The sequence below is a fragment of the Nocardioides sp. GXQ0305 genome, from assembly GCF_050880345.1.
Classification (GTDB): domain Bacteria; phylum Actinomycetota; class Actinomycetes; order Propionibacteriales; family Nocardioidaceae; genus Nocardioides.
The window spans coordinates 898941-1003128 of record NZ_JBNYXG010000001.1; the positions used below are offsets into that span (position 1 = coordinate 898941).

Here is a 104188-nt window from a genome sequence, read left to right on the forward strand (position 1 = left end):
CAGGTAGCGTCCCGCGAGGAACGCGCCACGGTCGATCACCATGTCGATCTCGTCGGCGCCCGCCTCGACGGCGTCGCGGGTGTCGGCGAGCTTGATGTCCATGGCGGCGCGGCCGCTGGGGAACGCCGTCGCGACCGCGGCGACGTTGACCTGGGCGCCGACCACGTCCTTGGCGGTGGCCACCATGTCCGGGTAGACGCAGACGGCCGCGGTGGAGGGGCAGGCCGGGTCGGCCGGGTCGGGACGGAGCGCCTTCGCGGAGAGGGCGCGGACCTTGCCGGGGGTGTCCTGGCCCTCCAGCGTGGTCAGGTCGACCATCCGGATGGCGAGGTCGAGGGCGTACTCCTTGGCCGTGGTCTTGATCGAGCGGGTGCCGAGGCCGGCGGCCCGGGCCTCCGCGCCGACCTGGTCGACGCCCGGGAGGCCGTGCAGGAAGCGCCGCAGCGAGGAGTCGGAGCGGGTGATCTCCGTGACGTCTCCGGGGGCCAGCCCGTCGACGCGGAGAGAGGTGGCTGTCACCTGCCCAGCATAGGTGCGCGCGGGGGCCGGGGGACAATCTGGGTTCGACCCTCTTTGCGTCTTGACTTATATTAGCAGTGACTTTTAGCATGCGGTCATGGACCTGACCTACGCACTCGACCAGATCGGCGCCGTCCGGCGCGAGCTGACCAGCATCTACCACCGCGGCAAGCCGGCCCGCGCGCTCACCGCCGAGCAGACCTACGCCGCGGACGCGGCGGACGTCTGGGACGCACTCACGAACCCGGAACGACTGCCGCGCTGGTTCACGCCGGTGGAGGGCGACCTCCGCGAGGGCGGGCGCTACCAGCTGACCGGCAACGCCGGCGGCACCATCGAGACGTGCCGGCCACCGCGCTCGCTGGCCGTCACGTGGGAGTACGGCGACGGCATGAGCTGGGTCGAGGTCGACCTGGCCGAGGCCGACGGGCGGACGACCGTCGTGCTGCGCCACATCATGGAGACCGACGCGCTCGACGAGCACAGCAAGCGCTACGGCCCGGGTGCAGTCGGGATCGGCTGGGACCTGTCCCTGCTCGGCCTGCAGCGCCACCTAGAGTCGGGGGAGACGGCCGACCCGGCTGCCGTCGAGGAGTGGTCGCAGTCGGAGGCCGGGCGCGCGTTCATGACCCGCAGCAGCGACGCGTGGTTCGACGCAGACGTGACCGACGGGGCCGACCCGGCCGACGCGCGGCTGCGGGCCGACCGGACGACGGCGTTCTACCTCGGCGAGCAGGAGCCTGCCTGACGTGCACGCGTTCGACGTCCTGGGCGACCCGGTCCGCCGGCGGATCCTCGAGGTGCTGGCGACCGGCGAGCGCTCGTCCGGCGCGGTCGTGGAGGTCGTCCGGGCGGAGTTCGGGATCAGCCAGCCGGCCGTGTCGCAGCACCTGCGGGTCCTCCGCGAGAGCGGCTTCGCGACCGTGCGGGCCGAGGGCACCCGCCGGCTCTACTCCGTCGACCCCACCGGCATGCGCGACGTCGACGCTTGGCTGGAGCAGTTCCGCGGCTTCTGGACGCAGCGGCTGGACGCGCTCGGCACCGAGCTCGCCCGCGGGCGCCGCTCCCGGACGTAGCTCCGTCAGATCCCCGCCGCGGCCTTGACGTCGGCGCGGAGCGCGTCGAGCCGGCCGGCCGCGGCGATCCGGGCGGCGTCGACGTCCTCGGCGTCGGAGGGGCCCACGGGCACCACGACCTCGAGGTAGGCCTTGAGCTTGGGCTCGGTGCCGCTGGGCCGGACCACCACGCGCGCGCCGTCGGCGAGCCGGTAGCGCAGTCCGTCGGTCGGCGGCAGGTCGGCGCTGCCCTCGGCGAGGTCGTCGACCCCCTCGACGGCGAGGCCGCCCAGCGAGGCGGGCGGCGTACGACGCAGGGTCTCCATCGCGCGAGCGATCTCGGCGAGGTCGGTGACCCGGACCGAGAGCTGGTCGGTGGCGTGCAGGCCGTGCTCGCGGGCGATGTCGTCGAGCAGGTCGACCAGACCGCGGCCCTCGGCCTTCGCGGTGGCGGCCAGCTCGCACAGCAGCAGCAGCGCCGACACGCCGTCCTTGTCCTTCACGTGCTCGGGGTCGACGCAGTAGCCGAGCGCCTCCTCGTAGCCGAACGCCAGTCCGTCGACCCGGCTGATCCACTTGAAGCCGGTCAGCGTCTCGGCGTACGGCTGGCCGTGGGCGGCCGCCATCTTGCCGAGCAGCGACGACGACACGATCGACGCGGCGTAGGTGCCGCGCTTCCCGCTCGTCAGCAGGTGGTGGGCCAGCAGCGCCCCGACCTCGTCGCCGCGCAGCATCCGCCAACCGTGGGGGCCGGGGACGGCGGCCGCGCACCGGTCGGCGTCGGGGTCGTTGGCCACCACCAGGTCGGCGGCGGTGCGCTCGGCCAGCTCCATCGCGAGGTCCATCGCCCCCGGTTCCTCGGGGTTGGGGAAGGCGACGGTCGGGAAGGCCGGATCGGGCTCCTCCTGCTGCTCGACGACCTGGGGAGCGTCGAAGCCGGCGGTCTCCAGCACCTGGAGCACCGAGGTTCCGCCCACGCCGTGCAGCGGCGTGTAGACCGTCCGCAGGTCTCGCGGTCCGTCCGCGGCCAGCTCGGCCACCGTGTCCAGGTAGCGGTCGACCAGCTCGTCGCCCAGCACCCGGCCGCTGGCACCCCGCGGCACGGCGCCGACGGGGCCGACGGCCGCGATCCGCTCGGCGATGCCGACGTCGGCGGGCGGCACGATCTGGCTCCCGTCCCCGAGGTAGACCTTGTAGCCGTTGTCCTGGGGCGGGTTGTGGCTCGCCGTCACCATCACCCCGGCCGCGCAGCCGAGCTCCCGGATCGCGAACGCCAGCACCGGGGTCGGCAGCGGCCGCGGCATGAGCAGCGGCTCGAACCCCGCGCCGCTCATCACCTCGGCGGTGTCGCGGGCGAAGACGTCGGAGTTGTAGCGGGCGTCGTAGCCGATCACCACCGGGCTGCCGGGTCGTGCCCCCTCGTCCCGGAGGTACGCCGCCAGCCCCGCCGCAGCGCGCACGACCACGGCCCGGTTCATCCGGTTCGGACCCGCGCCGAGCGCGCCCCGGAGGCCCGCGGTCCCGAACTCGAGCGTCCCGTCGAACCGGTCCGCCAGGTCGTCGCTGCTGCCGCCCGCCTCCACCTCGCGCACCACAGACTCGAGCTCGGCGCGCGTCTCGGCGTCCGGGTCGTCGGCGATCCAGGCGCGGGCACGGTCGAGCAGGTCGGCGATCTCGGCCGGCGCGGTGGTGGACATCCCCGCAAGATAACGGCCGAGCCGCCATCATGTCCCCATGGGGGGACGTCCCGTCGGGGAGCTCATCGAGGAGCTTGCGGAGCGGCTCGGGCGCGAGCGCTTCGCCGAGGTCTGCGTCGCGCTCCTGCTGGGGGCCTCGCGCGAGGACCACCTCGACCACCTGCCCTGGCTGACCGGCCACGACTGGTCACCGGGGGAGCCGGTCCGCGACCCCGCGGTGTGGAAGGACTACTGGGTCCGCACCTGGGGTGCCCGCGGGCTGCTCCACGTGTGGGACGACTCGGCGACCGCTGCGGTGGTGGCCGGGCTCGACGACGACGAGTGGCGCCCTGCCGAGATGTGTCTGAAGGTCGTCGCGCGGCACGAGGTCGTCGGCGCCGGCGACGGTGCCGCCGCGCTGCTGGACCACGACCTGCCGCGGGTCCGGGTCGCGGCGCTGCGTGCGCTCGCGGTGGTCGGCGACACCGAGCACGCGGACGCCGTCCGCGCGGCGCAGGACGACCCCGACGCCGACGTACGGCGTCACGCGGGCCGCGCGTGGGTAGCGATGCGCGAGCGTCTCGACCTCCGGGAGGAGGCGTGAGGGCGGCCTTCTCGTTCCGCACCCGGTGGGAGCTGGCCGCGGAGGCGGACGCCGTGCAGCGGGTGCTCGTCGACCTCGAGCGCTACCCGGAGTGGTGGCCCCAGGTCGTGGCGGTCGCGAAGATCGACGACGACCGGGCGCGGGTGCTGTGCAAGTCGCGGTTGCCCTACACGCTCGACCTGGTGCTGACGGCCGTGCACCGCGAGCCGAGGCGGCTCGAGAGCCGCATCGAGGGCGATCTGGTCGGCGTGGCGCTGTGGCAGCTGGACGACCTCGGCGGACGGACCCGGGTCGACTACACCCAGGACGTGGTGGTCACGCACCGGGTGCTGCGCCCGCTGGTGGGGGTGCTGCGTGCACCCATGGCGTGGAACCACGCGCGGATGATGGAGGGCTGCCGGGTCGGGCTGGAGCAGCGGCTCGGCGTGCGCTGACCGGGCCGGCTCACGACGTGTGCAGTGCGGCGAGCGCGGCGTCGTAGTCGGGCTGCTGGGCGAAGGGCAGGTCCTCCGACGCCGGGGAGCTCACCGCTGGTCCGGCAGGGGGTGCCCCCGAGGAGCGTCGTCGCCATGCGGCCTTTCTACCGGCGTTCACCGACCGTCGTCGAGCACGTCCCTCAGCCGGGCGGCGAAGGCCTCCGGCTCACCGGCCTGGCCGAACTCTCCACCGAGGAAGCCGCCGTGGTGGCTCGGGAACTCGGTGAGCGGGACGCCGAGCGCTGCGGCCGTCGCCTCGGACGTGCGCCACGTCATCCCGTTGCGCGACTCCACACCGCCGGCGACGACGACCCGGGTCGGGGCCGCGGTGACGGCGTCCGGGTCGAGCTCGAAGGCGGTCACGTCGTTGGCGACCCCCGACAGCAGCGGGTCCTCGCGGCTGCCGTCGTCGTCGGTCGGCATCCCGAAGGCGGCGGGGTCGGGCGGGGGAGCGGCCAGGTAGTCGTCGGTGAACTCGCCCTGCCACATCGTGAGGCCGATGAACGCCGCCATGCCTGCGCCCCAGCCCGCCTCGTGGTAGCGGTCCTGGACCGCCTTCTCGGCCGCGAACGCATGCGCGGCGTCGGGCAGCACCCCGATGATCGGGGGCTCGTGGGCGACCAGGGTGACGACGTCGTCGGGGTGGACCGCGACCCAGGCCAGACCGTTGACCGCGCCGCCGCTGCTGCCGAACACGTCGACCGGCCCGAGGCCGAGGGCGCCCACGACGGCGTGCAGGTCCTCGGCGCTCACGGCGGGGACCTGGCGCTGGTGGCCGTCGGTGCGGGTGCTGCGACCGAGGCCGCGCTGGTCGTAGGTCACCACCACGCGGTCGGTGAAGTGGGAGGCGAGGGTGGTGAAGCCCTCCGCGGTCATCGGCTGACCGATCATGACCAGCGGCCGGTGGTCCGACGGGGTCTCGGGCTCGCGGACGTCGTAGGCGATCGTCGCCCCGTCGGTCTCCAGGTGGTGGGTCTGGGTGTCGGTCATGTCGGGCTCTCCTCCGTGGTCGTCAGCCCGTGCAGACCGGAGGAGGGGAGCGGACTCATCGGCGCGACCTACAACGCCGGCCGGTAGAAGGACTCCCCGGGGAACGGGCCGCCGACGACGCTGTTCTCCACGTCGTCCTCGGGGCGGTCGGGCAGCCGGTCGGCCCAGGCCTCGGCGTCGTCCTGCGGGTCGTAGCCGATCGCCCGGCCCGGCTCGAGGTCCCACCAGGCGCGGGTGTTGCGGCTGATGCCGTAGAGCACGTGGAAGCCCGGCGCGGGGGCGGTCAGCGACGCCTCGACCATCCGGACGCAGTCGTCGTGGGAGAGCCAGGTCGCGAGGTTGCGGCGCACCTGGGGCTCCTCGAGGAACGAGCCGATCCGGCAGGCGACGGCGTCGACCGCGTAGCGGTCGGCGTACAGGGAGAGCAGGCCCTCGGCGGCGACCTTGGCGGTGCCGTAGAACGTGTCCGGCCGCGGTCGTACGTCGGTCGTGAGCAGCCCGTCGTCGAGCCCGGCGCGCGGGGTGCGGCCGACGGCGTGGTTGGACGAGGCGTAGACGATCCGCCCGACGCCGTGGGCGACCATCGCGTCGAGGAGCGCGGCCGTGGTGATGACGTGGGAGGTGATCTCGGTCGGGAGGTCCTCCTCGCCCGGAACGCCCGCGAGGTGCACCACCGCGTCGAGCTGCTCGGCCCCGAAGACCGCCGCGACCGCGTCGCGGTCGGCGCAGTCGGCGGTGTGCCAGGCCCCCTGGTAGCCCTCGGGGGGCGGCACCAGGTCGAGCGCGACGACCTCGTGGCCGCGGTCGGCCAGGCCGACGGTGACGACGCGGCCGATGCTGCCGGCGGCGCCGGTGACCAGGACCCGCATCAGATCCGCCCCACGATCTCGGACAGCAGCCCGCCCATCCGCACGGCGGCCGAGCGGCCCGCCTCGAGGACCTCCTCGTGGTGGAGGGGCGCGTCGGAGATGCCGGCGGCCAGGTTGGTGACCAGGCTGATGCCGAGCACCTCCATCCCCGCCTCACGGGCCGCGATCGCCTCGAGGGTGGTGCTCATGCCGACCAGCTCGCCGCCGATGGCCCGGACCATGCCGATCTCGGCGGGGGTCTCGTAGTGGGGGCCGGGGAACTGGACGTAGACCGCCTCGTCGAGGCTCGGGTCGACCTCACGGCACAGCCGCCGCAGGCGGGGGCTGTAGAGGTCGGTGAGGTCGACGAAGTGGGCTCCCTCGATGGGGGAGTGTGCGGTCAGGTTGATGTGGTCGGAGATCAGCACCGGTGTGCCGGGCGACCAGGTCTCCCGCAGGCCCCCACACCCGTTGGTGAGCACGATGGTTTCGCAGCCCGCCGCTGCGGCCGTCCGCACGGGGTGGACCACGGCGGCGACGCCCTTGCCCTCGTAGAAGTGGGTGCGGCTGAGGAAGACCAGCAGGTTCCTGTCGCCTGAGCCTATGCTGCGGATCCGGCCGCTGTGGCCCGCCACCGCGGCGGCGCCGAAGCCCGGGAGGTCGGTCGTCGCGATCTCCGCGTTCACCGTCCACCCGTCCCGGTCGGCGAGGGCGTCGACGGCCGGGAGCCAGCCCGAGCCGAGGACGAGGGCGATGTCGTGGTGGTCGACGCCGGTGAGCCCGGCGAGCACGTCGGCAGCCTCTCGGGCTCGCTGGTGGTGTTCGGTCACGGGGGCACCCTATGACCAGGGCGCCCCCGCCCGTCAGCCTCAGGCGCCGACCGACGACATGTCGGCGTACCGGTCGCCCCGCACTGCTCCGCGCGGGACCGCCGCGTCGAGCGCGGCCACGTCGTCCGCGGTGACGGCGACGTCGGCAGCGGCGACGTTCTCCTCGAGGTACTTCACCCGCTTGGTGCCCGGGATCGGGACCACGTCGTCGCCCTGGGCGAGCACCCAGGCGAGCGCCAGCTGACCGGGCGTGACCCCGCGGCGCCCGGCGATCTCGCGCACCCGGTCGACGAGCCCGAGGTTGGTGTCGAGGGCGTCCCCCTCGAACCGCGGGAACCGGCCTGCCCGCCGGGCGTCGTCGTCGCCGAGGCTGTCGCGGGTCACCGCACCGGTGAGCAGCCCGCGGCCGAGGGGGGAGTACGGCACCAGCCCGATGCCGAGCTCGCGGACCGTCGGCAGGATCTCGTCCTCGAGATCACGGGTGAACAGCGAGTACTCGCTCTGCAGCGCGGTGACCGGGTGGGTCGCGTGCGCCCGCCGGATGGTGTCGGCACCGGCCTCGGAGAGCCCGAGGTGGCGGACCTTGCCCGCCTCGACCAGCTCCGCCATCGCGCCGACGGTCTCCTCGATCGGCACCGAGCGGTCGACGCGGTGCTGGTAGTAGAGGTCGATGTGGTCGACGCCGAGTCGCTGCAGGGAGGCGTCGCAGGCGCTGCGGACGTAGTCGGGGCGACCGTTGATCCCGACCCAGGAGCCGTCGGGGCGCCGTTCGTTGCCGAACTTGGTCGCGAGCTGGACCTCGTCACGACGGTCGGCGATCGCCTTGCCGACCAGCTGCTCGTTGGTGAACGGGCCGTACATGTCGGCGGTGTCGAGGAAGGTGACGCCGAGGTCGAGGGCGCGGTGGATGGTGTCGAGGCCGTCCTGCTCGTCGCGAGTGCCGTAGAACTCCGAAATCCCCATGCAGCCGAGGCCGAGCGTGGAGACGGTCAGGGGGTGGGTGGACCCGAGCGTCCGGGTCCCGAGAGTCGGTGCTGTGGTCATTCCCCCAGCCAACTCCCCGGGACCAAACGTGCTACAGGCCGGTCGATCGGCAGGGCCGTCGGCGCAAGGCAGCGACGTAGTCGGCGGGCGCGTCGGCGGCCTCGGCGGCGTCGGCGAGGATCCCGAGGTACGACGCAGACGGCAGCCCGCCCTCGTAGGCGTCGAGGACGTAGATCCACACGACCAGCTCGCCGGTCATCGTCGACACCCGCACCTTGGTCTTCCGGTAGAGCCCGAGGTCGGCGCCCTCCCAGCCGTCGAGGGCGGCCTCGTCCTCGCGGGTGATGTCGTAGACGGCGACGAAGACCTGCTCGATCGGGTCCTCCACGATCGTCGACAACGCGCCGTCCCAGCCGTGCTCCTCGCCGCCGAACGTGAGTCGCCAGCCGGTCAGCCAGCCGGTCGTCCGCAGCGGTGAGTGCGGGCACCGTTCGCCCATGCGCGCGGGATCGAGATTGGTCCCGTAGGCGGCGTAGAGCGTCACGGGGAGCAGGCTATCGAGCGCGGAGCCGGCCCCGGGCCCCGCCACGGCGATGGTGTGCTGGGCCCGCGGCCGGTCCGCATTCGCCGCGCCGTGCGCCGGTCACTAGGCTGCCAGCGTGAGCGACACCCACTTCGATGTCCTGGTCCTCGGCGCCGGCCCCGGTGGCTACGTCGCCGCGATCCGCGCCGCGCAGCTCGGCAAGTCCGTCGCGGTCGTCGAGGAGAAGTACTGGGGCGGGGTGTGCCTCAACGTCGGCTGCATCCCCTCCAAGGCGCTGCTCAAGAACGCCGAGCTGGCCTACACGCTGGCGAACGAGCGGGAGAAGTTCGGCATCGAGGGCGAGGCGACGATGCGGTTCGGCGCGACCCACGCCCGCAGCCGCGAGGTCAGCGACCGCATCGTCAAGGGCGTCCACTTCCTGATGAAGAAGAACAAGATCACCGAGCTCGACGGCTGGGGCACCCTGAAGTCGGCCACGGAGATCGACGTCGACGGCACGGCGTACACCTTCGACCACCTGATCATCGCGACCGGAGCCACGGTCCGGATGCTCCCCGGCATGGAGGTCAGCCAGAACGTCGTGACCTACGAGGAGCAGATCCTCGACTCCGAGCTCCCGTCGAGCATCATCATCGGGGGGTCCGGCGCGATCGGCGTCGAGTTCGCCTACGTGATGAAGAACTTCGGCGTCGACGTCACGATCGTGGAGTTCCTGGACCGGATGGTGCCGACCGAGGACCGCGACGTCTCCAAGGAGCTGCTCAAGCACTACAAGAAGCTCGGCGTGAAGGTGATGCTCTCGACCAAGGTCGAGAACGTCGAGGACACCGGCTCCGGCGTCCGGGTCACCGTGTCACCGGCCGACGGCGGGGAGTCTCAGGTCATCGAGGCCGACAAGATGCTCGCGGCGTTCGGGTTCGCGCCCCGGCTCGAGGGCTACGGCCTCGACGCGACCGGCGTCGAGACCACCGAGCGCGGCGCCATCGCGATCGACGAGTACGGCCGCACGAACGTCGACAACGTCTTCGCGATCGGCGACGTCACCGGCAAGCTGATGCTGGCCCACACCGCCGAGGCGATGGGCGTCGTGGCGGCCGAGACCATCGCCGGCGCCGAGACGATGCCGGTCGAGTTCGACTTCATCCCGCGCGCGACCTACTGCCAGCCGCAGATCGCCTCCTTCGGCTACAGCGAGGAGCAGGCCAAGGAGAAGGGGTACGACGTCAAGACGGCGTCCTTCCCGTTCTCGGCCAACGGCAAGGCGATGGGGCTCGGCCACGCGGTCGGCTTCGTGAAGGTGGTCGCCGACGCCGAGCACAACGAGATCGTCGGCGCCCACCTGATCGGCCCCGACGTCACCGAGCTGCTGCCGGTGCTGACGCTCGCGCAGAAGTGGGACCTCACCGCCGACGAGGTGGCGCGCAACGTGTTCGCCCACCCGACGCTCACCGAGGCGGTCAAGGAAGCCGTCGAGGGCATCGCCGGCCACATGATCAACCTCTGATGGCCGATCGCGTCGTCATCGTCGGTGGCGGGCCGGGAGGCTACGAGGCCGCCCACGTCGCTGCCCAGCTCGGCGCCGACGTGACCGTCGTCGACACCGACGGGCTCGGCGGGTCCGCGGTGCTGACCGACTGCGTCCCGAGCAAGACGCTGATCGCCACGGCCGACCTGATGACCGAGATGGGTGGGGCGCACGAGCTCGGCGTCGCCTTCCACGACCACGAGGGCGACGCCGCGGTCGGCGTCCAGGTCGACCTGGCGCAGGTCAACGAGCGGGTGCTGGCCCTGGCCCACGACCAGTCCGACGACATCTCGCGCCGGCTGGAGCGCGACGGGGTGAAGGTCGTTCGAGGCCGCGGACGGCTCGCGGCGGCCGACCGCGTGTCGGTCTCGCTGGCCGACGGCGGCGAGGACACGCTGGCCGCCGACGCCGTGCTGCTCGCGACCGGTGCCCGGCCCCGGGTCCTCGACACCGCCGAGCCCGACGGCGAGCGGATCCTGACGTGGGAGCAGGTCTACGGACTCACCGAGCTCCCGGACCACCTGGTCGTCGTCGGCTCGGGGGTCACCGGGGTCGAGTTCGCCTCGGCGTACCTCTCGCTCGGGATCGAGGTCACCCTGGTGTCCTCGCGGGACCGGGTGCTGCCCGGCGAGGACGCCGACGCCGCGAGGGTGCTCGAGGAGGTCCTGACCCGGCGGGGGATGAACGTCCTGTCGAAGTCGCGGATGGCGTCGGTCGCCCGCGACGGCGACTCGGTGACGGTGACGCTCACCGACGGCCGGACGGTCGAGGGCTCCCACTGCGTCCTGGCGCTCGGCTCGGTGCCCAACACCGCCGACCTCGGCCTCGAGGAGGCCGGGGTCGCCACCGACGACGGCGGGTTCGTGGCGGTCGACCGGGTCTCGCGCACCTCCGTGCGGGGCGTGTACGCCGCCGGCGACTGCACCGGCGTGCTGATGCTCGCCTCGGTGGCGGCGATGCAGGGCCGGATCGCGATGTGGCACGCGCTCGGCGACGCGGTGACCCCCCTCGACCTGAGCCAGGTCTCCTCCAACGTGTTCACCTCCCCGGAGATCGCGACGGTCGGCTGCTCCCAGCAGGCGGTCGACTCCGGCGACATCGCCGCCGAGGCGGTGACGCTGCCGCTCAGCGGCAACGCCCGCGCCAAGATGCAGGGGGTGAAGGACGGCTTCGTGAAGCTGTTCTGCCGCCCCGGCACCGGCATCGTCGTCGGGGGCGTCGTGGTGGGTCCCCGCGCCAGCGAGCTGATCCACCCGGTGTCGATCGCCGTCGCCGGCACCCTCACCGCCGACCAGCTCGCGCACGCGTTCACCGTCTACCCGTCGATGAGCGGGTCGGTCGCCGAGGCGGCGCGGCGGCTCCACCACGTCTGAGCCGGGTACCGGCCTCGTCGCCTGCCCGGGCGTGTCAGGATGACCGCCATGTCTCGGGGGATCCGCCTGCTCGCGCCTGTCGTCATCGCCGCCGTCGTGCTGGCTCTCACCACGTCGCCTGCGGTGGCGGATCCCGGCCACGACGTGCCGGACGACGCCGACATCGTCATCATGGGCGACGGGTCGGGGCACGGCATCGGGATGTCGCAGTACGGCGCCTACGGCGCGGCCCGCGCGCCGTACTCGATGAGCTCTCGGCAGATCCTGCGCTTCTACTACCCGGGGACCGGGCTCGGCACGGCACGCGGGCAGGTGAAGGTGTGGATCAGCGCCGACCGTGACCGCGACCTGCGGGTCGACGACCGCCAGGGGCTGACGATCCGCAGGGTCGGTGGTCGTACGTGGCGGCCGCGCGTGCCCCGAGCCAGCAAGTGGCGGGTGACGCCCGCGAGGGGCGGCGTCCACGTGATCCGCTATCGGGCCCGGACCTGGAGGACCTGGAAGCGGGTCCGTGGCACCGTCGAGCTGTCCGCCGGCGGCCGGCCGCTGAGGCTCCGGACGCCGAGTGGTGCGGTCCGCTACCGCGGTGCGCTGCGCTCGACGCGGCTGCGGAGCGGGCAGCGGATCACCGTCAACGTGCTGCCGCTGGAGCAGTACCTCCGTGGGGTCGTCCCGTCCGAGATGCCGGCCGGCTGGCCGCAGCGGGCGCTCCGCGCGCAGGCGGTCGCCGCCCGGACCTACGCCGTCCACGAGCGAGGCGACGGCAACACCTACTACGACGTGTGCGACACCGCCGCCTGCCAGGCCTACGGCGGCGCGAGGAGCGAGGAGCCCGCCACGACCCGGGCCGTCACCGCGACCTCCGGCGACGTGCTGACCTTCGGCGGCCAGACGGCGCTCGCCATGTACTCCGCCAGCAACGGCGGGTACACCGTCGACGGTGGCGAGCCCTACCTGCCCGCGCAGGACGACCCGCACGAGGGTGACTCCGATGACTACTACGGCTGGCGTCGGACCTTCACCACCAGGCAGTTCGAGAAGGCCTTCGGCCTGGGCAACCTCACCTACCTCCGGGTGGAGACGAGGGACGGTCGCGGGCCTCGTGGCGGGCGGGTGACCGAGGTGCGGATGCGGACCGAGGGAGGCTTCGACGAGCCGGTCGACGGCGAGAAGGTGCGCCGGAACCTGGGGCTCCCGTCGTCGCTGTTCGAGGTCACCCGGGTGCGTTGAGAACTACCGTCCTGTAGTTCACGAGAACCGCTGGCGGGTCCTCCGGGACCGTGGTGCCATGTCCCACGAGTCCCATCCGTCACACCTCCCCCGGAGCCCCCCATGCGTCCGCTCGGCCCGGTCCTCGCCCCCGCGCTCGGCACTGCCGTCGGCACCGTCGTGGCCGTCGTGGCGACCTCCCTCGCCGCGTCCCCGGCGTCGGCCGCCGACAGCTGGGACGTCCCGCGGTCGGCGTCCCTCACCGTGAAGGGGCACGGCTACGGCCACGGCCGCGGCATGTCCCAGTACGGCGCCGAGGGCGCGGCCCGCGAGGGGCTCGGCTGGCGGCAGATCACCGACTTCTACTACCCGGGCACCAGCCGGGGACGGGTCGGCGGCCGGATCCGGGTGCACGTCAGCGCCGACACCACCGACGACCTCGTCGTCGTCCCCCGCAGCGGCCTCACGGTGACCGACCTCGGCACCGACACCACGCTGACCCTGCCCGACCGCGACACCCACCGCTGGCGGGTCGTGCGCTCCGGCTCCGGCCACCGGGTGCAGTGGCAGCGCGGCACCCGGTGGCGCACCTGGCGGACTCTGTCGGGCAACGGTGTGTTCGCGGCGTCCGGCGAGCCGGTCCGGCTGGTCACCCCCGGCGGCGCCCGGGCCTACCGCGGCACGCTGACCGCCGTCCCGCTCTCGGGCGGCCGGGTCACCGTCAACACGGTGAACCTGGAGTCGTACCTGCGCGGCGTCGTCCCGCTCGAGATGCCGGCCCTGTGGTCGCCCGCCGCGGTGCGCGCCCAGGCGGTCGCCGCCCGCACCTACGCGGCGTACGAGCGGGCGCACCCGCGCTCGTCGGCGTTCGACGTCTACGACACCACCGCCAGCCAGGTCTACGGCGGCGTCGGTGCCGAGCACTCCGCCTCCGACGCCGCGATCCGCGCCACCCGCCGCCGGATCCTGGAGCACGACGGTGCCGCCGCGTTCACCCAGTTCAGCTCCAGCAACGGGGGCTGGTCGGTCCGGGGCTCGGTGCCCTACCAACGGGCCCGACGCGACCCCTACGACGACTGGAGCGGCAACCCGGTCCACGCGTGGTCGGTCACCGTCTCGGACGCCACGTTCGAGCGCGCCTGGCCCGCGCTCGGGAACCTGCGCCGGATCCGGGTGGTCGGCCGCGACGGGAACGGCGAGTGGGGCGGGCGGGTCACCCGGATGCGCCTGGTCGGGTCGCGGAGCTCGGTCTCGGTCTCCGGCGACACCATGCGCTCCGCGCTCGGCCTGCGGTCGACCTGGGTCACGTTCCGGGTCCGCTGACCCGGCTCAGGGCTGGGCGTGAGCAGCGCCCGGGACCCATCCCCGGGCCGCCCCGTCAGCCCCGGATCAGGCAGAAGGGGTGGCCCGCCGGGTCGAGGAAGACCCGGAACCCGCCGGTGGTCGACGGCTGGTGGTCGTGCTTGCGGGCTCCAGCCGCCAGGACGGCCGCTTCGGAGGCGTCCATGTCGGGCGTGGCGAGGTCGAGGTGCATCTGCTGCGGGTGGGCGCCACCCGGCCAGGTGGGCTCGACCCAGTCGTCGATCCGCTGGAAGGCGAGGGCCGTCCGCCCGTCGGGGTTGTCGGGGGACAGCCCGCCACCGGGTGGTGCCAGGGTCGCCCAGTCACGGTCCGCACCGTCCTCGACCGCCCAGTCGAGGATCCCGGCGTAGAAGCGAGCGAGCTCCAGGGCGTCCGGGCAGTCGATGACGAGCAGGTCGAGCTTCGGCGTGGGGGTCATGCCCCGACCCTAGGCAGGATTCCGGACGAACCGCCTCCGGAACGGGTCAGCCGGCGGCCGCGTCCGTGATCAGCCGCAGCACCCGCGCAGGGTGGCTCATCATCGGGACGTGCGAGCTGCGGACCTCCACCGTGGTCGACCCGGCCCGCTCCGCCATGGCGCGCTCCGCCTCCGGCGGGATGATCCGGTCGTTGCTCGCCACCATGTACCAGCTCGGGATCTCCTCCCAGGCGGGCGGGCCGGACGGGGTGACGAGCGCGGCCAGGGCCCCGGGCCGCTGCGAGGCGGCCATGAAGGCCGTGGTCCGCCGCGGCAGGTCCTGCGCGAAGAGCCGGTGGAAGTGGGCGGGGTCGATGTAGGCGTCCGCGTTGCCGCCGCTCGCGCCCGGGAAGGGGCGCAGCACGAGGTGGTCGGTGACCTCCGTGTGGCCGCCGCCGAGGCTGTTCGCCGCCGCCACGCTCTCGCCCTCGGCGAGGGCGTACGCCGCGACGTAGACCAGCGCCGTCACGTCCGGGTCCCCGGTCGCCGCGTTCGTGATCACAGCGCCGCCGTAGGAGTGGCCGACCAGCACGACCGGCCCCTCGATCGTGTCGAGGAAGTCACGCAGGTAGGCCGCGTCGTCGAGCGGTCCGCGCAACGGGTTGGAGAACGCGAGCACCGGGTAGCCCTTGGCGAGCAGCCGGGACGCCACGGCCTCCCAGCCGCTGGAGTCGGCGAACGCGCCGTGGACCAGCACGATGGTGGGCTTGCTGCCGTGGTCGCCGTACGACGCGGGTGCCGCCGACGGCGCCGCGGCCGTCAGCGAGCTCGTGGCGAGCATGAGCACCGTGGCCAGTCCGGCAGCCAGGGTCGAGGCGCGGCGGACGCGTCCGGGGCGGGCGATGTTCATGGTGGTCTCCTCGGGTCGGTGGGACCGGACCAGCGTCGTCCGGACGGCTCGCGCACCGGACCACGTGGGGCACGTAGTCGTACGGCTCGTCACCGCGGCACGGGATGACTACAGTCGTCGGGCATGGGAGGGGAGGGCCCGCTCCTGGGGCGGGGCCCGGAGCTGGAGCAGGTGCGCCGTCTCGCTGCGCACGCCCGGAACGGTCGTGGGGGTGCGCTCCTGGTCCTGGGCGAGCCGGGCATCGGGAAGACCTCGCTGCTCCGCGCGGCCGCCGCCGCGGTTCCGGACTTCCGGGTGCTCCGGGCCGACGGCCACGAGGCCGAGTCGACGATCCCGTACGCCGCGCTCCAGCGCCTGATGATCCCCCTCCGGGAGCACGTCCCCGCGCTCCCCGGGCGCCACCAGCAGGCACTGCGGATCGCCACCGGGGTGTTCACGGGCCCGCCTCCGGACCGGTTCCTGGTGGGTCTCGGGACCCTCGGCCTCCTCGCCGCGGCCGGTGAGGTCGCCCCCGTCGCGTGCTTCGTCGACGACACCCACTTCCTGGACCCCGAGTCGCTCGACGCCCTGGCGTTCGTGGCGCGCCGCCTGGAGGCCGAGTCGGCCGTCCTGGTCTTCGCCAGCCGCGACGTCCCCGAGGTCGAGCAGCGGATGACCGGCGTACCGACGCTCCGCCTCGACGGGCTGCCGCAGGAGGCCGCGGTCCGGCTGCTCACGTCGCGGCTGCCCGAGCCGATCGACCCTGCGGTGGCCGCGCAGATCGCGGCCTCCACAGGGGGCAACCCGCTCGCCCTGACCGACCTCGCCGTGGAGCTCAGCGCGGCCCGGCTGGCCGAGGCGGGCTTCGCCGAGGAGCCGGTCCCCGTCGGACACCACCTCCAGGCCCACTACCTGGGCCGGGTGCGCCAGCTCACCGACCACCAGCAGCGGTGGCTGCTGGTGGCGGCCGCGGACTCCACGGGGAACCTGGACATGATCCGCGCGGCGGCCGAGACCCTCGGCCTCCCGCCGTCCGCGGGGGAGGAGGCCGAGGCGGCCGGGCTCGTCGAGCTCGACGTCTCCGTGCGGTTCCGGCACCCGCTGGTGAGGGCGGCGGTCTACGGCGCTGCTCGCGGCGCCGACCGGCGGCGGGTGCACGCCGCCCTGGCGGCCGCGGCCGCGGGACTCGACGCGTCCGCGCTCGAGGCCTGGCACGCCGCCAAGGCCACCCTGGGGACGGACGCCGACGTCGCCGACCGGCTCGAGAGCGTCGCCGACCTGGCCGGCCGGCGCGGCGGATCCATCTCGCGCGCCAGCGTCCTGGTGCAGGCCGCCGCGCTGACGCCGGACCGCGCGCGAGCCGGCCGCCGCCTGGTGGCCGCGGCGGAGGCCGCCCTCGCCGCGGGTGTCGCCCAGTTCGCCAAGGGGCTGCTCGACGAGGTCGACGAGGACGACCTCGACCCGCTGACCCGCGGCCGGATGGTGGCGGTCCGGGCCAGCGTGGCGATCTTCACCGCCGACCCCGCGCTGCGCAGTGCCACGTCCGACATGCTGGTCGCGGCCGAGGCGATGGCGTCGTACGACGTCGGCGCCGCCCAGGACACCCTGATCCAGGCCATGTACTTCCTGCTCCCCGCCGAGCGGCTGGCCACCGGCATCACCCTGCCCGAGCTCGGGCAGCGGCTGCAGGCGGGTGCCGAGCTGCAGGACGGCGTCCCGGCGACGATCCTCCGGGGACTCGCGGCCCACGTGATGCTGCCCTACCCGGAGGCGGTGCCCCTGATGCGGAAGGCGGTCGACGAGATCAGCGGCCTCGAGGCCGAGCAGCTGCTCATCTACGGCCCATCGGCCTCGTCCTCACCACGGCCCTGTGGGACGCGCCGGCGATGCACCTCTGCCTGCAACGGACCATCGACGGCGCCCGCGACCTGGGCTCGCTCCGGGTGCTCGACATGACCCTCTGGGCGCGGTCGCTCGCCGAGCTGCGCGCCGGCACCCCACGACGGGCCACCCAGTGCATCGAGCAGGTCCGGGACCTCCGTCGGGCCATCGGCTACGACGGGGAGCACGTCGTCAACCCGGCACTGATGGCGTGGTCGGGTGCTCCGCCGGACCAGGTCGAGGCGTTCTCCGAGCAGGCACGGGCCATCGGCATGGGCGGGGTGCACGCGTCGGGGATCACGGCGCTGGCCGTGCGTGAGCTGGCGGACGGGGCCTACGAGCAGGCGTTCCTGCGGTTGCAGCCGTTCGTCGACGACCCGTTCCTGCAGGTCACCCCGCTGGAGTACGCCGACTTCGTCGAGGCCGCGGTGCGCAGCGGCCGGCCCGACTCCGCGATGCCCTTCGTGGACCGACTGGAGCAGCGAGCCGCCGCCAACGGGTCCCCGTGGGCCGGAGGAGTCGCGGCCAGGGCGCGCGGGCTGGTGTCGGAGGAGGCCGAGGAGCACTTCGGCCGGGCCCTCACCCTGCTGAAGCCGACGGGCGTGGAGATCGAGCTGGCCCGTACCCACCTCCTCTACGGCGAGTGGCTGCGTCGGGCCCGGCGTCGCCGGCAGGCGCGGGAGCACCTCCGGACGGCCACGGACCTGTTCGAGCGGGGCGCGTCCCCTACGTTCGCGGCGCGGGCGCGACGCGAGCTGGAGGCGACCGGGGAGGTGCCTCGCGATCCCGGGTCCGCCGCGGGGCCGAACCTGACCACCCAGGAGCTCACGGTGGCGCGGCTCGCCGCCGCCGGCTCCACGAACGCCGAGATCGGCGCGACCATGTTCCTCAGCGTCAACACCGTGGACTACCACCTGCGCAAGGTGTTCCAGAAGCTCGGCATCTCCTCGCGGCGGCAGCTGTCCGACCGACTGCGACCGGAGGAGTCGGCCGGGCGGCGCTGACGGACTACGCACGCCACGTGGTCCGGGCCCGGAGGGGCGGCACGAGGCTGGGGGAGCCCAGCCGAGGAGGACGCCATGCCCTTTGTCACCGCCGACGACGGCGCGCAGATCTTCTACCGGGACTGGGGCGAGGGAGGCACACCGGTCGTCCTCAGCCACGGGTGGCCGCTCAACAGCGACGCGTGGGAGGCCGCCGCGCGGTTCCTCGCCGAGCACGGGCACCGCGCCGTCGCCCACGACCGGCGCGGCCACGGCCGGTCCAGCCAGACCTGGCACGGCAACGAGATGGACACCTACGCCGACGACCTGGCCACCCTGATGGACTCGCTCGACCTCGCGGAGGCGACCCTGGTCGGCCACTCCACCGGGGGTGGCGAGATCGTGAGGTACGTCGGCCGGCACGGCACGAGCCGGGTGGCGAGGCTGGTGCTGGTCTCCGCCGTCCCGCCCCTGATGCTGCGCACCGACGACAACCCGGAGGGCCTGCCGATGGAGGTCTTCGACGGGATCCGGGCGGGGGAGGCGGCCAACCGGTCCCAGCTCTACCGCGACTTCGCCGACGGCCCGTTCTTCGGTCACAACCGGAAGGGGGACGTCGCCCAGGGCTTCCGCGACGCCTTCTGGCTCCAGGGCATGGCGTGCGGCCACCGGGCGGCCTACGAGTGCATCGCCGCGTTCTCGGCCACCGACTTCCGGCCGGACCTGGCGAAGGTCGACGTGCCGACGCTGGTGATCCACGGCGACGACGACCAGATCGTGCCCTTCGAGGTGGGCGGCAAGCGCTCCGTGGACATGGTCGACGGGGCGGTGCTCACCGTCTACGAGGGCAGCGGCCACGCGCTGCCCGACACCGATCGCGACCGGCTGCACGCCGACCTGCTCGCCTTCATCGACTCCTGAGAGGAACCGACTCATGAACGACCGACCCGACACCGTCGTCCTGGTCCACGGACTCTGGATGACTCCCCGCAGCTGGGAGCACTGGGTGACGCACTACGAGGGCCGCGGCTTCCGGGTGCTCACCCCGGCGTACCCGGGATTCGAGGTCGAGGTGGAGGCGCTCCGCGCCGACCCCACGCCGATCGCCGTGGCCGACATCATCGAGACCATCGACCACCTGGCCTCGGTCGTGCGGTCCGTGGACACCCCGCCCATCATCATGGGCCACTCCTTCGGCGGCGCGCTGACCCAGATGCTGCTCGCCCGCGGCCTCGGCTCCGCCGGCGTGGCGATCGACTCCGCCCCGACCGAGGGGGTCCGGGTGAACCCCGTCTCCCAGGTCAAGAGCCTCTTCCCGGCGCTCAACAACCCGGCGAAGCGCCACCAGGCCGTGGGCTTCACGGCCGAGCAGTTCCACTACGCCTTCACCAACACCCTCGACGAGGAGGCCTCGCGGGCGGCCTACGACCGCTACGCGATCGCGGCGCCCGGCCGCTGGGTGTGGGACTACGGGCTGATCGCCAACTTCAAGCCCGGGCACCAGGAGACCTGGGTCGACTACTCCGCCGACCGGGCCCCGCTGCTGTTCATCGCGGGCGCGGAGGACCACATCATGCCGCCGTCGGTGAACAGGTCGAACTACAAGCACTACAAGAAGTCGCCGGCGGTGACGGAGTACGTCGAGCTCGAGGGGCGCGACCACTGGACCTGTGCCGCACCCGGCTGGGAGGCGGTCGCCGACCGCGCCCTGGACTGGGCGGTCGAGCACGCGCAGCCGATGGCGGCGCCGGCGGGCTCCTGACCGGTCAGCTCGTCGACACGGCTGGAATCGATTGACAATCGATAGATAACCCTCGATAGTCGTCACATGCTGACGACTCGACGGGTGGTGTACCTGCTCCGCGCGCTGCTGGTGCTGGCGTTCCTGGCGATCGTGCTGCTGCAGGTGATGAGCGTGCCCGGCACGCTGTCCTACAACGCCGACCAGAGCGAGGACCCGTTCTGGTACTGGCCGCTGCTGGTGGTGCTCGAGACCGAGCTGGTCTGCGCCCAGGTGGTCGTCGTCGCGACGTTCCAGCTGCTGGGCATGGTGCAGCAGGACCGGATCTTCAGCGACTCGGCGTTCCGCTGGGTCGACGTGATCCTCGCGGCGATGGCCCTCGGCTGGGTGGTGTGGGCCGCCCTCGGGGCGTTCGTGTTCGCCACCAGCGACGACCCCGGGCTGCCGCTCGTCGTCTCGATCCTGCTGCTCGCGGGCGCCGTCGTCGTCCTGCTGATGCTGGTCATGCGCACCCTGCTCCGCCAGGCCACGACGCTCCGCACCGACATGGACGCCGTGATCTGATGCCCATCGTGGTCCGGATCGACGTCGAGCTGGCGCGGCGCAAGATGAGCGTGGGCGACTTCGCCGACGCGGTCGGGCTCACGCCGGCCAACGTCGCCGTGCTCAAGAACGGCCGCGCCAAGGCGGTCCGGTTCAGCACGCTGGAGGCGATGTGCCGGGTCCTCGACTGCCAGCCGGGGGACCTCCTCGAGTGGGTGCCGGAATGACGCCGGCCCGCCTCGGGGGCGTCCCTGACTTCACCCCGGTCCCGCGCGTCGAGCGTGTCCAGGAGACCGCCGCGAGTCCTACGGTGATCCCGTGATCACGACCGGGGGACTGACCAAGCGGTACGGCCGGGTGACCGCGCTCGACGACCTCAGCGTCACCGTTGACGCCGGCATCACCGGGCTGGTGGGCGCGAACGGCGCCGGCAAGTCGACGCTTCTGAAGATCCTGCTCGGGCTGCTGCCCGCCACCGAGGGCACGGCCCGGGTCCTCGACCTCGACGTGCGCACCGACGGGCCCGCCATCCGCGAGCGGATCGGCTACATGCCCGAGCACGACTGCCTGCCGCCCGACGTGACGGCGACCGAGTTCTGCGTCCACATGGGGCGGATGTCCGGACTGCCGGCCACCGCGGCCCGCGAACGCACGGCCGACGTGCTCCGCCACGTCGGGCTCTACGAGGAGCGCTACCGACCGATGGGCGGCTACTCCACCGGCATGAAGCAGCGGGTCAAGCTCGCCCAGGCGCTGGTCCACGACCCGGGTCTGGTGCTGCTCGACGAGCCGACCAACGGGCTCGACCCCGCAGGCCGAGACGACATGCTCGAGCTGATCCGGCGGATCGGCCAGGAGTTCGGGATCTCGGTCCTCGTCACCTCCCACCTGCTCGGCGAGCTCGAACGCACCTGCGACGGCATCGTCGTCATCGACGGCGGCCGGCTGCTCCAGCACTCCACCACCGCCTCGGTCACCGCCGAGACGTCGGTGGTCGCGGTGGAGGTCGACGGCGACCCGACCGGGCTCGTCGCCCGGCTGGGCGAGCGGGGCGTCGGCGTGCAGCCGCACGGGGGACTGCTGCACGTCGACGTCACCGACCCTGCGTCGTACGACGTGGTGCGCGACGCGGTCGCCGGCCTCGGCCTCGGACTGGTCCGGATGGAGCGGCAGCGGCACCGGATGACCGAGATATTCACCGAAGGTGCCCCCCATGTCTGAACCGACGACGCCGACGACCCCCACGGGCCAGATCCACGACATCGGCTACCGCCACTACGACGGCCCGCGGCTGGGAGCCCGCTACATCGCCCGGTCGCTCTTCGTCGACACCCTGCGCGGCACCTTCGGCCTCGGCCGCTCCGCGCGGTCCAAGATCATGCCGTTCGTGCTGGCGGCGGTGCTGGTGCTGCCGACCATCGCGATCGGGATCGTGACCAGCTACTTCAAGCTCACCACCCTCCCGCTCGGCTACACCTCGTACGCCTTCTCCTTCCAGGTCGTGATCACCATCTTCCTGGGCGCGCAGGCCCCGGCCGCGATGTCCCGCGACCTGCGGTTCCGGGTGGCGCCGCTGTACTTCTCGCGCCCCCTGAGCCGTCAGCAGTACGTCCGCGCCAAGTACGCCGGCATGACGACCGCGTTGTTCATCCTGGTCGGGGTGCCGATCACGCTGCTCTTCGTCGGGGCGTGGCTCGCCGACCTCCCGTTCGACGAGCAGTGGCCCGACTACCTCCGGTCGATGGCCGGCGCTGCGGTGCTCGCGCTGGTCCTGGCGGGGATCGGGCTGGTCGTCGCGGCGATGACACCCCGCCGCGGGCTGGGCGTGGCCGCCGTGGTCGGCGTGCTGCTGGTCCTCAGCGGCATCCAGGCGACCGTGCGGGCGATGGCCGAGGAGTTCGGCAACGACACCTTCGCCGGTTACGCCGGCCTGATCTCGCCGTTCACCCTGGTCGACGGCATCATGTCCGGCCCGCTCGGTGCCGAGTCGGTCATGGCGACGCCACCGCAGGGGGTCCTGATGGCGACGGTCTACTGCCTCGTCGCCGTGCTGCTGGTCGTCGGGTCGTACGCCGCGCTGGTACGCCGCTACGGGAAGGCACTGTCGTGAGCACGCTGGATCTGGAGCAGGTCTCGCGCTGGTACGGCAACGTGGTCGCGGTCAACGACGTCACCATGCGGCTCGGCCCCGGCGTCACCGGGTTGCTGGGCCCCAACGGCGCGGGAAAGTCGACGCTGATCAACATGATGGCCGGCTTCCTGGCGCCGTCGGCCGGCAGCGTCACCCTCGACGGCCGGACGCTGCTCCGCGACCCTGAGATCTACCGCGACATCGGCCTGGTCCCCGAGCGCGAGGAGATGTACGACGCGGTCACCGGCTGGTCGTTCGTGCTGGCGAACGCGAAGCTGCACCAGCTCACCGACCCCGCGGCCGCGGCGCGACGGGCGATCGCCACCGTCGAGATGGAGGACGCCCAGGAGCGTGACATCCGCACCTACTCCAAGGGCATGAAGCAGCGGATCAAGATGGCGACCGCGATCGTCCACGACCCGACCGTGCTGCTGCTCGACGAGCCGTTCAACGGGATGGACCCGCGGCAGCGGCTGCACCTGATGGAGCTGCTCCACCGGCTCGGCGACGACGGACGGACGATCCTGTTCAGCTCGCACATCCTCGAGGAGGTCGAGCAGATCGCCGGCCGGATCGAGGTCATGGTCGCCGGGCGGCACGCGGCGTCCGGCGACTTCCGCGAGATCCGGCGGTTGATGACGCAGCGGCCCCACCAGTACACGATCCGTTCCGACGACGACCGGGCGCTCGCCTCCGCGGTGATGGCCGACCCCAGCACCGCGGGCGTCCAGCTGACCACCGACGGCACCGGCGCCACGACCGTGCACGTCCAGGCCTCGGACTTCGCGGCGTTCACCCACGCGCTCCCCGCGGTCGCCGCCCGCCACGGCATCCGGCTGCTGGAGGTCCACCCCGCCGACGAGTCCCTCGAGTCCGTCTTCTCCTACCTGGTGTCGCGATGATTCACCCCATTCGAAGGGAGAACTTCGTTCCGCTCCTGTCTGGTGGCGAACGGGGGCCCCGAAAATGACCGACCTCCTCATGAACCCGACCGTCGCCCGGCTGACCAGCCGCAGCCTGCTGGGCCGCAAGCGCACCCTGCTGCTCTCGCTGCTCCCGCTGGCGCTGCTGTCCCTCTGCACCCTCGCCCGGATCCTCGGCAGCCTCGACGACGACATCGCCGGCCAGCTGCAGGGCAGCCTCTCGGCCGACCTGCTGAGCACGTTCGGCTTCGCGATCATGATGCCGCTGCTGGGCCTGATCGCCGGGACCGGCTCGATCGGCCCCGAGATCGACGAGGGCTCGATCGTCTACCTGCTGGCCAAGCCGCTGAACCGCTACACGATCGTGGTGACCAAGCTGCTGGTCGCGATCGGTGTGGTCACGGCCTTCGGCGCCCTCCCCGTGCTCGCCGCCGGCGTCATCCTCACCGGTGAGCTGGGGGAGATCGCCGTCGCCTTCGCGATCGGCGCCTTCGCCGCAGGCGTCGGGTACGCCGCGGTCTTCCTGCTGCTGGCCGTGATCACCCGGAACGCGGTCGTCGTCGGGCTCATCTACGCCCTGATCTGGGAGTCGCTGGTCGGGGGACTGGTCCCCGGGGCGCAGACGCTCAGCATCCAGCAGTGGGCCACGGCGATCATCGAGAAGACCCTCGGCTACGAGGCGCAGCTGCTCTTCGTGGAGTCCGCCGTCGACTTCTCCACCGGCCTGCTCGCCCTGGTCGGGGTGACCCTCGTGGCCACGGCGTACGCCGGCCGCCGGCTGCAGACGATCCGGCTGCACGACGAGTCGTGAGGTGCCCGCCGCCCCGGGGCTAGGGTCGTGCCACCGGGCCGGGACCGGCCCGCCGGACGGAGGGTGAGTCGTGGGAGCGGACGGGTTCTGGGACCGGGTCGACCGCCACGTGATCCGCTACGGCGGCGCGTTCTCGCCGCGGATCATCGATCGCGCGTCGGGGTCCTACGTGTTCGACGAGTCGGGTGAGGCGATCCTCGACTTCACCTCGGGGCAGATGAGTGCGGTCCTGGGACACTCCCACCCGGACGTCGTCCGTGCGGTGTCCGACTCGGTGTCGAACCTGGACCACCTGTTCAGCGGGATGCTGAGCCGTCCCGTCGTCGACCTGGCGACCCGCCTGGCGGCCACGCTGCCCGACCCGCTCGCGATGACGATGCTGCTCACCACGGGCGCGGAGTCCAACGAGGCCGCGCTGAAGATCGCCAAGCTGGCCACCGGCCGCTACGAGATCGTCTCGTTCGACCGGTCGTGGCACGGCATGACCTCGGGTGCGCGAGCCGCGACGTACTCGGCGGGACGGCGCGGGTACGGACCGCCGCTGCCGGGCAACCTGAGCCTCCCGACCCCCAACGCCTACCGGTCGCCGTTCCGGCGCCCGGACGACTCGCACGACTGGGAGGCCGAGCTGGAGTTCGGCTTCGCGATGGTCGACCAGCAGTCGACCGGGAGCCTGGCCGCCTGCCTGGTCGAGCCGATCCTGTCCTCGGGCGGCATCATCGAGCTGCCGCCCGGCTACCTGGCGCGGCTCCGGGAGCTCTGCGACGAGCGGGGGATGCTGCTGATCCTCGACGAGGCGCAGACGGGGGTGGGGCGCACCGGCACCATGTACGCCTTCGAGCGCGACGGCGTCGTGCCTGACGTGCTGACCCTCTCGAAGACCCTGGGGGGCGGCCTGCCCGTGGCCGCGGTGATCACGACGGCGGAGATCGAGGCGGTCTGCCACGAGCGTGGCTTCCTGTTCTTCACCACCCACGTCTCCGACCCGCTGGCGGCCTCGGTGGCGCTCGCCGTGCTCGACGTGGTCGAGCGCGAGGGCCTGGTCTCCCGGGCCGCGCTGCTCGGGGAGCGGCTCCGGCAGCGGCTGCTCGACCTCCGCGACCGTTACGAGGTCGTGGGCGACGTCCGCGGTCGGGGGCTCCTGCAGGGCATCGAGCTCGTCCGCGACAAGGCGTCGAAGGAGCCGGCCGACCAGCTCGGCCGCGACGTCACCGCGACCTGCCTCGACCGCGGGCTGCACCTCAACATCGTCCAGCTCCCCGGCATGGGTGGCATCGTCCGGATCGCCCCGCCGCTGACCATCGGCGACGACGAGCTGGACGCGGGCCTGGACATCCTCGAGGAGTCGCTGAAGGCCGTCACGTCCGCCGGGTGATGACCCCCGGGCCGAGGGCCGGACACGCCGGCGCGGGCGAGGTCGGCCATGCTGGTCCCATGCGGTTCACCGAGCACGAGCTGACGGTGGCGCTCACGGGCGCGGCCAAGGTGGTCGTCGCGGCACGGCGCAAGGACGTACGCCGCGGTCGGGCCGACATCGACACGGTCTGGGACGAGATGGACCGCTACCAGCGGTTCCAGATCCTCGACCGGCTCGGCGCGCAGCTGCTGCCGGTGCTCGTGGCGCTGCCGGACGTGCCGGTCGAGCCCGGGACCGCGCCGTCGTTCACCGACGACCAGGTGCGCGAGACGGTCGAGTCGGTCGTCAGCGACGACACGGGTCGGTTGCGCCGGGCCGTCGAGGTCACGGCGCGGACCGCGCTCGTGCAGTCGGCCGTCGGCCACCTGCCGCCGCGACAGGACCCCGACGCGCTGACCGTCCCCGACCACCCGTAGCCGGCCGCAGGGCGGCGCGAGACAGGCCATGATGGCCTCCGTGGACGACCTCGTGCGCGCGTGGCTCCTGGAGGGCGACCCCGCCGTCCGGTGGCGGGTCACGGGCGAGCCGCGCGAGCGGGCCAGGATCGCGACCGAGGGCTGGGGTGCCCGGTTCCTCGCCGAGCAGGACGACGCCGGCACCTGGGCGCGTGGCGTCTACTCGCCGAAGTGGACGTCGACGACGTACACGCTGCTGCACCTGCTCTGGCTCGGGCTGGAGCCGCGCCATCCGGGTGCGCTCCGCGGCTGCGAGCGGCTGTGGGAGTGGCAGGCGCGGTGGCGGGTGCCGGTGACCTGCATCGAGAGCATGCTGGTCCGGCTGACCGCCTACTTCGGCCACGACGAGGGGCGGCTGGACGACCTGGTCGCGGACCTGCTTGGAGCAGCAGAACGCCGACGGCGGCTGGAACTGTGCCTCACGCAGCGACCGGGACAAGCACAGCTCGTTCCACACCAGCGTCCAGGCGCTCGAGGCGCTGCACCAGTACGCCGGGTCGGGCGGGCAGCTGGACACCGGATCGGCGCGGCAGCGCGGGCGCGAGTTCTTCCTGCGCCACCGGCTCTACCGCTCCCACCGGACGGGACGGGTGGCGGTCCGGGGGAGCACCCGGTTCCCGGCGTTCCCGGAGTGGCACTTCGACGTGCTCCGTGGCCTCGAGCACTTCGCCGCGGCCGACGCGCCGAGGGACGAGCGGCTCGCGGACGCGGTCGACCACTGCGGAGCGTGCAGCGGAAGGACGGTCGCTGGCCGACGTACGCCCCGTACCCGGGCCGGCGGTGGTTCGAGCTCGAGCCCTCCGGCCCGAGCCGCTGGAACACCTGCCGGGTGCTCGCGGTCCTGGACTGGTGGGGTGCGCCGGACCCCGGACGCCCCGCCCTCAGAGCCCCCGCTGGACCAGGTCGACCGCCGCGGCGAGGTCGTCGGTGAGCGGCCGGTCGCTCCGGTCCTCGCCGAGCAGGGCGGCTGCGGCGTCGAAGACCTCGCGGAGCGGTCCGCCGGCGGGCAGCCGGTCGGGATCCATGCGCAGCGCCCGCACGGCGGCGACCAGCTCGCAGCCGACGACGACGGGGGCGAGCTCGACGATCTGCTCGCAGCCCCACGCGGCCTGGGTGGAGAAGCTGGCGTGCTCCTCCAGGCCGAGCGAGATGGACACGCCGCCGGTCGAGACGGGGGTGGCGAGGATGCGCGCGCGGGCGAGGGCGTCCTGGGCGAGGTACTCCAGGATCATCACCCCGGAGCTGTCGGCCGGGCCGGAGGCGAGGAACGCGGGAAGGCCGGTGAGCGACGGGTCGACGAGCGCGGACAGCCGGGCCGAGGACAGCGAGATCACGGGGTAGAGCGCCTGCCGCAGCGCGTCGAGGGTGGCCGAGAGCCGGGCGGTCACGAAGCCGCCGTGGTGGAGCGGGGTGCCGTCGGCGGTCACCAGCGGGTTCTCCGAGGAGTCGTCGACCTCGACCATCACCGCCTCCGACGTGGTGACCAGTGCGTCGACGAACGGCGCGTGGACCTGCGGGACGGTCCGCAGCGCGAACGGGTCCTGGATCCGCGCCGGCCACCACTCGGCGGGGGACAGCAGCGCCATCAGCCGGGCCGCGACCCGCTGCTGGGAGGCGTCCGGGCGCCCCGCGTGCACCCGCGGGTCGTAGGCCTGGAGGGAGGCCTGGAGGGCGCACGCCGACAGTGCGGTGACCTTCTCCGCGGCGACCGAGAACGTGGTCAGCCGCCGGTGCACCAGCGCCGCGGTGGCGAGGGTGAGCGCGTTGCTCGACATGAACGGCAGGGCATCCCCCTCGTCGAGCTCGGCCACCGGCGCCGAGCCCGCCCGCCACGGTCGCTCGCCGACGAGGGTCAGTCCGAGCTCGGCCAGCGGCACGATGTCGCCGGTGCCGATCGAGCCCGAGCGGTGCAGCTCGGGGACGGCACCCGCGGCGATCGCGGCGCCGAGGGAGGCGGCCAGCCCCGCACTGACCCCCGAGCGCCCCGAGGTGATCTGGTGCAGCCGGATCGCCATCGCGGCGCGGGCCGTGGCGTCGTCGTACAGCTCCCCGAAGCCGGTCGCGTGGCTGCGCCACAGCCGGAGCGCGTGGGAGGTCCCGTCGCCGGGGGTGACGTCGGTGGGGACGTTGCGCAGCGCGCCGACGCCGGTGGTCAGCCCGTAGACGGCGCCCGACCGGGCGGCGGTCCGGAGGTGGGCCTGGGCGATGGTGATCCGCTCGACCGAGGCCTCGGTGAGCTGGACCGGGGCCGGTCCGCCCCGGAGCGCCCACTCGACCAGGTGGTCCAGGGAGAAGCTCGGCGTCGACACGGGTCCAGCATGGACCCGGGCACCGGCCCGGTCACGCCTCGGGTCGGTCCGCGAGCAGGGTGTCGACGTTCGGGAGGTCCTGGAAGCGGGTGACGGTGCCGGACTCGGCGAGCTCGGTGGCCGCCTCCAGGAAGCCGCGCCAGGCGGTGCGGGCGAGGGTTCCGCCGACGCTGATCCGGCGTACGCCGAGGTCGGCCGCCTCCGCGACGGTGATGAACGGCGCGTTGACCAGCAGGTTGACCGGCTTCGGCGCCACCGCGGCCACGACCGCCTCGACGTGCTCCACCCGGTCGAGCCGCGGCGCGTAGAGGCAGTCGGCCCCGGCCTCTGAGTAGGCGGCCAGCCGGCGGACCGTCTCGTCGATGTCGGGGAGCCCGACCACGAAGCCCTCCGACCGGCCGGTGAGCAGCACCCGGGTCCCGCTCTCGTCGATCGCCCGCCGGGCCGCCCGGATCCGCTCGACGGCGAGGTCGACGTCGTAGAGCGGCGCCGTCGGGTCGCCGGTGGAGTCCTCGACGGACAGGCCCGCGATCCCGGTGGCGGCGGCCAGGCTCACGTGCCCGGCGACCTGGTCGGGCTCGACCGCGTAGCCGTCCTGGAAGTCGGCGTTCACCGGCACCCGGACGGCGCTGGCCACCGCTCGCAGGTGGGTGAGCGTCTCGTCGAGCGTGGCCTGGGTGTCCGGCCGACCGAGCGTCCAGGCCAGCCCGGCGCTCGTCGTCGCCAGCGCCCGGAAGCCCATCCGCTCCAGCGCGCGGGCGCTGCCCACGTCCCAGGGGTTCGGCATCACGAAGCACCCCGAGGCGTGCAGCTCGTGGAACGCCGCGGTGCGGCCGTCGTACGCGCTCATGCGTGGCTTCCTCCCGTTGCTCCGCACTGTAGTCCCGTCCGATCGGCTCGGGCCGCGCCGACGGAGACGGCCGCCGCCCGAGGACCCTCAGGCGGTGACCGACTCCTCCTGGAGCGCGTCGGTCAGCAGCGACACCAGGGCCTCGACCTGGACGTCGGCCGAGCTGGTCTCCTCCTCGGCGGCGCCGTCGAGGGCGCGGGCCGCGAGTCCGGCCTTGGCGTCGATCAGCTCGGCGATCCGGGCGTCGATGGTCTGGGCGGCGATGATCCGCCAGGCGGTGACCGGCTCGGTCTGGCCGATCCGGTGCACCCGGTCGATGGCCTGGGTCTGCTCGGCGTTGGTCCACGACAGCTCGGCCAACACGACGTTGGAGGAGACCTGGAGGTTGATCCCGACCCCGGCCGCGGTCAGCGAGCAGACGATGACGTGGACGTCGGGGTCGCCGACGAAGGCGTCGATGGCCTCCTGGCGGACCTTGGTGGTCTGGTTGCCGCGGATCGAGGTGTGCCGGATCCCGCGGGCGGCGAAGAACGCCTCGGCGCCGTCCATGACGTCGTTGTGCTTGGCGAAGAACACGACCTTGCCGGCGCTGCGCGCGAGCTGGGCGGCGTAGTCGGCGGCCAGCTCGGTCTTGGCCTGGCCGATCCGACGCACCATCGAGAACACGTTGTCGCCGCTGGTGTCGTCCTCGGACGACTCCGCGACCTCGCGTTCGGCGACCCGGCGGACGAGCTCGGCGTCGATGCCGTCGACCTCGTCGCCACCGCCCCGCGAACGGCGGTGCTCGAGCGCGGCTCGGTAGCGGCCCACCAGCCGCTGCGCCAGCTGGCGCTCGGCCTCGGCGATGGACCGGCCGATCGCGCCCTCGAGCTCGACGGGGAGGTCGGCGATGCGCCGCGCGGGGATGTCGGAGGCGACGTCGACCTTCTTGCGCCGCACGATGCCGAGGTCGACCACGGCCTGCCGGGCGGCGGGGTAGAAGGCGTGGTCGGCGGGGGTCATCTCGGTGTCCTCGAGGGCCGCCATCAGGTCGTCACCGGGCTTGCGCTCCTCGATCCAGCCGAGGAACTCCCAGATCGCACGGAAGTCCTCGATGTCGTTGATCAGCGGCGTGCCCGTGAGCGCCATCAGCAGCGGCCGCGCCATCCGCCGGCGTACCCGGCGGGAGACCTCGAGCACCTGCTGGGAGCGCTGCGACTTCTTGTTCTTGATGTAGTGGGCCTCGTCGACGACCACCCCGCGGAAGCCGTGCTCGCCGATCCAGCCGACGTGCCGGTCGAGGACCTCGTAGTTCACGACCACGATGTCGGCGAACCCGTCGATCGTGTCGCCGTCGCCGTGGATGACCGACACGGTCCGGTTCGGCGTCCACTGCGCGGCCTCGCGGGCCCAGTTGGTCTTCACGACGTTGGGCACCACGCACAGGAGCGGGTAGGCGCCGGCGAGCTGCGCGGCCAGCAGCGCCTGTGCGGTCTTGCCGAGGCCGGGCTCGTCGGCCAGCAGGAAGGTCCGGTGGCCCTCGGCGACCGCCGACAGGACGCGCGCCTGGTGGGGCATCAGCTCCAGCCCCGGGGGCAGCAGCGTCGGTCGCGGGTCGGGCAGGTCCATGCAGGCCGGGGCGCCGGGGACGGGGTGCTCGAACGCGTTGAGCACCGGCCCGATCAGCTCCCAGCCGACCAGCCTGCCCTTGGGCTTGGGGCGGACGGCGCTGAAGTCGGGGACCAGGAACGGGTTGGCCAGCTGGGCCTGCCGCACGGACTGCGGAATGGTGGCCCGCCGTGCCGACGGGGTGTCGGCGTCGGGCCGCTCGGCCGGTTCCGCCTCCGGCTCGGGTTCCATCCCGGCGGCCTGCTGCATCTCGCGCTTGAGCTGGAGGGTCCCCTCGGAGACCTCGGCGTCCTCCTGCAGCAGTCCGAACAGGGATGGCTGCCGGGCCGCGAGCCGGGCCAGGTTGGTGGCGACTCCCTCGAGCCGCTTGCGCATGTTGTCGCGCTGGGCGTCGGTCAGGGAGTCGTCGGCCTGGATCCGGGCCCGCTCCTCGCGGGCCAGCAGCGCGACGGCCTGGTAGCGCGCGTGGTGGCGCGAGGTCATCTGCCCGCGGTCGATCGCGTGCCCGACCTCGCCGACGGCGCGGGCCAGGACGGGCATCAGGCCCTCCTCGTCCCGTCGCCGGGCGGGGGCGCGCCGGCTCCGCCGGTTGCTCCCGGAACGGTTGTCACGCTTGGTGGCCAACCAACGCTCGCTTCCTCGTGCGGTTGTCGCCGCCCGGACGACCCGAATCCGTCCCCACGGCCGCCCGCCTGACGGCCGTGGATCCACGGACGCCGGCTTCCCCTCCCTCGGAGACGGTGGTGCCCGAGAGCTCGTCGGGTCCCGCTGTCCTCGCACTCAGATGGCGAAGTCGCAGTCCCGGTGCTCGGCAGGCACACGCCGGGCTGCTGACCAGTGTACGAGGTAGGTGCCCCTCCTGCCCAATGGCTCAGCCGTCGCGCCCTCCGGCGAGTCGTCGCAGCACCGGGTCGACGGCCTCCCCGAGCTCGGCGTGGACCGTCACCAGGGCGTCGTACGTCGCGTGCGCCACGGGGTCGGGCCGGCACGGGTCGCCCGGGTGGACCATTGCCGCCACGGCGGCCTCGAAGGACGGGTGCACGCCCTGGCCGACCGCGGCACAGATCGCCGCCCCGACGGCGGCGGCGTCGACGACGGCGGGGCGTCCGGCCGGACGGCCGAAGACGTCGGCCACCACCTGGGTCATCAGGTCCGACCGCGCGCCGCCGCCGGAGACGACCAGCCGGGCCGGCGGCAGGGCCAGTGCCGCCTCCATCCCCTCGACGTGGCGGCGCATGGTGAGCGCGATGCCCTCCAGGATCGAGCGGTGGAGGTGGTGCGGCCCGTGCGAGCCGTCCAGGCCCACGACCATCCCGCGCCGGTGGGGGGCGTGGCCGGGCGCCAGCCAGTCGGGGACGGTCAGCAGGCCACCCGCCCCCGGTGGTACGTCGCGCGCCCCGTCCTCCAGCCACGACTCGACCGCGTCCGGGTCGACCGGGTCGGGTGCGGCAGCGCTCACCAGCCGGCGCAGCCACGACACCGTCCACATGCCGCGGCGGATGCCGTCGCTCTCGACCAGCCGCCGGCCGGGGACGGCCGCGTCGTTGAGCCAGTAGCGCCCGTCGGCGGGCTCCGGGGCGTGGTCGGCGACGGTCATCGCGGTCACGTAGGTGCCCAGCGAGAGCAGCACCGTGCCGGGCCCGACCAGTCCGCCGCCGAGAGCCTCGACGGCCTTGTCGTTGGCGGTGGCGTGGACCGGCAGCCCGGCCGGGACACCGGTCGCCTCCGCGGCCCCGGGAGTCACGCGGCCGAGCAGCCCCCCGGGTTCGACCAGCTCGGGCATCAGCCGCTCAGGCGGCAGCACGCCCTGGTGGCTCGCCCGGCTGTCGCGGCGTACGCCGGTGAGCCGGGTCGCCAGGTAGCCGCCGGCGCTGGTCACGGTCACCACCCGCGGGTCCTCGCCGACCGGCTGAGCCACCCGGGTGTCCATCCAGCTCAGCACCGGCTCGACCAGCCGGCCCTCGGCGTCGAGCAGGGCCCGGCAGAACCGGATGCCGCACAGCCCCACGGCCACGACCTCGCCCGCCGCGCCGTCGTACGACGCGAGGGCCTCGCGGGTCGCGACGGTGAGGGCATCCCACAGGTCGTCGTCGGGGTGCACGGCACGACCGCCCGGCCCGAGCTCGTAGGGACGCAACGGCACCCGGGCCGTGGCGTGCACCCGGCCGACCTCGTCGACGACCGAGACCTTCGTGCTCTGCGAGCCGGAGTCGATCGCCAGGACGGCGACCATCAGTCGAGCACCGCCTCGCCGTGCGCGTCGACGGGGAAGACCGAGCCCGGGTTCATCACGTTGTCCGGGTCGAACGCCCGCTTGAGGCCGGCGAGCAGGGCGTACCCGCTGCCGTGCTCGGCGTGGATCCACGGCGTGCGGTACTTGCCGACGCCGTGGTGGTGGACCATCGAGCCGCCGACCCGCAGCGCCTCCTCGACGATGATCGCGTTGAGCGGTCGGTGGTAGAGGTCGATCTCCTCGCGCGGCTCGCAGCGGATGTCGTAGTCGTAGACGAAGTAGAGGTTGGTGCCGGTCTGGTAGCTGTGCGAGGAGTGCGCGCCCAGCAGGGTCAGGTCGCCCGCGCGGTCGAACGTCGTCTGGATCCGGCTCATCGTCGCCTCGTAGAGCTCGGCGGTGCGCGACCAGTCGACGGAGACCTCGGTCGTGTACCCGAGGTGGGCGGTGCTGCGCATCGCCTGCTTCTCGGCCTCGATCTTGTCCGCACCCCAGTTGAGCCCCTCGAACCAGTCGCGGATCTCGGACTCCGGCACCGGCGTGTGCTCGACCCCGGCAGCCATCGCCACGATCGCGTCCGCGGTCGCCTCGACCAGGGGAGGCGGGCCCTCGGCCGAGAGCACGACGAGGTTCTGGCCCAGCGGGTGGTCGGGGAAGTGCTGGCGGGCGTCCTCCGGGGAGTAGAGCCGGGCGACCGAGGGCCGGTAGCCGGTGGTGACGACCTCGCGCAGGAGCCCGACACCGGCCGCGAAGTCGGGGACCCGGAACCCGAACCATCGGACGTCGGGGTGGTGGCGGAACACCTTCACGGTGACCTCGGTGACGTAGGCCAGCGCGCCCTCGTTGCCGATCAGCACGTGGCGTACGTCGGGGCCGGCCGCGCGACGCGGCACGTTCCGGACCCGGACCACCCGACCGCCGGGCAGCACCGCCTCGAGCCCGACGACCATGTCCTCGATGCCGCCGTACAGCGTGGAGAGCTGGCCGATCGAGCGGGTCGCGACCAGGCCGCCGTACTGGGCGAGCGGCTTGGACTGGGGTGAGTGGCCGGTGGTGAGGCCCCGCGCGCGGAGGACGTCCTCCAGCACCTCCAGCCGGACGCCGCACTGGACGGTCGCCTGCATGTCGGTGGTGTCGACGTCGACGATCGCGTCCATCCGGGAGCCGTCGACGACCAGGGAGTCCTCGACGACGGTCTCCAGGCCGCCCTCGGTGCTGGTGCCGCCGGTGCGCGGGACGACGGCGATCCGCTCCCGCTGGGCCATCTCCAGCAGCTGCGCGACCTGCTCGGTGGACCCCGGGTAGACGATCGCGGCGGGGACCGGTCCGTCGTAGATGCCGTGGACGGCGGTGTACTTCCGGAACCGGTCGACGCTGCCGGCCCGGAGGCGGGCCTCGTCGGTGTCGACGGCGTCGGGGCCGAGCAGGTCGGTGACCGTCTGGACGATCTCGGCGCGGGTCAGGGCGGAGCGGGAACGGACCATGGGTTCATCGCACCAGATAGCCGCCGTCGACGACGAGCAGGTGTCCGTTGACGTAGCCGGAGGCCCGCGAGGCGAGGAACACCGTCGCGCCCATCAGGTCGGCCGGGTCCCCCCAGCGGCCGGCGGGGATGTGCTCGACGATGCGGCGGTCGGCCGCGCGGTCGGCGCGGGTCGCCGCCGTGATCGCCGTGGCGAAGTAGCCGGGTGCGATCGCGTTGACCTGGATCCCGTGGCCCGCCAGCTCGTCGCAGTAGGCCCGGGTGAACCCGGCGATGCCGGCCTTGGTGGCGGCGTACGCCGGCGACTGCCGGCCGCCGAGGTAGCTGAACAGCGAGGCGATGTTGATGATCTTGCCGCTGCCCTGGCGCTTCATCACCTGGCCCGCGTGGTGCGCCATCTCGAAGGCCGCCGTCAGGTTCACCGCCACCATCGGGTCCCACTGCGACCGGTCGAAGTCGTCGACGTCGGCCAGCAGGCAGATCCCGGCGGAGTTGACCAGCACGTCGAGCCCGCCGAGCTCCTCGACACACTGCGCCACGGCCTCCTGCGGCACCCCGGGCCGGGTGATGTCGGCGCGGGCCTCGGCGTACCTCCCACCGGCCGCCTCCACGAGCCGTCCGGTCTCGCCGCCGTCGTCGAGCAGGCCGACCGTGAACACGTCGGCCCCGGCGCGGGCCAGCGCCACCGTGAACGCCCGCCCGAGGCCCGTGTTGCCGCCGGTGACCAGCGCGCGCCTCCCGGCCAGGGAGAAGGCGTCGAGCGAGAACTCGGAGATCTCCATCAGCGGGCTCCGGCGGCCGTCATGGGACACAGGCTAGTGGGAGCCGACCGGGCGCTAGCGTGGTCGTCGTGAGTGCGGACCACCGTCTCGGGAGGATGCTGGCGCCTCGTTCGGTCGCGCTCGTGGGCGCCTCCACCGTGCCCAACAGCCCGGGCAACGCCATGGTCCTGGAGCTGCAGTCGAGCCGGTTCCCGGGCGCGGTCCATCCCGTGAATCCGAGGTACGCCGAGATCGAGGGGCTGGTCTGCCACGACCGCCTGGGCGATCTGCCCGAGGTGCCCGACCTGGCCGTGCTCGGCGTCGGCAACGACCGGCTCGAGGAGCAGGTGGCGGCCGCGATCGAGCTGGGCGTCGGCGGGGTCGTCATCCCGGGGAGCGCGCTGCTGCCCGACGACGACGCGCGATCCACGTTGCGGGGGCGGATCCGGGACCGGGCTCGCGAGGCGGGGCTGCCGATCGTGGGCGCGAACTGCATGGGCTTCTACAACGTCGACGCCTGGTTCCGGGCCTTTCCGTTCCACCGGCCCCAGGAGCTGCAGCCGGGAGGCGTGACCCTCGTCGCGCAGTCCGGGTCGGTGCTGCAGGCCCTGCTGTGGAACAACCAGAAGCTCCACTTCAACCTGGCGATCTCGCCCGGCCAGGAGCTGGTGACCGGCGTCTCGGACTACATGGACTTCGCCCTCGAGCAGGACAGCACCCGGGTGATCGCGCTCTTCATCGAAGCGGTGCGTCGTCCAGAGGACTTCGTCGCTGCTCTCGAGAAGGCGGCCGCCCGCGGCGTCCCGGTCGTGGCCCTCAAGGCCGGCCGTTCCCCGCAGGCCGCGACCCTGGCGCTGAGCCACTCCGGTGCGATCGCGGGCGACGACGCGGCGTACCGGACCCTGTTCGAGCGGTACGGCGTGCTCCCGGTGTCCTCCCTCGACGAGCTGGCAGCGACGGCGTTGCTGCTCTCGGACGAGCGTCGTCCGCCCGCCGGCGGACTCGCCACCATCCACGACTCAGGGGGAGAGCGCGAGCTGCTGCTCGACCTCGCCGAGGACGTGGGCGTTCCGTTCGCGCGGATCGGCGAGCAGACCACCCGGGCGATCGCCGAGCGGCTCGACCACGGCCTCGAGGCGATCAACCCGCTCGACGCGTGGGGCACCGGCCGGGACCACCCGGTGGTCTTCGAGCACTGCCTGCAGGCGCTGGTGGACGACGACGACACGGCGATCGGCGTGTTCGTGGTCGACCTCACCTCGGGCTTCCACCTGCACGAGTCGTTCGCGCGGATCTGCCGGCGGGTGCACCAGCGCACGACCAAGCCGATGGCGATGCTGACCAACCACGTCGGCACGGAGAGCCAGGAGCTGGCGCGACGGGTCACCGATCTCGGCATCCCGGTGCTGGACGGCACGGTCCCGGGACTGGTGGCCATCCGGAACCTGCTCGCCTACCGCGACTTCCGGTGGAGCCCCCACATCGCCCCTGCCACCGCCCCCGACCCGGAGACCACGGCGCGCTGGTGGGCCAGGCTCACCCGACCCGAGATGCTCACCGAGTCCGAGGGCCTGGCCCTGCTCGCCGACTACGGGATCCCCACCGTCCCCCACGCCGTGGTGGGCGACCCGGACTCGGCCGTGGCCGCCGCCGCCCGCCTCGGGTATCCCGTGGTGCTCAAGACCGCGGCCGCCGGCATCCTGCACAAGTCGGACGTCGGTGGGGTGGGGCTCAATCTCGCCGACGAGGCCGCTGTCCGCGAGACCTTCGCGGACCTGGCCGGGCGGCTGGGTCCCGAGGTCCTGGTCGCACCGATGGCCGCGCCCGGCACCGAGCTCGCCCTCGGGGTCGTCCACGACCCGCAGTTCGGGGCGATGGTGATGGTGGCCGCCGGCGGCGTCCTGATCGAGGTGGTCGGTGACCGCCAGCTCGGGCTGGTGCCGATCGACGAGCGCATAGCGGACCGGATGATCTCCAAGCTCAAGGTGGCCGCGGTCCTCGACGGCGCCCGCGGGCGTGCTCCCGCCGACCGTGCGGCGATCGTGTCCGCCCTGGTGTGCCTCAGCAACCTGGTGGCCGACGTGGGCGACCTGGTCGCCGAGCTCGACATCAACCCGCTGGTGGTCGACGCCGCGGGATGTCGGGCGCTCGACGCCCTGGTGGTTCCCGTGGCTGCCGTCCAGGACGGGTCTCCCGTCGAGCGAGAGCACGTCGAGGTTGGATCCGGAGAGGTCCATCCGCAGGAAGGCCAGCCCTAGTCAGGCACCGGGTCGTCGTGACAGGTTCTCCCCATCAACTGAAGATCGAGACGTTCACCGATTGGAGACCCCTCTCATGCGTCGCACCATCTCGGGTGCCATCGCAGGTGTCGCCGCCGCAGCCCTGGGCAGCGCCTTCCTCCCGATGGCCAGTGCCACACCCCCCGACGAGCCGGGAAGCCGGGCGACTGACCTCGCCGGCGGCCTGCTCGGTACCGGGACCGATCACGGTGACATCGACCGCCGCCGCGGCGATCTCGCCCCCACCACCGCGCAGCGCGCGGCCGACCGGAGCGCGCGCGGCCGTGTCCGTTGGAACGACCTCGGGACGCCGGCGGCCGTGACCGCCGACCAGGGCACCGTCGCCTCCGGTCTGCCCGCGCGGCCGGAGTCCACCGCGCGGGCCTACCTCGGCGACAACGCCACGCTGTTCGGGCTGGACGGCTCCGCTGTGGCCGACCTGGAGACCCTCGCGGTCACCCAGGTCGGGACCGGGGCCATCGTCACGATGCGCCAGACCATCGACGGACTGCCCGCCGTCCAGGGCGGGCTGGTGACCGTGGCGGTCAGGGACGGGGCGGTGCTGCACGCCTCGTCGACGCTGTCCCGCGACACCGGATCGCTTCCCTCGGCGACGATCGGCGAGGAGGCGGCCGAGGGGCGGGCGATCTCCGCCGCCGACCTCACCGCCGGCGAGACGCGCGTGCTGCGTACCCGCGAGGTCGCCGTACCGACGCCCCGCGACGGCGCCCGCCGTGCCTACGAGGTCGTGCTGGCCGAGTCGAGCGGCCACGGCGCGGCGTACACCGTCCTGATCGACGCCGCGACCGGCGCGCTGCTCGTCCGCGAGAGCCTCGTCGACCACGCCGACGACAACCCGACCTGGGACCTGTTCCCGGCGACCCCTCCGGACTACACCACGACCGAGCGCGACACGTGGTGCTGGACGACCGCCTCCGGTTGCGACGACGCCGTCGACAACGGTGCCTCCCCGCAGCCGTGGGACGTCGACCCGGCGACGGGGGTGCCGACCGCCACCACCCGCGGCAACAACGCCATCTCCGGCAAGTCGTGGAGCCTGCCGACGAACGTCCCGGCCTTCGAGCGCACCGCCCTGCCGCGTGAGGACCGCGAGTACGACTACGCGTTCCAGAACATCTGGCAGGAGCAGAAGTGCGACCCGGCGGCGCTGACGACCGACGACGGCAACGACGTGGATGCGGCCACGGCGAGCCTGTTCGCCCATCACAACCGGCTGCACGACTTCTCCTACCAGCTGGGCTTCACCGAGCAGACCTGGAATGCCCAGCAGAACAACTTCGGGCGCGGCGAGGACGGCAACGACCCGGAGATCGGCAAGGCGCAGTCCGGGGCCACGCAGGGGATCCGGGACAACGCCAACCAGTACTCACCGCCGGACGGCATCGCGCCGTGGAGCAACATGTACCTCTGGCAGCCCATCGCCGGTGGGGCCTACGTGCCCTGTGTCGACGGCGACTTCGACGGCACCGTGATCGGGCACGAGTACACCCACATGATCTCCAACCGGATGGTCGCCGGACCGGACGCCGGGCTGTCGGGCTACCAGGCCGGCGGCATGGGCGAGTCGTGGTCGGACCTGGTGGCCATGGAGTACCTCTGGGAGCTCGGCGAGCGGCCCAAGGGCGACACGCCGTACGTCACGGGTGCCTACGTCACCGGTGACGACCGGGCCGGGATCCGCAACTACGACATGTCGCGGAGCACGCTCAACTACTCCAACGTCGGCTACGACGTGGTCGGGCAGAGCGTCCACTCCGAGGGTGAGATCTGGTCGACGACCAACTTCACTGTGCGGCAGGCGTTCATCGACCGCTACGGCCGAGGCTCCGGCTCGGTCCTGCGCGCCTGCTTCGACGGCGAGCGTGCCGCGGACCGTTGCCCCGGCAGCCGCCGGTGGATCCAGCTGGTGTTCGACGCCTGGCTGGTGCCGGCGACCGGGCAGGTGTCGATGGTGGACATGCGCGACGCGATGCTGGTGGCCGACGAGCTGCGGTTCGAGGGCGCCAACCAGGACATCATCTGGAACGCCTTCGCCGAGCGCGGGCTCGGTGAGGACGCGTCCTCGGCCGGGCCCAACGACACCGATCCGGTGCCGAGCTTCTCCTCGCCCTTCGCCGACGACGCGCAGGTGACCTTCCGTCCGACCGGTCCGCAGACCGACGGCCCCGTGCGGTTCTACGTCGGGGAGTACGAGGACCAGTCCTCGCCCGTCGCCGACACCGACCCGGCCACCGCTGTCGACGACCAGGTCGCGATGGTGCCGGGCCGCTACGAGGCCCTGGCCGTCGGCCCGTCCGTCGGTCACCACCGGTTCAGCTTCGAGGTGCGCGCCGGCCAGCGCCGGACGATCCCGGTGCGGCTGGAGGAGAACCTGGCGGCCGCCGCCAACGGCGCCACGGCGACGGGCGACGGTGCGGACGCCGGTCAGCTGCTCGACGGCACCGAGGCGACCGACTGGTCCGCGGAGCGGGCGGACGTCGCGGGGCTCGGCGTCAACGTCGACCTCGCCGGCCTCGGCGCGCACCGGGTCGGGCGGGTCACCGTGAGCGCCTTCTACGAGTCGGGCAGTCGTTTCAACGCACTGCGCCGGTTCGCGGTCGAGGTGTGCGACGCCACCCGGGGCGCTGACTGCTCCGACGCGGCGTCGTACGACCGGGTGTTCGTGAGCCGCCCGGATGCCTTCCCGGGTGACGGGATGCGACCCACGGCACCGGACCTCAACGCCGAGACGTTCGCCATTCCGCGGTCGCGGGCGACCCACCTGCGGCTCGAGGTGCTGAGCAACCAGTGCACGGGTGGCCCGGACTTCCAGGGCGACCAGGACAACGACCCGGCCAACAACAGCGACTGCCCCACCGGGGCTCCCGCTGTCGCGTCGGTCGTGAAGGCTGCGGAGTTCCAGGCCTTCCGACGCTGAGGGTCGGTGCAGGAGCCGACGCCCCGGTCCCGGCCTCGCGGTCGGGCCGGGGCGTCTGGCATGTGGCCCGGCCGCGCAGGGGACGGCGCCGATCGGTGGTGACGGGTGCGACCGTGATGGGTCCACCCGGCCGGGTGCGTCCGCTCGCCTTGCTCACGTCCTCCGGGTGAAGCTGATCTTGCCGCCGGGCCGGGACGTCGTCTCGAAGCGGCGGTCGTGGGCGAGGGTGTGGTGGCGGGCGCAGAGCAGGCGTCCGGTCTCGAGGTTGGTGTGTCCGTTCGCACCCCACGGCTGGTCGTGGTGGGCGTGGCACAGCGCCGGGGGCCGATCGCAGCCGACGGTGCTGCAGCCGCCGTCGCGCAGACCGAGGCCGACCCGCATGGCCTTGGTGTGGAAGCGCCGCTGACGGCCGACGTCGAGGGGCTCGGAGGGTCCGCCGAGGACGACAGGGATGATCCCGGCCGAGCAGGCCAGCCGGCGGGCCTCTCCTGCGGAGATCCGACTACCGTCGCAGAGCCCGGCAGCCAGGAGGCCACCCATCAGGGACTCGAGGGTCATGGTGACGACGACGCTGGCCGCGAGCCCGCCGCTGCGCGGGACGGAGCCGTCGGGCCGGGTCTCGACGTACTCGGCGAACGCCAGGCCCATCGCGTGGCGGCCCGGGGTGGACGCAGGGCGCTCGGGGTTGCGGCCGGGGGCGGCGAGTGCCATGAGGTGCTTGCGCAGCATCGAACCGTGGAGCGCGGGCAGGGTGAAGCGTCCGCGGACCTGGCCGTGGCCGTCGTCGGACAGGGTGAACGACGCGTCGGCCCGGGCCTCGGACTCCTCGGCCTCGAGCCGGCGCGCTTCCTCGAGGTCGGCTGCCTCCGGGTCGACGACGTCGAGCAGCCGCCGACCGAGGATGCGCAGGGCGCGGGCGTCGTGGTCGCGGGCCTGCTCGAGGAGGAACGCCTCGGCTCGACGGATGGTGTCGACGTCCACCAGGTCGGTGGGCAGCGCGTCGACGGCCTCCACGATCACCTCGGCCTGGTCGAGCGTCAGGGCGCCGTCGGCGAGCACCTCGTCGACGTCCTGGTGCGCCTCTTCCAGCCGCGCGGCGAGCCGCGCACGCCGATGGACGACGGGCCGGGGGGTGCGGGTCTCGTGGGCCAGCCAGATGGCGGCAGACGTCGCCCCGACGTCGGCGCCCACCTGCACCCGGTCGGCGTGGGCGAGCAGCCGCATCTGGAGCTGGGCGACCTGGGCGGCGAGCCGGGTCACCTCCACCAGCGCCAGTCCGGCCTCGCCCGGACCCATCGACCACACCGGCGTCCGCGCCACCTCGCGGAGGTCGTCACGGACCCGGGCGACCGCCGTGGTCACCGGATGCCGGGAGTCGAACGCCTGCGCTGTCATACCCCCATCCCAGCACCGCCGACCGACACCCTGCCCCGGGCTTGTCTGCCTCTCCAAGGGGCGCCCTCCGGGGCGTTCGCTGGGGATGGAAAGTGGCGTCCGTTCGTCCGTGGGCGCCTGAAGCCGCGGGCAACTCGCCCCCACTTGCGACCCGATCTCGCCGAGGAGTGCGGTCGCGTCACTCCTCGTTGGCCGTGGTCGCCAGTTCCACCCCGGGCTTGGCGCCAAGGACGCCTGCCACCTCCGCCGCGGCTGTGTTGTGCAGGAGTATTGCCCGCTCGACGTTGGCGACGAAGGATGCCCACGGGTCCGTGACGGTTTCCGAGCTTGTCGTGCTGTCGCTCGTTTGGGGCGCTGCGTCGCTGGCCGTGGCGTGAGGCGTTGAGGTCAGCTCCATGAGGTGGGCCCACCCGATCGCCTCCAGCTGGTCTCGCAGCTTGCGGTGCAGCCGCCACCGGATACCGGGACGCAGCGTTTGCACCAGGACGGCGCCGATCGCTGCGATGAGAGTGCACACGACCGCGGCGATCGTGAGCCGTGTGTTTGTCGTTCCGGTCGTGGCCGCCGTAGCGGCGACCAGGACGGGGCTCACTGCCGCCGCCGACAGGGTCACCAGGTTGACGCTCCCGAAGACCAGCTCGTCCCGTCTCATACGTGTGCGCGCACCGACGAGAGCGCACAGCCAACGCCCTTCGACGTAGGCACCCTGATCTGCTCCTGGATGGGCGGCCAGCAGCCGATCGAACAGCTGGGAGTACTTGGCCGGCACCTTCAACCCGTCAACGTTGCCATTTCGTTGTTGGTCGATCACCACGTCATGGTCCCGCAATCACGGAGGCGAGTGAATGGCGGTTCCCTACGCGGCGGACCGCAACGACAACTCGCTCACCGAGTATGGGTAGGGCGTCAAAGCGCCGCGAATGGTCAGGGCAGGACCTGCTCAGCCGATGACCAGCAGCAGGTCGCCGCCCTCGACGGGGGTGGTGCCGGAGACGACGAGGCGTTCGACGGTGCCGGCACTGGGGGCGGTGATGGCCGCCTCCATCTTCATCGCCTCGATGGTGGCGACGGTCTGGCCGGCGTCGACGGAGTCGCCCTCGGCGACCACGATCGTGACCGCGCCCTGGAACGGTGCGGCGACCTGGCCGGGCTTCGACGGGTCGGCCTTCTCGGCGGCCACGACCTCGGCCGACACCGACTGGTCGCGGACCGCGATCGGGCGGAGCTGGCCGTTGATGGTCGCCATCACCGTGCGGAAGCCCCGCTCGTCGGGCTCGCCGATGGCCTCCAGCCCGAAGATGACCCGCTTGCCCTCCTCGATGTCGACGACGTGCTCGTCGCCGCCGCGGAGGCCGTAGAGATAGTCCCGGGTCGGGAGCACCGAGACGTCGCCGTACTTCTGGCGCGACTCCTCGAAGTCCCTGGTCGGGCCGGCGAACAACAGCCGGTTCAACGTACGCCGGCGGGTGGGGGAGCCGCCCGCGAGCTCGTCGGAGTCCGACGCCGACAGGTCTCCGGACGACGGCTCCCACGAGCGGCCCTCGAGCGCCCTGGTCCGGAACGGCTCGGGCCAGCCACCCGGCGGGTCGCCGAGCTCCCCGTGCAGGAATCCGATGACCGAGCCGGGGATGTCGAACTTGCCGGGGTTCTCGGCGAACTCGGCCGGATCGGCGCCGACGGCCACCAGGTGGAGGGCCAGGTCGCCGACGACCTTGGACGACGGCGTCACCTTGACCACGTTGCCGAGCAGGTCGTTGGCGGCGGCGTACATGTCCTCGATCTGCTCGAACTTCTCGCCCAGGCCGAGCGCGATCGCCTGCTGTCGCAGGTTGGACAGCTGGCCACCCGGGATCTCGTGGGTGTAGACGCGCCCGGTCGGCGACGGCAGCCCGGACTCGAACGGCGCGTAGACCCGCCGGACCGCCTCCCAATAGGGCTCCAGCTCGAACAGCGCCTCCAGCGGGAGTCCGGTGTCACGTGAGGAGTGGTCGGTGGCGGCCACCAGCGCCGACAGCGACGGCTGCGAGGTGGTGCCGGCCATCGGGGCGCTCGCCGCGTCCACCGCGTCGACGCCGGCGTCGATGGCCGCCAGCAGCGTCGCCAGCTGGCCCCCCGGCGTGTCGTGCGTGTGCAGGTGGACCGGCAGGTCGAACCCCTCGCGCAGCGCCGAGACCAGGGTCCGGGCGGCGGGCGCCCGCAGCAGCCCGGCCATGTCCTTGATCGCCAGGACGTGGGCACCCGCGTCGACGATCCGCTCGGCGAGACGCAGGTAGTAGTCGAGCGTGTAGAGCTCCTCACGCGGGTCGGAGAGGTCGCCGGTGTAGCAGAGCGCGACCTCCGCGACGGACGTGCCGGTGGACCGCACGGCGTCGATCGCCGGGCGCATCTGCTCGACGTCGTTCAGCGCGTCGAAGATCCGGAAGACGTCGATCCCGGTCGCGGCCGCCTCCTCGACGAACGCCGCCGTCACCTCCGTCGGGTACGGCGTGTACCCGACCGTGTTGCGCCCGCGGAGCAGCATCTGCAGGCACAGGTTCGGCGCCGCCTGCCGCATCGCCGCCAGCCGCTCCCACGGGTCCTCGGCCAGGAACCGCAGCGCCACGTCGTACGTCGCACCGCCCCAGGTCTCCAGCGACCACAGCTGCGGGGTCATCCGTGCGACGTACCCGGCCACCGCCACCAGGTCGCGGGTGCGGACCCGGGTGGCGAGCAGCGACTGGTGGGCGTCCCGGAACGTGGTCTCGGTGACGGCCACCCGGTCGGCGGCGCGCAGCCGCCGGGCGAACTCCTCGGGTCCGACGTCGAGCAGCAGCTGCCGGGTCCCGTCCGGAGCGGGCACCCGCAGGTCGACGTCGGGCAGCTTGGAGACGGGGTCGAGGTCGACCGGCGCCGCGCCGTGGGGCTGGTTGACGGTGACGTCGGCGAGGTAGGTCAGCAGCTTGGTGCCCCGGTCGCCGGCGCCCCGGGCGGTCAGCAGCTGCGGGTGGGTCTCGATGAACGACGTCGTCACCCGCCCGGCCCGGAAGTCCGGGTCGTCGAGCACGGCCTGGAGGAAGGCGATGTTGGTGGTGACGCCACGGATCCGGAACTCTGCCACGGCCCGCCGTGCCCGCTCGACCGCCTTCTCGAAGGTGGCGCCGCGGCAGGTGAGCTTGGCCAGCATCGAGTCGAAGTGCGCCGACACCTCGGCCCCGGTGTACGTCGTCCCGCCGTCGAGGCGGACTCCCGCACCGCCGGGGGAGCGGTACGTCGTGATCCGCCCGGTGTCGGGCCGGAAGTCGTTGGCGGGATCCTCGGTGGTGATCCGGCACTGCAGAGCGGCGCCGCGCAGCTGGACGGTGTCCTGGGACAGCCCGAGGTCGGCCAGGGTCTCGCCGGACGCGATCCGCAGCTGCGACTGCACCAGGTCGACGTCGGTGACCTCCTCGGTCACCGTGTGCTCGACCTGGATCCGCGGGTTCATCTCGATGAACACGTAACTGCCGTCCGGGTCGAGCAGGAACTCCACGGTGCCGGCGTTCCGGTAGCCGATCTCGCGGGCGAACCGCACCGCGTCCCCGCAGATCCGTTCGCGCAGCTCGGGGTCGAGGCCCGGGGCGGGGGCCAGCTCGACGACCTTCTGGTGGCGCCGCTGCACCGAGCAGTCGCGCTCGAAGAGGTGCATCACCTCGCCGGACGCGTCCGCGAGCACCTGCACCTCGATGTGCCGCGGGTCGACGACCGCCTGCTCGATGAACACCGTGGGGTCGCCGAACGCGCCGTCGGCCTCACGCATGCAGGCCTCGACCGCGTCCCGCAGCGCCGCCGGGTCGTCGACCCTCCGCATCCCGCGCCCGCCGCCCCCGGCCACCGCCTTGACGAACAGCGGGTACGGGAGACCGGCCGCCGCCTCCACCAGGGCGCCCGCGTCGGTCGAGGGGTCGACGCCCTGCAGGGTCGGGACGCCGGCCGCCCGTGCGGCTCCGATGGCCCGGGCCTTGTTGCCGGTCAACGTCAGCACCTCGGACGTGGGCCCGACGAAGGTGATCCCGGCGTTGGCGCAGGCCTCGGCCAGCGCCGGGTTCTCCGACAGGAACCCGTAGCCCGGGTAGACCGCGTCCGCTCCGGCGCGGACGGCGACGTCGACGATCCCCTGGGGGTCGAGGTAGGCGCGCACCGGATGGCCACGCTCGCCGATCTCGTAGGCCTCGTCCGCCTTCAGCCGGTGCTCGGACCCGCGGTCCTCGTACGGGAAGACCGCCACCGTGCGGGCGCCCAGCTCGTACGCCGCCCGGAACGCGCGGATCGCGATCTCGCCGCGGTTGGCCACGAGAACCTTGGAGAACATGCCCTGCAGGCTAGTCGTGCGCGGCCACCCCTCCGGGGCCCTCCCGGGGTTTCGAGACGGCGCGCTCGTCAGTCGGGTGGCCGGGCGAGGAACTGCGAGACCAGGTCCGGGACGCCGGCGTTCGCGACGGCGACCGCGGTGGGCTCGGGGACGTCGAGGACGCGGACCGACTGGCGGCCGCCGGCGGTGGTGGCGACCAGGGTGACCAGCCCGGCGCGGCGCTGGAACCACGTCGCGCTGAGGTTCCACCCGATGACCGCGTCCGTGCCGAGCAGCTCACGCCGGCGGGTCAGGCTGCCGGAGCGTGCGACCAGCCAGCCCTCCACCAACGCGTGCCCGAGGCCGCGGGCGCGGTCGTGCCCGACCAGGAAGGCGGACACCAGCACGACGGCGGGCACCGCCACCCACAGCCACGTCGGGACGTCGACCACGATCCCGGCCACGGCGAGCCCGACGGCGACCACGGCGGCCGGGACGATCGCCCTGGTGTAGCGGCGGGTCCTGGCCCGCGGACCGTGGGGCGCGAGCGGGACGGTCACCGGTGCGGAGGTGCCGAGGACGTCGGCGGCGACCCGGTCGACCAGGGTCCGCGGGGTCGGCGGCAGCAGCGCCTCGCTCCCGCTCTGGCTGCGGTCGAGCCCGGTGACGATCGCGGACAACCGGGCGCCTCCGACCAGCCGGAGCCCGAGCGGCTCGCCGACGCTGACCCCCCGCATCCGGTCGTCGTCGACGCTGGTCTCGCGGGTGGTGAGCAGCCCGCGACGCAGGTGCCAGGAGCCGTCGGGGAGGGTGTGGCTGAGGGCGAAGTTGCCGTTGGTGACGAGGTAGCCGAGCACCGACACCAGTGCGGCCACGAGGAGCACGCCCACGAACAGCGCGGGCAGCGCCACCAGCGCGCCCAGCTCGGTGAGTGCCCGGTCGATCGACGCGCCCTCGATGTCGTCGAACACGCCCAGCCCATCGAGCACCTGGCTGCCGACACCGAGCACACCGGCGGTGAGCACCAGCCCGGCCGACGTGAACGGCGCGTAGCGCAGCCAGCCGGGCTCGAACCGGGCCACCACCCGCTCGCCGCCCGGGTGGGTGTCGTCCTCGGTCACCGCCTCGCTCGCCGGGGCGATGGAGTGGAGGAGCCTGGCCCGCAGCTCACGGGCCTGGCGCGAGTCCAGCCCGTCGAGGTCCAGACCGTCCTCGCCGGCCGAGCCGGTGCCGACGCGGACGGTGCTGAGGCCGAGCAGCCGGTGGATGGGGGAGGCCGTCAGGTCGACGGTCCGCACCCGGTCGAGCGGTGTCGCCACGGCGTGCCGGCTGACCAGGCCGTGCTCGAGCTCGATCCGGTCGCCGGAGATCCGGTAGCGCGTGGTCCAGTAGCGGACCAGCCCGATCGCGATCGGGATGGCGACACCCAGCAGCTGGAAGAGGGCACCCCGGTTGGTCGCCGTGCTCGCGACGAACACGCCGACCAGGACCGGGAGGAACTTGATCAGCTCCGAGACCGGGTGGACGAGGAGCATCCGCCGGTCCAGGCGCTGCCACTCGACCGGCGGCGCGGGAGCGGCGAGCGGCTCGCTCACGTGCTGATGGTTCGCTCGCTGCTCGACCGCGTCCTCACCGTCCGCAGGGGCGTCGCCGCCCCGGCGGTCGAGCGGCTCGCTCACGTGCTGATGGTTCGCTCGCTGCTCGACCGCGTCCTCACCGTCCGCGGGAGCGTCACCGCCCCGGCGGTCGAGCGGCTCGCTCACGTGCTGATGGTTCGCTCGCTGCTCGACCGCGTCCTCACCGTCCGCGGGAGCGTCACCGCCCCGGCGGTCGAGCGGCTCGCTCACGTGCTGATGGTTCGCTCGCTGCTCGACCGCGTCCTCACCGTCCGCGGGAGCGTCACCGCCCCGGCGGTCGAGCGGCTCGCTCACGTGGCGTCCCCGGCGACGGCGTCCGCGCGCCGGGTCAACCGTTCGACGAGCTCGCGGGCGAGGGTCCGGTCCAGGGCGGCGATCTCGAGCGCCCCGGCCGCCGAGGCGGTGGTCACCGTGACGCTCGCGAGGCCGAACAACCGGCTGAACACCCCCTCCGCGTAGTCGACGGTCTGGATCCGCGACATCGGCGCGATCCGCCGCTCAACGGTCCACCAGCCCGTCTGGGTGTAGACCGCGGTCTCGGTGACCTCCCAGCGGTGGACGGCGTACCGCCAGCGCGGCATCAGCACGACGTACGCCAGCATCAGCAGCGCCACCCCCGTCACGAGCCACCAGGTGAACGGCACGGGGTCCCAGACCAGCCCGACCACGACGTACACGCCGAGGGTGAACACGCTGTTGACGAGGGCCTCGACGGTCCACATCACCCGCGCACGCGGGCTGACCCGCTCGCTGGGATCACGCAGGTCTGCCACGCCCCGAGCCTACGGGCACCCGCGTGCTCGTCCTCGTCATGGGCGCGCCCCGGGCGTATCCTGCGGGGCGCAGGTCACACGTTCGGGCGTCGGGGGAGGCCTGATGGACGGGACACGAGAACGTCGCCGGGTCCGGCTGGCCCGGACCGGGCTGGTCGTGGCGGTCATCGCGGGCGCGGGGGCGCTCGCCTCACCCAGCACGTCGACCGGCGTCGAACCGGCACGGGCCGCCGCGCCCGTCCAGGCGGAACAGGCCGAGCAGGCCGCGAGGGCCATCCGCAGGCCCAACATCGTGTTCTTCCTGACCGACGACATGGCGACGTCGCACCTGCGCCACATGCCCGCGACCCGGCGGCTGATCTTCGACCGTGGCGCCCGGTTCACCGACTACTACACGAACATCTCCCTGTGCTGCCCCGCGCGGGCCAGCCTCCTGACCGGGAAGTACGCACACAACACGGGGATCATCGGCAACGAGTTCCCCGACGGTTTCCACGGATTCCACAGGGGCGATGAGAGACGACGCACGTTCGCCGTCGCTCTCCGCCGTCAGGGCGGCTACCGCACGTCGTTGATCGGCAAGTACCTCAACGAGTACCCCTTCGTCGACTCGGCCCCGCGTCACGCGGTGCGCCCGACGTTCGTGCCGCCGGGCTGGTCGGACTGGGCGGTGCCGGTCCGGGGCCAGTTCGAGGGCACCAGCTACGACATCAACCTCAACGGCCGGATCCGGCACCGGGAGGCACCCGCGAACTACCTGGGGGACTTCATGACCAGGCGCGCCGTCCGCCAGATCCGGGCGAACCGCGACGACCGCGGGCTGGCGATCGTGCTCAGCTTCTACGGGCCTCACGAGCCCGCTCCCGCCGCCCCGGCCGAGCGCAGGAACGCGGCGCTGCAGCGCCGCATCGCCCAGGTCCGGTACCCCCGGACGGCCGACTTCAACGAGCGCGACGTCAGCGACAAGCCACGCTTCATCCGTGACAACCGCCGGATGGGTCCACGCACCCGACGGGCAATGGACCGCATCTACAGGCGGCAGCTGTTGTCGGTGGCCAGCATCGACCGGCACGTCCGCGTCGTGGTCAGGGCGTTACGCCGGACCAGGCAGCTCGACGACACCTACCTGGTCTTCACCAGCGACCACGGGATCCACCTCGGCAACCACCGACTCCTGCCCGGCAAGAACACGGCGTACGTCACCGACAGCCACGTGCCCTTCGCGATCCGCGGGCCCGGCATCCGCGCGGGCAGTGTGGTGCGTCGGGTGACGGGTCCGATCGACATCGCCCCGACCTTCGCGGACATGGCCAACGTCAGCCTCCCCTGGGTCCGTGACGGCGCGTCTGTGCTCCCGCTGGCGAAGGGGCGGTCGCCCGAAGACTGGCGGAGCTGGATCCTGGTTCGTCGTGGGCGCGCGAAGGGTGGTTCTGCCCGCGCCGTGAGCGAACCGCTGATGCGGGCCGAAGCCCGCCGGGTCGGAGCGGGATGGTTCCGCGGCGTCATCGGCAGCCGCTGGCGCTACGTCCGCTACGGCACAGGAGAGCAGGAGCTCTACGACGACAGGGTCGACCCCCACCAGCTGCGCAACATCATGGCCTTGCCGGTCGCGGAGCGGACTGCGGAACAGGTGGCTGCCCTCCGACGGGCGCGCCGGGCCGTGCGAGCGCTCACAGCCTGCGCCGGCGTCGCCGACTGCCGTCGGTGAACCGCGCGGTCAGTCCTTGAGCTCGCAGACGACAGCGCCGCTGGTGACGGTCTGGCCGACCTCGGCCTGCAGGCCGGTGACGGTGCCGGACTTGTGGGCCTTGAGGGGCTGCTCCATCTTCATCGCCTCGAGCACCACCACGGTGTCGCCCTCGGAGACCTCCTGGCCCTCCTCGACGACGATCTTGACGATCGTGCCCTGCATCGGACTGGTGACCGCGTCACCCGAGGCGGCCGAGCCGGCCTTCTTGCCGCCGCCGCGCTGGGGCTTCTTGGCGCCGCCGCCGCCCGCACCGCCGCCGAGGCCACCCAGCCCGGCGGGCAGCACGACCTCGATCCGCTTGCCCCCGACCTCGACGGTGACGCGCTCGCGCTCCTCCGGCTCCGCCCCCTCGGCCGTGTCGCCCGCGTAGGGCTGGATCTGGTTGTCGAAGTCGGTCTCGATCCACGTGGTGTAGACGTCGAACTTCTCGCCGTCCCCGATGTACGCCGGGTCGTCGACGACCGCGCGGTGGAACGGGATCACCGTCGGCATCCCGTCGACCACGAACTCGTCGAGGGCGCGCCGCGAGCGCTCCAGGGCCTGGGTGCGGTCGCGGCCGGTGACGATCAGCTTGGCGATGAGCGAGTCGAACGAGCCGGGGATCGTCTCGCCGTTCTCGTAGCCGCCGTCGAGCCGGATGCCGGGACCCTGCGGCGGGCTCCACGCCGACAGCGTGCCGGGGGCGGGCATGAAGTCGCGGCCGCCGTCCTCGGCGTTGATGCGGTACTCGATCGAGTGGCCGCGGACCACCGGATCGTCGTAGCCGAGCTCCTCGCCCGCAGCGATCCGGAACATCTCGCGCACCAGGTCGATGCCGGTGACCTCCTCGGACACGCAGTGCTCGACCTGGAGCCGGGTGTTCACCTCGAGGAAGGAGATGGTGCCGTCCTTGGCCACCAGGAACTCGCAGGTGCCGGCGCCGACGTAGCCCGCCTCGCGCAGGATCGCCTTCGACGACTCGTAGAGCCGTGCGACCTGTTCGTCGGACAGGAACGGTGCCGGCGCCTCCTCCACGAGCTTCTGGTGGCGGCGCTGCAGCGAGCAGTCCCGCGTCGACACGACCACGACGTTGCCGTGCTGGTCGGCGAGGCACTGGGTCTCCACGTGGCGCGGTTGATCGAGGAACTTCTCGACGAAGCACTCGCCGCGGCCGAAGGCGGTGGTCGCCTCGCGCACCGCGGAGTCGAAGGCGTCGGCCACCTCGTTCATCTCGCGCGCGACCTTGAGGCCACGGCCGCCGCCGCCGAACGCCGCCTTGATCGCGATCGGCAGGCCGTGCTCCTCGGCGAAGGCGACGGCCTCGTCGTGGTTCTCGAGCGGGTCCTTGGTGCCGGGAGCCAGCGGGGCGCCGACCTTCTCGGCGATGTGGCGGGCCCTGACCTTGTCGCCGAGGTTCTCGATCGCGCTCGGGGGTGGGCCGATCCAGACCAGCCCGGCGTCGAGCACGGCCTGGGCGAACTCGGCGTTCTCGGCGAGGAAGCCGTAGCCGGGGTGGACCGCGTCGGCACCCGACTTCTCCGCGACCGCGATGATCTTCCCGATGTCGAGGTAGGAGTCGGCCGGGGTGGCGCCGCCCAGGCTGTGCGCCTCGTCGGCGATCCGGACGTGCACCGCGTCGCGATCGGGCTCGGCGTACACCGCCACGCTGCCGATGCCGCTGTCCTTGCAGGCCCTGATCACGCGGACCGCGATCTCTCCGCGGTTGGCGATGAGGACCTTCTTCAGAGGGTGGGTCTCAGGCACCCGGGCAGACTATCGCCCGTGCTGCGCCGACGCCGCCGCGACCGTGTGCCGCACGCCGCGCGCGGGGGTAACCCGCGACGCGTGTGCTCGTTGGGCAAGGCGTGTGGGGACGTCCCGGCGGCGACCTGCGCCGCCGCCGGGACGGCACGCCCTGCGCCCGACGCCGCTGGTTAACAATCGCTAACCAGAGCGGGTACCATCCGCGGCATGAGCTTCGAGTTGTCCGCCGAGCACGAGCAGTTCCGGCGTACCGTCCGCGACTTCGCCGAGAAGGAGATCGCGCCGCACGCCGCCCAGTGGGACCGCGACCACCACTTCCCGACCGACGTGGTCCAGAAGATGGGCGAGCTCGGACTGATGGGCCTCACCGCTCCCGAGGAGTACGGCGGCGCCGGCATGGCCGGTGAGGACGGCGGCTTCACCAGCCTGTGCCTGGCCATCGAGGAGATCGGCCGCGTCGACCAGTCGATGGGGATCACCCTGGAGGCCGCGGTGGGCCTCGGGATCAACCCGATCCTCACCTTCGGGTCCGAGGAGCAGAAGCAGCAGTGGCTGCCCGACCTGGTCGCCGGTCGCACCCTCTCCGGGTTCGGCCTCACCGAGCCCGGTGCCGGCTCCGACGCCGGCGCGACGCGTACTCGCGCGGTGCTCGACGGCGGCGAGTGGGTGATCAACGGCGCCAAGCAGTTCATCACCAACTCCGGCTCCGACATCACCTCGTGCGTCACGGTGACCGCGCGCACCGGCGAGACCGAGGCCGGACGACCGGAGATCTCCGCGATCATCGTCCCCAGCGACACCCCCGGCTTCACCGCCGAGAAGGCCTACGACAAGCTCGGCTGGCACGCCTCCGACACCCACCCGCTGTCCTTCGACGACTGCCGCGTGCCCGAGGCCAACCTGCTCGGCGACCGCGGCCGCGGCTACGCCCAGTTCCTCGCGACGCTCGACGACGGCCGGGTCGCGATCGCGGCGCTGGCGGTCGGCTGCATCCAGGCCTGCCTCGACGCGTCGGTCGGGTACGCGGGTGACCGGCAGACCTTCGGCGGCCCGATCGGGCGCAAGCAGGGTGTGGCCTTCCAGGTGGCCGACCTGCAGGTGATGCTCGACGCGGCCCGGTTGCTGACCTACCGGGCGGCGGCGCTCAAGGACGCGATGGACGCCGGCCACAAGGTGTCGACCCAGCAGTTCAAGCAGGCCGCCGCGGTCGCCAAGCTCCACGCCACCGAGTCGGCCGTCACGGCCACCCGGATCGCGACCCAGGTCTTCGGGGGCTACGGCTTCATGGAGGAGTACCCCGTCGTCCGGTTCTACCGCGACGCCAAGGTGCTCGAGATCGGCGAGGGCACCTCCGAGGTGCAGCGGATGCTGATCGCGCGGGGGCTCGGACTGCCGGTCGAGTGATCAGACCGGCTCAGCGGGGGCGGCGTACGGCGCCAGCCCCGCAAGCCGGGTGACCACCAGCCCGGTCACCATCATCGCCAGGCCGATCCCGGCCAGCACCACCAGCTGGAACTGCGCGGCCTCCACGGGGCTGGCCCCGCCGAACAGCGCGCCCACGAACGCTCCGGGGAGCGTCACCAGCCCCGTGGTGCGGGCCTGGTCCATCGTCGGCAGCAGTGACTCGCGCAGCGCCTCGCGGCCGATCTCCTCGTGGGCGAGCGAGGGCCACGCGCCGAGGGCGAACATCGCCTCGACCTCGCCCCGCCGCTGCGCGCTCGCGCGCAGGAAGTTGCGCCCGGAGAGGGTGGCAGCGGTCATGCAGTTCCCGATCAGGATGCCGGCGATCGCGACCAGCTGTCGGACGTCGAGCTCCAGCAGCTGCAGGGCGAACACCGCCACCAGCGAGGTCGCCGCGCCCGCAGCCACGCCGGTCACCGCGATCCGGCGTCCGTGGCGCAGCTCGCGCAGCCGGCCGGCCGCCGTCCACGACGCCGTCGACAGCATCAGCAGCACGAACGCCACCACGGTCCACGGGACGCTGAGGATGCCGCGGAGCAGCAGCGCGATCACCGCCAGCTGCACGGTGGCCCGCGCGATCGCCCAGAGGGGCAGCAGACCGAGGCCCACCCGTGCCCAGAGCCCGAGCAGGACCGTGATGCCGCTCAGCGCGAGCAGGCCTGCCGTGAAGAGCACCAGGTCCACGCGCTCAGGCTGGCACGGAGGACGGCTCGCGCGCGGGAGCCACCACCGCCACCGGACATTCACTAGCCTTGGGGGCATGCAGGGGGGACGGCGCAGGCTGGCGGGTGAGTTCGCACGGTCGGCCACGAGTGGCACCGTCGCCTCGCTGGTCGCGGTCGCGCTGTTCAACTGGCTGGTCCACTGGGACCCCGGCACCGGCATGGGCGCGTGGTTCCACCACCACGCGATCACGGCGTTCCTGATCGCCAACTGCGCCTCGATCCTGCTGACCTACGCCCTGAGCCGGTGGTGGGCGTTCCGCCACCGGCGTACGACGGGCCCGCTCGGCGGCGTCCCCATGTTCTTCGCGATCAGCGTCGGCAGCCTGGTGATCCCGGTGGCCTGCCTGTGGTTCAGCCGCAACGTGCTCGACCTCAGCTCCGCGACCGCCGACAACGTCGCGGCGAACGTGGTGGGGCTGTTCCTCGGCTTCGTGGCCCGCTTCGTGCTGTTCCGGTCCCTGGTCTTCTCCCACCACGAGCCGGCGCCGGGCTCAGATGAGCAGCCAGCTGTACGCGGCCAGCTCCAGCACCAGCCAGAAGCGTAGGAACCGGCCGACCAGGCCGGTGACCAGGAACAGCCGCAGCCCCACGCCGAGCAACCCGGCCACGGCGGCCACCGCGAGGTACGGCGGCAGCCCGATGAACGCCGCGGAGAACACCAGCGCCCCGGCCGCGACCGGCCGGCCCTGGGTCTGCTTCCGCCACCTGGCCAGGGTCTCCTCGCGGTGGTACTTCGCGATCCGGCGCTGGACCCAGCCGATCTCGACCGTGCGCATCCCGGCGAAGTACCAGATCAGCTTGCCCGTCACCTGGCCGACGCTGGCCACTGCGGCGCACAGCACCATCGGGACGCCGTCGAGGCTGGCCACCCAGGCGAGGAAGGCCTCCACGTTCACGAGCGGCACCAGCGCCGAGACGAAGGAGACGGCGAGGACCGTCAGCAGCAGCTTCACCGGGCGGGCACGGAGCCCGGTCGGTCGACCGGACGCCCGCCCGGGACCGGGAGGCCGAGCCGGACCAGCCACGACAGCGACACGGTCTTGAGGACCAGCAGTGCCACCGCCATCGCCAGCGCGACCCACCACAGGCCGTCGACCAGGAGGAACACCGCGAACAGGGCGGAGTTGACCGCCTTGGCGGGCTTGGACCAGTTCCAGCGCCAGATCCGCTCGTCGACGGCGTAGAAGTAGTTGGGGCTCCGGATCGGCCAGGCCAGGAAGGCGAGCGACAGGAAGGTGTCGACCACCATGAAGCTCAGCAGGTAGATGCCCACCGGCAGGGCGGCCGACGGCTCGATCCAGCAGACCCCGAAGTAGAAGCCCGCGCAGTTCAGCCGGTCGCTCAGGATGTCGAGGACGGCGCCGATCCGCGTCTCGCAGCCACGCCACCGGGCCACGGCGCCGTCGAGGATGTCGCCCACCCAGTAGACGACCAGGGCGACGACCAGCAGCCGCAGGCTCCCCTCCGCCGCGGCCAGCAGGCTGGTCCCCAGCGACGCGACGGTGCGGACGACGGTCACGACCGTGGCCGGCGTGAGCAGGCGCTCGTCGTGGATCCCCACGTCGGTCGTGCGCCCCCTGGTCACGTCGTGAGTCTAGGTCGGTGGCCGCCGGGAGGCGGGGACACGCCGGGGTCGGTCACCGCGCCCAGAGGTCGGTCCAGGCGTGCCCGAGCTCGGCGACCAGGTCCCGCAGCAGCGGCAGGCTCACGCCGACGACCGTGTGGTGGTCGCCCTCGAGGTGGGTGACGAAGGCTCCGCCGAGGCCGTCGATGGTGAACGCTCCGGCCACCTGGAGCGGCTCGCCGGTGGCGACGTAGGCGGCGATCTCGTCGTCGTCCACGTCGGCGAAGTGCACGACCGTCGAGGCGGTGGCGGCGGCCACGTGGCCCGAGGCGGTGTCGCGCAGCGAGTGTCCGGTGTGGAGCACGCCCGAGCGGCCGCGCATCGCCCGCCACCGGCGTACGGCGTCCTCGGCGTCGGCCGGCTTGCCGAGCGCCTCGCCGTCGAGCTCCAGCACCGAGTCGCAGCCGAGGACCAGGGCACCCTCCGACAGCTGCGGCAGGTCGTCGCGCCCGACCCGCTCCGCCACGGCGGCACACTTCAGCTCCGCCAGCTGCAGCGCCAGCTCGGCAGGCTCCAGGCCGGTCACCTGCGACTCGTCGACGCCCGAGACGACGACCACGGGCTCGACCCCGGCGGCCCGGAGCGTCGCGAGCCGGGCGGGGGAGGCCGACGCCAGGACCAGGGTCGTGCTCACAGCCGCGCCAGCGCCCGCTGCAACGGGTCGAGCCCGAGGGCGCCGAGGTCGAGCGCCTGCCGGTGGAAGGTCCGCAGGTCGAAGGTCCCGCCCGCCGCCTCGGCACGGGAGCGCGCCTGGTCGCGTGCCTCCAGCCAGATCCGCTCGCCGACCTTGTACGACGGCGCCTGGCCCGGCCAGCCGAGGTAGCGGTCGACCTCGAACGCGATCACCTCCGCGTCCATCCGGCTGTGCTGGTTCATGAACTCCAGGCCCAGGCCGGCGTCCCACCGCTCACCGGGGTGGAAGCCGAACGGGTTGTCGGCGGGGATCTCGAGCTCGAGGTGCATGCCGATGTCGACGACGACCCGGGCCGCGCGCAACGACTGCTGGTCGAGCATGCCCAGCCGGTCGGCCGGGTCGGCGAGGTGGCCGAGGTCGTCCATCAGCCGCTCGGCGTACAGCGCCCAGCCCTCGCCGTGCCCGCTCACCCAGCACAGCAGCCGCTGCCACCGGTTGAGCACCTCGCTGCGGTAGGCCGTCTGGCCGACCTGGAGGTGATGGCCCGGCACCCCCTCGTGGTAGACCGTCGAGGTCTCCAGCCACGGGTGGAAGTCCTCGATGCCGTCGGGCACGGCCCACCACATCCGGCCCGGCCGCGAGAAGTCCTCGGACGGACCGGTGTAGTAGATGCCGCCGTCGTGGGTGGGCGCGAGCATGCACTCGATCCGGCGGACCGGCTCGGGGATGTCGAAGTGGACGGCGGCGAGCTGGTCGATCGTCTGGTCGGCGAGGTCCTGCATCCAGCCGCGGAACGCGTCACGCCCGTGGACCACCCGTGCCGGGTCGGCCTCGAGGTGCGCCACCGCCTCGGCGTACGACGCTCCCGGGAGGATCCGGTCCGCCGTCGCCTCGAGGTCGTCGGCGAGCCGCTTGAGCTCCGTCCAGCCCCAGGCGTAGGTCTGCTCCAGGTCGACCTCCGCGCCGAGGAAGTAGCGCGAGTACAGCGCGTAGTGGTCGCGCCCGACGGCGTCCCGCTCGGGAGCGAGCGGCAGGATCTCCTGCTCCATCACCCGGGCGGTCTCCTCCAGCGCCTCGTTGGCGCGAGCGGCGTGCCGCTCCAGCTCGGGGCGCAGCCGGGCCACGTCGCAGCGGCGGGCGAGGGTGCCGAGGATGTCGCCGGCGTCGCCGGTCCGGCCGACCCACTGGCCGACCTGGTGGACGACCTGGCGGAACTGGCGCGCCGCGGACACGCGACCCCGGCCCGCCTCGTCGCGCAGGGTCGCGCAGTAGCCCGCCAGGGCCCGGGGGACCGCGGCGAGCCGGGCGTCGACGTTCGCCCAGTCCTCCTCGGTCTCGGTGGGCATCAGGTCGAAGACCTGCCGGACGGCGTGCAGGCCGCTGCCGATGACCGACACCTGGCTGCGCGCGAGTCCGGCGTCGACGATCTCCATCTCGAGACCCACCCGCTCCAGGAACGCCTCGCGGGCGACCACCTCGCGCTCGTCGGTCGGCTCGGCCGCCGTGACCTCGGCCAGCGCCCGACGTGACAGCTCCTCGCGGGCCTCGAAGCCGTCGGGGGAGAGGTCGGTGAGCTCGTGGTCGTGCCCGCCCACGCCGACGAAGGTGGCGGTGATCGGGTCGAGGGCGCAGAAGTCCGCGACGTAGCGGTCGGAGGCGACGTCGACGGGGCGTGCGGCGGGGTCAGCGGTCACGAGGGTGACCCTAGGGGCTGCGCGTGAACGACTCGCACCGGATATATCGGGCAGCATGTCGAGGACGGTCCGGCGACTCCGTCCCCCGGGTGATCGCCGAGGATGTCGGTGACGGAGTGAAGGAGAGCACGACCATGGCGAAGTACCTGCTGCTGAAGCACTACCGGGGCGGCCCCGACCGCACCGACTACGGCAACGTCCCCATGGAGGACTGGACGCCCGAGGAGATCTCGGCGCACCTCGCGTTCATGGACCACGTCGCCGACACGCTGCGCGAGCGCGGCGAGTACGTCGAGGGCCGCGCGCTCTCGCCGGACGGCACGTTCGTCCGCTACGACGGCGAGGGCCGGCCACCGGTGACCGACGGCCCGTTCGCGGAGACCAAGGACCTGATCGCGGGCTGGATGGTGATCGACGTCGAGTCCGTCGAGCGCGCCCACGAGGCCGCGGCGTTCCTCTCCTCGGCACCCGGCCCCGGCGGTGAGCCGATCCGGGAGTGGATCGAGGTGCGACCGTTCCTCGAGGCGCCGTCGGTCACCGAGTGAGCGACCCGCTCGAGGGGACCCGCGACCTCGCCCCCCGGGTCCTCGGCATCCTCGTCCGCCGCGGCGCCGACTTCGCGGCGGCCGAGGACGCCGTCCAGGAGGCGCTGGTGGAGGCGGTACGCCGCTGGCCGGAGGAGCCGCCGAGGGACCCGCTGGGCTGGCTGGTCACGGTGGCGTGGCGGAAGTACCTGGACGGCTACCGCTCCGACACCGCCCGGCACGCCCGCGAGGAGCGGCTGGCCGAGGAGCCGCTCCCCGGACCGGCCGAGCAGTCCGACGACACCCTGCGGCTGCTCTTCCTGTGCTGCCACCCGGCCCTCACGCCGGCGTCGGCGGTGGCGCTGACGCTCCGGGCCGTCGGTGGACTGACGACCCGGCAGATCGCCTCGGCGTACCTGGTGCCGGAGGCGACGATGGCGCAACGGATCAGCCGGGCCAAGCGCACCGTCGCGGCGCACGGCCTCGAGGGCCCCGGCGACCTGCGCGACGTGCTGAAGGTGCTCTACCTGGTGTTCAACGAGGGGTACACGGGTTCGGTCGACCTCGCCGCCGAGGCGATCCGCCTCACCCGCCAGCTGGCCGGTACGCCGACCGGGTCCGAGGAGCCGGAGGTGGCCGGTCTGCTGTCCCTGATGCTGCTCCACGATGCCCGCCGCGAGGCCCGCTGGGACGGGCCGGAGCTGGTGCCGCTCGCCGAGCAGGACCGCTCCCGCTGGGACACCACCCTCGTCGCCTCGGGCGTGGCGCTGCTGCAGGACGCCCTGGCCCGGGACCGGCTGGGCGAGTACCAGGCGCAGGCCGCCATCGCCGCCCTCCACTGCGACGCCGCGTCGGCGGAGGAGACGGACTGGCCCCAGATCGTGGAGTGGTACGACGAGCTGATGCGGATCACCGACAGCCCGGTCGTGGCCCTCAACCGGGCGGTCGCGGTCGGGGAGGCCGACGGCGCGCTCGCCGGGCTGCGGGCCCTCGCGTCGGTCCCGGAGTCGGTGCCGCGGCGCACCGCGGCCGAGGCGTGGTTGCGCGAGCACGCCGGCGAGCGTGCGGCCGCCCGGTCGCTCTACACCGCCGCCGCCGCGCAGGCCACCTCGGAGGCCGAGCGCCACCAGCTGACCCGCCGGGCCGCGCGGCTGCAGGTCTGAGGGTGGTCGACCCCGCTCGACGTGCGCGCCGCTACGAACGCCCGAGGGCGGAGGGGAAGCACTCCCGGTAGCAGCGCATCCCGCCGGCCGACTCGGCGGCGAGCAGGGCGCGACCCACCGCTCGGGTGACGCAGTCGCCCGCCTCGGTCAGCAGGTCGTGGAACGCCGCCGGGCCCGGTGACCCACCGGCTCCGGTCGCGAGCGTGAACACGGTGTCGCCGTCGTACATCGTGTGGACGGGGTGGATCGCCCGGGCCAGGCCGTCGTGGCCGACGCCGCTCACCTTCTGGCACTGAGCCTTGGTGAGGGTGGCGTCGGTGGCGACGACGGCCAGCGTGGTGGCCAGCGGCGGGCGTGGTTCGGGCTGCTCGGCCGCCCGCGTCCGGGCCGCCTCCAGCTCGCCGGCGTCGGGGCGGCGCAGGCCGGGCAGGTCGTCGCCGCGGCAGTGGCGGGCGGCGTACGGCTCACCGGTCGCGGGATCGACCGCGGAGCCGACCGCGTTGAGCACGACCAGCGCCCCGACGGTGGTGCCGTCGTCCAGTCGCGCCGACGCCGACCCGACCCCGCCCTTCAGCCCGCCGACTCGGGTGCCGGTGCCGGCGCCGACGGTGCCGAGCGGGACCTCGACGTCGGCGGCCGCGAGCGCCTCTCGGCCGAGCCCGGCGTCCGGCGTGTTCGCGAACGTCCCGCCCCGCCCGAGGTCGAACACCACCGCGGCCGGCACGATCGGGACGACGTGCCCCGGCTCGTCGTCGACCGGGTGGCCGACCCCCTGCTCCAGCAGCGCGCGGGCGACCCCGTCGGCCGCGCCCAGGCCGAGCGCCGAGCCCCCGGTCAGCACGATCGCGTGGACCCGCTCCACCATGTTGCGCGGGTCCAGCAGGTCGGTCTCCCGCGTGCCGGGCCCCCCGCCGCGCACGTCCACCCCGCACACCGCGCCCTCGGCCGGCGGCAGCACCACCGTCGTCCCCGTCAGCCAGCCGTCTCCCGTGCGCTGGGCGTGGCCCACCCGCAGCCCCGGTACGTCGGTGATCGCGTTGCGCATGCCGCCCAGTATCGCGGCACGCGAGCGGCTGACCCGGCGGTGGTTGAGGAGGTTGCGCAGCAACCGTCTCGAAACCACCCGTGCCCGGATGATCTGGCGTGGGTGGTTTCGAGACGGGCCTGGCGGCCCTCCTCAACCACCGCTGCTCGCTACACCCAGCGGCGTACCCGGCTGCTGTACGCCGTCCACTCCTCGCCGAACAGCCGGGCGAGGGCGGCCTCCTCGCGCTCGACCTGCGGCGTCAGCGTCGTCATCAGGCCGCCGGCGGCGAGGGCTGTCCAGGGGCGGCCGCTCAGCAGGCCGGAGCCGACGACGACCAGGGTCATGCCGACGTACATCGGGTTGCGGGTGACGGCGTTGGGCCCGTCGGTGACCAGGGCGGTGCTCCGCTCGGGCGCCCACGGCTCCCACGTGGTGCCGCGCTGCCGGAAGCGGCTGGAGGCTCCCGCGGCGCTGGCGGCCCCGCCCGCGAAGCAGGCCACCGCCAGGCCCTTCGCGAGCCGGCCGGGTCGGCGCGGCTCCAGCACCCGGCGGGCGACGACGTGCTGGGCAGCCGCCCACAGGGCGGTCTGGACGGGAGGGACGAGGACCGGCACCTAGGTGCCACGTCCCCGGTGCTTGGGGAGGCCGGAGGACCGCCAGCCGCCCGGGCCGTGGGAGTAGAACGGACGGACCTGGCGGTACGGCGAGTTCCACTCCGTACGCCGTCGCGGCCGCCCCGGCCCGCCCGACGACATCGCCGAGAGGACCGCCACGATCGCGGCGACCTCTTCCGGGGTGGTGTCGGGCGTGAGGATCCGCAGCCGGGGGGTCTCCGACTCCTCGTCGTCACTCACAGCGGAATGTTCCCGTGCTTCTTGGCGGGCAGCACCTCGCGCTTGGACCGCAGCAGCCGCAGCGCCTTGACCACCTCGACGCGGGTCTCGTGCGGCGCGATGACCGCGTCGACGTAGCCGCGCTCGGCGGCGATGTAGGGGTTGGCGAGGGTGTCCTCGTACTCCTGGATCAGCTCTGCTCGCGTGCCCTCGACGTCGCCGCCGTCGTCCTCGACCGACTTCAGGGTCTTGCGGTGCAGGATGTTGGCGGCGCCCTGCGCGCCCATGACCGCGATCTGGGCGGTGGGCCACGCGAGGTTCATGTCGGCGCCGAGGTGCTTGGACCCCATGACGTCGTAGGCGCCGCCGTAGGCCTTCCGGGTGATGACCGTGACCATCGGCACCGTCGCCTCCGCGTAGGCGAAGATCAGCTTGGCACCGCGACGGATGATGCCGTCCCACTCCTGGTCGGTGCCCGGCAGGAAGCCCGGGACGTCCACGAAGGTCAGCACCGGGATGTTGAAGCAGTCGCAGAACCGGACGAATCGCGCGGCCTTCTCGGAGGCGTCGATGTCGAGGGTGCCGGCGAACTGCATCGGCTGGTTGGCCACGACGCCGACCGACTGCCCCTCGACCCGACCGAAGCCGACCACGATGTTGGGGGCGAACAGCTCCTGGACCTCGAGGAACTCCCCGTCGTCGACGACCGCCCGGATCACGTCGTGCATGTCGTAGGGCTGGTTGGCGCCGTCGGGGATGATCACGTCGAGCGCCCGGTCGGTCTCGTCGAAGTCCATCGACGGCACCTCCTCGTACGCCGGCCCCTCGTCGAGGTTGTTCTGCGGCAGGTAGGACAGCATCGCCTTGAGGTAGTCGATCGCGTCGTCCTCGTCGGAGGCCATGTAGTGCGCGTTGCCCGACTTGGTGTTGTGGGTGCGGGCGCCGCCGAGCTCCTCCATCGTGACGTCCTCACCGGTGACCGTCTTGATCACGTCGGGGCCGGTGATGAACATGTTGGAGCTGCCGTCGACCATGATCGTGAAGTCGGTGACCGCGGGGGAGTAGACGTGGCCGCCCGCGCAGGAGCCCATGATCAGGCTGATCTGCGGGATCACGCCCGACGCGTGGACGTTGCGGCGGAAGATCTCGCCGTACAGGCCCAGCGAGACCACGCCCTCCTGGATCCGGGCGCCGGCGCCCTCGTTGATCCCCACGATCGGGCAGCCGGTCTTGATGGCGAGGTCCATCACCTTGCAGATCTTCTCGCCGTAGACCTCGCCCAGCGACCCGCCCATCACCGTGAAGTCCTGCGAGAACACGCAGACCATCCGGCCGTCGACGGTGCCGTAGCCGGTGATCACGCCGTCGCCGTAGGGGCGGTTCTTCTCCAGGCCGAACGCCGTCGACCGGTGCCGCGCCAGCTCGTCCAGCTCGACGAAGCTGCCCTCGTCGAAGAGCAGCTCGATCCGCTCCCGGGCCGTCTTGCGACCCTTGGCGTGCTGCTTCTCGACCGCCTTGGCCGAGCCGGCGTGGATCGCCTCGTCGAGACGGCGCTCGAGGTCCTCCAGCTTGCCCGCCGTGGTGTGGATGTCGATGTCGGCAGGGACGTCGGTGCCCTCGCCGGGGTGTGAGCTCACGTGATTGGCCTCCTCGCGGTCCGCCCGTCAATCTAGTGCTTGTGCCACCTGCTGCCGACGCGCGCCCGCCCCTGGACGTCGACCGGCTCACGCCGCTCGGCGTGGAGGTGGTGCCGCAGGCCGGCTCGACCAACGCGCTCGTCGCCGACCGCGCCCGCCTGGGCGCGCCGGAGTGGCTGGTCGTCGCCACGGAGCACCAGACGGCGGGGCGGGGTCGCCTCGACCGGGTGTGGGAGACGCCCGACCGGGCGGCGCTGACCTTCTCGACGCTGCTGCGGCCACGCCCGCCCGCGGGTGAGTGGCCGTGGCTGCCGCTGCTCGCAGGAGTGGCGGTGGTCGGGGCGCTGCGGGACCGCCGCGTGCCGGCCGGCCTGAAGTGGCCCAACGACGTGTTGACCGGGGGCGCCAAGGCCGCCGGGATCCTGGTCGAGCGGGTCGAGACCGCGGTCGGTCCCGCGGCGGTGCTCGGCATCGGGCTCAACGTCTCCCAGGGCCGCGACGAGCTGCCCGTCGACACCGCGACCTCGATCGCGCTCGCGACGGGCGAGGCCCCGGACCGGACCGACCTGCTCGAGGGGATCCTCGCCGGGCTCCGGACGCAGTACGCCGCGTGGTCGGCCGGTGGCGGCCCCGCCGTACGGCCGGCGTACGTCGACGCGTGCACGACCGTCGGCCAGGACGTCCGGGTCGTGCTGCCGGGCGGCGGCGAGCTCGTCGGCCGGGCGGGCGACGTCGACGCCGGCGGTCGCCTCGTGGTCGGGGGGACGCCGGTGGCGGCCGGCGACGTGGTGCACGTGCGTCCTGCCCCCTGAGCGTCCCGGGTGAGAGGATCGGTCCGTGGAGTTCCCGAGCAAGCTGCTCAACGAGGGTGAGCACGTCGTGGTGCACACCCGCACCCATCCCAAGTCGCTGCTGGTCCCGGTGCTGGTCCTGGTCGTGGTCCTCGCGGCTGCCGTCTTCGTCCAGACCGTGCTGACCGGGAGCCTCGGCACCGTCGGCACCTGGATCGCGTGGGGGGTGGCGGCCGTGGTGGTCCTCTGGTGGGTCGTCCGTCCCCTGGTCGGCTGGATCACGACGACCTACACCTTCACCAACCGCCGCTTCGTCAGTCGGAGCGGGTTCGTCGCCCGCGAGGGCCGGACCATCCCCCTCAACCGGATCAGTGGCGTCGACTTCGAGATCGGCGTGATCGACCGGCTCTTCGGCTGCGGCACCCTCGTCGTCTCCGACGCCAGCGAGCAGGGGCGCGTGGCGCTGCACGACATCCCGCGGGTGGAGGAGGTGCAGCTCAAGGTCGCCGACGAGCTCCACCGGCTGACCCGGCGCCGCGGCCATGACGATGGCAGCTGACGACGGCGACGACGTCCGACCCGGCGCCGTACGCGACCCGCACGCCCTCGAGCGGGCGGTGCTCGGCGCGGACCCCACCCTCACCGCGGCCGAGATCTCCGAGCGCACCGGCGTGCCCGTCGACCGCCTCCGCCGGCTCTGGTGGGCGCTCGGCTTCCCCGAGCACGGCACGGCGGTCGCATTCACCCCCGACGACGTCGAGGCCGTGTCGACCCTCGACGCGATGGTCGAGGGCGGCGCCATCGACGACGACATCAGCGTGATGATGACCCGCGCTCTCGGTCAGTCCATGGCCCGGCTGGCCGACTGGGAGGTCGCCACCCTGGCCCACCGGGTCGAGGAGCTCGAGCGATCCGACGCGGCGACCGGCTCCCGCACCGGCCAGGCGCTCCGGCTGCTCGACGAGCTCAACCCGGCGTTCGAGCGGCTCGTGGTCTACGCGTGGCGTCGGCACCTGGCCGCCGCGCTGGCGCGGATCGAGGCGCTCGGGGCGCGTGCCGACGACATCCACACCACCCAGGTCAGCGTCGGCTTCGCCGACATCGTCGGGTTCACGGCGCTCTCCAACGAGCTGCCGCGCGACCGGATCGGCGACATCGTCGAGATCTTCGAGTCCCGCTGCGCCGACGTCGTCGCCGGGCAGCGGGGGCGGATCATCAAGAGCCTCGGCGACTCCGTCCTGTTCGTGAGCGCGGATCCCGTGGCGGCCTACGACATCGCCGAGGGGATCATCCGGGTCGTCGGCCGCGACCCCCGGATGCCCGAGGTCCGGGTGGGGCTGGCCAGCGGCGACGTGGTGATGCGCCTCGGGGACGTGTTCGGGCCGCCGGTCAACCTGGCCTCGCGGCTCACCGCGGTGGCGCGTCGTAACCGGATCATCATCGACCAGGCCACGGCCGACCTGCTGCCCGGCGACCAGTTCGAGACCCGCCGACTCCCGGCGCGGCCGGTGCGCGGCTTCGGGCTGGTGGAGCCGCTCACCGTCCGGCGTCACTGATCCGTGGTCCCAGTGGGGGGTGACCCTCCCCGAACGGATGAATTCTGGGCGTTTCCCCACGCGACGGCCGGGGCGATACCTACCGTTCTCGCGTGCTCACCGTCCAGGACGTCCGACTCGACCCCGCCACCCGGCAGGTGTGGCGTGGCGAGCGCGAGATCGGGCTGTCCCGCAAGGAGTTCGAGCTGCTCCACGCCCTGATGGCGAGCGCCGGGACGATCGTGAGCCGCGAGGACCTGATGCGCGAGGTCTGGGAGACGACGTTCTGGACGTCGTCGAAGACCATCGACGTCCACCTCGGCTGGCTGCGCCGCAAGCTCGGCGACGACTCCCGCCGGCCCGACCTGATCACCACCATCCGGGGCCGCGGCCTCCGCTTCGAGACCGGGGCACGTTGACGAACCCCGTGGCCTGCTGCGCGCCGCCCATCACGCACGCTGGCGGCGTTGTCCTCGACTCGACGTGGCTCCGCCACGCCTTCGCTCGTCCGCCTTGCCATCGCACGCGCTGAACGTCGCTCGCGACGGCCGGGGGATCGCCAACGCACCCCGGGTAATACCCTCGCTCTCGTGTCCGAGCCAGCACCGAGGGTCGCCGTCATCGGCGGGGGCCAGCTGGCCCGGATGATGGCGGAGCCCGCGGCGGCCCTCGGGCTGCCGCTGCGGCTGCTCGCCGAGGCACCCGGTGTCTCCGCGGCCCAGGTGATCCCCGACCAGCTGGTCGGTGACCACACGGACCTCGGCGACCTGCGCGCCGTGACGGCCGGGTGCGCCGTCGTCACCTTCGACCACGAGCACGTCCCGACCGAGCACCTGCACGCCCTCGAGTCCGACGGGCTCGCCGTCCGGCCGGGACCGGAGGCACTGGTCCACGCCCAGGACAAGGCGGTGATGCGGGAGCGGCTCACCGCGCTGGGCGTGCCGTGCCCCCGGCACGCGCGGATCGAGAGCCCGGCCGACGTCGAGGCGTTCGGCTTCCCGTGCGTGCTCAAGACCACCCGCGGTGGCTACGACGGCAAGGGCGTGTGGTTCGTCGACTCGGCCGCCGACTGCGCCGACGCGTTCGAGGTCGCCGGCTCGACGGGCGTGGGGTTGCTGGCCGAGGAGCAGGTCGACTTCCGCCGCGAGCTGGCCGCCCTGGTCGCCCGCTCGCCGAGCGGGCAGGCGGCGGCGTACCCCGTGGTCGCCTCGACCCAGCGGGACGGGATCTGCCACGAGGTCGTGGCGCCGGCGCCCGACCTCGACGACCGGCTCGCCGGGGAGGCGCAGCGGATCGCCCTCACGGTCGCCCGCGAGCTCGGCGTCACCGGGATCCTCGCCGTGGAGCTGTTCGAGACCGCCGACGGCCGGGTGCTGGTCAACGAGCTGGCGATGCGGCCCCACAACACGGGCCACTGGACCCAGGACGGCGCGGTCACCAGCCAGTTCGAGAACCACCTGCGCGCCGTGCTCGACCTCCCGCTGGGGTCCCCGGTGCCGCGGGCCCGCTGGTCGGTCATGGTCAACATCCTCGGCGGCCCCGACGGCGTGGGCCGGCTCTATGACGGCTACCCCCACGCGCTGGCCCGGGACCCGCAGCTGCGCGTCCACCTCTACGGCAAGGACCTGCGGCCGGGACGCAAGGTCGGCCACGTGAACGCCTACGGTGATGACCTGGACAACTGCCTCGAGCGTGCCCGGCACGCCGCGGCGTGGTTCCGCGGCGACCTGGGCGACGAGAGCGAGTGAGCGGCATGGCAGACCAAGCCCCCTTCGAGACGGGCGCAGAGCGCCCTCCTCAGGAACCGCCCCGCGTGGGGATCGTGATGGGTTCCGACTCCGACTGGCCGGTGATGCAGGCCGCGGCCGAGGCGCTGGCGGAGTTCGACGTCACCCACGAGGCCGACGTGGTCTCGGCGCACCGGATGCCGCAGGAGATGCTCGACTACGGCGCCGGCGCGGCCGGGCGGGGCCTGCAGGTGCTGATCGCGGGCGCCGGCGGCGCCGCCCACCTCCCGGGCATGCTCGCGGCGGTCACCCCGCTGCCGGTGATCGGGGTCCCGGTGCCGCTGCGGCACCTCGACGGTCTCGACTCGCTGCTGTCGATCGTGCAGATGCCGGCGGGCGTCCCGGTCGCCACGGTCGCCGTCGGCAACGCCCGCAACGCCGGGCTGCTCGCCGTCCGGATCCTGGCGGCGTCCGACGACGCGCTGCGGCAGCGGATGGTGACGTTCCAGGTCGAGCTCAAGGAGTCCGCGTCCGCCAAGGGGGAGTCCGTGCGCCGCGCGGCAGGCGGCTCGCCACGCGTCGGTTTCTGACGCCGGTGGCCGTCGGCAGGGCACCCGGGCGGGCCCGGCTGGTCGGGCTGGACGTCGCCCGCTGCCTGGCCCTGCTGGGGATGGTCTCCACCCACCTCCTGGCGTCACGCACCCCGGCGGGTGACGAGGCGCTGCACCACGTGCTGGCCGGCGGCCGGGCGTCCGCCCTCTTCGCCGTCCTCGCCGGCACCACCCTCGCACTGGCCTCCGGAGGTCGTACGCCGGCCCGCGGCCGGGCCCTCGGGCTCGCTGCCGCCGGGCTGGCGGCGCGGGCCGTCCTGGTCGCCCTGCTCGGCCTCTGGCTGGGCGGGCTGGACAGCGGGATCGCGATCATCCTCACCTACTACGGGGTGCTGTTCCTGCTCGGCCTGCCCTTCCTGGCGCTGGGCGCGCGTGCCCTGGCGGTGCTCGCGGTGGTCTGGCTCGTGGTCTCCCCGCTGGTGTCCCACCTGCTGCGGCCCGACCTGCCGGCCCGACGCTTCGACAACGCGTCGTTCGACCAGGTCGGGCAGCCCGCGCTGCTCGTCTCGGAGCTGCTGGTCACCGGCTACTACCCGGTCCTCACCTGGCTGACCTACCTGCTCGCGGGCATGGCGCTCGGCCGCAGCGACCTCGCCCGTCGTACCGTCCAGGGCGGCCTGGTCGCCGGCGGCCTGGTGCTCGCCGCGACGGCGACGCTGGTGTCGGAGGTACTGACCGAGGACCGGTTCAGCGCCCGCACCCTCGACGCCGCCCGCACCGACTCCTACGGGACCACGCCCACCGGCGGTGACGTCGGGTGGCTGCTGGTCTCCGCCCCCCACACCGGCACCCCGTTCGACCTGGCGCAGACGACCGGCAGCGCGCTGGCCGTGATCGGGCTGTGCCTGCTCGTGGTGGGCGCGCTCCCGAGCCTCGGCGCGCGGGTCGTGGCGGTGCTGTTCGGCGCCGGCACCATGACGCTCTCGCTGTACTCGCTCCACGTCTGGATGCGCAGTGTCGGGGTCAGGCTGCCCGACGAGCCGGACGCGATGCTGATCCACGTCGTGGTGCTCGGCACGATCGGGGCGATCTTCGTGCTCGCCGGCCTGCGCGGTCCCCTCGAGTGGGTCGTCGGCCTCCCCGGCCGGCTGCTCCGGCGAGTGGCGGCGCGCCCACCCGCCGGTGCCCGCTCCACCTAGTCGCGGACCCGCCCGCGCAGGGCCTTGGTCTGCCCGCGGCGGCGCTTCGCCTCGACGCGGCGCCGGCGGGAGGACTTGGACGGCTTGGTGGGGACGCGCGGCGGAGGGGGCGGGGCGAGCGCGGACCGGAGGGCGTCGGCGAGCCGGTCGCGGGCGGCGAGCCGGTTGCGGTGCTGCGACCGGTGCTCGGCCGCCACCACCCGGATCGTGCCGACCCGCTCCCGCTCGGCGGGCGTGAGCACCGACGACGTCGCGCCCTCGAAGACCAGCTCCACGCGGCTGTCGGTGGTGTTCACCGACTGGCCGCCGGGTCCGGAGGCACGACTGAACCGCTCGACGAGCTCCTCCTCGGGCACCAGCAGTCCGTCCGGCAGACCCGGGCCGGGCGGGACCCGCAGGTCGGTCACCGCTGGCGCCACTCGATGGCCGGGCAGGCGTCCATGACCATCGGCACCCCGGCGTCGCGGGTGCGCTCGAACGCCTCGTGGTCGACGACACCGAGCTGGAACCACACGCCGCGCGCGCCGACGGCCACGGCCTGGTCGGCGAACTCGCCGGCCGCGTCGGACCGCCGGAACACGTCGACCACGTCAACCGGGAACGGGATGTCGGCCAGGGTGGGATAGCCCTGCTCGCCCAGCACCTCGGGGGCGTCGGGGTGGACCGGCACGATCCGCTTGCCGCGCTGCTGCAGCAGCCTCGCGATGGCGTACGCCGTCCGCGACGGGTCGCCGGAGAGGCCGACGACCGCCCAGGTCTCGCAGTCGTCGAGCATCAGGTCGATGGCAGCCGGATCCTGCCACGGGACGCCCATGCCTCCACTCTAGGAGCCCACCCCCACGGGTGGTCCCGTTCGCTTGAGCGGGTTCCTACGGTGGGGGCATGGCCAAGAAGATCGCATTCCTGACCGCGACCGAGGGCATCGAGCGGGTCGAGCTCACCGACCCCTGGGACTCGGTCACCGACGCCGGGCACACCGCCGAGCTGCTGAGCACCGAGGCCGGCGAGGTGCAGACCTTCGAGCACCTCGACAAGTCCGAGACCCGGCCCGTCGACAAGGAGGTGGGCGACGCCTCGGTCGACGACTACGACGCGCTCGTGCTACCGGGCGGCGTGGCCAACCCCGACGCGCTGCGCCTGGACGCCGATGCCGTGGCGTTCGTCCGCGACTTCGCCGCCTCCGGCAAACCGGTGGCCGCGATCTGCCACGCGCCGTGGATCCTCGTCGAGGCCGACTGCCTGGGCGGGAAGCGCGCCACGTCGTGGCCGAGCCTGCGCACCGACATCCGCAACGCGGGCGGCGAGTGGGTCGACGAGGAGGTGGTCGTCGACGGCAACCTGATCACCAGCCGCAACCCCGGCGACATCCCCGCGTTCACCAAGGCGCTGCTCGCCGCCGTCGACTGAGGGCAGGTCCGGCCGTTCCGTTCGCCGCGCCTAGAATCCGCGGCATGAGCGACTTCCCCCTCTACGCCCTCTCCGAGGAGCACCGGGCGATCCGTGAGGCGGTGCGCGCGGTGTGCGACGCGAAGGTCGCGCCGTACGCCGCCGACGTCGACGAGCAGCCGCGCTACCCGCGCGAGGCGGCCGAGGCGTTGCAGGCCGCGGACTTCCACGCCCCCCACGTGCCGGAGGAGTACGGCGGGGCCGGGGCCGACGCGCTCGCGACCTGCCTGGTGATCGAGGAGGTCGCCCGCGCCTGCGTCAGCTCCAGCCTGATCCCGGCGGTCAACAAGCTCGGTTCGCTGCCGATCCAGCTGGCCGGCTCCGAGGAGCTCAAGAAGCACTACCTCGGCAAGCTCGCGGCAGGCGAGGGCGGGTTCTCCTACTGCCTGTCCGAGCCCGACGCAGGCTCCGACGCGGGCGCCATGAAGACCCGCGCCGAGAAGGACGGCGACGAGTGGGTGCTCAACGGCGTGAAGCGGTGGATCACCAACGCGGAGGAGTCGGAGTTCTACACCGTCCTCGCGGTCACCGACCCCGAGCGGGGGACCCGCGGCGGCATCACCGCCTTCGTCGTCGAGAAGTCCGACGAGGGCGTGTCCTTCGGCGCGCCCGAGAAGAAGCTCGGCATCAAGGGCAGCCCGACCCGCGAGGTCTACCTCGACGACGTGCGGATCCCCGGCGACCGGGTCATCGGGGAGGTCGGCGAGGGCTTCGCGATCGCGATGCGCACGCTCGACCACACCCGGATCACGATCGCCGCGCAGGCGGTCGGGGTCGCCCAGGGTGCCCTCGACTTCGCGCTGGCCTACGCCCAGGACCGCCGGCAGTTCGGCCAGCCGGTCGCGGAGTTCCAGGGCCTGCAGTTCCTGCTCGCCGACATGGGCATGAAGGTCGAGGCCGCCCGCCAGCTGACCTACGCCGCCGCGGGTCGTTCCGAGCGTGACGACCCCGACCTGACCTTCTTCGGCGCCGCCGCCAAGTGCTTCGCCTCCGACGTGGCCATGGAGGTCACCACGAACGCCGTGCAGGTGCTCGGCGGCTACGGCTACACCCGCGACTACCCCGTCGAGCGGATGATGCGCGACGCCAAGATCACCCAGATCTACGAGGGCACCAACCAGGTGCAGCGGATCGTGGTCGCCCGCCAGCTGCTCGCCGGGATCCAGTCCGAGCTCTGAGCAGGTGCGGGTTCCTCACGCCCCGGAGACCGCCTCCCGGACCTGGTCGAGCATGTCCTGCTCGCGGTCGCTCACCTGCTCGGCGCCGAACCCCATGAAGCCGCCCTCCTTGGCCGCCTCCGCGGCCCGGCGGGCGGAGTCGACCAGCCACTCGCCGAAGGCCGAGGCCTCGCCGGGGGTGGCCTTTCCCGCGACGATCGCGTGCACGTCGCGGAGCTCGTCGAGCACGGCGGGACCGGGGGCGCCCCCGCCGGTCGGCTTGTAGCCCTTGAGCGGGTTGCGCCGCTCCTGCGTCATCGACTGCACGTCGAGCGCGACCTCGGTGAGCAGCTGCTCGCGGCTGGGCGGACTGGTCGCGGCCTTCAACGTCGCCATCGTCTCCTTCGCGGCCTCGATCGGCCCGCCGGGGTCGGCGAGCGTGATCGCCAGTCCGGCCACGAAGGGAGCGCGCACGATCCGCGCCCACTCCTCGTCGGTGAACGCGTCCTTCGTCGTCATGCCGATCCCACTCCCGTCCGTGCCGTGGACCCTCGGGGGCCATCGTGCTGTCGTGCCCCCGCCGTCGGCTGGTCCGTTCCGGGTGAGACCGCCAGGAGAGTGCTCAGGCGCCGACCGGCGTACGTCGCGGCGACCCCGCCCACACGATCACCGGGAGCAGCAGGAGCGACAGCGCGCCGCCCAGGAGGGACAGGGTCGCGAAGCTGGTCCCCGCGACCACCCAGCCGGAGGCCACCCCGCCCGTGGCGCCGCTGATGGCGATGAGCACGTCGACCGCTCCCTGGGTCCGCGCGCGGGTCTCGAGCGGGGTCCCGTCGACGATGAGGGCGGTGCCGGAGATCAGGCCGAAGTTCCAGCCCAGGCCCAGCAGGGCCAGCGCGAGGGTCAGCAGTCCGAGCGATCCCTCGGGGGCGGACGCCGCCACCACGCCGGCGGCGAGCAGCGTGACGCCCGAGGCGACCACCATGGGGGCACGGCCCACCCGGTCGACCAGCGGCCCGGTGACCAGCGACGGCAGGAACATCGCCGCCACGTGGATCCCGATGACCAACCCGACCGCGTCGAGGCTGTGGTGGTGCTGGCGCATGTGGACCGGCGTCATCGTCATGATCGCGACCATCGCGACCTGGGTGAGGACCATGACCGTGGCACCGGCGACCACGCCGCGACGCCACCCGGGATGGTCCGCGGACGCGTCCTCGTCGGGCCCGTCCGCCGCCCGCAGGCTGCGGGCCAGCAGCAGGGGGTCGGGGCGGAGCAGCGCGAGGAGCACCAGCGCCGCCGCCCCGTACGCGACGGCCGCCAGCAGGAAGGGCCCCGTCAACGGGGGCAGGCCCAGGTCTGCGGCGACCCGGCCGGTCGCCCCGACCGAGCTCGGCCCGGCGACCGCGCCGAAGGTGGTGGCGACCAGCGCGATGCTGACCGCGGTGGCCCGCCGCTCCGGGGCGGCGAGGTCGGTGCCCGCGTAGCGCGCCTGCAGGTTGGTGGCGGTGCCGGACCCGTAGACGAACAGGGACACGAACAGCAGCACCGGGCTGTCGACGACCGCCGCGACCACGATGCCGACGGCGCCGGCGGCCCCGGCGAGGAACCCGGTCGCCAGGCCCGTCCGCCGCCCCGAGCGCTGCGACAGCGAGCCCACGAGGTACGCCGCCAGCGCCGAGCCGAGCGTGAACAGCCCGGCCGGGAGACCGGCCAGACCGGCACCGCCGAGCATGTCCTCGGCGAGCAGCGCGCCCACGGTGACGCCCGCAGCGAGGCCGGCGCCGCCGAACATCTGGGAGACCACGACGACCGTCAGGGTGCGGCGCTGCACCCGGGCCCGCCCTGCGTCCACCCCTCGGCTCCCTCCGGTCACCGGAGAGGGTACGGCGAGGAAGGAGGTCGGTCAGGTGGTGGGGGCGAGGCTGCGGACCACGAGGGCCGCGTGGACGGCGGCCAGCCGCTCGAGCTGGTCGTCGGCGCGGGTGCGGAGCCGCTGGAGCTCGTCGCCCGGCAGGGCCTCGACGTCCTCGGCCAGCGCCAACAGGGCGTCCCAGCCGGCCCGCTTCCCGCTGACCCCGGCCCGCATGGCCTCCAGCTCCAGGACGTCGGAGACCGGGGACCGGCGGAGCAGGCGCCCGTTCGGCTTGAGCCGGCCGATCCGCTCGGCGAGCCGGACGACCGCGGGGACGACGGTGCCCGGGTCGAGGTCGAGCCGCAGCATCAGCTCCCGCAGCGCCACCCGGTCGTCCGCTATCTCCTCGGCGACCGTCGCCAGGTCCGCGCCGACGTCGGAGCCGGCGTGGCTGGCGGCGACCCTCCTCGCCAGGTCCAGGCCACCGGCGGCCGCCGCCCAGTGCTGCTGCAGGTAGACGTCCAGCTCGTGCATGTCGTTCTCTCCTGTCAGTCGTCGCGGGGCGCGAGCACCTGGTCCAGCCGCTGCCGCAGGTCGGCGACGTCCTCGAGCACCCAGTCGGCACCGGCCGCTCTCAGCTCGTCCTCGCCGAAGCCGCCGCTGAGCAGCGCGACCGCCGGGATCCCCAGCCGGTGCGCGGCCTCCACGTCCCAGACCGAGTCGCCGACCACGATGCTGGAGGAGCCGTCGACGCGGCTGACCGCGACCTCGAGCAGCTCGGGGTCCGGCTTGGACTCCTCGGCGTCCTCACTGGTCGTCGTCGCCTGCGCGTGCTCGCGGGCGTCCCCGAGCAGGGCGAGGGAGCGTTCTGCGTGCCGCGGGATCGCGGAGCTGGCCAGGACCACCCGCAGGTCCCGGCCGCGCAGGTCGGCGAGCAGCTCCGCCGCGCCGGGGAACGGCACGGGCTCGTCCGGCATGGCGTCGTACTCCTTCTCCCAGGCGGCACGGACGGCGTCCCCCGCGGAGTCCTCGACGTCGTCCCCGGCCACCGCGGCGACCAGCCGGTCGCCGCCCATGCCGATGGCGCGGTGGATCTGCCAGCTGGGGATGTCGTGGCCCGCCGAGCGGAACGCGCGCGACCAGGCCACGGTGTGCTGGTAGTTGGAGTCGACCAGGGTCCCGTCGATGTCCAGGACGACGGTGTCGACGCGCGTCGGACGATCGGTCATCGCGCCGCGCGCCCCCGCAGGAGGTCACCGGTCACGTCCACGATCCGCTCGACCAGGTGCCGCAACGCGTCCTGCTCCTCCTCGCCGAGCGGCTCGTCGTTGTCGGCCCCCGTCGCGTGCGAGACGCCGTAGGGGTTGCCGTCGGCGAACTTGACGGGATCGGTGTACCCCGGCGAGACCAGGATGCCGCCGAAGTGGTGGAGGGTGTTGTAGAGGGCGAGCAGCGTGCTCTCGTGGCCGCCGTGGGCGGTCTGGGCCGCGGTGAAGCCGGCGTAGGTCTTGTCGGCGAGCAACCCCTCACCCCACTGGGGGCCGAGGGTGTCGAGGAACTGCTTGAGCTGGCTCGACACGTTGCCGAAGCGGGTGGGGGACCCGAAGAGCACCGCGTCGGCCCAGACCACGTCGCCCGGGGTGGCGCGCGGCTCGTCGGCCGTCGCGTCGACGTGCTCCCGCCAGGCGTCCTGCTGCTCGATCACCTCGCGTGGGGCCAGCTCCTCGACGTGGCGCAGCCGGACCTCGGCACCGGCCTTCTCGGCGTACTCGGCGGCGCGACGGGCCATGCCGTCGAGCGTTCCGGTCGAGGAGTAGTAGATGATCGCGAGCTTCACGGGGTCGGGCACGGGTGTCCTCTCGTCGGTCTCGGGAGCTGACCCCTCGACCCTGCCACGGGGGTGCACGCGGTCCCTCACCCGGAGGTGTGGTTGTTCGGCTGCGGCGGCCCGGGCGGCGGTGGCGAAGGTCGCCGTACGGCATGATCGGGAGGGTGACCCCCGACGAGATCGCCCACCGGAGCGCGGCGGCGATGTGGGCCGACGATCGCGCCAGCCAGGCGCTCGGGATGGAGCTGCGCGACGTCGGCCCCGGACGCGCCGAGCTGGCGATGACGGTCCGCGACGACATGGTCAACGGCCACGGCATCGGTCACGGCGGGCTCACCTTCACCCTGGCCGACAGCGCCTTCGCGTTCGCCTGCAACTCCTACAACCGCCGTACGGTCGCGGCCGGGGCCGAGATCCGGTTCCGCGCCCCGACCCGGCTCGGCGACACCCTGGTCGCGATCGCCGAGGAGCGGGTCCGCGAGGGCCGCGACGGGACGTACGACGTGACCGTCCGGGCGGGCGCGACCGTGGTCGCCGAGTTCACCGGCCGGTCCCGCGAGGTCGGCGGCGCCTTCTGGGGCGAGTCCGGGGAGGGGCAGCCGTGACCGACGCGGAGCCCGGCCGGGTCCCCGACCTCGACCGCGCGCAGCTCGAGGAGCTGCAGCTCGAGCGGCTGCGCGACTCGCTGCGCCGGGCCGGGCAGGTGCCCCACTACGCCCGGGCGTTCGCCGACGCGGGCGTCACGCCCGGCGACGTGACCTCGCTCGCCGACTTGGCGCGGTTCCCGTTCACCACCAAGGCCGACCTGCGCGCCAACTACCCGTTCGGCATGTTCGCCGTCCCCCGCGAGCAGGTCGCGCGGGTCCACGCCTCCAGCGGCACGACCGGCAAGCCGACCGTCGTCGGCTACACCCGGGAGGACGTCGACACCTGGGCCGAGGTGATGGCCCGCTCCATCCGCGCCGCCGGCGGCCGGCCCGGCGACCTGGTCCACGTCGCCTACGGCTACGGCCTCTTCACCGGGGGCCTCGGCGCCCACTACGGCGCCGAGCGGCTGGGCTGCACGGTCGTCCCGGTCAGCGGCGGCATGACCGCGCGCCAGGTCCAGCTCGTCCTCGACTTCCGGCCGCGGGTCATCATGGTGACGCCGTCGTACTTCCTGGCGCTGCTGGACGAGATGGAGGCCCAGGGGGTCGATCCGCACGACACCAGCCTGGAGGTGGGCATCTTCGGCGCCGAGCCCTGGACCGACGAGATGCGGCGCGCGGTCCAGGAACGCTCCGGCATCCGCGCCGTCGACATCTACGGGCTGTCGGAGGTGATGGGCCCGGGCGTCAGCCAGGAGGCGGGGGAGACCCAGGACGGCCTGCACGTGTGGGAGGACCACTTCCTGCCCGAGGTGGTCGACCCGGTGACCCTCGAGCCACTGCCCGACGGCGAGGAGGGGGAGCTGGTCTTCACCAGCCTCACCAAGCAGGCGATGCCGGTCGTCCGCTACCGGACCCGCGACCTCACCCGGCTGCTGCCCGGCACGGCGTACCCGGCCTTCCGGCGGATGGCGAAGGTCACCGGTCGTACCGACGACCTGATGATCGTGCGCGGTGTCAACGTCTTCCCGAGCCAGGTGGAGGAGCAGATCCTCACCGTCGAGGGGCTCTCGCCCCACTACGTCTGCGTGCTGACGCGCCCGGGCAACCTCGACGAGCTCACGGTCCGGGTCGAGGCCGCCGAGCCCCTCGACGGACGGGTCGACGAGACCCTCGGCCGACGGCTCGGCGAGCGGATCAAGGACCGGATCGGTGTCACCGCCCGGGTCGAGGTGGTGCCGCCCGGCACCCTGGAGCGGTCGCTCGGCAAGGCGAAGCGGATCAGCGACGAGCGCTGAGCCTCACTGACGCGGGAACCCGGTCGGGGTGCACAGGCTCTTCGGGATGCCCTCGGTGTCGTCCTCGCGGATGTAGGTGAACATCTCCTCGGACCGTTCCTGGTCCCAGTTGACCGCGAAGTCGGCGACGGGCACTCCGCAGGTGAGGCCGTGGTCGCCGTCGACGCGGGTCATCGCGATCGCCCACTGCACCATCGCGAACGGGGAGGTGCCCTCGCTCACCCGGACGGCGCGGGCGCCGGCCATGTTCAGCCTGTAGTAGCGGATCGGGTTGAGCACCGACCACGGCGAGACCGCCTCGCTGCCGATCGCCGAGACCACCTCGCGCTGCCGCTGCGCGCGACCCAGGTCGCCGAACTGCTCGTCTGTCTTGCGGGAGCGGGCGTAGCCGAGGGCGTCGGGCCCGTCGACCTCCTGGCACCCCTTCTCCAGCTTGATGTTGGCCTGCGGGTCGTCCATCGGGAACGGCGGGCAGACCTCGATGCCGCCGACGGCGTCGACGAGGTCGACGAAGCCGCCGAACCCGACCTCGACGAAGTGGTCGATCCGGATGCCGGTCTCTCCCTCGAGGGTGCGCACCAGCAGCCTGGGGCCGCCGTACGCGTAGGCGGCGTTGACCTTCTGGCCGTCGCCGTACCCGGGGATCGACACCAGCGAGTCGCGCGGGATCGACATCAGCAGGTTCGGGCCGGCGCCGGTGTGGAGCATCATGATCGTGTCGGTGCGGTTGCCCGCCGGGTTGCCCGTGCCGAGCTCCTTGCGCTCCTCGGCCGACAGGTCGCTCCGCGAGTCCGAGCCCACCATCAGGTACGTCGTGCCGGGCTGCTCGTCGGGACGGCCGGACCCCGGGAACGCGTCCACCTTGTCGACCTTGCTCCACGCCCACAACGGGATCGCGATCAGGAAGACCAGCCAGAGGACCAGGAGGCCCCACAACCACTTGAGCCGGAACCGCGGGCGGCGACGGGGTGCCTTGGGGGGCTTGACGGGCTTGACCGGCCGCTGCGGCGGCGGCGCCGACTCACGGCCCCGCGCCTCCCGGGCGGCCGTCGGCATCACCCGGGTGCCGTCGTCGCGGGACTGCTGCGGCATCGCTCGTGTCTCGTCGCCGCTCGGCTGCTGGCCCCTGGAGCCGTACAGCCAGTGGTAGTCGGGGGACCCGTCCTGGGGTCCACCCCCCTGCGGACGATCAGCCATGGCGGAGAAACTACCGTGCCGCGCCCGAGAGCCGGTCGACCAGCCCCTCGGGCCACGACGCCCGGCGGCGTTCGGCGCGTCGTCACGGCTGTGACGGGTGTGACTGGTGATACTGCTGCCACGTTGCTTCCTTCCCCGAGCACCGAGAGGCACTTCCCCGTATGCCCAGCCAGTTGCCGGGCCCTGCGCCCGACGCGCCCGCCGGGTCGACCCGCCGTCCGCCGGACGAGCGGGCCGCGCGCGTCCGGTTCCGGCGCGCGGTCGCCCTGATGGTGATGACGCTGGTCGTCCCGGGGTCGGCCCAGCTGGTGGCCGGCAACCGGGACGTCGGTCGGCTGGCCATGCGGATCTGGGCCGTGCTCCTGGCGACCGGCACCGCGTGCCTGGGGCTGTCCATCCTGTGGCACCCGTTCGCGTTCTGGGCTGCGTCCAACACCCTGCTGCTCGGGGTGCTGCGGGTCGGGCTGATGGCGCTCGCCGTCGGCTGGGCGCTCCTCATCGTCGACGCCTGGCGGCTCGGCCAGCCGCTCGGCCTGTCGCTGCCGCACCGCCGGGCAGCGGTCGGCGTCAACGGGCTGCTGTGCTTCTCCGTCGTCGGGACGCTGCTGTTCGGTGCCCACGTCGTCGGCGTCCAGCGCGACTTCCTGGTGACCATGTTCGGCGACGGGGAGGCGGCCGGTGCGGCGGACGGCCGCTTCAACGTGCTGCTGCTCGGCGGCGACGCCGGAGCCGGCCGCTGGGGGCTGCGCCCCGACTCGCTCACGGTGGCCAGCATCGACGCGACCACGGGCAAGACGGTGTTGATCTCGCTCCCGCGCAACATGGCGAACTTCCCGTTCCGCGAGGGCTCGGTCATGGACCGGCAGTTCCCGGACGGCTTCGACTGCGAGGGCTGCTACCTCAACGGCGTCAGCACCTGGGCGGGCGACCACGCCGAGCTGTTCCGGCACTCCGACCAGCCCGGGGTGGACGCCACGGTCTCGGCCGTCGAGGGGATCACCGACCTCGACATCAGCTACTGGGCGATGGTCAACCTCGAGGGCTTCAAGGACCTCGTCGACGCCTTCGGCGGGGTGACCCTCAACGTCCGCGACCAGATCCCGGTCGGCCTCCCGACCGACTCCTACTTCCGCTACATCGAGCCCGGCACCCAGCGGCTCGACGGGCTGGAGACGCTGTGGTTCGCCCGGGCCCGCTACGGCTCCGACGACTACTCGCGGATGGCGCGGCAGAAGTGCGTCATGAACGCGATGCTCCAGCAGGTCAGCCCCCAGGTCGCGCTGAAGAACTTCTCCCGCATCGCGCGGGCCAGCTCGGAGATGGTGTCGACGTCGATCCCGCGGAGCGAGGTCGACCGGTTCGTGCAGCTGGCCCTGCTGGCCAAGGACCAGAAGATCTCCACGCTGTCGCTGGTCCCGCCGACGGTCGACACGGCCGACCCCGACATGGACCTGGTCCACGACAAGGTCGCCGAGGCCATCGACCGGGCCGAGGGCGACGCGCCGACGTCCTCCGGTGGCTCCGACAAGGGGAAGAAGCGCAAGCAGGCCCCCGCGATGACCGGCGGCTCGATCGGGAGCATGTCCGAGGGGTACGCCGCCAACGAGTCCAGCGACCTCGGCACGGCGTGTTGATCACGGCCGCGCAGCGGACCTGATCGATGGTGGTCGAGCAGCGACCGCGACCGAGCCTGCGAGGTCGCGACTGAGCGTGTCGAGACCCGGTGGGACGAGCAGACCGTGATGACGGCTTCCACGCACCACGTGGGAGGGTGTGGGCCGTGACCGAGTCGGAGGAGCACGGACCGCGCGTGGTGGCGGCCGTGGTGACCTTCAACCGGCTGGAGCTGGTGCAGCGACTGGTCGACCGGCTGCTGGAGATCGGGCGGCTCGACGAGATCGTGGTGGTCGACAACGCCTCCACCGACGGCACGGGGGACTGGCTGCGCGAGCAGGTCGAGCAGTCCCGGCTCCACGCGGTGACGCTCGACCGCAACCGCGGGGGCGCCGGCGGGTTCCACGAGGGGATGCGACAGGCCTTCGACGAGTGCGGCGCCGACCTGGTCTGGCTGATGGACGACGACGGCCTGCCCGACCCCGACTGCCTCGACCTGCTGCTGGCCCACGACGGCGAGCTGGACTTCTGGGGGCCGGTCGTGGTCGACGAGGCCGACCCGGAGCGGCTGGTCTTCCCCATCCGGCTGCCCGGCGGCACCCGGGTCGTCCACCACACCGACGCGGTCGAGCGAGCGGCCCGCGACGGGATGCTGGCCGACGTGGTCATCCCCTTCAACGGGGTCCTGGTCACCCGGGTGCTCGGCCGGGAGATCGGCTACCCGCGCGAGGAGTTCTTCATCTGGGGCGACGACCACGAGTACCGCCTCCGCGCCGAGCGGGCCGGCGCCCGGATCGCGACCGTCGCGGCCGCCCGGGTCCGGCACCCGTCGGTGGGGGAGCTGGGCACGCCGATGATGGGGGGCCGGACGACGTACAACCACAGCCCGAGCGACCTCAAGCACTACTGCATGGCCCGCAACAACACCGTCAACCTGCGGGACTACCGCGGCTGGCCGCACGTGCTGATGTTCTGGGTGAAGACCCTGTGGTTCTACACGGTGACCCGACCCGACCCGCGGCGGCTGCTGCTGAGCGGCCGGGGGATCGTGGCCGGGCTGCGCGGCGACTTCACCGGGCACGAGAGGTACCTGCGGTGAGCACCACCGTCGCCGTCGTGGTCGTGACCTACAACCGGGCCGACCTGCTCGGCCGGATGCTCGACGGCCTCGCTGCGCAGACCCGTCGGCCCGACGCGGTCTACATCGTCGACAACGCCAGCTCCGACCACACCCGCGAGGTGCTCGACAAGTGGCACGGCGGCGACCTGCCCCTGCACGTCACGCACAGCCCCGACAACCTCGGCGGCGCCGGTGGCTTCCACCTCGGCCTCGAGCAGGCGTACGGCGACGGCTTCGACCGGATCTGGCTGATGGACGACGACGTCGTCCCCGCCCCCGACTGCCTCGCGGTGCTGCTCGCCCACGACGAGCCCTGCCTGATGGCGGTCCGCGAGGACACCGCCGGTCGCCTCGTCGAGAAGGCGGCCACCCGGTTCGACCTCGACAACCCGCTGGCGATCAAGCCGAAGACGGGCATGGTCGAGACCGAGTTCGGCACCCGGGCAGCGATGCCGGCGCTGGTTGAGCTGGAGAACGTCGCCTTCGAGGGGTTCATGCTGCGCCGCGACGTCGTGGACCGGATCGGGCTGCCCGACGCGTCCTACTTCATCTTCTACGACGACGTCGACTACGCCGTGCGGGCCAGGCGGGCCGGGTTCCGGATCTGGGCGGTCCGCGACGCCGTGCTGGTGCGGCAGCTCGACTTCGACCAGCAGCACGACCTGGGGTCGTGGAAGGGGTACTACATGTACCGCAACCTGTTCGTCGTGCACCTGCGCTACGGCCGCAACCCACTGGTGCGGCTCAAGCCGTGGCTGATCGCCGGCGCGGTGGTGGTGCTGAGCCCGGCGCGCGGCGGCCGTGGCGAGGCGCGCAACGTGATCCACGCCCTACGCGACGCGCGGGGAATGCGGAAGCCGCCGCCCTCATCCGTAGACTGACCCACTGCGTCAACCTCGTGAGGAGATCCCCCTTGTCCAGTCCTGATCTGGTCGTCGTCGGCTCCGGCTTCTTCGGCCTCACGATCGCCGAGCGCTGCGCCAGCGAGCTCGACCTGAAGGTGCTCGTGCTCGAGCGCCGGCACCACCTCGGCGGCAACGCCTACTCCGAGAAGGAGCCGACCACGGGGGTCGAGGTCCACAAGTACGGCGCTCACCTGTTCCACACGTCCAACGAGCGGGTCTGGGAGTACGTCAACCGGTTCACCTCGTTCACCGACTACAAGCACCGGGTCTTCGGCAAGTACCAGGGGCAGGTCTACTCACTGCCGATGAACCTCGGCCTGATCAACCAGTTCTTCGGCAAGAGCCACACCCCCGACGAGGCGCGGGCGCTGATCAGGGAGCAGGCGAGCGAGATCGCGACCGAGGACGCCACCAACCTCGAGGAGAAGGCGATCAGCCTGATCGGACGGCCGCTCTACGAGGCGTTCATCAAGGGCTACACCGCCAAGCAGTGGCAGACCGACCCGACGAAGCTGAGCGCGGACATCATCACCCGGCTGCCGGTGCGCTACACCTTCGAGAACCGCTGGTTCAACGACACCTACGAGGGCCTGCCGGTCGACGGCTACACCGCCTGGCTCACCAAGATGGCCGACCACCCCAACATCGAGGTCCGGCTCGACACCGACTTCTTCGACGTGGCCGACGACTACAAGGGCCAGGTCCCGATCGTCTACACCGGCCCGGTCGACGAGTACTTCGGCAGCTCCGAGGGCCGGCTCTCCTGGCGGACCGTCGACCTCGAGGAGTCCGTCGAGGAGGTCGACGACTTCCAGGGCACCGGCGTGGTCAACTACAACGACCAGGAAGTCCCCTTCACCCGGATCATCGAGTTCAAGCACTTCCACCCCGAGCGGGTGAAGACCCACCTCCCCGGCCGGACCGTGATCGTCCACGAGTACAGCCGGTTCGCCGAGGAGGGCGACGAGCCGTACTACCCGATCAACACCGCCGAGGACCGCGAGAAGCTGCTGAAGTACCGCGACCTCGCCAAGAAGGAGCCGATGGTGCTCTTCGGCGGCCGGCTCGGCACCTACAAGTACCTCGACATGCACATGGCGATCGGCTCCGCCCTGTCCATGTACGACAACAAGCTCAGGCCCCACTTCACCCAGGGCGCGGAGCTGACCAGCGGAGGAGTCGACGAATGAGCGTCACCCACACCCAGACCCAGGAGGGGGTCGACCAGGCCGCCCCGGGCACCACGCGGGTCCTGCTGCAGCGGCAGATCATGCCCGCCAACCGCGACACAGACGTGATCCGTCTGTACATCGACCCGGACCCGGCCGTCCTCGACGCGGACAAGTACGAGGTCGGCCACAACAGGACCGCCCAGGAGCTGAATGCCGTCGCGATGCGGCAGGCGGTCGGCACCGGGACCCAGATCCACCCCGACCAGATCGAGTCGCGCACGGCGTACCGGCTGAAGCTGGGCGACAAGCTCTCGTTCGGCACCTACTTCAACGCGTTCCCGGCGTCGTACTGGCGTCGCTGGACCATCGTCTCCGAGGTGCGGCTGACCGTCCGGCTGCGCGGCAAGGGGGCCAACGTCACCGTCTACCGCTCGCTGGCCAACGGGCGCTCCCAGCGGGTCGACAGCGCCACCAACGAGGGCTCGTCGGGGGAGTACTCCTTCGACCTCCCGCTCAAGCCCTTCGTCGACGGCGGCTGGTACTGGTACGACGTCGTCGCCGCCGACGAGGACGCGGTCGTCGAGTCGGCCGAGTGGACGGCCGCCGTGCCCGACGACCGGGCCACCCGCGGCACGGTCACCATCGGCATCACCACCATGAACCGGCAGGACTTCTGCGCCAAGCTGCTCGCCCAGCTCGGCGAGTCCGGTCACCTCGAGCACTACCTCGACGAGGTGATCGTCCTGGAGCAGGGCAAGGAGAAGGTGGTCGACTCCGAGTTCTACCCCGAGGCCGAGAAGGTGCTCGGCGACCGGCTCCGGATCATCGAGCAGGGCAACATCGGCGGCTCGGGCGGCTTCGCGCGCGCCCAGTACGAAGGCCTCAAGGCCGGCCGCTCGAAGTACGTGATGATGCTCGACGACGACGTGGAGTGCGAGACCGAGGGCATCGTCCGGGCGGTCACCTTCGGCGACCTGTGCCGCACCACCACCATCGTGGGCGGGCACATGTTCAGCCTGTTCTCGAAGGCGCAGCTGCACAGCTTCGGCGAGAAGGTGGAGCCCTACCGGTTCTGGTGGGGGTCGGCGCCCGGCGTGTTCCCGGGCTGGGACCTCGGCAACCGCAACCTCCGGTCCGCCCGCTGGCTCCACGCGCGCGTCGACGTCGACTACAACGGCTGGTTCATGTGCCTGATCCCGTCGGAGGTCCTCGCCGAGATCGGGCTGTCGCTGCCGCTCTTCATCAAGTGGGACGACTCCGAGTACGGCCTGCGCGCCAAGGCAGCCGGGTACCCGACGGTGACCTTCCCGGGCGCAGCGGTCTGGCACGTGCCGTGGACCGACAAGAACGACGCCCTCGACTGGCAGGCCTACTTCCACCACCGCAACCGGTTCATCGCGGCGCTGCTGCACTCGCAGTACCCCCACGGCGGACGCATGGTCCAGGAGAGCCTGAACCACCAGATCAAGCACCTGGTGTCGATGCAGTACTCCACGGTCGAGCTGCGCCACAAGGCCCTCCTCGACGTGCTGGACGGACCGGAGGCGCTCCACGCCAAGCTGCCCACCGCCCTGCCCGAGCTCAAGGAGCTCGTGAAGGGCTTCGACGACGCCACCCTGGTGGCCGACCCGAGCGCGCTTCCCGAGGTCAAGCGGCACAAGCTGCCCCGCAGGGGCAAGGAGGCCTCGCCGGTCATCTCGGGCAGGGCGGCCACGGTCCAGGCCCTGCTGCAGCCGCTGCGCCAGCTGCGGGCTCCGCGGGAGCACGCGCACGACTTCCCCGAGGCGGAGGTGATGGCGCAGGACGCCAAGTGGCACAAGATCGCCCGCTACGACTCGGCGATCGTCTCGATGCCCGACGGGACGGCCGCGGCCTTCTACCGCAGGGACCGCGAGAAGTTCTTCGACCTGCTCAAGCGGACCCTCGCCATCCACCGCAGGCTCCGCACCGACTGGGACGACCTGGCCGCCCGCTACCGCGCGGCCCTTCCCGAGATCACCTCCCCGGAGGCGTGGGAGAGGACGTTCGGCCCGTGGATGGACGCCGATGACCGCTGAGGCCCGCGAGGGGCTGCCGCCCCTGGCGCCGGCGAGCCACAACAACGGGCTCCTCGAGGTCTTCCGGCGCCGTTACCTGCTGCGACTCCTGGTCCGCAGCACGGTGCAGGCGCGCTACCAGGGCACGTTCCTGGGCTGGTTCTGGAGCTACATCCAGCCCGGCGTGCGCTTCTGCATGTACTACTTCGTGTTCCAGATCCTGATCGGCCGTGGCGGCGAGCGGCTCTACCCGTTCGCCATCCACCTGGTGTGCGGCATGGTCCTGGTGCACTTCTTCACCGAGACCTTCAACGGCGGCACCCGTTCGCTGGTGAGCAACCGGGGGCTGATCATCAAGCTCCCGATGCCGCGCGAGCTGTTCCCCGTGGCCAGCATGCTGGTCTCCTTCTGGCACACCGTGCCGATGCTGGTCATCACGGTGCTCGTGAGCGCCGTCCTGGGCTGGACGCCCGACCCGGTCGGCGTCGCGGCGGCGCTCCTGGGGCTGGCCCTCGTCGCGGTCCTCGGGCTCGCGCTGGGCCTGCTGTTCAGCGTGGCCAACGTGTTCTTCCGCGACTTCAGCAAGGTCACCCAGACGTTGACCCAGTTCACCACGTTCAGCGTGCCGATGATCTACCCGTACTCATTGGTGGCGGAGCGCTTCGAGAAGGTCCCGTGGGTCGCCGACGTCTACCTGCTCAACCCGATCGCGGAGGCGGTGCTGCTGATGCAGCGCTGCTTCTGGGTCCCGCTCACCAACGACCCCGAGCGGGCGCTCGCCGAGGACATGCCCTCCGACCTGTACAGCCGCGGCGTGATCATGCTGGTGCTGTCGATCGTGCTGCTCGTGCTGGCCCAGGTGTGGTTCAGCAAGCTCGAGCGCCGGGTCCCGGAGCGTCTCTGATGACGCGGATGATCCAGGCGGAGAACGTCACCAAGTCCTTCACCATGCAGTACCACCGGTCGATCAAGCAGATCGCCCTGGCCAAGATGCGGGGCCTGAAGACCCACGACCGGTTCAACGCCGTCGACGACGTCTCGTTCAGCGTCGACGACGGAGAGTCGATCGGGCTGATGGGCCTCAACGGCTCGGGCAAGTCGACCCTGCTCAAGCTGGTGAGCGGCGTGATGCAGCCCGACGGCGGCCAGGTGCTCACCCGTGGCCGGGTGGCCGGTCTGATCGCGACCGGAGCGGGCTTCCAGCCCCAGGTCAGCGGCCGCGACAACCTGTGGCTCAACGCCGCCATCCTCGGCATGAGCGAGGCGGAGACCCGGCGCAAGATGGACGAGATCATCGACTTCGCCGACCTCGGCAAGTTCATCGACACCCCGGTCGTCTACTACAGCTCCGGCATGAAGGCCCGCCTGGGCTTCGCGGTGGCGATCAACGTCGAGGCCGACGTCTTCATCGCCGACGAGGCCCTGGCGGTGGGGGACCGCCCGTTCAAGCGCAAGTGCAAGCAGAAGATGCGCGAGATCCGTCAGAACGGCACGACGATCTTCTTCGTCAGCCACTCCCCGGGCGCCGTCAAGCAGCTGTGCGACCGGGTGCTGGTGCTCGAGAAGGGCAAGCTCGGCTTCGACGGCGACGTCGAGGAGGGCATCAAGTACCTCCACTACGACGAGGGCGAGGACGGCGACGACGACGAGGGCTTCGGCAAGGACGACTGAGTTCCCGGCCTGGACCGTCCCCTCTCGCTGCCGGATTTTCTCGGCGTGTCGGCGTGTCGAGTGGAAATTACAGGATTGTAGTTACTCAGTTTTGTTGCGCCGAGGCGTGTGACTGGTGTGAAACTTGCTACCCGTGTGAATCTTCCCCCGCACTGGAGTAGCCCGCGATGCGTCCCAGCAAGGCCCACTTCGTCACCTCCTGCCAGCAGCTGCTGGCCCTCGGTGCCGTCCTGGCCGTCCTGACCCCTGCGGCGTCCGTCGTGTCCCTCGACGTCGTCCAGACCCCCGGCTCCTCGACGCCGGGTGCCGCCCCCGAGCCGGACTCCCGGCACGACCGCCCGCAGCCAGGCGGCGTGCCCGGTGCCCCCCGCACCGGGCACGAGGGGCGGGCCGCCTCGACGGTGCCGGCCGAACCGGTCGAGCCGGTCGTCGAGGAGGTGGCCCTGACGGCGGAGCAGGACGGTGCCACCGACGGCGAGGTCGAGGAGGAGACCGAGCAGCTGACCCCGACCACGGTCCTCAGCGAGCCGCAGCCGGTCACGGGGTACGGCGCCGTCGGCGTCACCTGGTCGCACGACGCCCAGGTCGACGACGACCGGATCGACCTGGAGGTGCGGACCGCGACCGACGGCGCGTGGAGCGGGTGGAGCGAGCTCGAGTACCACGACGAGCACGCACCCGAGCCGGAGACCGAGGAGGGCCGCGAGACCCGGCCCGGTACCGACCCGCTGTTCGTCGGGGAGGTCGACCGGGTGCAGCTGCGCGCGGTGGCGGAGGACGGACTGCCGGACGACATGTCGCTGGCGGTCGTCGCTCCGGGCAGGGCCGCGGACGTGCAGCGGCAGTCCCCGGCGTCCGGCGCCGAGGGCGCAGCCGACGATGCTGACCGCGACGCGTCGCAGGAGGAGGCGATCGAGCTCCAGGCCGCGTCGACGTCCGCGCCGAAGCCCAAGATCTACACCCGCGAGCAGTGGGGGGCCGACGAGCGGCTCCGGGACGGCCGGCCGAGCTACGGCTCGATCAGCGCCGGCTTCGTGCACCACACCGTCAATGCCAACGACTACTCGCGCGATGACGTCCCGGGCATGATCCGCAGCATTTACGCATACCACACCAGGTCCCGCGGCTGGAGCGACATCGGCTACAACTTCGTGGTCGACAAGTTCGGCCGCATCTGGGAGGGCCGCTACGGCGGCGTGGCCCGGCCCGTCATCGGAGCCCACACCCTCGGCTACAACGAGGACTCCTTCGCGATGTCGGCCATCGGCAACTACGAGACCGCGCGTCCCTCCGACGCCATGCTCAAGGCGTACGGGGCCCTGTTCGCCTGGAAGCTGGGACTCGCGGGCATCGACCCGATGGAGCGATCCCAGAACGTCAACGGCGACACCTTCCAGGCCATCAACGGACACCGGGACGCCGGCTCCACGGCCTGCCCCGGCCGCTACCTCTACGCCGAGCTGCCCGCCATCCGCAGGTACGCCGAGGCGGCGGCCCGGGGTTCGAAGCCGGTCACCCTCCGCCAGGTCGACTCGAACCTCGCCGGCACCCCCCACCCCGACCTGGTCGTGCGCCGGGCCTCCGACGGGCGGGGCATGATCCTGCCCACCGGCGGGCTCACCCAGTTCCGGTCCCCGGTGACGCTCGTCAAGTCCGGCTGGGCCCGGCGTACCTTCCTCGCGGCACCCGACCTCACCGGCGACCGGCGAGGCGACCTGGTGACCTTCGACGACAAGGGCAGCCTGGAGATCCGCCCGGGTCCGGCCGCCGACGGCTTCCAGAAGGTGGACCGGACGGCGCGCAGCTTCCGGAGGCACGACCTCGTCGCCGTGGCCGGCGACCTCGACGCCGACGGCCTGGTGGACCTCGTCGCCCGGTCGGAGGGTGAGCTGGTGGCCTTCCTGCGCACGGAGCGGGGTGGGTTCCGCCGAGTGGCTCGCGACACCAGCCTGCAGGGCTACCGGCAGCTGGTCGGTGCGGGCGACGTCACCGGCGACGGCAGTCCCGACCTGTGGGCGCGCGACGGGTCCGGCCGGCTGTGGCTGCACCGTGGTCTCGGCGGCGGACGGTTCGCCGACCGGACCGAGGTCCCCCCGGCGTACGACGACGTGGCGTGGCTGATCGGCGGGGTCGACTACTCCGGGGACGGGGTGGCAGATCTAATCGTCCGTCGGGCCAACGGGTCGCTCCGGCTGCTCCCGTCGCGCGGCGACGGCACCCTGGGCCGGGCGGTGGGTCCGGTGGCGTCCGTGGACGGCCTGAGCACGGTCAGCGGCGCCGGACAGGTCACGGGCACGGCCGCCCCCGACCTGCTGGCGCGTGCCGGCGGAGCCCTGGTGGTGCTGCCCAACCGCGGGACCTTCGACCTCGGCGCGCCGATCGACACCCGCCAGTCCTTCACCCGGGGTGACCTGCTGCTCAACGCGGGTGACTTCGACGGGGACGGTGACGGCGACGTGATCCTGCGCCGCAAGATCGGCTCGCTGTGGCTCTACAAGGGCCGCGGCACCGGCCGGCTCGCGGACCCGGTCCGGATCGGGGGCAAGCGCCCGTTCAGCCAGGCCAGGAGGGTGCAGGTGGTCGCCGACGTGACCGGCGACGACCGGCACGACGTGGTGGGCCGGATCGACGGCGAGACCCTGGTCTGGCCCGGCAACGGTGCCGGCACGCTGAAGCAGCGGAAGCCGATCGAGGTCGCGGACGCCACGGCCCCGGACGCGTCGGCGTACGACTGGAGCATCACCACCAGCGACCTGCTGCGCCGCGGAGCCGCTGACGTCCTGGTCCGGGACGGCGACGGGTACCTGTTCCGGCTCGACGGCACGCGGGACGGCTACGGCTCTCCCCGGTACCTCGGCGAGGCAGGAGGCTACGACCTGGCCGGCTGAGCCGGCATCAGGCGCGGGACGTGGCGCGCTCGGCGGCGTAGGTCGCCTCGAGCCGGTCGTCGTCGGGGTGCGCCACCAGGACCACCGAGCCGTCTCGGACGAGCGGCTCGGTGAAGCAGGGGATCCCGGAAGGGGAAGCCGGGTTCACCCTGGTCAGGAGGCGGCCGCCGCCGGTGAGGAGACTCCCGCCGGCGGCCGTCTCCCACACCTCCCGCTGCGTCACGCCCTCGAGTGCGAGGTCCTCGGGTCCCGGCGGGTCGAGGGCCACGAAGGAGTCCGGCTGCGACCAGACCTCGGTGCCGAGGTCGAGGACGCCGTCCGGCAACCGCTCCTCGAAGGGACGCCCGAGCGGGTGCAGCGCCGTGGCCAGCACGACGCCGTCCCCGGCGTGCCCTGCCCACCGGGTGAGGCCCTCGGGCCCGGTGAACCACGCGTCGGCGGCCGGGTCGCCGTCGAGCGCCACCGTCAGGCCGACGGTCCAGGCGGCGCCGAGGAGCACGGGGCCGAGCCAGTGCGTGGGGAGGTCGAGGCGCAGCACCTGGCCGCGCTCGAGCCCGTGCTCGTCGACGAGCAGCGACGCGGTCTTGGCGACCCAGTTGGCGTACGTCGCCACCGACAGCTCGGTCCGCTCCCCGCTCGCGTGGTCGTAGAAGGTCACCAGCGGCCGGCCGGGCTCGGCCGCCAGCCGTCGGGCCAGAACGGCGTCGAAGGTCGTCATGACGCCCTAGGGTTCCATCCATGTCCTCGCTCGATCACTTCTGGTGCGTCGTCCCGGCCGGCGGGGCCGGCACCCGGTTGTGGCCGCTGTCGCGGGCTGCGGGACCCAAGTTCCTCCACGACCTCACCGGGACCGGGCGGTCACTGCTCCAGGCGACCGTCGACCGGCTGCAGCCACTGGCCGGTGACCGGGTCCTGGTCGTGACCGGCGAGGCCCACGTGGCAGCCGTCCGCGGGCAGCTCGCCGCCCTCGACGAGGAGGCGGTCATCGCCGAGCCGTCGCCCCGCGACTCGATGGCCGCCATCGGCCTGGCGGCCGCGGTGGTCGAGCGCCGCGACCCCGACGCGGTGATGGGCTCGTTCGCCGCCGACCACGCCATCGCCGACACCGCGGCGTTCGAGGCAGCGGTCCGCAGCGCCGTCGCGGCGGCGTACGACGGGTGGCTGGTGACGCTGGGCATCACCCCGACCTTCGCCTCGACCGCGTTCGGCTACATCCGGCTCGGTGAGCCGCTCGACGGCCACGCCGGCGTCCACCGGGTGGCGGAGTTCGTCGAGAAGCCCGGGGCCGACGTCGCCGAGGGCTACCTCGCCGACGGCGGGTTCCGGTGGAACGCCGGCATGTTCGTGGCGCGGCCGACGGTGCTGCTGGACCTGCTCGCCACCGAGGACCCCGCCTTCGCCGCGGCGCTCCGCTCGATCGCGGACGACCCGACGCGGCTGGCGGAGGTGTGGCCGCAGCTCCCGCGGATCGCCGTCGACCACGCGGTGGCGGAGCCCGCGGCCGCCGCCGGTCGGGTGGTCGTCGTCCCCGCCGACCTCGGCTGGGACGACATCGGCGACTTCGACTCGCTCGCGACCCTGCTCGAGCGCGACGAGTCCGACCTGACGGTGCTCGGCGAGTCCTCGCTGGTCCACGGCGCGGACGCGTCGGGGCTCGTGGTCCCGGCGTCGGGCCGGGTCGTCGCCGTCGTCGGGCTCGACGACGTGGTCGTCGTCGACACCCCCGACGCGCTGCTGGTGACCACCCGGGCGCACGCCCAGAGCGTCAAGGACGTCGTGGCCGAGCTGCGCGAGCGGGGGCCGGACGGCCTGACCTGACGCCCGGTCAGATGGCGTCGGGCTCGGGGCTGTCGGTGTAGGGGTAGTCCTTCATGAACTGCTCGAGCGCCGCCCCGCTCGGCTCCGAGCAGTACTGCCAGACGCCGGTCTGCTCGCCCGAGGGGTCGCCGTCCCCGCCGACCGACCAGTGGGTGAGCGCGACGTGCTGCCCCTCGGGGAACGCGTCGCCGTCGTCGGAGGTCCACGGGACGACCTTGAACTTGTTGCGGTAGTTGTCGTTGTCGGTGAACTTCGACGCCAGCGCGTTCAGCTCGTCCATCGCCCGGTCGTCGCCCGCGATGGTCTCGTCGTACCAGAGCAGCGTGTAGCCGTGCTCGAGGTTGTGGACCAGCTCGCCGACGTCGGGACGGTCGCCCTCGGTGTAGAACTTGCGCTCGATCCCGTCCCAGATGTCGTAGTGGGTGCCGAACGAGGGCGGAGCGTCCTCGTAGGGGATGTCGGTGCCGGGCTCGACGTGGTCCTGGCTGCCGGATGCGGTCTTGGTCTCGACGTCCTGGCAGACCGAGGCGGGCGCCCCGATGGCCGAGAGCTGGAGGTCGTCGAACTCGCGCTGGTCCCACCAGTCCTTGATCGGCTGGTAGGCAGCGGCGCCGACGATGAGGAGCGCGACGACCACGCAGACGCCGACGATCAGGAACCCGCGCCGGCGCTCGGCGCCCTGCTGCTGGCTGCGGATGGCGTCGATCTTCGCCTGTCGGTCGGACTTGGCAGTCTTCTGCTTGGCCACGTGCGGATTCCTCGGGGTGGTCGGGGCGATGGGGGGAGTCGCGCAGATTCTACGGACCGGGCGGCCGGATCCGGGCAGGACCGGTCGGATCGGTCTCGAGCCGCCAGCCGTGCGCGTGGGCGAGCGGGCGCAGCACGGCCGGGTCTGCGTCGACCTCCAGCCCGCCGTCGGCCAGCTGCCGCGGCGTCGTACCCGTGACCGCGACCACGGCGGCCAGCACGTCGTCCGGACCGGCCGGGGCCCCGAACGCCGCGACGTCCGCCGGGTCGCCGCGCAGGGCGCGGACCACGGCCTCCCGGCTGCCGAGCCCGAACATGTCCTCGTGGTCGGCGCGCACGAGGGCGACCGCGCCCGGCCCGTCGTCGCCCAGCGGCAGCACCAGGTCGGCACGTCCGCGGACGACGGCGAACGGCCGCCGGCCCAGCTTGCCCTGCACCAGCTCCGACGCCGCGGCGAGCTCGTCGGCGACCGCGGGTGCGGTGACCGCGAGCTCGTTGCCGTGGGGGTCGAGCCGTCCGGCCTGGTCGTCGAGCACCCGGATCCCCGCCGCCCCCACCGCGAGGTCGGTCTGGCCGTGCCTCCAGGCCCGCCCGGCGGTGTCGGTCACGACCACGCCGACCGTGCAGCCGGTGGTCTCGGCGAGCCGGGTCCGTAGTCGCCGGGCGGAGGCGTCCGGGTCGACCGGCAGCAGCACCACGTGGCCGGGCTCCACGTTGGAGGCGTCGATCCCCGCCGCGGCCAGCGTCAGCCCGTGCCGCGTCCGGACGACCGTGGTGGGCCCCCGCCTGGCCACGACCCGGGCGGTCTCGGTCGCGAGCAGGTCGTCGCGGGTCCCGGGCACCACCCGGCCCTCCGCCTTGGCGACCACCTTGCTGGTGACGAGCACCACGTCGCCGTCCTCGAGCTCGGCCACCGCGGTCAGGAGCCCGGCGAGGTCGTCCCCCGACCCGACCTCCGGCACGCCGTCGGGTGCCAGGACCTCGACGCGCTTCACGGGTGCACCAGCTCGATCGCGGCGGCGGCCATCGCGGCGGTGGCGACGTCGTCGGTCATCATCAGGGGGACGGCCGCTGCCCGCAGCCCGGCACCGCGCAACCCGGGCAGGCCGTCGGCGTCCTGCTCGTCGACCAGCCAGCCGTCGAGGACGCCGCCGGCGTCGCGCGCGCCGTAGTGCCGGCCGACCGCCTCGGCGGACGCCTCGACCCCGATCGCGGCGAGCAGCTGCTCGGCCATGCCCCGGACGTGGTGGCCGCCGACGATGGGGGAGAGGCCGACCACGGGAGCCGCCGTCGCCACCACCGCCTCCCGCACGCCGGGCAGGCCCAGGATCGTGCCGACCGAGACGACCGGGTTGGAGGGCGGCAGCACGAGGAGGTCGGCGTCGGTGATCGCCTCGACCACGCCCGGGGCCGGGGTGGCAGCGTCCTGGCCGACCACGACCACGCCCTGGGCGGGGACCTCGGCCCGGAGCCGCACCCAGTATTCCTGGAAGTGGACGACCCGGCGACCGCTCGGCTCGTCCGGGTCGGTCACGACGACGTGGGTCTCCACCCGGTCGTCGCTCATCGGGAGCAGCCGGACGCTCCCTCCGGACCCGGGGGAGAGCCAGCGACGGCACAGCGCCTCGGTGACCTGGGAGAGCGGGAAGCCGGCCTCGAGCATCTCGGTGCGGACCAGGTGGGTCGCGAGGTCGCGGTCGCCCAGCCCGAACCACGTCCGGTCCACGCCGTACGCCGCGAGCTCCTCGTTGAGGTGCCAGGTCTCGTCGCGCCGGCCCCAGCCCCGCCCGGGGTCGATGCCGTCGCCGAGGGTGTACATCACGGTGTCGAGGTCGGGGCAGACCTTGAGCCCGTGCACCCACCAGTCGTCGGCGGTGTTGGCCACGACGGTGACCTCGGCGTTCCGCGGCACCCCCGGTAGGGTCCCGGACAGGATGCCGTGCCGCAGGCCGCGGACGAACCTCGCTCCGCCCATGCCGCCGGAGAGCACGGTGATCTGGCGCATGGCATCAGCCTGCCGTACACCCGGACTAGTCCATTCGGGTGGTCTTTGCCCTATAGCACGGGCGGCCTTGACTTCCGGTGTACGACAGGCGTGTAATTCCCACAGTGTTCTTCGACTGTTCTGCGTCGAACAGGCCCCGTCAGGGGTCGAGGACACGGGGGCACGAGAAGGAACAGGAGTACACCCAGGTCGCCGGATCGCCAGATCCGTCGGCGGGGTGTCCGGGTCGAAAGGGCGAGTGCCGTGAGAGAACTACTTCTCCTCGACGGGGACGCCGAGGAAGCAGGGTGGCAGGAGCGCGCACTGTGCGCACAGACCGACCCTGAAGCGTTCTTCCCCGAGAAGGGCGGGTCCACCAGGGAGGCCAAGAAGGTCTGCCTCACGTGCGAGGTGCGCGACGAGTGCCTCGAGTACGCGTTGATGAACGACGAGCGCTTCGGCATCTGGGGCGGGCTCTCCGAGCGGGAGCGACGCAAGCTGAAGAAGCGCGCAGTCTGACGCGATCATCCGCTGCCGCGGGTGACCGCGTCAGTTGGGTCAGGCAACCGGGTGGCCGTTATGGTCACTCGTCGTGTCAGCCACGGTCGTCGCCCTTCTCGTCAGCCATGACGGGTCCCGCTGGCTCCCGACCGTGATCGACGGCCTGCGCGGGCAGCGGACGCCGGTCTCGCGGGTCGTCGCGGTCGACACGGGGAGCAAGGACGACAGCGCCGACCTGCTCGACGCGGCCTTCGGGGACGTGGTCCGGGTGGGCGGGGCGACCTCCTACCCCCAGGCCGTCCGGCTCGGCCTCGAGCAGGTCGCCGCGAGCCAGCCCGACGCCGAGTGGGTGTGGCTGCTCCACGACGACTCCACCCCCGACCCCGACGCGCTGGCGGCGCTGCTGGCGGCGGCCGCGGCCGACCCGGGCGCCGACGTGCTCGGCCCCAAGCTGCGCGAGTGGCCCTCGCTGCGACGGCTGCTCGAGCTCGGCGTCACCGTGTCGGGCACGGGTCGTCGCGAGACCGGGCTGGAGCGGGGTGAGTACGACCAGGGCCAGCACGACGACGTCCGGGACGTGCTGGCCGTCAACACCGCCGGCATGCTGGTGCGCCGCGCGGTCCTCGAGGAGCTCGGCGGCCTCGACGAGCAGATGCCGGTCTTCGGCAACGACATCGACTTCGGCTGGCGGGCCGCCGCGGCCGGCCACCGCACGGTGATCGTCCCCGAGGCGGTCGTCTTCCACGTCGAGGCGGCCCACCGCGGCGTACGCCGGACGCCGCTCACCGGGCGCCACATCCACTACCAGGAGCGCCGCGCCGCGCTCTACACGCTGCTGGCGAACTCCAGCACCCGGGCCCTCCCGTGGCGGGTGGTCCGGCTGGCCCTCGGGACCCTGGTCCGGATGGTCGGCTACCTGCTGGTGCGCCAGGTCGGGCAGGCGCTCGACGAGCTGGCCGCCCTGGTCTCGCTGTACGGCAAGCCCGGGGTCGTGCTCCGCGCGCGGCGGGACCGCCGGCAGCGCCGGACGTCGCCCCCGGTGGACGCCTCCCCGCTGCTGGCGAGGTGGTGGGTGCCCTACCGGCACGGGCTCGACTTCGTGAGCGACCTGGCCGCGGCGCTCACCAACCAGGCCGCGGACGTCGCCGAGCGGCGCCGGCTCGCCACCGAGACCGGCGGCCGCCGCAGGGTCGACGACGACGACCCGTTCGCCGAGGAGCCCGGTGTCCTGGCGCGGTTCTTCACCAACCCGGTGACCCTGGGCGGGCTGCTCTTCGTGGTGCTCGCGCTCATCGGCGCCCGCGAGGCGTTCGGCACGGTGGTCGGCGGAGCGCTCGCCCCGGCGCCGGCCTCGGCGTCGCAGTGGTGGCAGCTCTACCTCGAGTCGTCGCACCCCCTGGGCCAGGGCACGGCCGTGCCGGCGCCGGCGTACGTGCTGCCGCTCGCGCTGGTCGGCTCGCTGATCGGCCCGACCGCCACGATCAGCGCGCTGCTGGTGCTCGCCGTCCCGCTGTCGTTCTGGGGCGCGTGGCGGTTCCTGCGCGTGGTCGGGAAGCTGCTCGAGCCCACGGGGCCGCCGGCGTGGCTGCTCTTCCTCGGGGCGACCAGCTATGCCCTGGTCTCCGCCACCAGCGGGGCCTGGGGCCTCGGCCGGTTCGGGGTGGTCGCGGTCGCGACCCTGCTCCCGTGGCTGGCGCACGCCGCCCTCGGCTTCGCCGACCCCGAGGCCGACCGGCGCTGGCGGGCCGGGTGGCGGGTCGGCCTGCTGCTCTCGCTCGGTGCCGCCTTCGCCCCGCTGGCCTACTGGTTCGCGCTGGTGCTGGCCGTGCTGGTGATCGGTGCCGGGTTCCTCATCAGTGCTCGGGGCATGCGGACCCGGTCCGTGTGGGGTCCGCCCGCCGTCGCCCTGCTGTGCCCGCCCGTGCTCCTGGCGCCGTGGTGGGTGCCCGCCGTGCTCGAGGGCTCGGCCGCGGCCCTCGCCCTCGACGCCGGGCGGCTGCCGATGGCCACCGTGGGCTTCGCCGACCTCGTCACCGGGCACCTCGGCGACGCGGGTGCGCCGGCCTGGCTCGGCCTCCTGCTGCTCGCCGTCGCCGTGCTGGCCTTGGTGCCGTCGCGCACCCGGGTCCCGGTCCTGGTGTGCTGGATCGTCGCCCTCGCCGCCGCGCTGGTCGCCTCGGCACTGGGCCTGGTGACCTTCGAGCGGGACGCGGTGTCGACCGAGGCCGGACTGGGCTTCCTCGTCGTGGTCATCCAGGCCGCGTTCGTCGTCGGAGCGGTGATCGCGGCCCAGGGGGCGACCCGGGGCGGCTCGACCAGTGCCTGGCGACGCCGGGTCGTGGCCACCGTGGTGCTGGTGGCGGCAGCGGTCCCGGTGGTGGGGCTCGGGTGGTTCGTGGTCTACGGGCCCGGCGAGCTCGAGGACACCCGGGACACCGGCATCCCGGCGTACATGATGCAGAGCGCCGCGCTCGGCCCCGAGCACGGCATCCTGGTGATCCGCGGCGACGTCGAGACCGGGTTCCAGTGGTCCGTGGTCCGGGAGGACGGCCTCACCGTCGGTGAGGACGAGATCGTCGGGCTGATGAGTGCCGACCGCGACCTCGACGCCGTCGTCGGTGAGCTCGTCTCCTCGCCCGCGTCGGGCGCGGTCGAGTCGCTGCCGGGCCAGGGGATCGAGTACGTCGTGCTCCCCGACCCGGCCGACGGCAACGTGGCCGCGGTCCTCGACGCCACCACCGGGCTCGAGCAGGCGAGCGCGGAGGACCGGGAGACCCGGGCCTGGCACGTCGGCGCCGACGTCGAGCCGGACGCCGTCACCAGCAGTGAGTCGTCGACCCGGACCGCGCTGCTGGTCGTCCAGGCCGTGGCCGTCCTCGTCGTCCTCGTGCTGTGTGTCCCGAGCCTGGGGAGGGAGCGCCGATGACGTCTCCCACCGACACCGGCCGCCGGACCGCGACGCCGCGGCGGGTCAGCCCCACCGGGGTGCTCGCCGTGGTGCTCCCGCTGCTCACCGTCGGCGCGCTCTGGCTGGTGCAGCCGGAGACGACCCAGACCCCGGAGCGGCCTGCCGACGTCGTCCCCGTCCAGCAGGCGGACCTGGTCTGCCCGCCCGCGATCGAGCGGGAGCCGGAGGTGGCGATCGCGCCCGCCGGGAAGCTCGAGGGCGGCTCCGCCGCCGTCGACGACGGCACGGGGGAGCAGGAGGACGTCGACCTCAGCTCCGACGCGGTGACCACTCTCTCCGGCCGCGACGGGGCCACCTTCGTGCGCGCCCGCGGCGAGGTCTCGGCCCAGCTGCTGGCGGCGCGGTTCCAGCCCGACGGGCTGGCGGCGTCGGAGTGCGTCCTGCCGCGCCCCGAGTACCGCTTCACCGGGGTCGGCGCCGACGCCGACCACGCCTCGGTGCTGCAGCTCGCCAACCCCGACTCCGGACCCGCCGTCGCCGACGTCACGGTCCTCGGGCGGAACGGTCCGGTCGACGTCCCCGAGCTGCGCGGGCTGACCGTGCAGGGCGGGCGGACCGTCGAGGTCGACCTGACGCAGGCGGCGCCGACCCGGGAGGAGCTCGCGCTGGACGTCGTGGTGTCGCGGGGCCGGCTCGGCGTGACGCTCGCCGACTCGACCCCGCCGCTCGGCACGCGCCGGCTCACCCGGGACTGGCTCCCCGCCTCGGGCGAGCCCGCCACCGAGCAGCTGCTGCTCGGGCTGGTCGAGGGCGAGGGCCGCGACTGGCTGAGCCTCGCCAACCCGGGCGAGGACGAGGTGCGGGTGGAGGTCCGGATCGTCACGGAGGACGCGTCGTTCGTCCCCGAGGGTCTCGACGAGGTGTCGGTCGCCCCAGGCTCGCTCGAGCAGGTGCCGATCACCGCAGAGCTGCGGGCCGAGGTGCAGGACGGCGCGCTGGGCCTGGAGCTGCGGAGCACCGGCCCGGTGACCGCGGGGCTGGCGTCGGTGGTCGAGGGCGACCGGGTCCTCGCGCCGGTCGTCTCCCGGGTCGGTTCGCCGATCACGTCGCTGGTGCCGCCGGGGCGGTCGAGCCTGGTCCTCGCCGGCGCGGAGCGGGCCGGGGTCGCCGTCGTGGAGGCGTACGACGACGGGAAGCGGCTGTCGCAGAAGAGGGTCGAGCTGACCGAGGGCTCCGGCGGCCGCGTGGAGCTGCCCGAGGACGCCAGCCTGGTGCGCGTCACGCCGCGCCGTACGTCGGTGGCCGCGTCGCTGGTGAGCACCGGGGACGGTGCGACCGTGCTGCCGCTGCAGGAGCTGGTGCGCACCACGCTGGTGCCGGACGTCCGGCCGGGCCTGCCCTGACCGCCGCCGGTCAGGGCTCGGGGCGGTAGCGCGGGTCGACGACCTCCGGCTCGACGCCGAGCAGCTCGGCGACCTGCTCGACGACGACCGTGAGCACCATCGCCTCCAGGTCGGACCGGGTGAGGGCCCGGTGCTCGATCGGGCGACGGAACAGCACCAGCCGGGTGGGTGCGCCGCGCGCACCGCGGACCAGGGACGACAGCGGCACGCTCTCGGGGTGCCAGTCGTCCGGGATCTGCGGAGCGTCCTCGACGGCGTACTCCAGCACGCCGAGCCGGTCCGACCACCGCTCGTCGACGGCCGAGACCACGTCGAGGACGAGCTGGTCGAAACGCTCGCCGGAGGTCCGCAGCTCGGGCTCCCCGAGCACCCGGGGGAGCACGCCGGGACCGCGCATGCCACGCCCCCGACGGTCGCGGGTGCGGCGCCTCGGGGTGCCGCCTCCCACTGCCTGTTCCACGGCCGCGAGCCTAATCGGGAACCGGCCGGTCCGCGGGTAGCGTCTGCGTCGTGAGTCCTGTCCGTCGGTGTTCGCGCACAGCCTGCGGCCGCGCCGCGGTGATGACGCTGACCTACGTGTACGCCGACCAGACGGCGGTCGTCGGGCCGCTCGCCACCTTCGCCGAGCCGCACGCCTACGACCTGTGCGACGTCCACAGCGAGCGGCTCTCGGCCCCGCGCGGGTGGGAGGTACTGCGACTGCAGCCCGACCCGGCGACGCAGGGCCCGAGCAGTGACGACCTGCTCGCCCTGGCCGACGCGGTCCGCGAGGCCGCCCGGCCCGTCCCGCCGCCCCCGGGGCCGACGCCGGTCGTCGAGCCGGGGCGCGAGGTGGCGCGCCGGGGGCACCTGCGGGTGCTCACCACCGACTGACCGGCACCACGCCACCCTCGTGCCCTAGAGTCCCGCGTCATGGTCCCCGCTGCGTCCCGGCCCGACCTCGACCAGGTCTTCAAGGCCTACGACGTGCGCGGCACCGTCCCCGACCAGATCGACGCGGAGCTGGCCCGGGCCACGGCGGGCGCGTTCGTCGACGTCACCGGGGCCGACCGGGTGGTGGTGGGCCACGACATGCGCCCCAGCTCGCCTGAGCTCGCCGCCGCGTTCGCGGCCGGGGCGTCGGCCGCCGGGGCCGACGTGGTGATGATCGGACTGGCCGCCACCGACCAGCTCTACTTCGCGTCCGGTCACCTCGACGTCCCCGGCGCGATGTTCACGGCCAGCCACAACCCGGCCCGCTACAACGGCATCAAGCTGTGCCACGCCGGTGCCCGTCCGGTCGGCCGCGACACCGGCCTCAGCGAGATCCGCGACCGGGTCGCCGCCGGGACGACGTACACCGCCCCCCGGGCGGGCGAGGTGAGCCACCGGGACGTGCTGGCCGACTACGTCGACCACCTGCTGTCGCTGGCGCCGGTGACCGGTCGCCGTCTGCGGGTCGCCGTCGACGCGGGCAACGGGATGGCCGGGCACACCGCTCCCGCCGTGTTCGAGCGGCTGACCGACATCGAGCTGGTGCCGATGTACTTCGAGCTCGACGGGACCTTCCCGAACCACGAGGCCAACCCGATCGAGCCGGCCAACCTGGTCGACCTGCAGCGCCGGGTGCTCGAGGAGCGCGCCGACGTCGGACTGGCCTTCGACGGCGACGCCGACCGCTGCTTCCTCGTCGACGAGCAGGGCGCCCTGGTGTCGCCGTCGGCCCTGACCGCGCTGATCGCGAGCCGTGAGCTCGCCCGCGAGCCGGGGGCGACGGTGATCCACAACCTGATCACCAGCCGTGCGGTGCCCGAGCTGGTCACCGAGCTCGGCGGCACCCCGGTCCGCACCCGGGTCGGGCACAGCTTCATCAAGGCCACCATGGCCGAGACCGGCGCGGTGTTCGGCGGTGAGCACAGCGGGCACTTCTACTTCCGTGACTTCTGGCGGGCCGACTCGGGGATGCTCGCGGCGCTCCACGCTCTCGCCGCGCTGGCCGAGTCCGACGGGCCGCTGTCCGGGCTGCTCGCCGAGCACCAGCGCTACGCGCTGAGCGGCGAGATCAACAGCACGGTCGACGACCCGGGGCGGGTGCTCGAGCAGGTGCGGGCGACGTACGCCGGTCGCGACGGAGTCACCCTCGACGAGCTCGACGGGCTGACCGTGAGCCACGACGACTGGTGGTTCAACGTCCGGCCGTCCAACACCGAGCCGCTGCTGCGGCTCAACGCGGAAGGTCGCGACCCTGCCACCATGGAGCGCGTGCGCGATGCCGCGCTGGACCTGATCAGGAGCCACGCATGAACCTCGATCCTGCCCTGCTGGAGATCATCGTCTGCCCCGACTGCCACGGTGACCTGGCCGTCACCGGCGAGGAGCTGGTGTGCCAGGCCTGCGGCCTGGCCTACCCGGTGCGCGACGACATCCCCGTGCTGCTGGTCGACGAGGCCCGGCGACCGGGCTGACCCCACGATGGCGACCTGGTTCGACGAGTCCCGCCTCGACGACGAGGAGGTGTGGCAGCGCGCGGACCTGCGGCTGCGGACCCTCGCCGAGAGCGGCGCCCGCGTCCGGCGAGAGACCACCGAGGCGGCCGAGGCGATCGAGCTCGCAGTCGGCCGCGCTGCCGAGCAGCAACGGCCGCGGGCCGTGATCGCGGCTGGCCCTGACTCCCGGCTGCTGCGCGCGGTCCTGGAGCCGTGGTGCCCGGTCCCGTTCGTGGCCTGGCCCGGGCCGTCCCTGCCGGGCTGGGCCGGGGGCCTCGACCTGGTCGTGGTGCTCGCACCCGACGGCGGGCACAGCTCGGCGTCCGCGGTCGCCGAGGCGGTACGTCGGGGCTGCCAGGTCGTCGTCGCCTGCCCGCCGACCTCGATGGTCGCGGACCACGCCGGCGGCCGGTGGAGCACCATCCTCCCCACCGTCACCGGCGACCAGCTCGCCACCGCGGTGGTGGTCCTCGACTACCTGGAGCGGGTCCAGCTCGGCCCGCGCGTCGACACCGAGCGCGTCGCCGCCGCGCTCGACGACGTCGCGCTGACCTGCTCGCCGCACCGTGACCTCGCCGTCAACCCCGCCAAGATGCTGGCCATCGCCCTGGCCGACACCACCCCCGTGGTCTGGGGCGGCAGCGTGCTCGCCGCACGTGCCGCGCGACGGATCGCGGAGTCGCTGCGCCGGGCCTCGGGCCGCAGCGCGCTCGCCGGCGATGCCGAGCACCTGCTCCCGCTCCTCGAGGCTGCCGCTCCCCGGGACGTCTTCGACGACCCGTTCGCCCACGAGCCCCGCGAGCTGCGGCCGATGCTGCTGGTGCTCGACGACGGCAGCGAGGAGCCCGTGGTCCGCGAGGACCGGGGCCGGCTCCGGGCGGCCGCCTCCGACCGCGGCGTCCGCATCGAGACCCTGACCACCGACGCCCCCACCGAGGTCGCCCGCTACGCCTCGCTGCTGCTCAGCGGCAGCTACGCCGCCGAGTACCTGCGGCTCGGGCTGGTGGAGGACTGAGCCGCCGAGACAGGCGACGCCCGCTGAGTGGAGTCCCGCGACGGCCCAGAGCACGGACCAGGGCGTAGGAGAGCGTTCACCCGGACTGGGTGAACAGGGCTCCGCGGGATCCGCATCAGGATCGCGTCGTGGCAGCCATCAGGGTGAACAGTGACAACTTCGAGCGGGCCGAAACTCACCGGATGTTCTCGGACCTGCAACGTGATGCCGGTGGAGTGAACCGGCTCCTGCACCACCGTCACCCCGCTGACGTCCACGAGCAGACGGTCATCCGGTTGAACCGGGACACCCTCTACAGCTTCGCGGTCGTCGACATCTCCGAGGGAGCGACGCTCGCCGTGCCGAGCGCCGGTGATCGCTACCTGTCGGTGATGCTGGTCAACGAGGATCACTACATCAATCAGGTCATCCACGACCCCGGCACCTACGACCTGACCGTCGACCAGCTCGAGACACCCTATGTCGCGGTCGCCGCCCGAACGCTCGTCGATCCTCGGGATGATGACGACCTCGCGGCAGTGGCGGCGGTGCAGGATCAGATCCAGGTCACAGCCGCATCGGGCAGGGCCTTCGAGATGCCCGAGTACGACAAGGAGAGCTTCGACCGGACGCGGGAGGCTCTCCTGGAGCTGGCACGGGACCTGACCGTCTTCGACAAGACGTTCGGCCGTCGGGACGAGGTGCACCCTGTGCACCACTTGATCGGGACCGCGGCAGGCTGGGGTGGGCTCCCGGATGCAGAGGCAGCCTACGTCGGGGTCGACCCGCACCTCCCGGTCGGCGAGTACGAGCTCACGGTGGGAGCAGACGTGCCGGTGGACGGGTTCTGGTCCATCTCGGTGTACAACAAGGCTGGGTTCTTCGAACCCAACGATCGTGACGCCTACAGCGTCAACAACATCACCGCGGCCCGGAACGACGACGACAGCGTCACGGTCCGTTTCGGAGGCGACGGTGACCCCGCTCAGAACTCTCTACCGATCACCGAGGGCTGGAACTACCTCGTGCGCATGTACCGACCCCGCCCTGAGGTCCTGAACGGAGCGTGGACCTTTCCATGCCTCACGCCCTAGTGGATCGCAACACGTCCGCTCGTCGCCGTCGGCGTGCGTGCAGGTGGCCCCGCCCAGTCGGGCGGGGTGTGGGGCGGGGTCAATCTCGGGGTGGTGGCCGGCGGTCGACGGAGACGTCGCGGGTGCCGGTGTGGTCGCGGAGGTACT

General features: G+C 72.9%; 99 protein-coding genes (1 of these 99 running past the window's edge). 55 read left to right on the forward strand and 44 right to left on the reverse strand.

Annotated elements, in window-relative coordinates; genetic code table 11:
- Positions 1 to 519 carry the 5' portion of a deoxyribose-phosphate aldolase gene (gene deoC / locus ACQ1X7_RS04265; protein WP_432476911.1) on the reverse strand. 450 nt of this gene lie to the left of the window's left edge, so only the first 519 of its 969 coding nucleotides appear in the window; its start codon is at positions 517 to 519; the stop codon falls past the left edge of the window.
- A gap of 97 nt (positions 520 to 616) precedes the next feature.
- On the opposite strand from deoC, the gene ACQ1X7_RS04270 reads away from it, so the two are divergent.
- Both ACQ1X7_RS04270 and ACQ1X7_RS04275 read left to right on the forward strand, forming a co-directional pair.
- The gene (locus ACQ1X7_RS04270) at positions 617 to 1267 is read left to right on the forward strand and encodes an SRPBCC family protein (protein WP_432476912.1); all 651 of its coding nucleotides are present in this window, start codon (positions 617 to 619) and stop codon (positions 1265 to 1267) included.
- A gap of 1 nt (position 1268) precedes the next feature.
- Entirely contained in the window at positions 1269 to 1595 is a 327-nt protein-coding gene (locus ACQ1X7_RS04275) for an ArsR/SmtB family transcription factor (protein ID WP_432476913.1), read from the forward strand.
- Between the two features lie 5 nt (positions 1596 to 1600).
- Here ACQ1X7_RS04275 and ACQ1X7_RS04280 read toward each other — a convergent pair whose 3' ends face one another.
- Complete coding sequence (locus ACQ1X7_RS04280) at positions 1601 to 3271, reverse strand: phospho-sugar mutase (protein WP_432476914.1); 1671 nt, start codon at positions 3269 to 3271, stop codon at positions 1601 to 1603.
- Between the two features lie 37 nt (positions 3272 to 3308).
- Between ACQ1X7_RS04280 and ACQ1X7_RS04285 the strand changes: the two genes are divergently transcribed.
- Positions 3309 to 3854: a HEAT repeat domain-containing protein gene (locus ACQ1X7_RS04285; RefSeq protein WP_432476915.1), complete on the forward strand. Its 546-nt coding sequence runs from the start codon at positions 3309 to 3311 to the stop codon at positions 3852 to 3854.
- Positions 3851 to 4288, forward strand: coding sequence for an SRPBCC family protein (locus tag ACQ1X7_RS04290; protein ID WP_432476916.1), 438 nt, complete (start codon positions 3851 to 3853; stop codon positions 4286 to 4288). Before ACQ1X7_RS04285 ends, ACQ1X7_RS04290 begins: the two co-directional genes overlap by 4 nt.
- A gap of 156 nt (positions 4289 to 4444) precedes the next feature.
- Here ACQ1X7_RS04290 and ACQ1X7_RS04295 read toward each other — a convergent pair whose 3' ends face one another.
- The 5 genes from ACQ1X7_RS04295 to ACQ1X7_RS04315 all read right to left on the reverse strand — a co-directional run bounded on the left by ACQ1X7_RS04295 (position 4445) and on the right by ACQ1X7_RS04315 (position 8526).
- Positions 4445 to 5320, reverse strand: coding sequence for an alpha/beta fold hydrolase (locus tag ACQ1X7_RS04295; RefSeq protein ID WP_432476917.1), 876 nt, complete (start codon positions 5318 to 5320; stop codon positions 4445 to 4447).
- Positions 5321 to 5388: 68 nt separating this feature from the next.
- On the reverse strand, positions 5389 to 6189 hold the full coding sequence (locus tag ACQ1X7_RS04300) for an NAD-dependent epimerase/dehydratase family protein (RefSeq protein WP_432476918.1): 801 nt from the start codon (positions 6187 to 6189) through the stop codon (positions 5389 to 5391).
- Positions 6189 to 6998 (reverse strand): purine-nucleoside phosphorylase, encoded by an 810-nt coding sequence (locus tag ACQ1X7_RS04305; RefSeq protein WP_432476919.1) that lies wholly within the window; start codon positions 6996 to 6998, stop codon positions 6189 to 6191. Before ACQ1X7_RS04305 ends, ACQ1X7_RS04300 begins: the two co-directional genes overlap by 1 nt.
- 39 nt (positions 6999 to 7037) lie before the next feature.
- Positions 7038 to 8042, reverse strand: a complete 1005-nt coding sequence (locus tag ACQ1X7_RS04310) for an aldo/keto reductase (RefSeq protein ID WP_432476920.1) — start codon at positions 8040 to 8042, stop codon at positions 7038 to 7040.
- A gap of 31 nt (positions 8043 to 8073) precedes the next feature.
- Entirely contained in the window at positions 8074 to 8526 is a 453-nt protein-coding gene (locus tag ACQ1X7_RS04315; protein ID WP_432476921.1) for a gamma-glutamylcyclotransferase, read from the reverse strand.
- Between the two features lie 115 nt (positions 8527 to 8641).
- Here ACQ1X7_RS04315 and lpdA point away from each other — a divergent pair, with 115 nt between their 5' ends.
- The 4 genes from lpdA to ACQ1X7_RS04335 all read left to right on the forward strand — a co-directional run bounded on the left by lpdA (position 8642) and on the right by ACQ1X7_RS04335 (position 13956).
- Positions 8642 to 10030, forward strand: a complete 1389-nt coding sequence (gene lpdA, locus ACQ1X7_RS04320; protein ID WP_432476922.1) for a dihydrolipoyl dehydrogenase — start codon at positions 8642 to 8644, stop codon at positions 10028 to 10030.
- On the forward strand, positions 10030 to 11424 hold the full coding sequence (locus ACQ1X7_RS04325; RefSeq protein WP_432476923.1) for an NAD(P)H-quinone dehydrogenase: 1395 nt from the start codon (positions 10030 to 10032) through the stop codon (positions 11422 to 11424). Before lpdA ends, ACQ1X7_RS04325 begins: the two co-directional genes overlap by 1 nt.
- Positions 11425 to 11472: 48 nt before the next feature.
- Entirely contained in the window at positions 11473 to 12654 is a 1182-nt protein-coding gene (locus tag ACQ1X7_RS04330; RefSeq protein ID WP_432476924.1) for a SpoIID/LytB domain-containing protein, read from the forward strand.
- A gap of 102 nt (positions 12655 to 12756) precedes the next feature.
- Positions 12757 to 13956 carry a SpoIID/LytB domain-containing protein gene (locus tag ACQ1X7_RS04335; RefSeq protein WP_432476925.1) on the forward strand — a complete coding sequence of 400 codons (1200 nt, stop codon included), beginning with the start codon at positions 12757 to 12759 and terminating at the stop codon, positions 13954 to 13956.
- A 55-nt stretch (positions 13957 to 14011) separates the two neighbouring features.
- On the opposite strand, the gene ACQ1X7_RS04340 is transcribed toward ACQ1X7_RS04335, so the two are convergent.
- Positions 14012 to 14413, reverse strand: coding sequence for a VOC family protein (locus tag ACQ1X7_RS04340; protein ID WP_432476926.1), 402 nt, complete (start codon positions 14411 to 14413; stop codon positions 14012 to 14014).
- Positions 14414 to 14459: 46 nt separating this feature from the next.
- A complete protein-coding gene (locus ACQ1X7_RS04345) occupies positions 14460 to 15302 on the reverse strand; it encodes an alpha/beta fold hydrolase (RefSeq protein WP_432476927.1) in 843 nt (280 codons plus the stop codon).
- Between the two features lie 123 nt (positions 15303 to 15425).
- Between ACQ1X7_RS04345 and ACQ1X7_RS04350 the strand changes: the two genes are divergently transcribed.
- The 12 genes from ACQ1X7_RS04350 (at position 15426) to ACQ1X7_RS04405 (ending at position 26127) form a co-directional block, all read left to right on the forward strand.
- On the forward strand, positions 15426 to 17237 hold the full coding sequence (locus ACQ1X7_RS04350; protein WP_432476928.1) for an AAA family ATPase: 1812 nt from the start codon (positions 15426 to 15428) through the stop codon (positions 17235 to 17237).
- The gene (locus ACQ1X7_RS04355) at positions 17168 to 18166 is read left to right on the forward strand and encodes a LuxR C-terminal-related transcriptional regulator (RefSeq protein ID WP_432476929.1); all 999 of its coding nucleotides are present in this window, start codon (positions 17168 to 17170) and stop codon (positions 18164 to 18166) included. Before ACQ1X7_RS04350 ends, ACQ1X7_RS04355 begins: the two co-directional genes overlap by 70 nt.
- Positions 18167 to 18241: 75 nt before the next feature.
- The gene (locus tag ACQ1X7_RS04360) at positions 18242 to 19066 is read left to right on the forward strand and encodes an alpha/beta fold hydrolase (RefSeq protein ID WP_432476930.1); all 825 of its coding nucleotides are present in this window, start codon (positions 18242 to 18244) and stop codon (positions 19064 to 19066) included.
- A gap of 13 nt (positions 19067 to 19079) precedes the next feature.
- The gene (locus ACQ1X7_RS04365) at positions 19080 to 19907 is read left to right on the forward strand and encodes an alpha/beta hydrolase (protein WP_432476931.1); all 828 of its coding nucleotides are present in this window, start codon (positions 19080 to 19082) and stop codon (positions 19905 to 19907) included.
- 66 nt (positions 19908 to 19973) lie between these two features.
- Positions 19974 to 20450, forward strand: a complete 477-nt coding sequence (locus ACQ1X7_RS04370; protein WP_432476932.1) for a DUF2975 domain-containing protein — start codon at positions 19974 to 19976, stop codon at positions 20448 to 20450.
- Positions 20450 to 20656, forward strand: a complete 207-nt coding sequence (locus ACQ1X7_RS04375; protein ID WP_432476933.1) for a helix-turn-helix domain-containing protein — start codon at positions 20450 to 20452, stop codon at positions 20654 to 20656. The genes ACQ1X7_RS04370 and ACQ1X7_RS04375 overlap by 1 nt, the downstream gene beginning before the upstream one ends.
- Positions 20657 to 20747: 91 nt before the next feature.
- A complete protein-coding gene (locus tag ACQ1X7_RS04380; protein ID WP_432476934.1) occupies positions 20748 to 21650 on the forward strand; it encodes an ABC transporter ATP-binding protein in 903 nt (300 codons plus the stop codon).
- Positions 21643 to 22539, forward strand: a complete 897-nt coding sequence (locus ACQ1X7_RS04385; RefSeq protein ID WP_432476935.1) for an ABC transporter permease — start codon at positions 21643 to 21645, stop codon at positions 22537 to 22539. The genes ACQ1X7_RS04380 and ACQ1X7_RS04385 overlap by 8 nt, the downstream gene beginning before the upstream one ends.
- A complete protein-coding gene (locus tag ACQ1X7_RS04390) occupies positions 22536 to 23462 on the forward strand; it encodes an ABC transporter ATP-binding protein (RefSeq protein WP_432476936.1) in 927 nt (308 codons plus the stop codon). The genes ACQ1X7_RS04385 and ACQ1X7_RS04390 overlap by 4 nt, the downstream gene beginning before the upstream one ends.
- Positions 23463 to 23526: 64 nt before the next feature.
- Positions 23527 to 24294 (forward strand): ABC transporter permease subunit, encoded by a 768-nt coding sequence (locus ACQ1X7_RS04395; protein WP_432476937.1) that lies wholly within the window; start codon positions 23527 to 23529, stop codon positions 24292 to 24294.
- Between the two features lie 70 nt (positions 24295 to 24364).
- Positions 24365 to 25669, forward strand: a complete 1305-nt coding sequence (locus tag ACQ1X7_RS04400) for an aspartate aminotransferase family protein (protein ID WP_432476938.1) — start codon at positions 24365 to 24367, stop codon at positions 25667 to 25669.
- 59 nt (positions 25670 to 25728) lie between these two features.
- A complete protein-coding gene (locus ACQ1X7_RS04405; protein WP_432476939.1) occupies positions 25729 to 26127 on the forward strand; it encodes a hypothetical protein in 399 nt (132 codons plus the stop codon).
- A gap of 198 nt (positions 26128 to 26325) precedes the next feature.
- Here the strand turns inward: ACQ1X7_RS04405 and ACQ1X7_RS04410 are convergent, their stop codons facing one another.
- From ACQ1X7_RS04410 to ACQ1X7_RS04440, 7 genes are all read right to left on the reverse strand, one after another.
- Positions 26326 to 26469 (reverse strand): hypothetical protein, encoded by a 144-nt coding sequence (locus ACQ1X7_RS04410; protein ID WP_432476940.1) that lies wholly within the window; start codon positions 26467 to 26469, stop codon positions 26326 to 26328.
- Positions 26470 to 27047: 578 nt separating this feature from the next.
- Positions 27048 to 28475, reverse strand: a complete 1428-nt coding sequence (locus ACQ1X7_RS04415) for an aromatic amino acid lyase (RefSeq protein ID WP_432476941.1) — start codon at positions 28473 to 28475, stop codon at positions 27048 to 27050.
- 31 nt (positions 28476 to 28506) lie between these two features.
- Entirely contained in the window at positions 28507 to 29325 is an 819-nt protein-coding gene (locus ACQ1X7_RS04420; protein WP_432476942.1) for an isocitrate lyase/PEP mutase family protein, read from the reverse strand.
- Positions 29326 to 29412: 87 nt separating this feature from the next.
- Complete coding sequence (locus ACQ1X7_RS04425; RefSeq protein WP_432476943.1) at positions 29413 to 31473, reverse strand: DEAD/DEAH box helicase; 2061 nt, start codon at positions 31471 to 31473, stop codon at positions 29413 to 29415.
- Positions 31474 to 31804: 331 nt separating this feature from the next.
- Positions 31805 to 33166: an FGGY-family carbohydrate kinase gene (locus ACQ1X7_RS04430; RefSeq protein ID WP_432476944.1), complete on the reverse strand. Its 1362-nt coding sequence runs from the start codon at positions 33164 to 33166 to the stop codon at positions 31805 to 31807.
- The gene (locus ACQ1X7_RS04435; RefSeq protein ID WP_432476945.1) at positions 33166 to 34647 is read right to left on the reverse strand and encodes an FAD-binding oxidoreductase; all 1482 of its coding nucleotides are present in this window, start codon (positions 34645 to 34647) and stop codon (positions 33166 to 33168) included. Before ACQ1X7_RS04435 ends, ACQ1X7_RS04430 begins: the two co-directional genes overlap by 1 nt.
- Positions 34648 to 34651: 4 nt before the next feature.
- Entirely contained in the window at positions 34652 to 35428 is a 777-nt protein-coding gene (locus ACQ1X7_RS04440; RefSeq protein WP_432476946.1) for an SDR family oxidoreductase, read from the reverse strand.
- Between the two features lie 68 nt (positions 35429 to 35496).
- Here ACQ1X7_RS04440 and ACQ1X7_RS04445 point away from each other — a divergent pair, with 68 nt between their 5' ends.
- Together ACQ1X7_RS04445 and ACQ1X7_RS04450 are read left to right on the forward strand one after the other, a co-directional pair.
- Complete coding sequence (locus tag ACQ1X7_RS04445; protein WP_432476947.1) at positions 35497 to 37665, forward strand: acetate--CoA ligase family protein; 2169 nt, start codon at positions 35497 to 35499, stop codon at positions 37663 to 37665.
- 76 nt (positions 37666 to 37741) lie between these two features.
- Entirely contained in the window at positions 37742 to 40624 is a 2883-nt protein-coding gene (locus ACQ1X7_RS04450; protein ID WP_432476948.1) for a M36 family metallopeptidase, read from the forward strand.
- Between the two features lie 153 nt (positions 40625 to 40777).
- On the opposite strand, the gene ACQ1X7_RS04455 is transcribed toward ACQ1X7_RS04450, so the two are convergent.
- The 5 genes from ACQ1X7_RS04455 to ACQ1X7_RS04475 all read right to left on the reverse strand — a co-directional run bounded on the left by ACQ1X7_RS04455 (position 40778) and on the right by ACQ1X7_RS04475 (position 48735).
- Complete coding sequence (locus tag ACQ1X7_RS04455) at positions 40778 to 42019, reverse strand: DUF222 domain-containing protein (protein WP_432476949.1); 1242 nt, start codon at positions 42017 to 42019, stop codon at positions 40778 to 40780.
- Positions 42020 to 42197: 178 nt separating this feature from the next.
- Entirely contained in the window at positions 42198 to 42830 is a 633-nt protein-coding gene (locus tag ACQ1X7_RS04460; protein WP_432476950.1) for a DUF4231 domain-containing protein, read from the reverse strand.
- A 129-nt stretch (positions 42831 to 42959) separates the two neighbouring features.
- Complete coding sequence (locus ACQ1X7_RS04465) at positions 42960 to 46346, reverse strand: pyruvate carboxylase (protein ID WP_432476951.1); 3387 nt, start codon at positions 46344 to 46346, stop codon at positions 42960 to 42962.
- 68 nt (positions 46347 to 46414) lie between these two features.
- Positions 46415 to 48172 carry a PH domain-containing protein gene (locus ACQ1X7_RS04470; protein WP_432476952.1) on the reverse strand — a complete coding sequence of 586 codons (1758 nt, stop codon included), beginning with the start codon at positions 48170 to 48172 and terminating at the stop codon, positions 46415 to 46417.
- An 80-nt stretch (positions 48173 to 48252) separates the two neighbouring features.
- Positions 48253 to 48735: a PH domain-containing protein gene (locus ACQ1X7_RS04475; protein WP_432476953.1), complete on the reverse strand. Its 483-nt coding sequence runs from the start codon at positions 48733 to 48735 to the stop codon at positions 48253 to 48255.
- 103 nt (positions 48736 to 48838) lie between these two features.
- On the opposite strand from ACQ1X7_RS04475, the gene ACQ1X7_RS04480 reads away from it, so the two are divergent.
- Positions 48839 to 50443 carry a sulfatase family protein gene (locus ACQ1X7_RS04480; RefSeq protein WP_432476954.1) on the forward strand — a complete coding sequence of 535 codons (1605 nt, stop codon included), beginning with the start codon at positions 48839 to 48841 and terminating at the stop codon, positions 50441 to 50443.
- Positions 50444 to 50452: 9 nt separating this feature from the next.
- Here ACQ1X7_RS04480 and ACQ1X7_RS04485 read toward each other — a convergent pair whose 3' ends face one another.
- Entirely contained in the window at positions 50453 to 52228 is a 1776-nt protein-coding gene (locus tag ACQ1X7_RS04485; RefSeq protein ID WP_432476955.1) for an acetyl/propionyl/methylcrotonyl-CoA carboxylase subunit alpha, read from the reverse strand.
- Between the two features lie 207 nt (positions 52229 to 52435).
- On the opposite strand from ACQ1X7_RS04485, the gene ACQ1X7_RS04490 reads away from it, so the two are divergent.
- The gene (locus tag ACQ1X7_RS04490; RefSeq protein WP_432476956.1) at positions 52436 to 53632 is read left to right on the forward strand and encodes an acyl-CoA dehydrogenase family protein; all 1197 of its coding nucleotides are present in this window, start codon (positions 52436 to 52438) and stop codon (positions 53630 to 53632) included.
- Here the strand turns inward: ACQ1X7_RS04490 and ACQ1X7_RS04495 are convergent, their stop codons facing one another.
- Positions 53633 to 54373, reverse strand: a complete 741-nt coding sequence (locus ACQ1X7_RS04495; RefSeq protein ID WP_432476957.1) for an ABC transporter permease — start codon at positions 54371 to 54373, stop codon at positions 53633 to 53635. It abuts the gene before it with no gap.
- Positions 54374 to 54449: 76 nt separating this feature from the next.
- Between ACQ1X7_RS04495 and ACQ1X7_RS04500 the strand changes: the two genes are divergently transcribed.
- The gene (locus tag ACQ1X7_RS04500) at positions 54450 to 54959 is read left to right on the forward strand and encodes a GtrA family protein (RefSeq protein ID WP_432476958.1); all 510 of its coding nucleotides are present in this window, start codon (positions 54450 to 54452) and stop codon (positions 54957 to 54959) included.
- Here the strand turns inward: ACQ1X7_RS04500 and ACQ1X7_RS04505 are convergent.
- Genes ACQ1X7_RS04505 through ACQ1X7_RS04520 form a run of 4 tightly spaced genes read right to left on the reverse strand, consistent with a single transcriptional unit; the run spans position 54906 to position 58366 of the window.
- Complete coding sequence (locus ACQ1X7_RS04505) at positions 54906 to 55367, reverse strand: hypothetical protein (protein ID WP_432476959.1); 462 nt, start codon at positions 55365 to 55367, stop codon at positions 54906 to 54908. The two genes, ACQ1X7_RS04500 and ACQ1X7_RS04505, sit on opposite strands and share 54 nt — an antisense overlap.
- Positions 55364 to 55999: a CDP-alcohol phosphatidyltransferase family protein gene (locus ACQ1X7_RS04510; RefSeq protein ID WP_432476960.1), complete on the reverse strand. Its 636-nt coding sequence runs from the start codon at positions 55997 to 55999 to the stop codon at positions 55364 to 55366. The genes ACQ1X7_RS04505 and ACQ1X7_RS04510 overlap by 4 nt, the downstream gene beginning before the upstream one ends.
- Positions 56000 to 56051: 52 nt before the next feature.
- Entirely contained in the window at positions 56052 to 56672 is a 621-nt protein-coding gene (locus ACQ1X7_RS04515) for a Maf family protein (RefSeq protein WP_432476961.1), read from the reverse strand.
- Positions 56669 to 58366, reverse strand: a complete 1698-nt coding sequence (locus ACQ1X7_RS04520) for a DUF885 domain-containing protein (protein WP_432476962.1) — start codon at positions 58364 to 58366, stop codon at positions 56669 to 56671. The genes ACQ1X7_RS04515 and ACQ1X7_RS04520 overlap by 4 nt, the downstream gene beginning before the upstream one ends.
- 134 nt (positions 58367 to 58500) lie before the next feature.
- Here ACQ1X7_RS04520 and ACQ1X7_RS04525 point away from each other — a divergent pair, with 134 nt between their 5' ends.
- Positions 58501 to 58911 carry a YciI family protein gene (locus ACQ1X7_RS04525; protein WP_432476963.1) on the forward strand — a complete coding sequence of 137 codons (411 nt, stop codon included), beginning with the start codon at positions 58501 to 58503 and terminating at the stop codon, positions 58909 to 58911.
- The gene (locus tag ACQ1X7_RS04530) at positions 58908 to 60053 is read left to right on the forward strand and encodes an RNA polymerase sigma factor (protein WP_432476964.1); all 1146 of its coding nucleotides are present in this window, start codon (positions 58908 to 58910) and stop codon (positions 60051 to 60053) included. The genes ACQ1X7_RS04525 and ACQ1X7_RS04530 overlap by 4 nt, the downstream gene beginning before the upstream one ends.
- 31 nt (positions 60054 to 60084) lie before the next feature.
- Here ACQ1X7_RS04530 and ACQ1X7_RS04535 read toward each other — a convergent pair whose 3' ends face one another.
- The 4 genes from ACQ1X7_RS04535 to ACQ1X7_RS04550 all read right to left on the reverse strand — a co-directional run bounded on the left by ACQ1X7_RS04535 (position 60085) and on the right by ACQ1X7_RS04550 (position 63550).
- Positions 60085 to 61098 carry a P1 family peptidase gene (locus tag ACQ1X7_RS04535; protein ID WP_432476965.1) on the reverse strand — a complete coding sequence of 338 codons (1014 nt, stop codon included), beginning with the start codon at positions 61096 to 61098 and terminating at the stop codon, positions 60085 to 60087.
- Between the two features lie 149 nt (positions 61099 to 61247).
- Positions 61248 to 61694, reverse strand: coding sequence for a methyltransferase family protein (locus tag ACQ1X7_RS04540; RefSeq protein WP_432476966.1), 447 nt, complete (start codon positions 61692 to 61694; stop codon positions 61248 to 61250).
- Positions 61695 to 61934 (reverse strand): acyl-CoA carboxylase subunit epsilon, encoded by a 240-nt coding sequence (locus tag ACQ1X7_RS04545; RefSeq protein ID WP_432476967.1) that lies wholly within the window; start codon positions 61932 to 61934, stop codon positions 61695 to 61697.
- Positions 61931 to 63550, reverse strand: a complete 1620-nt coding sequence (locus ACQ1X7_RS04550; protein WP_432476968.1) for an acyl-CoA carboxylase subunit beta — start codon at positions 63548 to 63550, stop codon at positions 61931 to 61933. The genes ACQ1X7_RS04545 and ACQ1X7_RS04550 overlap by 4 nt, the downstream gene beginning before the upstream one ends.
- A 41-nt stretch (positions 63551 to 63591) precedes the next feature.
- On the opposite strand from ACQ1X7_RS04550, the gene ACQ1X7_RS04555 reads away from it, so the two are divergent.
- From ACQ1X7_RS04555 to ACQ1X7_RS04585, 7 genes are all read left to right on the forward strand, one after another.
- Complete coding sequence (locus ACQ1X7_RS04555; RefSeq protein ID WP_432476969.1) at positions 63592 to 64362, forward strand: biotin--[acetyl-CoA-carboxylase] ligase; 771 nt, start codon at positions 63592 to 63594, stop codon at positions 64360 to 64362.
- 25 nt (positions 64363 to 64387) lie between these two features.
- Positions 64388 to 64900, forward strand: coding sequence for a PH domain-containing protein (locus tag ACQ1X7_RS04560; RefSeq protein ID WP_432476970.1), 513 nt, complete (start codon positions 64388 to 64390; stop codon positions 64898 to 64900).
- A complete protein-coding gene (locus tag ACQ1X7_RS04565; RefSeq protein WP_432476971.1) occupies positions 64884 to 65897 on the forward strand; it encodes an adenylate/guanylate cyclase domain-containing protein in 1014 nt (337 codons plus the stop codon). Before ACQ1X7_RS04560 ends, ACQ1X7_RS04565 begins: the two co-directional genes overlap by 17 nt.
- 92 nt (positions 65898 to 65989) lie before the next feature.
- Entirely contained in the window at positions 65990 to 66295 is a 306-nt protein-coding gene (locus tag ACQ1X7_RS04570; RefSeq protein WP_432476972.1) for a winged helix-turn-helix domain-containing protein, read from the forward strand.
- 171 nt (positions 66296 to 66466) lie between these two features.
- Positions 66467 to 67624, forward strand: a complete 1158-nt coding sequence (locus tag ACQ1X7_RS04575) for a 5-(carboxyamino)imidazole ribonucleotide synthase (RefSeq protein ID WP_432476973.1) — start codon at positions 66467 to 66469, stop codon at positions 67622 to 67624.
- Positions 67625 to 67629: 5 nt separating this feature from the next.
- Positions 67630 to 68193: a 5-(carboxyamino)imidazole ribonucleotide mutase gene (purE, locus tag ACQ1X7_RS04580; RefSeq protein WP_432476974.1), complete on the forward strand. Its 564-nt coding sequence runs from the start codon at positions 67630 to 67632 to the stop codon at positions 68191 to 68193.
- Positions 68194 to 68198: 5 nt separating this feature from the next.
- Complete coding sequence (locus tag ACQ1X7_RS04585; RefSeq protein ID WP_432476975.1) at positions 68199 to 69353, forward strand: heparan-alpha-glucosaminide N-acetyltransferase domain-containing protein; 1155 nt, start codon at positions 68199 to 68201, stop codon at positions 69351 to 69353.
- Here the strand turns inward: ACQ1X7_RS04585 and arfB are convergent.
- Entirely contained in the window at positions 69350 to 69760 is a 411-nt protein-coding gene (gene arfB / locus ACQ1X7_RS04590; RefSeq protein WP_432476976.1) for an alternative ribosome rescue aminoacyl-tRNA hydrolase ArfB, read from the reverse strand. The two genes, ACQ1X7_RS04585 and arfB, sit on opposite strands and share 4 nt — an antisense overlap.
- Positions 69757 to 70167, reverse strand: coding sequence for a CoA-binding protein (locus tag ACQ1X7_RS04595; protein ID WP_432476977.1), 411 nt, complete (start codon positions 70165 to 70167; stop codon positions 69757 to 69759). The genes arfB and ACQ1X7_RS04595 overlap by 4 nt, the downstream gene beginning before the upstream one ends.
- Before the next feature lie 68 nt (positions 70168 to 70235).
- On the opposite strand from ACQ1X7_RS04595, the gene ACQ1X7_RS04600 reads away from it, so the two are divergent.
- Positions 70236 to 70760 carry a type 1 glutamine amidotransferase domain-containing protein gene (locus tag ACQ1X7_RS04600; RefSeq protein WP_432476978.1) on the forward strand — a complete coding sequence of 175 codons (525 nt, stop codon included), beginning with the start codon at positions 70236 to 70238 and terminating at the stop codon, positions 70758 to 70760.
- 44 nt (positions 70761 to 70804) lie between these two features.
- Positions 70805 to 71977, forward strand: coding sequence for an acyl-CoA dehydrogenase family protein (locus ACQ1X7_RS04605; protein ID WP_432476979.1), 1173 nt, complete (start codon positions 70805 to 70807; stop codon positions 71975 to 71977).
- A 15-nt stretch (positions 71978 to 71992) separates the two neighbouring features.
- Here the strand turns inward: ACQ1X7_RS04605 and ACQ1X7_RS04610 are convergent, their stop codons facing one another.
- The 5 genes from ACQ1X7_RS04610 to wrbA form a co-directional block, all read right to left on the reverse strand.
- The gene (locus ACQ1X7_RS04610) at positions 71993 to 72475 is read right to left on the reverse strand and encodes a hypothetical protein (protein ID WP_432476980.1); all 483 of its coding nucleotides are present in this window, start codon (positions 72473 to 72475) and stop codon (positions 71993 to 71995) included.
- A 103-nt stretch (positions 72476 to 72578) separates the two neighbouring features.
- Positions 72579 to 73811 carry an MFS transporter gene (locus tag ACQ1X7_RS04615; RefSeq protein WP_432476981.1) on the reverse strand — a complete coding sequence of 411 codons (1233 nt, stop codon included), beginning with the start codon at positions 73809 to 73811 and terminating at the stop codon, positions 72579 to 72581.
- Between the two features lie 51 nt (positions 73812 to 73862).
- Positions 73863 to 74345, reverse strand: a complete 483-nt coding sequence (locus ACQ1X7_RS04620) for a hypothetical protein (protein WP_432476982.1) — start codon at positions 74343 to 74345, stop codon at positions 73863 to 73865.
- 14 nt (positions 74346 to 74359) lie between these two features.
- The gene (locus ACQ1X7_RS04625) at positions 74360 to 75040 is read right to left on the reverse strand and encodes an HAD family hydrolase (protein WP_432476983.1); all 681 of its coding nucleotides are present in this window, start codon (positions 75038 to 75040) and stop codon (positions 74360 to 74362) included.
- Positions 75037 to 75660: an NAD(P)H:quinone oxidoreductase type IV gene (gene wrbA / locus ACQ1X7_RS04630; RefSeq protein ID WP_432476984.1), complete on the reverse strand. Its 624-nt coding sequence runs from the start codon at positions 75658 to 75660 to the stop codon at positions 75037 to 75039. Before wrbA ends, ACQ1X7_RS04625 begins: the two co-directional genes overlap by 4 nt.
- Before the next feature lie 143 nt (positions 75661 to 75803).
- Between wrbA and paaI the strand changes: the two genes are divergently transcribed.
- Positions 75804 to 76244, forward strand: a complete 441-nt coding sequence (gene paaI / locus ACQ1X7_RS04635) for a hydroxyphenylacetyl-CoA thioesterase PaaI (protein WP_432476985.1) — start codon at positions 75804 to 75806, stop codon at positions 76242 to 76244.
- Entirely contained in the window at positions 76241 to 77524 is a 1284-nt protein-coding gene (gene paaK / locus ACQ1X7_RS04640) for a phenylacetate--CoA ligase PaaK (RefSeq protein ID WP_432476986.1), read from the forward strand. The genes paaI and paaK overlap by 4 nt, the downstream gene beginning before the upstream one ends.
- 3 nt (positions 77525 to 77527) lie before the next feature.
- On the opposite strand, the gene ACQ1X7_RS04645 is transcribed toward paaK, so the two are convergent.
- The gene (locus ACQ1X7_RS04645; RefSeq protein ID WP_432476987.1) at positions 77528 to 78721 is read right to left on the reverse strand and encodes an LCP family protein; all 1194 of its coding nucleotides are present in this window, start codon (positions 78719 to 78721) and stop codon (positions 77528 to 77530) included.
- A 161-nt stretch (positions 78722 to 78882) separates the two neighbouring features.
- Here ACQ1X7_RS04645 and ACQ1X7_RS04650 point away from each other — a divergent pair, with 161 nt between their 5' ends.
- From ACQ1X7_RS04650 to ACQ1X7_RS04685, 8 genes are all read left to right on the forward strand, one after another.
- Positions 78883 to 80355 carry an LCP family protein gene (locus ACQ1X7_RS04650; RefSeq protein WP_432476988.1) on the forward strand — a complete coding sequence of 491 codons (1473 nt, stop codon included), beginning with the start codon at positions 78883 to 78885 and terminating at the stop codon, positions 80353 to 80355.
- A gap of 146 nt (positions 80356 to 80501) precedes the next feature.
- The gene (locus ACQ1X7_RS04655) at positions 80502 to 81434 is read left to right on the forward strand and encodes a glycosyltransferase family 2 protein (protein WP_432476989.1); all 933 of its coding nucleotides are present in this window, start codon (positions 80502 to 80504) and stop codon (positions 81432 to 81434) included.
- Positions 81431 to 82336, forward strand: a complete 906-nt coding sequence (locus ACQ1X7_RS04660) for a glycosyltransferase family 2 protein (RefSeq protein ID WP_432476990.1) — start codon at positions 81431 to 81433, stop codon at positions 82334 to 82336. Before ACQ1X7_RS04655 ends, ACQ1X7_RS04660 begins: the two co-directional genes overlap by 4 nt.
- Before the next feature lie 32 nt (positions 82337 to 82368).
- A complete protein-coding gene (glf, locus tag ACQ1X7_RS04665) occupies positions 82369 to 83550 on the forward strand; it encodes a UDP-galactopyranose mutase (RefSeq protein WP_432476991.1) in 1182 nt (393 codons plus the stop codon).
- Complete coding sequence (locus tag ACQ1X7_RS04670; RefSeq protein ID WP_432476992.1) at positions 83547 to 85589, forward strand: glycosyltransferase; 2043 nt, start codon at positions 83547 to 83549, stop codon at positions 85587 to 85589. The genes glf and ACQ1X7_RS04670 overlap by 4 nt, the downstream gene beginning before the upstream one ends.
- Positions 85579 to 86472, forward strand: coding sequence for an ABC transporter permease (locus tag ACQ1X7_RS04675; protein ID WP_432476993.1), 894 nt, complete (start codon positions 85579 to 85581; stop codon positions 86470 to 86472). The genes ACQ1X7_RS04670 and ACQ1X7_RS04675 overlap by 11 nt, the downstream gene beginning before the upstream one ends.
- A complete protein-coding gene (locus tag ACQ1X7_RS04680; RefSeq protein ID WP_432476994.1) occupies positions 86472 to 87239 on the forward strand; it encodes an ABC transporter ATP-binding protein in 768 nt (255 codons plus the stop codon). The genes ACQ1X7_RS04675 and ACQ1X7_RS04680 overlap by 1 nt, the downstream gene beginning before the upstream one ends.
- Positions 87240 to 87406: 167 nt before the next feature.
- A complete protein-coding gene (locus ACQ1X7_RS04685) occupies positions 87407 to 90127 on the forward strand; it encodes an FG-GAP-like repeat-containing protein (protein ID WP_432476995.1) in 2721 nt (906 codons plus the stop codon).
- 7 nt (positions 90128 to 90134) lie between these two features.
- Here ACQ1X7_RS04685 and ACQ1X7_RS04690 read toward each other — a convergent pair whose 3' ends face one another.
- Positions 90135 to 90845 carry a TIGR03089 family protein gene (locus tag ACQ1X7_RS04690; protein ID WP_432476996.1) on the reverse strand — a complete coding sequence of 237 codons (711 nt, stop codon included), beginning with the start codon at positions 90843 to 90845 and terminating at the stop codon, positions 90135 to 90137.
- 20 nt (positions 90846 to 90865) lie between these two features.
- On the opposite strand from ACQ1X7_RS04690, the gene ACQ1X7_RS04695 reads away from it, so the two are divergent.
- The gene (locus tag ACQ1X7_RS04695) at positions 90866 to 91945 is read left to right on the forward strand and encodes a mannose-1-phosphate guanylyltransferase (RefSeq protein WP_432476997.1); all 1080 of its coding nucleotides are present in this window, start codon (positions 90866 to 90868) and stop codon (positions 91943 to 91945) included.
- 7 nt (positions 91946 to 91952) lie between these two features.
- On the opposite strand, the gene ACQ1X7_RS04700 is transcribed toward ACQ1X7_RS04695, so the two are convergent.
- From ACQ1X7_RS04700 to cofD, 3 genes are read right to left on the reverse strand one after another with little or no spacing between them, the layout of a single operon-like run.
- On the reverse strand, positions 91953 to 92693 hold the full coding sequence (locus tag ACQ1X7_RS04700; RefSeq protein WP_432476998.1) for a DUF3105 domain-containing protein: 741 nt from the start codon (positions 92691 to 92693) through the stop codon (positions 91953 to 91955).
- A 49-nt stretch (positions 92694 to 92742) separates the two neighbouring features.
- The gene (gene cofE / locus ACQ1X7_RS04705) at positions 92743 to 93687 is read right to left on the reverse strand and encodes a coenzyme F420-0:L-glutamate ligase (RefSeq protein WP_432476999.1); all 945 of its coding nucleotides are present in this window, start codon (positions 93685 to 93687) and stop codon (positions 92743 to 92745) included.
- Complete coding sequence (gene cofD, locus ACQ1X7_RS04710) at positions 93684 to 94697, reverse strand: 2-phospho-L-lactate transferase (protein ID WP_432477000.1); 1014 nt, start codon at positions 94695 to 94697, stop codon at positions 93684 to 93686. The genes cofE and cofD overlap by 4 nt, the downstream gene beginning before the upstream one ends.
- Positions 94698 to 94940: 243 nt before the next feature.
- Here cofD and ACQ1X7_RS04715 point away from each other — a divergent pair, with 243 nt between their 5' ends.
- The 3 genes from ACQ1X7_RS04715 to ACQ1X7_RS04725 all read left to right on the forward strand — a co-directional run bounded on the left by ACQ1X7_RS04715 (position 94941) and on the right by ACQ1X7_RS04725 (position 99488).
- Entirely contained in the window at positions 94941 to 95195 is a 255-nt protein-coding gene (locus tag ACQ1X7_RS04715) for a WhiB family transcriptional regulator (RefSeq protein WP_432477001.1), read from the forward strand.
- Positions 95196 to 95268: 73 nt separating this feature from the next.
- Entirely contained in the window at positions 95269 to 98103 is a 2835-nt protein-coding gene (locus ACQ1X7_RS04720; RefSeq protein WP_432477002.1) for a glycosyltransferase family 2 protein, read from the forward strand.
- The gene (locus ACQ1X7_RS04725; RefSeq protein WP_432477003.1) at positions 98100 to 99488 is read left to right on the forward strand and encodes a DUF5719 family protein; all 1389 of its coding nucleotides are present in this window, start codon (positions 98100 to 98102) and stop codon (positions 99486 to 99488) included. The genes ACQ1X7_RS04720 and ACQ1X7_RS04725 overlap by 4 nt, the downstream gene beginning before the upstream one ends.
- A 10-nt stretch (positions 99489 to 99498) precedes the next feature.
- On the opposite strand, the gene ACQ1X7_RS04730 is transcribed toward ACQ1X7_RS04725, so the two are convergent.
- On the reverse strand, positions 99499 to 99948 hold the full coding sequence (locus ACQ1X7_RS04730) for a metallopeptidase family protein (protein WP_432477004.1): 450 nt from the start codon (positions 99946 to 99948) through the stop codon (positions 99499 to 99501).
- Positions 99949 to 99998: 50 nt separating this feature from the next.
- Between ACQ1X7_RS04730 and ACQ1X7_RS04735 the strand changes: the two genes are divergently transcribed.
- The 5 genes from ACQ1X7_RS04735 to ACQ1X7_RS04755 all read left to right on the forward strand — a co-directional run bounded on the left by ACQ1X7_RS04735 (position 99999) and on the right by ACQ1X7_RS04755 (position 104041).
- On the forward strand, positions 99999 to 100361 hold the full coding sequence (locus tag ACQ1X7_RS04735) for a DUF3499 domain-containing protein (RefSeq protein ID WP_432477005.1): 363 nt from the start codon (positions 99999 to 100001) through the stop codon (positions 100359 to 100361).
- 39 nt (positions 100362 to 100400) lie between these two features.
- On the forward strand, positions 100401 to 101771 hold the full coding sequence (locus ACQ1X7_RS04740) for a phosphomannomutase/phosphoglucomutase (protein WP_432477006.1): 1371 nt from the start codon (positions 100401 to 100403) through the stop codon (positions 101769 to 101771).
- Positions 101768 to 101932, forward strand: a complete 165-nt coding sequence (locus ACQ1X7_RS04745) for a Trm112 family protein (RefSeq protein ID WP_432477007.1) — start codon at positions 101768 to 101770, stop codon at positions 101930 to 101932. Before ACQ1X7_RS04740 ends, ACQ1X7_RS04745 begins: the two co-directional genes overlap by 4 nt.
- Before the next feature lie 7 nt (positions 101933 to 101939).
- Positions 101940 to 102968 (forward strand): SIS domain-containing protein, encoded by a 1029-nt coding sequence (locus ACQ1X7_RS04750; protein WP_432477008.1) that lies wholly within the window; start codon positions 101940 to 101942, stop codon positions 102966 to 102968.
- Between the two features lie 128 nt (positions 102969 to 103096).
- Positions 103097 to 104041, forward strand: coding sequence for a DUF1214 domain-containing protein (locus tag ACQ1X7_RS04755; protein ID WP_432477009.1), 945 nt, complete (start codon positions 103097 to 103099; stop codon positions 104039 to 104041).
- The last annotated feature ends 147 nt before the right edge of the window (positions 104042 to 104188 follow it).

Excerpts from the sequence above, each read along its gene's own strand:
- ACQ1X7_RS04270 (WP_432476912.1), top strand. The coding sequence starts at position 617 with ATGGACCTGACCTACGCACTCGACCAGATCGGCGCCGTCCGGCGCGAG.
- ACQ1X7_RS04280 (WP_432476914.1), bottom strand. The coding sequence starts at position 3,271 with ATGTCCACCACCGCGCCGGCCGAGATCGCCGACCTGCTCGACCGTGCC.
- ACQ1X7_RS04285 (WP_432476915.1), top strand. The coding sequence starts at position 3,309 with ATGGGGGGACGTCCCGTCGGGGAGCTCATCGAGGAGCTTGCGGAGCGG.
- ACQ1X7_RS04295 (WP_432476917.1), bottom strand. The coding sequence starts at position 5,320 with ATGACCGACACCCAGACCCACCACCTGGAGACCGACGGGGCGACGATC.
- ACQ1X7_RS04300 (WP_432476918.1), bottom strand. The coding sequence starts at position 6,189 with ATGCGGGTCCTGGTCACCGGCGCCGCCGGCAGCATCGGCCGCGTCGTC.
- ACQ1X7_RS04310 (WP_432476920.1), bottom strand. The coding sequence starts at position 8,042 with ATGACCACAGCACCGACTCTCGGGACCCGGACGCTCGGGTCCACCCAC.
- ACQ1X7_RS04325 (WP_432476923.1), top strand. The coding sequence starts at position 10,030 with ATGGCCGATCGCGTCGTCATCGTCGGTGGCGGGCCGGGAGGCTACGAG.
- ACQ1X7_RS04330 (WP_432476924.1), top strand. The coding sequence starts at position 11,473 with ATGTCTCGGGGGATCCGCCTGCTCGCGCCTGTCGTCATCGCCGCCGTC.
- ACQ1X7_RS04335 (WP_432476925.1), top strand. The coding sequence starts at position 12,757 with ATGCGTCCGCTCGGCCCGGTCCTCGCCCCCGCGCTCGGCACTGCCGTC.
- ACQ1X7_RS04340 (WP_432476926.1), bottom strand. The coding sequence starts at position 14,413 with ATGACCCCCACGCCGAAGCTCGACCTGCTCGTCATCGACTGCCCGGAC.
- ACQ1X7_RS04345 (WP_432476927.1), bottom strand. The coding sequence starts at position 15,302 with ATGAACATCGCCCGCCCCGGACGCGTCCGCCGCGCCTCGACCCTGGCT.
- ACQ1X7_RS04350 (WP_432476928.1), top strand. The coding sequence starts at position 15,426 with ATGGGAGGGGAGGGCCCGCTCCTGGGGCGGGGCCCGGAGCTGGAGCAG.
- ACQ1X7_RS04355 (WP_432476929.1), top strand. The coding sequence starts at position 17,168 with ATGCACCTCTGCCTGCAACGGACCATCGACGGCGCCCGCGACCTGGGC.
- ACQ1X7_RS04360 (WP_432476930.1), top strand. The coding sequence starts at position 18,242 with ATGCCCTTTGTCACCGCCGACGACGGCGCGCAGATCTTCTACCGGGAC.
- ACQ1X7_RS04365 (WP_432476931.1), top strand. The coding sequence starts at position 19,080 with ATGAACGACCGACCCGACACCGTCGTCCTGGTCCACGGACTCTGGATG.
- ACQ1X7_RS04370 (WP_432476932.1), top strand. The coding sequence starts at position 19,974 with ATGCTGACGACTCGACGGGTGGTGTACCTGCTCCGCGCGCTGCTGGTG.
- ACQ1X7_RS04375 (WP_432476933.1), top strand. The coding sequence starts at position 20,450 with ATGCCCATCGTGGTCCGGATCGACGTCGAGCTGGCGCGGCGCAAGATG.
- ACQ1X7_RS04385 (WP_432476935.1), top strand. The coding sequence starts at position 21,643 with ATGTCTGAACCGACGACGCCGACGACCCCCACGGGCCAGATCCACGAC.
- ACQ1X7_RS04395 (WP_432476937.1), top strand. The coding sequence starts at position 23,527 with ATGACCGACCTCCTCATGAACCCGACCGTCGCCCGGCTGACCAGCCGC.
- ACQ1X7_RS04405 (WP_432476939.1), top strand. The coding sequence starts at position 25,729 with ATGCGGTTCACCGAGCACGAGCTGACGGTGGCGCTCACGGGCGCGGCC.
- ACQ1X7_RS04410 (WP_432476940.1), bottom strand. The coding sequence starts at position 26,469 with ATGCAGGTCACCGGCACCCGCCACCGCGCCTGCCACTCCCACAGCCGC.
- ACQ1X7_RS04420 (WP_432476942.1), bottom strand. The coding sequence starts at position 29,325 with ATGAGCGCGTACGACGGCCGCACCGCGGCGTTCCACGAGCTGCACGCC.
- ACQ1X7_RS04425 (WP_432476943.1), bottom strand. The coding sequence starts at position 31,473 with ATGCCCGTCCTGGCCCGCGCCGTCGGCGAGGTCGGGCACGCGATCGAC.
- ACQ1X7_RS04430 (WP_432476944.1), bottom strand. The coding sequence starts at position 33,166 with ATGGTCGCCGTCCTGGCGATCGACTCCGGCTCGCAGAGCACGAAGGTC.
- ACQ1X7_RS04435 (WP_432476945.1), bottom strand. The coding sequence starts at position 34,647 with ATGGTCCGTTCCCGCTCCGCCCTGACCCGCGCCGAGATCGTCCAGACG.
- ACQ1X7_RS04440 (WP_432476946.1), bottom strand. The coding sequence starts at position 35,428 with ATGGAGATCTCCGAGTTCTCGCTCGACGCCTTCTCCCTGGCCGGGAGG.
- ACQ1X7_RS04450 (WP_432476948.1), top strand. The coding sequence starts at position 37,742 with ATGCGTCGCACCATCTCGGGTGCCATCGCAGGTGTCGCCGCCGCAGCC.
- ACQ1X7_RS04455 (WP_432476949.1), bottom strand. The coding sequence starts at position 42,019 with ATGACAGCGCAGGCGTTCGACTCCCGGCATCCGGTGACCACGGCGGTC.
- ACQ1X7_RS04465 (WP_432476951.1), bottom strand. The coding sequence starts at position 46,346 with ATGTTCTCCAAGGTTCTCGTGGCCAACCGCGGCGAGATCGCGATCCGC.
- ACQ1X7_RS04480 (WP_432476954.1), top strand. The coding sequence starts at position 48,839 with ATGGACGGGACACGAGAACGTCGCCGGGTCCGGCTGGCCCGGACCGGG.
- ACQ1X7_RS04490 (WP_432476956.1), top strand. The coding sequence starts at position 52,436 with ATGAGCTTCGAGTTGTCCGCCGAGCACGAGCAGTTCCGGCGTACCGTC.
- ACQ1X7_RS04500 (WP_432476958.1), top strand. The coding sequence starts at position 54,450 with ATGCAGGGGGGACGGCGCAGGCTGGCGGGTGAGTTCGCACGGTCGGCC.
- ACQ1X7_RS04525 (WP_432476963.1), top strand. The coding sequence starts at position 58,501 with ATGGCGAAGTACCTGCTGCTGAAGCACTACCGGGGCGGCCCCGACCGC.
- ACQ1X7_RS04535 (WP_432476965.1), bottom strand. The coding sequence starts at position 61,098 with ATGCGCAACGCGATCACCGACGTACCGGGGCTGCGGGTGGGCCACGCC.
- ACQ1X7_RS04565 (WP_432476971.1), top strand. The coding sequence starts at position 64,884 with ATGACGATGGCAGCTGACGACGGCGACGACGTCCGACCCGGCGCCGTA.
- purE (WP_432476974.1), top strand. The coding sequence starts at position 67,630 with ATGGCAGACCAAGCCCCCTTCGAGACGGGCGCAGAGCGCCCTCCTCAG.
- ACQ1X7_RS04595 (WP_432476977.1), bottom strand. The coding sequence starts at position 70,167 with ATGGGCGTCCCGTGGCAGGATCCGGCTGCCATCGACCTGATGCTCGAC.
- ACQ1X7_RS04600 (WP_432476978.1), top strand. The coding sequence starts at position 70,236 with ATGGCCAAGAAGATCGCATTCCTGACCGCGACCGAGGGCATCGAGCGG.
- ACQ1X7_RS04605 (WP_432476979.1), top strand. The coding sequence starts at position 70,805 with ATGAGCGACTTCCCCCTCTACGCCCTCTCCGAGGAGCACCGGGCGATC.
- ACQ1X7_RS04610 (WP_432476980.1), bottom strand. The coding sequence starts at position 72,475 with ATGACGACGAAGGACGCGTTCACCGACGAGGAGTGGGCGCGGATCGTG.
- ACQ1X7_RS04620 (WP_432476982.1), bottom strand. The coding sequence starts at position 74,345 with ATGCACGAGCTGGACGTCTACCTGCAGCAGCACTGGGCGGCGGCCGCC.
- ACQ1X7_RS04625 (WP_432476983.1), bottom strand. The coding sequence starts at position 75,040 with ATGACCGATCGTCCGACGCGCGTCGACACCGTCGTCCTGGACATCGAC.
- ACQ1X7_RS04645 (WP_432476987.1), bottom strand. The coding sequence starts at position 78,721 with ATGGCTGATCGTCCGCAGGGGGGTGGACCCCAGGACGGGTCCCCCGAC.
- ACQ1X7_RS04650 (WP_432476988.1), top strand. The coding sequence starts at position 78,883 with ATGCCCAGCCAGTTGCCGGGCCCTGCGCCCGACGCGCCCGCCGGGTCG.
- ACQ1X7_RS04670 (WP_432476992.1), top strand. The coding sequence starts at position 83,547 with ATGAGCGTCACCCACACCCAGACCCAGGAGGGGGTCGACCAGGCCGCC.
- ACQ1X7_RS04675 (WP_432476993.1), top strand. The coding sequence starts at position 85,579 with ATGACCGCTGAGGCCCGCGAGGGGCTGCCGCCCCTGGCGCCGGCGAGC.
- ACQ1X7_RS04680 (WP_432476994.1), top strand. The coding sequence starts at position 86,472 with ATGACGCGGATGATCCAGGCGGAGAACGTCACCAAGTCCTTCACCATG.
- ACQ1X7_RS04685 (WP_432476995.1), top strand. The coding sequence starts at position 87,407 with ATGCGTCCCAGCAAGGCCCACTTCGTCACCTCCTGCCAGCAGCTGCTG.
- ACQ1X7_RS04690 (WP_432476996.1), bottom strand. The coding sequence starts at position 90,845 with ATGACGACCTTCGACGCCGTTCTGGCCCGACGGCTGGCGGCCGAGCCC.
- ACQ1X7_RS04695 (WP_432476997.1), top strand. The coding sequence starts at position 90,866 with ATGTCCTCGCTCGATCACTTCTGGTGCGTCGTCCCGGCCGGCGGGGCC.
- cofD (WP_432477000.1), bottom strand. The coding sequence starts at position 94,697 with ATGCGCCAGATCACCGTGCTCTCCGGCGGCATGGGCGGAGCGAGGTTC.
- ACQ1X7_RS04725 (WP_432477003.1), top strand. The coding sequence starts at position 98,100 with ATGACGTCTCCCACCGACACCGGCCGCCGGACCGCGACGCCGCGGCGG.
- ACQ1X7_RS04740 (WP_432477006.1), top strand. The coding sequence starts at position 100,401 with ATGGTCCCCGCTGCGTCCCGGCCCGACCTCGACCAGGTCTTCAAGGCC.
- ACQ1X7_RS04745 (WP_432477007.1), top strand. The coding sequence starts at position 101,768 with ATGAACCTCGATCCTGCCCTGCTGGAGATCATCGTCTGCCCCGACTGC.
- ACQ1X7_RS04750 (WP_432477008.1), top strand. The coding sequence starts at position 101,940 with ATGGCGACCTGGTTCGACGAGTCCCGCCTCGACGACGAGGAGGTGTGG.